The following is a 115343-nucleotide window of genomic DNA, read 5'->3' as shown; positions in this document are numbered from 1 at the left end:
GCGTGTCGCCGTCGCAAACTGTTCAACCCGTGGCGATGATCTGTCCGGAACTGCCGGCACCGCCAGGGTGGGCGATGGAGCCACCGCCTACGCAGACCTCGACGCAGCGGTTGCAGAGCGCGTTTTCGCCGTCGCCGCCGACGACCAGCGCGAAATAGACAAGCTTCGTGCGCTACAGCGCTACGTATGTACGGTGCGGCCCGGGACTATCGGTTGTCAGTGAACAGCACTATCGAGACAACGGATGCTCCGAGATGAACTGTCGCAGAGCTGCATCAATGCGCGTCTGCCAACCTTCGCCGGTTGCGCGGAATTGTGTCACTACATCACGCGACAAACGAATAGTAATGCGCTCTTTCGTGACTTCCGCCTTCGGGCGGCCGATGCGAGCAGATGGCCGTGCAGCTTTCCACTCGTCGTCGGTCAGTGGCACCGCATCGGGGTCAGATATAGCCGCAGCGGTGATGGCTGCATCTTCCTCTGGGGTGGGGAAAATTGTTCCGGGTTTAAGCTTGGGCATAACGTTTCACCTCTCTGAGGTTGGCTTTCCGCAGACTGATGATGCGGCGAATTCCATCGCGGTCAACAAACACTACATTGAACAGGCGCTTACCAATGTAGCCTAAACCAATCATCCGGTTTTCACCGTAGGCTTTCCGTTGGTCAGGCCATATCACAGCGCTATCCCACTCGAATGCCTTTGCGTCGGCGAGAGACACACCGCCGTGCTTCTCAATGTTCTTTGCGTCTTTAGCGAGGTCGAATGAGATTTCCATGACATTTATTGTGCATACAATAATTCAGTATGTCAAGGATTTTTTGTGCCGACAATATTGGATGATCTGACCTTCGGTCTAGCATCTAACTCGAACTCTAAACCGAGGAGAGGATCAATTCAGTAACCCCATTTTGAGGCAATGCACACCGGATCCGCTGGCTAGCTGGCGAGTTGCGCAATGCGTTTTCGCTGGTGCGGCCGACGACCAGCGAGAGATAGACAAGCTTCGCCCGCTATTTGCTTTAGTAAACAAACTCGCATAATAAATAAAATCTATCGTCGTTCTTCCACCAATAGGTGTAACATCATGACACAAGAATGGCCTTTACCCAGGGCTTGCAGGAGTCCCAAAATGGGACTATGATGACTTCATGCGTATCGTTGCGAAGAAAAATTTGGCTGCTTTCTGTGAAAAACACCCGGCTGCCAAGCAAGCATTGTTGGCATGGCATGAAGAGGCCCGTAGCGCCATATGGACATCGCCGCAAGATATTAAGGAACGTTACGCGTCAGTCAGCTTCGTTGGGCGTAACCGGGTTGTGTTCAACATCAAAGGAAACGCTTATCGTCTGATTGTGGCCGTCGCCTACCGCCTAGGCGTGGTTTACATCAAATTTGTCGGTACTCACGCCGAATACGACAAAATCGATGCCTTAACGGTGGAACTGGAGTAACAAAATGGAAATTCGTCCGATTCACACTGAGCAGGATTACAGTGAAGCACTGAAAGCTATTGCCGCGCTGGTGGATGCTGATCCTGCGCCCAACACCCCGGAAGGCGACCAGTTGGAAATTTTATCGGCCTTGGTCGAGAACTACGAGGCCAAGCACTTTCCACTGGAATTACCGGATCCGATTGAGGCGATCAAATTTCGCATGGAACAAGGCAATTTGTCGGTGGCTGACATGCAACCCTACTTTGGTAGTACAAGTCGAGTGTATGAAGTGCTAAACCGTACTCGCAACCTTAGCCTGAACATGATTAGGCGCTTGCATCACGGGCTGCACATTCCTGCTGAAGCACTGATTGGAAAGCCCTGCTGATATCCGAATTTTGTTCCGCAACGCTAAAGCCGCCCTAAGTAGGACAAGGGTTTGCGGGCCATGATCCAATTCCGGTGCAGTGTGTTTTCGCCGTCGCGGCCGACGACCAGCGAGAGATAGACAGGCTCGTGCGCTTCAAGGTTACGTGTGCGCGGTGAGACCGGAGACAGCGGATTGCGGCAAGCACCAGCCGTGATGTATAAATTGCACACGACCATATCAAGTCGGCGCGATCCGTGAAAGCCATTCCTGAGGAACCGATATAACCCCAAGTCGATTGGCTTGCGATGCCCCTGTTCCCACTCCTGAAGGGTGCGCACGGAAACGCCGAGTACCGTAGCAAACTAAGTTTGCGACAGACCGACGACGCGGACACCGCCGCTCTTCCCGCTACCTTGACGCTTCCAGCGCACTTTCCGGCCGTAAGCTTGGAGGCTTCCTGCTCTACCATTGAGCTACACTCGCTACTGCCTCGGATTATGCTGAAACCCTGTGCCATAGGCAAAAATCTGCTGTATACAAATCAATGACTTACACGCTCATCGTAAACGCGCCAAAGGTACAGGTATAACGGCTGGATTCGCCTACTGTGGCGGGAGACCGCCAAATTTAGCAACTGTATTATATTGAGTCTTGCTCAACCCTGTTTCGCATGTCCCTGTTCAAGAAAGTGCTGTTCGCCACGGCGGCGGTCGCGACAGTCGCCGTCGTCGCGGCGTGTGGCGCCGTTTGGTATTGGGCTCGCACGCCCCTTCAGATCACGCCTTCGCCACTTGATGTCACGATCAAGCCGCGCAGCAGCCTGCGCAGCGTCGCCGTCCAATTGCGCCGCGGCGGCGTGCCGGTCGAGCCGCGCTTGTTCGTGCTAATGGCCCGCGTGCTGGGCCTGTCCTCGCAATTGAAATCCGGCAATTACGCGTTCTCGACCGGGGTCACGCCATACGGCGTGTTGCAGAAGGTGGCGCGCGGCGACGTCAACCAATACGTCGTTACGATCATCGAGGGTTGGACGTTTCGCCGCATGCGCGACGAGATCAACGCGCACCCGGCGTTGCGCCATGATTCCGCCGCGCTCAGCGACGCGCAATTGATGCGCGCGATTCTGGCCGACATTGCACCCACCGACCCACGCGCGGCGGGCACGTCGCCGGCATCGCCGCCCGCACGCCGCATGCCGGCGCTGCGAGGCGCGCCTGCGCAGGAACCCGAGGGCCTGTTCTTCCCAGATACGTACCTGTTCGACAAGAACACCAGCGACCTAGACATTTACCGCCGTGCATACCAGTTGATGCATCTGCGGGTGCAGCAGGCATGGGAGGGCCGCGCGCTGGGGCTGCCCTATGCGACGCCCTACGATGCGCTGAAAATGGCCTCGATTGTCGAGAAGGAGACCGGCCGCGCGCAAGACCGGCCGCTGGTGGCTGCGGTACTTGTCAACCGATTACGTCTGTCGATGCCATTGCAAACCGATCCGACTGTAATCTACGGGCTTGGCACATCGTACGCTGGCCGGTTGCGCAAGCAGGACTTGCAGACTGACACCCCGTACAATACCTATATGCGCGGCGGGCTTCCGCCCACGCCGATCGCGCTACCCGGCAACGCGTCGCTGGAAGCCGCGCTGCACCCGGCTGCCAGCAGCGCGTTGTATTTCGTCGCGCGCGGCGACGGCAGCAGTCATTTTTCCGACAATCTCGGCGATCACAACAAGGCCGTCGACAAGTATATCAGGGGCCAGTGACATGATGGATATCACGACCAGCCGCCACGACGGGCCCCGGCCGCGCGGCAAATTCATTACGTTTGAAGGGATCGATGGCGCTGGCAAGACGACTCATCTGACGTGGTTTTGCGACCGGCTGTCCGAGCGCGCCGCGCGGCAGGGTGCCAGTGTCATCGTCACACGCGAGCCGGGTGGCACGCCGCTGGGCGAGACGCTGCGGGAAATCCTGTTGCGCCAACCGATGCATTTGGAAACGGAGACATTACTGATGTTTGCGGCGCGTCGCGAGCATATCGCCGCGGTGATCGAGCCGACGCTCGCCCGTGGCGACTGGGTGCTGTCCGATCGCTTCACGGATGCGACATTTGCCTACCAGGGCGGCGGGCGCGGCTTGTCGATCGACAAGCTGCAGGTGCTCGAGCACTGGGTGCAGGCCGGGCTGCAACCGGATCGCACCGTGCTGTTCGACGTGCCGACCGATACCGCCAGTGCAAGGCGTGGCGGGGCTCGCGCACCCGATAAGTTCGAGAGCGAGTCGAACGAATTCTTCGCGCACACCCGTGCCGAATACCTGCGCCGCGCCGCGCAGGCACCAGCGCGGTTTGCGATCGTCGATGCGACATGTTCGATCGCCGAAGTGCGCGAACAGCTCGAAGCTATTCTCCTCACTCTTTGATCGATAGAAAATGCCGTATCCATGGCAATACGACGACTGGACGCGTATCCAGGCACTGCGCGAACATTGGCCTCACGCGTTGTTGTTGTACGGGCAGGCCGGCATCGGCAAGGTGGATTTCGCTTGCGAGCTTGCGCAGAGCTTGTTGTGCGAACAGCCTCGTGATGACGCACGCGCGTGCGGGCAGTGCGCCGCATGCACCTGGTTCCTGCAACGCAATCATCCGGATTTCAGGCTCGTCTGCCCCGAGGCCGTCGCCGCCGAGGCCACGCCGCTGCAAGCGAGCAGCGATATCGGCAAGAATGCCAACGGTGAGCGCACGGGCGACGACGATGGCGCAAGTGCTGGCGCAGGCGGCAAGAAATCCAAGGCGCCGAGCAAGGAGATCAGAATCGAGCAGGTCAGGGCGCTACTCGATTTCTGCAGCATTGGCTCGCACCGCGGCGGTCGGCGCGTGGTGGTACTGTTCCCGGCCGAGGCGCTGAACGTGGCGGCAGCCAACGCACTGCTCAAGACGCTGGAGGAGCCGCCGTCCGGCGTGGTGTTCCTGCTCGTGAGCGCGAACGTGGAGCGTTTGCTGCCGACCATCGTGAGCCGCTGCAGACAATGGCCGCTGGCGATGCCCGACGCGGCGAGTGCCTCGGATTGGCTCCGTAGCCAGTCCATTGACGATCCGGCGGGGGTACTCGCAGAAGCCGGCGGCGCGCCATTGGCCGCGCTGGCCGTTGCCCGCGACGAGCACGCGCCGCTCAAGCGCTTTACGCTTGAGCAACTTGCGGCCGGCCCGGCGTGCGACCCATTCGCCTGCGGCGAAGCCCTGCAAAAGGCGCCGGGGCCGTCGGTACTCGGCTGGCTGCAACGATGGCTCTATGACGTGCTAGCCATGCAGATGAGCGGCGAGCCACGCTACTTCCCAGCGCACCGCAACGCGCTCGAGTATGTTGCACAAAGTGCCACGTCTTTGCAGGTCGCCCAGTGCCTGAAGCGGATCACGCAACAACGGGCCGTCGAGCAGCATCCGCTGAATGGCCGACTGGTTTTCGAAGAGCTGTTTATCCATTATCGGAGCATGTTCGGGAGCAACCCATGACGCACATGCCCTATCGCGTCGCTACACGCGCCGATCTGCCGACGGTCATCGCGATTTATAATTCGACGGTTTCCCCCAGGCAAGTGACTGCGGACCTGAAGCCTGTCAGTGTCGATAGCCGGCACGACTGGTTCGATGCATATGCTCCAGATAGGCGCTCGCTGTGGGTCGTGGAGCGCGACGGCAGGGTAGTCGTATGGGTGAGCTTTTCTGACTTCTATGGCCGTCCAGCCTACCGCCACACGGCCGAAGTGAGCCTCTACCTGCACGCGTCGGTACGCGGGCAAGGGCTTGGATCACATTGCTGTCTGCGGCGCTCGAGCATGTGCCCTCGTTGGGCGTGCACACGGTGCTCGGTTTCCTCTTTGGCCACAACGAGCCCAGCCTGCGTTTGTTCCGCCGTTACGGCTTCGATGATTGGGGCCGGTTGCCGCGGATCGCGACACTGGATGGCATCGAGCGCGACGTGGTCATTGTCGGGCGCCGGCTCACCGCTGGCGCGTAAAGTCAGTTTCAATAGCGCGGCGGCGCCGCGGGGTACCGATGTTTATCGATTCACACTGCCACATCAACTTCGACGGAATGGCCGAGCGCCTGCCGGACGTGCTCGAGCAGATGCGCGTCAGTGCGGTGACTCATGCGCTGTGCGTCAGCGTCGATCTCGAGACGTTCCCGTCCGTGCTGGCGATTGCCCATGCGCATTCACATATCTTCGCGTCAGTGGGCGTGCATCCGGATCACGAGCACGCGCGCGAGCCGGACGTTGCCGAATTGGTCTCGCTCGCGCAGGACTCGAAGGTTGTTGCGATTGGTGAAACCGGATTGGATTACTATCGGCTCGAAGGCCGCACACTGGACGACATGGCATGGCAGCGGCAACGGTTCCGCACACATATCCAAGCTGCGCGCGCTGCCGACAAGCCATTGATCGTCCACACGCGTGCCGCCGCACAGGATACGCTGCGGATCATGCAGGAAGAGGGCGCAGCCGCAGTCGGCGGCGTGATGCATTGTTTCACCGAAACGTGGGATGTTGCGCAGGCGGCGCTCGAGCAAAATTTTTTTATTTCGCTGTCGGGCATTGTGACATTCAAGAACGCGACGCAAATCCAGGAGGTCGCTCGCAAAGTGCCGCTCGAACGCTTGTTGATCGAAACAGACTCGCCTTACCTGGCGCCTGTGCCGTACCGGGGCAAGCCCAATGAACCTGCGTATGTCAGCCATGTCGGACGTTTCGTCGCGCAGCTGCGTGGCATCGACGTGGAGCAACTTGGCGCGGCGACGTCGGCCAACTTTTTTCGGCTGTTCCGCAGCGCAAAATGTTGAGATCTAATTTTCTATAATTGATAAATTAGACAAATAACTCATGTCATGTATGAATAATTTCGCTGGGTTTTCCGATGTCATTCGCTCATCGTTTACCGCCGCCCGGGTATTGCACCGTTGCTCAGCGCGCTGGCTGGCCGGGGCATGGCTCACGTGCGCATTGACGATGGGGATAGGGGCCGCGATCCCGTCAACAGCGCAAGCGAGCCCGGCCGACGCGATGATCAAGGCGGTGAAGTTCGACGATGTCGACGCGGTGCGCAAGCTGCTCGCCGCCGGTATCGATCCGAACCTGGTCGATGCTGGCGGCATGCCGATGCTGGTACTCGCCGCGCGAGAAAAGTCCGAAAAGGTCGCCGCGCTGTTGGCGGACCAACCGAAGACTGACCTGGGGAAGCTGGATCGTGCTGGCGAGAACGCGATGATGTTGGCCGCGCTCAACGGCGAGACTGAGCTGGTCAAGCAGCTGATCGAGAAGGGGGCCGAAGTCAACAAGTCGGGCTGGACACCGCTGCATTACGCAGCGACGACCGGCCAGGATGAGGTCGTCAAGCTGCTGATCGATCATTCCGCATACATTGATGCCGCATCGCCGAACGGCACCACGCCGCTGATGATGGCCGCGCGCGGCGGCCATATCACGACCGTGAAGCTGCTGCTTGACGAGGGCGCCGACCTGACGTTGAAGAACCAGTTGGAATTGACCGCGATCGATTTTGCGAAACAATACAACCAGAAAGACATCGCGGACAGCCTAGCCGCGCGACTGGAGAAAATACAGGTGCAACAAAGACAAAAGGATTCACGCCCGCCTGCCACGGCCGGTGGCAGTGCAGGTAACGCAGGCAGTACAAAATAACCCGGCCCGGCACGGCGGTACGCCGTGCCGGATCTTGACTACAATATAAGGAACACCATGCTACGGACATTGCTCCGCGCCATCGCAATGTTTGCGATCAGTGTGCCGATGAACGCTTACGCGTTCACCGGCGCAGACCTGGACCGTCTGTGCCAGCGCACTGATGTGAAATCGCGCGTGTCGTGCGAAGCCTACATCGAAGGTGCAGCGGATGGTGTGTTCAATACGATCGAAGCCATTGGCGGTACGACAGGGCCGCGTGTAGGGCAGTACTTTTGCTTGCCCGATAACGTGAAAGCGGCGGAGTTGACTGACGCGGTGCGCAAGTATTTGGCAAATACGCCAAACGCAAAGGACTACAACGCCAGTACGGTCGTCGCACTGGGGTTGGGCAAGAGCTATCCATGCTCAACAGGCAAGTGATGGAGCGCTGGTGAGCTGGCTTGAACCGATCAGCAACATTGCTGCTTCGCCGCTGCATTCGTGGACCGGCCTGATCGTCGTTGCCGTGATCGCGGTGGTGTGCGTGCGCGCCGGGCACTGGGTCGGCGCCCGGATCATGCGTCGCGTGACGCGGCCCTATCCGATCTTGGCTGTCGTGACGGGGGCGATCGAGTGGCCATCGCTTTACGCGCTGGCGATGCTGGCTATCGAACTGGTGCTGCACGAGGCGCCGGACGAGTTGGCGTTGATCCGCGTCGCGCGCGATGTTGGTGGCCTGACGTTGATCGGCATGCTGACGCTGTTGGCCGTACGTTCGGTTGCCGGCGTAGGCAATGCAATCGTCGCCGCGAACCCGTTGGACACGGCCGACAACCTGCATGCGCGACGCATCCACACGCAGACGCGCGTGCTTGCTCGGTCGGTGATGACGCTGATCGTGATGCTCGGCATCGCGTCGATGTTGATGATGTTTCCCAACGTGCGGCAGGTCGGCACGAGCCTGCTCGCGTCGGCGGGCGTCGCCGGTCTGGTCGCCGGTATCGCGGCGCGACCAGTGCTGGGCAATATGATCGCTGGGTTGCAGATTGCGCTGTCCCAGCCGATCCGACTTGACGACGTGGTGGTGATCCAAGGCGAGTGGGGACGGATTGAGGAAATCACGGGTACCTATGTCGCCGTTCGAATTTGGGATCAGCGGCGGCTGATCGTGCCACTGCAATGGTTGATAGAAAATCCGTTCACGAACTGGACCCGCAGCAGTTCGCAGATCATCGGCACGGTATTCCTGTTTGTCGACTACAAGATGCCGTTGCCGCCGTTGCGCGAGGAACTGTCACGTATCGTCAGCAATGCCCCGGAATGGGATGGGCGTGTCCAAGTATTGCAAGTTACCGACGCGACCGATCGCGCGATGCAATTGCGGGTACTGGTCAGCTCGAGCGATTCGGGCCTGAATTGGGATTTGCGTTGCCGCGTACGAGAAGGATTGATTGCCTTCATCCAGCGCTATTATCCAGAGTGCCTGCCGAAGATGCGGGCGGATCTGTCCACTGAACGTGAACGTGCACTGCAGGCCGAACCGCAGCCGATGCACGAGGCCACGCCACCGGAAGCGTCCAAGACCGCCGCCCATACGGAGGCCGACCCGGTGGCGATGCGCCGGGACGATTGACGCGCATTGAGTGAACCGCAGCGGCGCGCTATCGGTCATAACCGACATGTCCCATTCAGCAACTGACGGAGAATAAGCGAATGAGCCGACTGGTCGTAGTGTCGAATCGCGTCGCAACCCCCACTGAGAGCAAGGGATCCGCCGGTGGACTCGCCGTCGGCGTGTTCGGCGCGCTGAAGGATACGGGAGGGGTCTGGTTCGGCTGGAGTGGCGACGTAGTCGGCGAAACGGTCGCAAACGCTACGCCGACGCTCGTAGAGGACGGCAAGGTCACGTTCGCAACCGTCGGGCTGACGCGCAAAGACTACGATCAATACTATCGCGGTTTTTCGAATGCGACGCTGTGGCCTGTTTTCCACTATCGCAATGACCTGGCCGTCTACGACCGCGCAGATTATGCAGGGTACCTGCGCGTGAACCGGTGGCTTGCGCAGAAGCTACTGCCTTTGCTGCGGCCTGACGATGTGATCTGGGTCCACGATTATCACTTGATCCCATTCGGCGATGCGCTGCGCCAGCTTGGGGTGCAGAACCGGATCGGCTTTTTTCTGCATATCCCGTTTCCATCGCCGCAGATTCTGCTGAACATCCCGCCGCACGACGAACTGGTGCGCGTGCTGTGCAGCTATGACGTGGTGGGTTTCCAAACCGCGGTCGATCTGCGCGCCTTCGCCGATTATGTCGAGCGACACGCGCAGGGCAAAGTGTGGGACAACGGCCGGATCGAGGCATACGGGCGCGTATTGCACGGCGCTGCCTACCCGATCGGTGTTTTCCCCGATGACATCGCTGAGCAAGCGCGTCGCCACGAGAGCCGGCAACACGTGCTGGAACTAAAGCAAAGCTTGGAAGGGCGCAAGCTGATTATGAGCGTGGACCGGCTCGATTACTCGAAGGGGCTTGTCGAGCGCTTCCGGGCATTCGAGCAATTGCTAGAGCGTGCGCCGCACTGGCGCGGCAATGTCACGCTCGTTCAGGTGGCCCCGCCCACGCGCTCGGACGTTCAGTCGTATCAGGAAATTAGGCAGAGCCTCGAATATGAGGCCGGCCGGATCAACGGCCGGTTTTCCGGCCTGGACTACACGCCGATCCGATATTTAAACCAGCGCTATGACCGTTGGAAGCTGATGTCGCTATTTCGCGAGTCACAAATCGGCCTGGTCACGCCACTGCGTGACGGAATGAACCTGGTGGCCAAGGAGTATGTTGCCGCCCAAAATCCGGACGATCCTGGCGTGCTGGTCCTATCGCGCTTTGCCGGCGCGGCGCTGGAGCTGCCCGGGGCACTGATCACCAACCCGTACGATATTATCGGTATGTCCGAGGCCCTTGAGCATGCGTTGGCGATGCCACTGGTGGAGCGACAAGAGCGCTACCAGACCAACATGCAACATCTGCGCGATAATGACCTGGGCGTCTGGCGCGACACCTTCATCGCCGATTTGCGCGGGCACGCACGCGCGGTGCCGGGGCAGCATTGACCGGCCACCGCGCTGATGTTTCCACGGCAGGCGCCCGTGCTGCGGCAGCTGCGTGGTGAAACAGGGTGCAAACGTGCACGTGCAGTGTGTCATACTGGCACGCCCGGTTGCAGGCCCGATGACCGCATCACCGCGGAAATTTCTAAATCGGAGACAAGCATGAGGATTGCCCAGATCGCGCCACTTACCGAGTCGGTGCCGCCTAAGCTGTATGGTGGCACGGAGCGCGTCGTCTCGTATATCACCGAAGCGCTGGTCGATCTCGGCCACGATGTGACGCTGTTCGCCAGCGCAGACTCGGACACTCGGGCCAAGCTTGTGCCGGTCTGGCCGCGGGCGCTGCGACTCGATCCCGCTATTCGCGATCGGATCGCTCCGCATATGCTGTTGATGGAACGGGTGCGGCAGCAAGCGAGAGAATTCGACGTGCTGCATTTTCACCTGGACTACTACTCGTTTTCGCTGTTCGGCCGCCAGGACACGCCCTTTATCACTACGCTGCATGGGCGGCTGGACCTGCCGGAACAACAGCCGATCTTCGACACTTTCTCGAACGCAGCGGTCGTATCGATCTCGGACGCACAGCGCGAGCCGCTGCCGCAGGCGAAGTGGCTGACGACCGTCTACCACGGCCTGCCCGAGATGCTGTACACGCCACAGCCCGTGCAGCCACAGTACCTAGCGTTCCTTGGCCGGATATCGCCGGAAAAACGTGTCGATATCGCGATCCGGATCGCCGGATTCTGCGGCATGAAGATCCGCATCGCCGCCAAAGTCGACGCCGCCGACCAGCAGTATTTCGAGCGCGACATACGGCCATTGTTGGCGTTGCCGCACGTCGAGTTCATTGGGGAAATCGCTGACGAGCAAAAAGCGCACTTCCTGTCTGGCGCACACGCACTACTGTTTCCGATCGACTGGCCCGAGCCGTTCGGTCTGGTGATGATCGAGGCGATGGCCTGCGGCACACCGGTCATCGCGTTCAACCGGGGTTCGGTGTCAGAGGTGATCGACGAAGCGCAGTCTGGCTTCATCGTAGAGGACGAAATCAGTGCGGTTGCGGCGGTCAACCGCGTTGGCACGTTGTCGCGTGAACGCGTGAGAGCGTGCTTCGAGCGACGCTTCACGTCGCGCCGCATGGCGCAGCAGTATCTAGAAGCCTACCATACGGTCGTACGCGCGCAGCGGCGCGCGCGCTTCAAAGTTATCGATCGCGCAGCGCCGACCAAACTACACAGCCCGGTGGACGCGGCAAGCTGACGCCGCCACGTCGCTTTGCGTGACGAGCCGCCGGCCCCGCGCGGGCAACCTGGCCCCACCAGGGGCCATGCGTTGAGCTACCGTCCGTGTCAATGCAGCTTGTCACCGAACAAGCCAAACAGGCCGATAATGATCAGATACAACGCGATAATGATATTCAATAGTCGCGGTATCAACAGGATCAGAATGTCGGCGACCAGCGCCACCACCGGGCCCGCTGTCACGGTCAGGCTCATGAGCGCGCGCGGCTTAGAGCTTCAGTTTCGTCACCTTCGTGCCTTCCAACGACACGCCGGCCATCAGGCCCGCATTCGTCAGCACGAACGCCTGCACCGGCGCGGTGGCCGTGGTGGTATCGATTTTGCCGTTCACGCCGACTTTCAGCACCGCGACGGTCGCATCGGCGCCCACGGCCCAGCCTTCGCTGTTGCGGAACTTGTCCAGTGAGTCCTGCGTCATGAACAGGAAAACCAGCGCCTTGGATTGCGCACCGGCCTGCAAGCCGAACGAGCCCGTTGCGGTACTGTAATAGCCAGCCGTCTCTTCACCGACACGCAGCGCACCTTCGCCATACTGGCCCCCGACAATGAAGGCTGCGGACACGACGGACGGGAACACCAGCACGCCACGGGACTTCGCGACCAGCTCCCGCGAACCGTTGGCGGTGGTATAGAGGCGTGCCAACGTTTCATTGACCGAAGTATTGATGCTCTGGCGCTTGGCTGCGTTGCCGGATGCCCTCGACGCAGAAGTCTGGGTGGTCGTCGTGCAACCGGTGAGCGCGAGGCCGCCTGATGCGAGTAGGGCGGAGGTCGTCACTATGAACTTTCTTCTTTCCATCTCATTCTCCTAGGTTGCTTTCGGGGAACTGCCACGACACTGAAGCATGGAGCGGGCCAACTGCGTAATGGTTCCCCAAATAACCCGGACGGTTGCCCAATTGCTCGATACAGGGCCCTCAATGCGAGTGTGTCTCAACTGTCGATTCCATCGAGCCTGGTGTTGGCGTCAGGTCCGGCACGGCAGGGCGGGGCAGGCGCCGGTGTGCCAGACAACTCGGATGAGGCCGTCGGTGTGCGCCCCGGCCGCTTAGGCGAGGGGCGTCGCAACGCCAAGCGCACGAATACGACAACTAGGCCGACAGCGAAGACAAACGACGAGGGCACGACCCAATAGCCGAAGATGGCCTGGCTCAGGTACGACAGCAGCGTGCGCCGGCGTCTCGCATAGTCGTCCTGCGCTGCCTGCAATGCCGACGCATGCGCCGACACAATCGCGGCCGGGCATCCGGCCGCCCGGGCCTGCTCCGCGGTCCCGGCGCAACGGCCAGCCGCGTCCATGGCACGCTCGGGCGCGCTGAGTTTCCAATTGCCGAGCGCGCGTTGCAGATCGGTGCGGTTGTAGGCCATCTCGACCTGGATCTCGTGAATTGTAATCAGCGCGACGGGCACCGCCCATACGAACGTGGCGATCAGCCAACGCCTGATCCAGCGGTTCGGTCTCCATGCCATCACGCGCCTCCGTCCGCCATTGGTGTGTGGTCACGAAACAACGGCGTCTGCAGCGATCAGCTGGCCATTCGGCTTAAACAGGCCGCCGTATCCCGATCATAGAGAATTCGACGGCGCTGCACACGGTGCACCGCACCACGAGCGGCCGCATCGACCGCGATGCGATCCTGAGGCGGCGTGCGTCAGCTGTCGGCTTGGCATCTAGGCAACCTTTCGTGGGGACCTTGCGCGGCGAGCCGGCGGTGCGTGGCATGCTTTATGTGCAACAATGGCGCGTTGTACCAGTCTGTGTCGGTCAATATTGCAAAAGTTCGACCGGTAAGTTCTGCAAAGCCGGTGTAAAGGTGCCCTATCGCGCGCCTCGGCCGACGACCACAGGGGCATCCCGGCGCGGCGCGTAAGTCGTCATTGGTACACGCAGCGCGATGGCAGGCGAATGCCCCAACACAGATTGCGGTAATTGCCTTCACGTTGGAACAGCGTTTGCTTCCTTAACGACCGCCGTGCTGCATGGCACTCTGTAGTGCAGCATTCCTACTGTTCATTTGTCTAACGTCCGATTTCACAATGGCATCGCAGCCTGTCCAGCCCTCTAGTTCCGTGTCATCCGCCACGGCCGCGGCCGGTGGGGCCCTTGCCCGACATGGTTTGCGCGTGCTCGTGGTCGACGACGCCGAAGACGCGTGCGAGGGGCTGGCATTGCTGCTGCAAATCGAGGGTTTCCAGGTCGAGGCGACGCTCGACGGTCCCACCGCAGTGGAATGCGCCACGCATTTCGCCCCACATATCGTGCTGCTCGACTTGGCGATGCCGCGCATGAGTGGTTACGACGTCGCGCGCCGGCTGCGCGAGCATCCGTCGACACGTGACGCGCTGATCATCGCGTTGACGGGGCTGAGCGAGTTCGACGACATCGCTCGCAGCCGCGCGGCCGGTTTCAACCACCATCAGGTCAAGCCGGTGGACGTCGATACGCTGCTGTCGCTGATCGATCACCACTTCGCTACCCACGCGTCGCAGCGCTCCGGTCGTCAATGAGCGGTGGCGGAACCGAGCTAGGATGAATATGCCCGGGCGACGCGCCGGCTCCCCTCCATACCATCACAGCTCGAAATAACGTCGCTTTGCGCAACACTGTTTCCTCGGCAACGACATGTCGACGTTGACACATCGACCCGCGGCTTTGACGACGCGCTGGCGGACGAGGGCACCGTATGTTAGGTATCGGCGCTTTCAAACCTCAAGAGTAACTGGCAATGACGACGATCAAGGACGTGGCGGCACTTGCAGGCGTGTCGTTTACCACCGTTTCGCATGTGGTGAATAATTCCCGTCCGGTCAGTGCCGATGTGCGGGCAAAGGTCGAGCATGCGATCAGGCAACTGAATTATGTGCCGTCGGCGGTTGCCCGTTCACTGAAGGCGCGTTCCACGGCGACGATCGGGCTGGTCATTCCAAACGGCACGAATCCGTACTTTGCCGAGTTGGCGCGCGGCATCGAAGACCACTGCGAAAGAACCGGATATTGTGTCTTTTTATGCAATTCGGATGACGATCCGACCAAGCAACGCAATTATCTGCGAGTGTTACAGGAAAAGCGCATCGATGGGCTGATTGTCGCGTCGGCCGGCGCGGACAGCGTGCTGGCGTCCGCTGGCGTACCGATCGTAGTGGTGGACCGGGAAATCGAGGGCCCGAGCGCCGATCTGGTGCAGATCGACCATGAGCGCGGCGCGTATCTAGCCACCTGCCACCTGCTGGAACTCGGCCACGTACGCATCGGTTGCATCACCGGGCCGGTGCAGATGGCGGTCAGCGCGATGCGCGTCCAGGGCTTTCTACGCGCGATGGCCGAGCGTGGCATTGAGATTGTCAAGGACGGCATCGTCGAGGGCGGTTTCACGATCCCAGGCGGCTATGTGGCCGCAAGCCGGCTGCTCGACCGCGTGAAGCCCAGCGCCATCTTTGCCAGCAACGACATAATGGGCATGGGCGCATTGCGAGCGGCGGCCAAGCGCAAGATCCAGGTGCCGGAGGAGTTGTCGATTATCGGATTCGACGATATCGAGTTATCCCGCTATGTTTACCCGGCGCTGTCCACCGTAGGCCAGTCGATTTTGCAGCTTGGCGAGGCGGCGGCGCAGACCTTGTTCGAGCGTATCAGTGGCAATGTGCAAGGGGGTCCACAACGGCGCGTCGTCACGCCACAGTTGGCGGTGCGCGCCGCGTCTTCCGTTTCTGGCGAAACGCTGAGTGGACACAACTTCGCGTTGATTTCGGGCGGCAAGGGCGCTAACCAGACCGTCGTCGCCACTCGGCTTGGGGCACAGGCGTCGATGATCGGCCGCGTCGGCGATGATCCCAACAGTGGGTCGTTGGTCAACGCGCTTTGGGCCGAAGGCATCGATTGTTCGGCGGGTCAGCTCAGCCCACCGCTGCGACTGGCCAGGGTTGAAAGCAAGCCAATACCGATGTCATGATAACGTTGCACAGCGAACGGTGCGGGATCAATATTGTAGGGCTTCGGTGTATGGCGCGCCAGCGGTTAAATTATCTTAGCAAACACTACGTGCGGTTGGTGAAATTCTCCCGAAATAGGATTAGGATGAGTCTAAGGGCATGCCGGTCGACCGGCCCGAGCGCGTGATACGACGCGTGCACCGCGGCGCTTGACCGGCAGCTCTCGTTGAATATCGGCGAGGAGGTGGTATGGATATTTACAACAGTTTCGCGACCCGCTTCGAAAAGACGAGAGAGGAAGAGTTCTCGTTAGAAGAGTATCTCGAACTGTGCAAGAACAATCCTGCCGCGTACGCCACGGCTGGCGAACGCATGTTGATGGCGATCGGGGAGCCGGAACACGTCGATACCCGCAATGATCCGAGGTTGTCGCGTGTTTTTGCCAACAAAGTCATCAAGATTTACCCGGCATTCCGTGAGTTCTATGGCATGGAAGAGGTAATCGAGCAGGTCGTCGCCTATTTCCGCCATTCTGCACAGGGGCTCGAGGAAAAGAAACAGATCCTGTATCTACTTGGGCCGGTCGGCGGCGGTAAATCGTCGATCGCGGAGCGTTTGAAGCAATTAATGGAGCGAGTGCCGTTCTACTCGATTAAAGGCTCGCCGGTCAACGAATCACCGCTCGGCTTGTTCGACTACGACGAGGATGGCCCGATCCTTGAAGAGCAGTATGGAATACCTCGCCGCTACCTGAAAAGTATCCTGTCTCCGTGGGCCGTCAAGCGCCTACACGAGTACAACGGCGATATCCGCCGGTTCCGCGTGGTCAAGCGCTATCCATCGGTGCTGCGTCAGATTGGAATTGCGAAGACCGAGCCGGGTGACGAGAACAACCAGGACATCTCATCGCTGGTCGGCAAGGTCGATATCCGCAAGCTGGAGCAGTATGCGCAGGACGATGCCGACGCGTACAGCTACTCGGGGGGACTGTGCCTGGCCAACCAGGGCCTGCTCGAGTTCGTCGAAATGTTCAAGGCTCCGATTAAGGTGCTGCACCCGTTACTGACCGCCACGCAGGAAGGCAACTTCAAGGGTACGGAGGGCTTCGGCGCGATTCCGTTCGACGGTATTATCCTTGCGCACTCGAACGAATCGGAATGGAAAGCATTCCGGAACAACAAGAATAACGAGGCGCTGCTCGATCGGATTTTCGTGATCAAGGTGCCGTACTGCCTACGCTACTCGGAAGAGATCAAGATTTATGACAAGTTGATCCGGAACTCGTCGCTCGGTTCCGCTGTTTGTGCACCGGGCACGCTGAAGATGATGGCGCAGTTCGCCGTGCTAACTCGCTTGCAGGAGCCGGAAAACTCCAGTCTGTTTTCTAAGATGCTGGTCTATGACGGCGAAAACCTGAAGGACACCGATCCGAAGGCGAAGTCGTACCAAGAGTATCGCGACTACGCTGGCGTTGACGAAGGCATGACAGGCATCTCGACACGCTTCGCGTTCAAGATCCTGTCGCGGGTGTTCAATTTCGACACGGCTGAGGTTGCCGCCAACCCGGTACACCTGATGTACGTGCTCGAGCAGCAGATCGAGCGCGAGCAGTTCCCACCGGAAATTGAACAAAAGTACTTATCGTTCGTCAAGGAGCTTCTGGCGTCGCGCTACGCGGAGTTCATCGGCAAAGAGATCCAGACTGCCTATCTGGAATCGTATTCCGAATACGGCCAAAACATTTTCGACCGCTATGTGACTTATGCGGACTTCTGGATCCAGGATCAAGAGTTCCGGGATCACGACACCGGCGAGAGCTTCGATCGCGCGGCGTTGAACGCGGAATTGGAGAAAATCGAAAAGCCGGCGGGAATCAGTAATCCAAAAGATTTCCGCAACGAGATTGTCAACTTTGTCCTGCGTGCGCGTGCAGCTAATGGTGGCAAGAATCCGGCGTGGATCAGCTACGAAAAGCTGCGTGTTGTGATCGAGAAGAAAATGTTCTCCAACACGGAGGAACTTCTGCCGGTTATTTCATTCAACGCGAAGGGCTCCGCCGAGGAGCAACGCAAGCATGAGGACTTCGTCAACCGGATGGTCGCCAAGGGTTACACGCCTAAGCAGGTCCGCCTGCTGTGCGACTGGTATCTACGCGTGCGCAAGTCTTCCTAACAGCAAGCGTGCATAGCGTATTGGCGCCATAAGCAACGCGGCGTCTTGTGTACCGGGGCGGTGCCGGCGCGGCGGCGAACATCACCGCGCGCGTCGCCGCGCCGCGTGCGCGGGTTGCGCCTTTCACGACAGCGGGGGACGGCAACGTGCTTCATCAGATCATCGACCGCAGACTTGCCGGCAAGAATAAGAGTATTGCGAATCGCGAACGCTTCTTGCGACGGGTCAAGCACTATATCCGCGAAGCGGTGTCCGAGGCCGTGCGCGACCGCAGCATCAAGGACATCCAGAGTACGAAGAGCATCACGATTCCGAAGAAGGATATCGGCGAGCCGATGTTCCATCATGCACCGGGCGGGCGGCGCGAAATCGTCCATCCAGGCAACGCGGACTACGTGAAAGGCGACAAAATTCCGCGCCCGCCCGGCGGTGGGGGGAGTGGGAGCGGAGGACAGGCGAGCAACGAAGGCGAGGGGCAGGACGACTTCGTGTTCGAGTTGTCTCGCGAGGAATTCATGCAGTATTTCTTCGACGACCTGGAACTGCCACGATTGGTTAAGACACACCTGATGGCGGTGCCAAGTTGGAAGAACCAGCGTGCCGGCTGGGCGACCGAAGGCACGCCGAACAACATCGACGTCGTGCGCTCATTGCGCAGTGCGCTGAGTCGGCGCATCGCGCTTGGTGCGCCGTTGGTCAACCAGCTGCGCGAACTCGAGGCGCAACTGGACGAGTTGAAGGACGACCCGGGCGATCGCCGGGCCGAGATCAAACGGCTCGAGGATGAAATCCATCACCTGAAGGGACGCATCTGGCGGATACCGTTCATTGACCCATTCGACCTGCGCTACGTGAATCGCGTCAAGCAACCCACTCCGTCCAGCCAGGCAGTCATGTTTTGCTTGATGGACGTTTCCGGTTCGATGGACGAACAGCGCAAGGACTTGGCCAAGCGCTTCTTCATCCTGCTATACCTGTTTCTGACGCGTAACTATGAAAAGATCGAGGTGGTGTTCATCCGGCACCACACGCGTGCGGAAGAGGTCAACGAGGATACTTTTTTTCACTCGACCGAAAGCGGTGGCACCGTGGTCTCCAGTGCGTTGGAGCTAATGAAGAAGATCATTGACGAGCGCTATTCGCCGACAGAATGGAATATTTATGGCGCACAGGCATCCGATGGCGACAATTGGACGGACGATTCGCCAAAATGCCGTAAGCTGCTGGAAAACGACATCCTGCCAAAAACGCGGTACTTTGCGTATATCCAGGTAGCCCAGGAAGTGCAGAACCTATGGTTCGAATACAGCCAGCTGGCTGACGCAGTACCTCATTTCACGATGAAAAAGGTCGATGACGCGGCGGACATCTATCCAGTGTTTCGCGAATTGTTCGAAAAACAGGTGGCCGCATGAACTCCAAACCAAAATCTCGCCAGCCGGGCGAGGAACGTGTCGCGATGCTCGGTGACGATGCTAGCGGGGATACCCGCATGCGACCGAGCGACCATGGCAATGGTCGCCGGCCATTGCCGAGTCCGTCGGACTGGACCTTCGAGCTAATTGAACGCTATGACGCTGAAATTGCGCGCGTGGCAGAGCACTATAAACTTGACACCTATCCGATCCAGCTGGAATTGATCAGCGCCGAGCAGATGATGGACGCGTATGCGTCGGTCGGCATGCCGGTCAATTACCGGCACTGGTCTTTCGGCAAGCACTTTCTTGCGACCGAGAAAAGCTACCGGCGCGGCCAGATGGGACTAGCATACGAAATCGTCATCAATTCGAATCCCTGCATCGCCTATCTGATGGAAGAAAACACGATGACGATGCAAGCACTGGTGATCGCGCATGCGGCCTACGGCCACAACTCGTTTTTTAAAGGCAATTATCTATTTCGGCTGTGGACCGACGCTCACGCGATCATCGACTACCTGGTCTATGCCAAGCACTACATTGCCGAATGCGAGGAGCGCTACGGCCTGGACCGCGTCGAGGAGTTGCTCGATTCATGCCATGCGCTGATGAACTACGGCGTGGACCGCTATAAGCGTCCTCAAAAGTTGTCGCTACAGCGGGAACTGGAGCGGCAACGCGAGCGCGAGGCGTATTTGCAGACGCAAGTCAACGAATTATGGCGCACACTGCCAGCGCGCTCCAAGCCCGAAACCGTGGACGACGCGGATGAAACCCGCTATCCGCCCGAGCCGCAGGAAAACCTGTTGTATTTCGCCGAAAAGAATGCCCCGCTATTGGAGCCATGGGAACGCGAAGTCATACGAATCGTGCGCAAGATCGGGCAGTACTTCTATCCGCAACGGCAAACCCAGGTGATGAATGAAGGGTGGGCCTGCTTCTGGCACTACACACTGCTCAATACGCTGTACAACGAAGGCAAGCTGGCTGACGGCTTCATGCTCGAATTTCTGCATTCGCACAGCAATGTCGTCTACCAGCCACCGGTGACCAAACCGTATTACAGCGGGATCAACCCGTATGCGCTGGGGTTTTCGATGATGACGGACATTCGCCGCATCTGTGAGCAGCCAACCGACGAGGACCGGCGCTGGTTTCCCGACTTGGCGGGCAGCTCGTGGCTCGAGGCACTCGACTATGCGATGCGCAACTTCAAAGATGAAAGCTTCGTTGCCCAATATTTGTCGCCGTCATTGATCCGGGACATGCGGCTGTTCTCGATCCTGGACGACGATTCGAAAGAGGCTCTGGAAGTCTCCGCGATCCATGATGAAAGCGGCTACCAATACGTCCGGCAGGCGCTGTCGCGCCAGTATGATATCCATCACCGTGAGCCAAATATCCAAGTATGGTCAGTGAATACACGAGGTGATCGCAGTCTCACGCTGCGTCACTTCATGACCGACCATCGACATCTGGGCAGCGACACCGAAGAGGTGCTCAAACACATGGCGCGGCTGTGGCAGTTTAACGTGCACCTGGAAAGTGTCGACGAGAACGGCACGGTGCGCCGGCGCTACGAATGTCCTTACGTCGCGCCAGCGGTGCGGATCTAGGGTCGGGCGGCATCGCTGCGCGAATCGGCGTGCGGCTGCAGCAGTTTCAACGGCTAGCAACAAATCCCCGGCAGGGAAGTCGCTTTCTAAGCGTCATTAAGGTTCATCAACGTATCATAGCGTGGTAACGGCTTATTGTGTGGGTCGACCGTTTTACCGTACGTTGCCCGTAAGGCATTAAATGCGGCGTAACCTTCGCGGGCGTAAGGGTTGTGTGGATCCTTCCGCCAAGCGTTGATAGTAGGCTGATTCTTCGGCGTCAACTCGGAATTTATTACATCATCCAGCGTTCCTCGGCCTGGCTCTTCTGCAGCCCATTTCACAAAATGGCGCAAGTGGCTTGCGTACTTCGCTGCCTTGGGGTCGGAACAAAGCTGAAGAAATGTACCGATCAATTCTTTAGACCTTGTGAGAGGCTGCTTCGGCCTGAAGTCCAGCATCGAAAAAGTGGGCCCTCCCGTACTGACTTCTGCAGTCGCAATATGGTCGGGTCTTCAGTGTGATTCTTATCGGACGCGCGCTTAGTGGTTCGTTCTAGCACCAACGCGCCGTTCTGACTCGACGATTTCAGCGCAAATCGACCCGACTGCTTAATGGCGGACCGAGTGGAGTCAGCGCTTTTCTTTCTTTTGGTAACGCGGCCGTCTTGACCTCCAAGCGTGTCTAGCCGCGCATGGGACTGTAAGTTGCTAGGCTGTACGTCGGCGCCTTTCTGTTTTTCTTCGTGAGCTAACGTATAACGTATAACGTTGACGATACGCACTTTTTGATAACCAAGCGCAGAAAAACGAAGTGTTGGAGGGATTTACGAACAGCTGTTTGCTTTGCTGGTCCAGTTAGTCCATGACAACCGTCAGAGCCCAGGCTAAACAACATAATGCCATATTTTACATAACGTGAATTATCGCATCTTTGCGTTCTTCCGTTAAGGAGAGATTCAATGGAGCCCACGACGATCGCCATCGACCTGGCTAAGCGCGTTTTTCAGATCCATTACGTCGAGTTCTTCGCCATCAGCTCTCGCGGCTACGGGCGCTTGATGACGTGAATTTGCAGCCTATCTAGGCCTTGTGCCGAGGCAGAACAGCTCAGGCGGCAAAGTCCGGTTGGGTGGCATCAGCAAACGCGGTGACGTCTATTTACACACCCTACTCATTCACGGTGCACGATCAGTCATCTCAAGCACGAAACATATTGCCCGTAGTTTTTATTTATCCACGGTTGCACAGGTGTATTGAACGATGGCAAGACAGGTTGGACCGTGCAAAGGCAAGCCTGAGACATTTCTCGGACCTCGAGTCCGCTAATTAGATTAGGACCTTTGCGGCGAAATCCATCGGGGCCGGCGGGCACGCCCGCGATCGAGTCCGGATATAAGTCCGCAACCACCCTTTTGCCGCGCACAATCGCCTTGCAAGAGATGTCGTGTTTGGACCTCGATATGCTTGCTGGTTCCTGGTAGGATGACGGAGCCGGCCATGCATCGACATCGAGCAGCACTGGTGACATTGAATATGCGAGAACTGGACCGTCTGAAGGTGGTACAGGCTGTTGTAGATAGGGAGCTCAAGCACAGGCATGCCGCTGAGCGGCTAGGTCTGACGGTACGGCAGATCGAACGGCTAGTGATCCGGTACCGGGAATGCGGCGTGGCTGGACTAGCCTCGTGCAAGCCTGCGGCTGGAAATCCAGTGCCGGAGGCTTCGATGGTAACGACAGAGCGGATAACCATGACGATGTGCCAGCTAGACCGAATGTGGTGGACGGCAAACTCAAGCCGTGGCGCTAAACGTCATTACGAGGAATCGGAATCCGGTTGTGCCGCTGCCAATCTCGCGTATTGGCGCCCTAACCTAACCCCGTTAAGCAGCCAAAATATTGACAATGGTACCATTACAAAAGAAATTGCGCTTATGGATAAGCCTAGCATCCCCATGCCGGCATAGGCCCAAGCGCCCAATTGGTCACCTGAGCGATAAGCTACTGTATCAATAAAACTCTTGATCTTATATCTTATTTTTTCGTCTATAGCTGCAAATAGTGTTTCCTGAACGGGTTTGGTAATTGAAAAATTTATGATACGAGAAATTACTCTAAATGCAATGAGGGTTGCGACTGTCTGCTTCCAGGCAAGCATGCCAAAGCCTATGGTGCTTGTTACTGGCGCCATTGCAAGAGCAATAGAAATCCCCAAATAACGAATTACGCGACCAGTTAAAAACAATTGAATTATTATTGTGACAGCGTTGACGGCAAGGTCAATCGATGAAAATAATTTAATACGTTCTTTATTATCAATATCTAGACCTTGTATTATTATAGCTTGATGGAAATACAATGCTGTTGACGTTAGCGACAAGAGAGCAACGTAGACGCATAGGCCCGCGACGTGGAAAGATCGTAGGGCTGGAACAATGCGAAGTATTTTTGTAAGGCTGTTTACATTTGTATTATCATCCTGTTGGACTCCGCTCGTTATGCTGCCGGCACGCTTCCTCTTACCCAGATAAGCTATCCTCCTACGTTTCTTATCTAGTTCCGTTGACGTTGATGTAAGATGCAGTGTACTGCGAGCCGCTAATTCGAGTAAAATTGCTGCAATTGCCAATGTCCACCCTGGACCAAGCAGGCCTGACAGCGCAGTACTCACACCTGAACCTGCCAGCGCACCCAAATTCGCGCCGGCTGACACCATTCCAAAAAGTCGCCCGCCTTGCTCTTTGTTGAACTTGTCGATAGTCATCATCCAATACAGGGTCATCGCAAAAACGCTATAGGCAGAAACCCAAATGAAAAACACATCCTCCATCCAAAATGCCTGTTCTGGTACAGAAGATCGCATTAGAATTGCAAAGATTACAAGGATCGCGACGCAAACTCGATAACTGATCGAAACTGCACGCTGCAAAGGAACTTTGTTTAATAATTTTGAAAATAAAAATGAAATAAGCAACATGCACAACAATGTGGCGCTGAATAACCACGTCAGTTTTTGCACGCCGCTCACGGCGCCCATCGTGTCACGGATAGGCCGGATTAGGTAATAGGCTAACGATAACCAGAAAAGACCTAGCGCACTCCAAAGCAACGGTCGAACTTCATCGGGACGCAGCTTGAACCGCATGTACCATTGTTCACGACTGGTGCTTATCATACTAAGTAGTTTAAAATAGTCATGTCTCACTGTTGTCCTTACCAGTTCTACGCATGTACTGCCCTACGCTAACCTAGTGCCTTGTAAGCTGCATCACAGCATTCATCCTGGTGGCTGGATCACCATTTGTATAGCGTAGCGGCCGTTCCTGTAAAGGATTTGGCGTGCTGCGATATGACGCAGACTGAGCAGCATAGCTGACACTATTCATGCTTAACCAGAATCCTTATCATCGTGCTGTTGCCCCACCTCTGCATGCTCGAGCGCAGCTTCAGCTTAACCGGTTTAGGCGACTGGAGCTCGACAGCGAGCGACTGCCCAGCCCCCTGCCAGTGCCCATTTCGGGCCCCCTGCCAGTGTCCATTTCGTCGCGATGTGCGGAAATAAGCTGCAAGAAACATCTCAGCAGTCCCGTTCATCATCGTATTTTTCCGGTGGCACAGCCGATGCTTCTGAAAGCAGGCGCGGAATATGCGAGGAAACGGTTAGGCGGTCCACAACCTGGAACCAATGGCATGAGCTACGCATGGAAGAGGAGTTCAACATTATGAGTGACTATCTGAATTATGTTGGAATTGGCTTGATAACGCTTTTACCAATCATCAACCCAATTACCAGCGCTAGCGTATTTCTCGGATTGAGTGCTCACATGAGCCCTACGCAGCGCAATCAACAGATCAATTTGACCGCGTTTTATGTACTGATATCTCTACTAGCTTGTTTTTACGCAGGTAGTGCCATTATGAATGCGTTTGGCATTTCAGTTCCAGGAATGCGTGTCGCGGGAGGGATGATTGTCACCTATATTGGTTTTGGAATGCTCTTCCCAAAGTATCACGAGATTGAAACACAAAAGAAAATAGCATCAACGCCTCCAGCAAATGTGGCTTTTATTCCACTTACCTTGCCCGTGACCGTTGGCCCAGGCGCGATCGCGATGATTGTTAGCGATGCTTCAGCAATCCACCGAACGGGTGGGTATAGTCTGATCGATCACCTCGTCGTACTAACCGTCGATATTGCGCTTACGTTGATTCTGTGGATGACTTTGCGCAGCGCATCACGGGTGCTTCATTTGTTGGGAAGGTCTGGCACCGATGCTATTTCCCGAGTAATGGGTTTCATGCTGGTCTGTATGGGGGTTCAGTTTGGCTTAAATGGGCTGCACGGGGCCTTCATGGCGCCAAAATGACCGTTCACCCTCTGTGACCGTGTGGCAGCATGAGCGGTGGCCCATTGTCGCCGATAACGCCTGCTAAGCGAACGCCGCCGGCACAAAGCTCGCAAGTCGTTTATATGCTGCCCCACCAGCGGAGCAAGGGGCGCGGCCAAACAGACCGAGGACGCAGGAAGGCTCGCCGATCCTCAAGAATGGTATCAGGCGGAGGGCAGTCTACGAGGCGCCTGCCCTCCTTGACTCCGAGCGCTTCTTACCGGCGGACAGGATCTTCCACTTAAAGACAGTGATGAGACATGGCACATTGCGGCACCAACCTGTGCAATGCCGTAGCAGGCGTCACCACCCAAACGCGGACTGTCTGCGAGAAAATCCGCACGCACCTTGCCACTGAGACTAAACTATAGGAACGGTCGCACAAGATCGGCGTGATGATGTCGAATACGACATTTCTTATATGGTCGCGCCTCCTGTCACAGCCGCCGTTCCAGTTATTATGACTTCCATCAGGTGCCCATTATATTGATCCGTGACATCTCTCAAGAAGCTTACTGCCAATTTTGGTCAATCCAGTTACACACATTGTTCCATTCTTGGGTGTGCAAATACTGGTTTGTCTTTTCTTCGAGTAAGGCAACATGCTCCCAGTCGTCCATGGCGTAGGGCTGACTAAGCATAAAGTTTGCGCGTTGATAGTGGTTTCCAAGCATTTGCTCCGCTTGCAGTACTGCTAGTTCAGCTGTGGCATCCATAGTAAGGCTCAACAGAGCTGCCGGCGGAATAATTTCTTCCCATAACTCAGGCCATAGCCAGTATGTAACACCCCACTCGTTCGGATCGTATTTGTCAAAAACGGCAGGCTTTATTCCAACCGGCGTTCGCCCAGTTCCCAGCGACAGCATGCGAATGCTGCCTAAATCAGTAGCGGCTCCGCTATATAGCGCCTCAGAAATAGCAACTATAGACGGATTGTTGGCAAAAACACCACCGTCTACAAAGTAACCTAGGTTATCATCCGTTACATGATAAGGTGGAAAATAAGTTGGTGCGGCCGATGTCGCCAATGCTGCATCGGCCATTGTGATGCTGCGGTAAATATTTCCTTGACAATTGGAAATCATGCATGGAATCCAGCTATCGTTTGCCTTCTCCCACAATTGAGCCGAGTTAACCGCTACGAAAGTTTTCGCAGATGACATCAAAGCACTTCCCAGCAGTCCTTGAACAACATCTTTTAGACCGTCGTTCACATATCGACAATGCCATAATCCTGAGTTCTCCAATTTTGTCGTCAAATCTTTTTCTCGTTTCCACCAGTTACTATTATTCTTGAATATTTCACCTCCCTTATTTTTATAAATATTAATAATATCTATAATATGTATTTCCTGAGCCAAACCAAGTGCCAATAGACCTCCTGTAGAAGTCCCCACAAAACCATCAGATTTATTAATAATATTGAATTTAGCATCAAGATCTTTAACGAGCAGCGCGCTAATTAAGCCGCGGATGCCACCCCCATCGAAACTTATAATTTTGAAACTCATGACATAACTCCCACAAAAATTAAGATTGATCCCATAAAAAGCGAACAAGTATATGTTGCCAACTTTATTACAAAGCGGCAGAAAAACTTGCTCCGCCTTTGAAAGCCGCCCCTGACTCACTGAACACCTCACTTTTACGTACGGCCTCTTGCGCTTTTTAAGGTAACTTTACATGTCACTCTCTCCTAGTCATTAATAGGTGGAGCCAAACGATTCCCGATGAACGGATTTTCCGCTCTAGAAGAGTGAAGCATTTGGGTTGGCGCGTCTCAGCATGCGAGTACTGGGCAACGGATGACGTTTATTTCTATCAATCACCCTATACCAAAAACTCATAATTTTCCCCTTCAACAATAAACTTATAAAACAAATCGAGGAAATCTAGAATACCCATCAACAACTGAAATGAGGCTATTATTGTAATTTATTTTCCAATTGCATCGAGGCGCCACCCCAATTTTCCTCATTAATTGCAAATTTCACACAAGCAAAAAATAATGCAATATAAACAAATTAATAAACATGCAGCCATTCTCCTCACACTTTCCGGCCTATGTTGACATAGCCAGCTCGCGACAAGTGCAATAATTTTGTCACGGTAATTTCATATTAGGTCAACTAACTAGCATGTCAAGCCAACTTCAATTCAATCACTCTCTATTTTCTCCTACCCCTGTACCGCTCGCATTTAGCTTTTGAATTATAGTAAAATTCAGTTACTCTCGGTATTAAAAATCCTTATATCGGCACTATTTTCACAAGATATTGTGGTGTGTAAATTTTTCATTTTTTATATCCTAATTTTCTAGGCTGGCCTCACTTCGGAGAATTGAACTAATATTTGACATCATCCAACGTGTCGCGCTCGCGTGGGGCTATACCGGCCTCATGCAGGATTTGCCGCGGGAGACAGCCAAGCACATTGCCAAGACTCTTTACTGGGGTCCGCTGCGCTACGACAGCTATGACGCGCGTGTTGCATAACGGTGGCCCTGTTGTTGTTTGGATGCAGCAAGCCAGCGGCACGCTCGCCGATGGCAAACGTCCAGGTTGCGTTAGCGACTCTAATACTACAGCCGTAACTATGATCGATTAAAATCACGAAAGGATTCTATGTGGCGCATGATTGATGAAGACCCTGGTGAAAGGATGGGAGCGCGAGCTAGTGGCGTTGCACGAAAGGATTGCAGGCCAGTTCAGTCCGAATGATGGACCAGTGTTCCGTCGTTGCTCGGCTGGCGGGTGTACAACGCCTGTTCAAGTGCATCCAGAACGAATTTCGTGGTCATCGACGAACTGACGCACCAGCCAACGATGCGACGGGCGAACACGTTGATCACGAACGCCACGTACAGCCAGTTCTGCCATGTCGAAACATAGGTGAATCCGACACCCGGAGCTAATTCGCTCGGCCAGCCTTGTACTGACGGTTGGCTGGCTCCAGCGGGCGCGGCACGGTCATATCGGGAATCGTTGTGCGCACACGCTTGCCGCGGATCGTGCCACGCAAGGCCTGCAGCCTCATCAGTCGTTCGACCGTGCAGCGTGCCACCACAATGCCTCCCCGCTTCATCTGTCTGCAGACCTTTGGCACGCCATAGACCTGCATGTTGACTTGCCAAACACGCCTGATCTCGGGTTGCAGCATCTCATCGCGTTTTGCACGAGCGCAGCGTCTCGACGGGTCGCGAAGCAGCGCCGTATGGCGTCGGTAGCCCGACGGGGCAGCTTGCAGATCGGCTCGAGCCCGAAGGTGTCGCGATGCGGATCGACGAAGGCCTTTAGGACTTGAATCGGCGCTTGAGCTGCGCCTGCGCGAAAAACGCACTGGCAGGTTCAACTAATGGATGCAACACCGATGCTGGCGTTTAGTTTACCTGCTGGCGTCGCGAATCCCAACATTTTTCTCGGACGTTGATTCAACTGCATGGCGATTTTGTTCAATTCTGCCTGCGAGTAGCCCGCAAGGTTAGTACCTCGCGGGAAGTACTGGAGCAGAAGGCCGTTGGTGTTCTCATTCGTGCCGCGCTGCCATGGACTTTGAGGATCGCAGAAGTAGACCTGAACATTATCACCGTGAATTTCTTGTGTTGAGCGAGCTCCATGCCCCGATCCCAGGTGATTGGAGCCTGTCAGAATTTTAGTGTGTCGAGGTCATGAGACGATAACGGAAATAAACGTGCTATGACCGAAGCCAAAGTGAAGAAGAGTAAGAACCCGAAGGCGCCGAAGCTGTTCCCCGATGAGCTCATTGGTCAACTGCTAGCGCAGGTGCAAAGCAAGGATGCCGAGTCGATTCTGGGCGAATCGGGCTTAACCGGGCAACTGAAGAAGCAACTGGCTGAGCGCATGCTCGCGGCGGAACTGACGCACCACCTGGAAAGCGAAGTCGAGCAAGGCAAGGATGGCAATCATCGCAACGGAACCCGCCCCAAGACAGTGATCACGCCCAGCGGCGAACTGAAGTTGGCTATCCCCCGTGATCGGCAGGCCAGGTTCGAGCCACAATTGGTGGGTAAATATCAACGCCGGCTGCCCGGTTTTGACGATCACGTTATCAGCATGTATGCGCGTGGCATGAGTGTACGCGAGATCCAAGGCCATTTGCTGGAACTGTATGGCCTTCAGGTGTCGCCTGATCTGATTTCAAGCTCAAGCCACCATGGCGAACAACTTCCCTGCTGATCGTAGACGGCGATCTACCAAGGCTGGCTGCGATCTTGCGAAGCGAATAGCCGGCGCCGAGGCCGCGCGAAATCTCCTCTCTATCCGCAAGCGTACGATGGCATGGATCAACGCTGCGTGTTTGTCCAGCGAGCGCCCGATATCACTTAACGACTCGCCCTCCTTCCACCGCTGCCACAACAACGCCTTCTGCGCGGCCGATAGGCCCCATCTTTTCTGGGTCACTTACCTTACCTCCTGGATTTGCATTAGACCAGAAGATGTTGCAACGACCTGTTGAACCTACCGCAACAATTTTTTGAATCTAGGACAATTTTCTACCCTGCTCAGCCGAGTTTGACGAGAAGCAATTCGCTTCCTAAAAAAGTTTGCTAATCGATGAAGTTAACCTACACTGAATGCCATGGTCCTGCTGAAAATGTGCTTAGCGTCAGTCAGTCACACACCCATATCGAATGACGGACTGACGCCATCATTGGAGCGTCCCTCTTACGTAATGCCCATGGATTTCGCGGCAGCTAGCGTTATACCCATAGTGGCGTGTGTCTAGATAGCTGGACACGGTTCGACATACATCCATTCTCTGCGGAGAGTTGACTATGTATCGCTAATTTTTGATTGGCCGTGTGCTTACCACCGAACCACTCTCGCAGTCGCTGTGTTCGCTTGCTGCAATGTACTGCAGCATTCATACGGTGTCTAGGATACATGCTTGACGCAAGCGAATAACCCATAGTGAAACCAAACTTAAAGTTAACTTATGCACAGCAACTGTCACTGGAGAGCGACCTATGGCCGTGTATGCTGATGAGACGAGCAAGTACGTTTTCAATGCGCAGGAAGGGCATCTTTGGATGCAACCTGTCAATGCAGCCCTTCCAGCAATCCAGATCAGCCTCGTGCCTGAAAATCCTAACGTTGTCGCTTGTACTCAGGCGCCAGGACCAACGTCAGAGGCAATCAGTCTGTGTCTCGTCGTTGCAGATGGCGGGCGCCAAAAAGTACTGCATGCACTGGTGCGCAACGTTCAGCAGCTTGTCGTCACCAAGAGCTTGCGTCTGAAAGCCTTCCAAAATCTCATCTCCTCCACTATTCCTATCAGCAAAGTCACGCACACGGGCGATGGCGTGTTGGTCAGCACGGCTGACAATTCACTGCATTATGCTCAACTTAACACGCCGCGTGTGCAGCCAGTCCAGCTCGCTGCCGCAACTTCGATGACTGCGCCAGGTAATTCGAACCCTTTATCAGAAGTGATTGCGGCCAAAGATGCCATCGTGACGTTCCTGAACAATCTGTGCGATCAGCTGCCAAACATGGCAGCTGCGCTCGAAAAGGCGGCAAGCCAGGAGGTTTTAAACGCGTTGGGCACCGAGATAAAAGCCCAGCAGCAAAACTTGAGTAAGATTTTCGATAAGCCGCTAACCTCGTTCATATCGCAGCATAATCAAGGCGTACAAAGGGCGACCGCAGACAAGACGATCAACACGGGAAGCGCAAATGGCGCAACTACAGGTTCCACGAACGCGAGAGCCCGGCGGCTGCTTTTGCAAAAGCTTGATGTCCAGCGCTATCTGAACCCCTTTTCAGCGCCGTCGGCAGGCGCCGCGTTAGCGCCCTCGGTTGTTGCGCAGGTGTCCGGCGACAACCCTGACCCGCTAGAAGCCTTGGGCAAGCTTTTCGAGCCGTTCAATACCCTGTTAAACGCCAGCAATCTCGCGTCGCTATTGAACATGGGCGTGACCGATCTGCTGAATGCGGTGTCTGGATCGCAGCCGTTTTCAAGCGTGATCGAAGACTTCTTCAATCTATTCAAGATCGATGAGGCGATGAACTCCTTGCACGGGGTCTTTAGCTCAGGACAGCTTTCGTCGCTCATAGGCCAACTAACGTTGAAGTCCTATCTTCAACAGCCAGTCCAAAACGCTTTCTTCAATGCGCTCTACGCGCACTATTTCCCTGGCAAAACCTTCACGATTGCGGATTTGATTGCTTTCCTGGGGGCGCTGCTTGGCTTTGTAGCGTTCGAAGTGCAGGGCAAAGAAAGCGAGTTTCAAGCCGTCTTCACCGACAAGCAAAGTCTCAACGAATTCACCAATGCCCCGGCAACGCTGGTTGCGTTAATCAATGGCACACCACCGACTTCCCCTATTGTGCCCCAACCCGTTGCCGCCATAACGATGATGGCTTCCGAGGCACCGGTTCCAGCTGCCCTGTCGCCGTCGACACCGCCTGCATGGCGCGCTGGGGTGGCGTCGGCGCTCTCGAGCGTGGTGACGTTACTTATCGGCGTCGTCGGTGTCCTAAGTTTCGGCACTGGATTGATCGCCTCGCCCACTGTCGGCGGCGTCGCGGCGAGTATCTCTCAAGGCCTGTTCGGCATGGTGCAGAATCTGAATACCAGCGACGTCAAGTGGGACCTGCTGTCAGGTTTTGCCGGCGGATTTTCTGGCGCGTTCATTTCCACGTTGATTGGCAACAAGCTGTTCGCTGGATGGGCGCAGCATGGGGCCACGCCATCGGCGCGAGTCCAAAAACTTAGGCTAATCATGATGGGCTTTGTGTTGACTTTGGGCGGCGGCGGTGGCGGCGTGGTCTCGGCCCTCGTCAAGAATTACGCCAAGACTGGCAAGCTAAATTTCGACGATCCACTAGCATTGACCACCGGCGTAATCGGTGGGATCGGCGGTGGCGCGATGGGCTGCGGCTTGCAATTCATGGGTGGCCTGAGCGGATCGATGTGCCTGCCCGTTCCTTTGTCGCTGGCAGAGGCACAGCGGACCGCGCTGAATGCCTTGGCCGGTGCTCAGCCTGCTCAAATGGACAACGCATCGTTACTACCCCATCCAAACGGAGCATTCCCGGTTAATCTTCCGAACTGGTCGACGGGTATTTACGCAACGCAATTCAACGATCCCATGGCGGTACCAAGCAGCGGCCTGTCCGTTGCTGCGGTCACTTGGGGCGAGTTCAATGGCATGGACAACAGTTATTTAGGCCACCGAGAAAGGCTTTTTTGGCTGGAAGACCTCAGCGGCGGCCCCCCCGCGTCTGCACGGAGAGCAGATCTTGTTATCGGCATACACGGCATTGGACGCTTTGTATTTCCTAACTTGACCCATATGAACCTACTGGGAAATGTAGTCAATTTCTCACGCCCTATGTATAAGACTGATTTTGCGCAGTTTCTTGCCGGTCAAGCATACTTAACTAACTATCTTAACACGATCAGAACAGCTCGTACCCCCATTGTGAAGTTGATGATTTGCTTCAGTGCCCTTCCCCTTGGCTGCTGCAGTCTCGGTCAAGAACTGGCGACGAGCCTGAATGCAACTGTCTACGCCGGACGCCCTCCCGTTTATCCCTGGCTCGACGGAAACAACATGCCGAGAGTGCCCGGCTTGGGTGGCTGGATTAAATACACTGCATAAATTTTTAAAAACCAAGAAATTTAAAATTAGGATAACTTAAAAATGGTAACCCTTAGCGACTCGATCTCTGCAGACGAGACGGCGATCGCCTCGGTCGAAGTATCACCGGTTATTCTGCCGGGCACATTGTTCTTCGGACTGTACAACGAACAGGGCTTGAAGGTGAAAGGCGGTTTTAAGGTCGAGGACCTGGTGCTCTCCAGACACATGCCGCTAGTGAGCCAAGATTTTGCAGACACGGCGGTCGCACTGAAAGACTTCCAGCTGGCGTTTGAACACGCTGTCAGCGGCACTTCCGATCCGGCTGGTAACGACCAGTTTATGCTGGAACTCACACTGGTGCTGGGCAGGAATACCGTCAGCCAGCTGAAACTGCCGCTGTCCGGCTCCACCAACCCCATTCCAGCCTACCCGCCGTTGAATACACCTGGCAATACCGGATTGGTCGCTAATCCAAACAATGGGGCTTCGCCACAAAACGTGCCACCGGGGTCCATCTTTTGGATAAACATTCAAAAATCTATCGGTCCAATACACATCGGCCGGATCGGTTTCAACTGCATAGACGACGATGTGCAGGTGCTGCTCGATGCGGAGCTGGCCACCTCATCTTTCAGCATTAAGCTCAGCGGGCTGTCGGTCACAGTGCCAATCTTTGGCCTGGACAGCCTCGACGACATCAAGATGGGCTTAAAGGGGCTGGACGTGGCATTTTCGACGTCGGCTTTGACGATCGAAGGCGGCCTGCTGTTCAGCGAGCAGGACGGTCAGGCGGAATACGACGGCGCGCTGCTGATCAAGACACCTGATCTCGCGGTCATGGCGCTGGGTTCGTTTACCTCGATCGCCAGCAATGGGCACACCGAAAATTCGCTGTTCGGCTTTGCATTCCTCGACCACGCGATTGGCGGTCCGCCCGCGTTCTTCGTCACCGGCCTGGCGGCGGGCTTTGGCTTCAATCGTTCAGTCAAAGTGCCGACAGTGGCTGAAGTCGCCACCTTCCCGTTGCTCTCTGGCTTGAACGATCCGTCCCAGCTGGGCCTGCCGGGCAGTGGCCTGCCCGCGGCGTCGCAGCTGGAGAGCGTACTGGCTAAGGTGAACAGTTACATCCTGCCTGACCTAGGCGAATATTGGTTTGCCGCCGGCGTGCAGTTCACATCGTTCGAACTCATACACTCCAATGTGGTTGCAGTGCTGGAGGTCGGGAAGGAATTCGAGATCCTGGTCTTGGGCAAATCCTACGGCGCCTTCCCGCCGACAGGCGTCACCTATGGCTACGTCGAACTGGATCTCGAAGTAGTGTTTCAGCCTGATGCGGGTTTGTTCAAGGCCGAAGCCGTCCTCTCGCAAAACTCTTATGTGCTCGATCAGAACTGTCACCTGATAGGCGGGTTTGCTTTCTATTGCTGGTTCGGCCCCAATGCGCATGCCGGTGATTTTGTATTTACCATCGGTGGTTACCACCCCGCCTTTAAGCAGCCCGATTATTATCCGCTCGTCTCGCGCCTGGGCTTCAACTGGCCGGTATCGGGCGAAGTCCTGATCAAAGGTGGCGCGTATTTTGCGCTCACGCCGTCGTGCATCATGGCTGGCGGCGCGCTGGAAGCCGTTTATCAATCCGGCAATCTGCGCGCCTGGTACACGGCCTACGCGGATTTCCTGATCTACTGGAAACCCTTCTATTTCACCGCGGGCATCGGCGTGGACGTGGGCGTGTCCTACCACGTGCACTTCCTTTTCGTGAGCACGACTCTGAATTTCGAATTAGGTGCGACGGTGGCTCTACATGGCCCGCCAACCGGCGGTATTGTGCACATCCATCTGTGGATCATCTCGTTTAGCGTGCCGTTTGGCGCCAGCGAAAGCACGGAGCACCAGAAACTGGAGTGGAGCGACTTCAAGAGAATGTTGGCTCAACCCAGGCAAGGTGCGACGCCATCTGGCGCGGCGCTGGCAGTGGCCGCCCAGAACACCGAGACACAATCTGAATTGTGTCACCTGACTGTGAGCAATGGACTGTTGAACCAGGTACAGGACAGCGATGGCAGCGTGCGCTGGCTGGTACGCGCGGACGAGTTCTTCTTTGATGTGACGTCGGCCGTGCCCATGACACAGCTCAGCTTGGCCGGCACGACGCTGCGATCGCAGTCGGGCGCCCTGGCGATTCGTCCGATGCGGGTCAGCTCCATCACCTCTTCCGAGGCGACCGTGACGGTCACGTCCGCGGATGGCAATCCGATTAGCTGGAACCCGCCACAGCCATTTACGCGTTCGTTGCCGCAAGCATTGTGGGGCGCCCCGGTGGACCAACCATCGAATGTCGATCCCAACGGCAAGCTTATCGACGGATGCCTGGTCGGTTTAAAAGCCTTGTCAGCACGGGCGACCTATCAACCGACGCATACTGGGCAGATCGACATTGTTAAGGCGTTCACCTATTTCACCCTCTACCCCAAAGGCAGCACTGCCCTGCCGTACCTGCCGATCTCGGCGGCAGCCCCGGCAGTACCGAATACGGCCACGGCCATGCCGGATGCCCGCAACGCGGTCATCAACCCTGCCATCGCCAAAACCGCGAATAACCGCGCGCAAATTGCCGCAGCGCTGACCGCCCTGACCGGTTTTGCCGCATTGGACGAGACACTGAGTGGCTTTGGCGCGGTCGAGAACTTTGCCACTGATCCTTTGATAGGCCCGCTGGCCCTTGCATGATTGGAATGAAACCAGATGAACAGCGAAATCCAGATTCGCCGCAGCCCTAACCTTCCGGTTGGCAATATCGAGTTCTTCGACAAGATTGTGCCGCCGCTGATGGCAGGCGACTATAGCGTCACGCTCTTACAAAATCTAGTCTATGGCGGCGAAAAGCAAACATTACAGCGCATGCAAAACTTCTCGGTGCAGGCGCCGCGTTTCAGCTTGGCCTCAGGCGACGTCCAATCCGTGTTTCCTGCAGATGGGTGTACTGGCAAGTTCGACAACTGTCTGCCCCAAATTGTCCTCAACAAACGCGCCCTGCCCTGGGAGCATTGGCTAGAACAGGGCGACACCAGCGGCGCTCCCTGGATGGCGCTGCTGGTACTGGACGGGTCCGAAATTAGCGTGCCGCAAAATGGCGTGGCCGCGCCGTCCCTGACGCTCTCGGCCGCGTTCCAGCTCGGTGACGTCCGCAACTTGAACGCCGGCGCTATACTCGGCCCATCCATCGCGCACCTGGACTACGGACAGAGCGACGGCGACATCGTGCGCACCATCGATCTGTCTACTTCAATCTTTCTTGCGCTCGTGCCCCATCTCGACAACGCTGCCCCGGCGACCAGCGAATTGTGCAGCCTGGCGCATGTGCGTCAGGTGAACATGGAGCACAAGGAAATCCTGAATATGACCCATTCGGGCTGGTTCTCGCTGATTGTCGCCAACCGCTTTCCCATCAATCCGGACCGGCCCACGAGGCAATTCGTCCATCTAGTCTCGCTTGAGGGCTTTAAACCCTATCTGGCGGATGGCGCGACGTTCGCACCGGGCGTCAGCACCGTCAGGTTGATCTCGCTGTATAGCTGGTCGTTCACGTGCCTGCCTGACCATGGGGAAAGCTTCAGCAGTTTCATGCTGAATTTGATGTCCGACGCCAGTGAACAAAACACCGGCCTGACCCTGCGCATGCCAGTCGCGCCTGATGTTATGACGAACGATGCCTCACCTAACAAGATTGTTAGCAAAGCTTTGCAGAATGGCTATGTGCCGTTGGCGTACAACTCGCTATACGGGGACAAAACCCTGTCCTGGTATCGCAGCCCCCTGTCGCCGCTGAAGCCCGACAATTTTACACGTGGCTCCGCCCTGCCGCAGTTTAACGCCGCGTCCGACGCGGTGATTTTTGATCCCCAGACCGGGCTGTTTAATTTGTCTTATTCGGTGGCCTGGCAGACAGGCAGACTCATGGCGCTCGGCAACCGCGCCTTTGCCACCAGCCTGATGGACTGGCGACGCAAGCTGAACCGCATTATCGATCTATTGGCGAATCTGGCGCAGGAAGACCAATTGCAAAATTTCCTGGACACCTACGACGGCGACATCAATCAGTTTTTTCACGATCAGTTGATTACCGAGAGCTTTCTCAATTTTATGCTCAACGATTTTTCCAAGCTGATCGCGCCCAACGTCAATGCGAATGCCGTCAGCTTTTCGTCGGCAGCGGACGCGGCAGCGACAGATGCGGAACTACCGCCGCAATTAGTCGAAGAGTTGCAAAAGCTTTTACAAAATGACCAAGTCGCGGCGCTGCTGAATGACGTCGAAGGGCAAGAACTACAGACCATCGTTGAATGGTTGGCGCACACGTCGCTGTTGTATGACGTACCCTTTGATCATCTGGTCGCGGACACGCGACTGCTGCCAATAGAGTCGATTCGCTTCTTTTATCTCGATCGGAACTGGACGGATAGCCTGATCGACGGGGCGATGAGTATCGGCGTTCAATCGTCCAAAGATAGCCACTACTACAAGATTACCAAGAACCTAATTCGCGACGCTTTGGACAAGCTAATCCTGGACATTCGCGAAAAGCTACTGGGATTACCGACCACCGACAAGGATCCAACGGATGGCGTCATCGCCGGCTTTTTGTTGCGCTCCGCCGTACTCACGCAGTATCCGGGGATAGAGATCAAAGGCTACAGATCCGTCGGCAAGAATGACGATGGCGCGCCGCAAGGTGTCGATCGCATGCAGCTCCTGCGACTGGACCGCTTATCGTCCAACGTACTGATCTGCCTTTTCCCCGATGCTCCCGCATGGATCGAGTTTGATGAGCCAAGCGAAGGACTGTGCTTCGGTGTAGAGCCCTCACAACAGGCGCTGGAAATCGCCATTCGCGATTTAGGCAACGGCGAGGTGCTGCCCGACGCGATCTATACCCTAGATACTGTGGCGGACTTTCGCGGCGCCCAGTCCAACCGCGTACTGAACGTCAAGCACTTGAACGCCGCATTGGCTGCAAAGCTGGGCAAGGCTTCGCTGAATGCGGCGGAGTTTGCGCTGCAATTGGTCAAAGTACCCGAGCAGTTGGTATTCACAAATCAAGCACAAACGTCCAAGTGAAAACCGTGACAAAGACAACCCAACTTCTGATCCCCATGGCGCTGCGAGCAATGCTGGTGAACCAGCCGGTGCTCAACGGCACCAAGTTCCGACGCTGGCAGAACAATTACAGCCATCTGGTGAACAACATGGATAGCCCGACGCCCGCGCCGTTCCAGGATGGCGGCGACGCGCCGAAACAAGGTATCCATTTACATTGGAAATTGCCGCAGGCCTTGAAGCATGGTCGGCCTGGAACGATCCTATTCACTGTCACCGGAACAGTAGCCAACATCGTCAATGCCTTGAACAAGAATGTAGTCAGCAGCGATCTGGCCGCCGCCTTCAGCCGCAACAGCCTAGCGCTTGCGGCAACCGGCGTCTCAGTGGCGCCGAAGGAAGACGCGAATACGAGGGGCTGGCAGGTGATCGACTGGCCAAATGCGCATCACTACCTTATCGAACTCAAGCAAGATACCACGAACATCCAATACCTTGCAGTAAGCGACGCGAGGATCAGCTTCCCAGAGGTGCCTAACCGTTGGCTGGTCATCAGGTTCCAAAACGGCATGTCCAAGGTCGATCCGACCTCCTGGATTGTCGAGAGCGACTATCTGAATGCGGCCGACGGCACAGTTTCCTTCCTCGACCCGCAGTCGCAAAACCTAGCCAGTTTGAATGCGGTCTCGAAAATCGGCAAATCGCAGCTGCTCACCGCGAGCTGGACCGAAAACGCTGCGACCGGCACCATGTATCTGCGCGCCGTCGGTCCCGGCGACGTGACGTTTTCTGCTTATGCGCCAGCGGCGCAAAACGTATTCAGCTTTGTCGATAGCGACGCGGCCAACCTGCCCGAGAACACCGCGTTGACGTACCTAGTCGCGGGCTGGTACGCCAACCCAAATTTCGATCCGCTGCAAAGCGCTTCAGGGCAAACGGCAGATTTTGTGGCACAACTGAACAGCCTGAATTGGGCCATCGAGGGAGTGTCCGACCTCGGTCAATACACGGGGCCGGTTGCCACACAATCCATCGTACACGGCATGCTGCATTCCCTGGTCTGGCAAACGGCCCGCATGCCGTTGGGCGACGCCACGCAGGTGCCTGACGATATTGGCAACTCCGTCAAGGTGGCAATCGGCAATACGTCGGTAGAGGCCCTGTCCGCACTGATCGGCGTTACGAGTGGCGATCAGGACATCGATTTGACACTGCTGGAGGCGTTGCAATACGGCTCGCTGGAAGAGCTGGACGATGTTGGCGGCCGCACCTTGGTGGCCGACAAGGCGCGTCAGGCGCGCTATGGTGCCACATCCGGTGGCCAGTCTTGGGAAATCCGCGCACGCGAGGTGAACGGCGCCGCCCTGCCGGCTGCCGAACCGCCGGATCTTTCCGACTACGCCGCGGGCCTGGCTGCGCTGAACACGGCTCAGGCCACCCTCAACGCTAACCAACGCAAGCTGGCGTCGCTGCAATGGACGCTGTATGCTCGCTGGTGGAAGAATCAAAACTATAACGTGTTGGGCCTAGGGCCCGCCAATCCACCCGATAATATGACTCAGATCGCCGCCGCGCTGGCTGCGACCTCGCCCGAGTACCAGGCCCTAGTAAGGGAGATACAGAGGATGCAGCAAAAAATCGCAGCGGCTTTTACCAGCCGCAGCATCCCTGTCTCCACCGATGCCGTTTCAATAGCAGCGTACGCCAAGGACGTGCTCAAGCTCCCCTCGTCGCTGCTATTAAAGCCCAAAAGCGCCCCGCGTTATTGGCATCCTAATGACCCTGTGCTGCTGATTTCCGGCATTGCCAATCCCGACAACGCGATGTCCACTGAGGCTTTGCCATGCCGCACACTAAGGCAGATTGTCACAGGGCTAACGATTAATGGCAAAACGGTCACGGCGGACAACTCGGCTGCGCTGATACCCATGCCTATAGCGAACGCGAGCATCCCTGCGCCAGTGTATGCACTCTGCAAAGAAACGTTTTTTCTTGATCCTGCGAATTGGCAGAATATCGCCAGCAACCTGTTCATGGGGAACGTGCAGCCCACTGATATCGGCATGGCCATCGGCAACGGCGCCTGGGCCGACGCGTCCTCCTATGCGCCGTTGCCGATGGCCGTGTCAGCGTGGGTGCAGCCGTGGGATCCGCTCTTTCTAGAGTGGAGCATCAAATGGTTCCCCACATACAGCCAGAAGGACGCCAGCTCGCCGTGGCAGTTCCAACGCAACGAATGGCAGTTTGACGGCGACGACTACCATTGGACCGGCGTTCACCTTGATGAAAGTCTGGTGGTCGGCTACACCGGACGCACAGTGCTGTCATCGCATTCGGTGTTTAACTTTGAGAACCGCCTACGCGACTACATCGCCAAGTCCAGGACGCCACAGCCGAAGTTGAAAAAACTTGATACCCTGCTGACAGCGATCCGGTCATGGGGGGTGATGTCGCAACGTCTGAGCGGCCTACACGATGGATTCGTCACGCGCTCGTCGGGTCAGGCCTGGCCGCCTATCGGTGATGTCGCGGCCCTGGTGCAGAACCAGTACCAGAGCTCGCCCGACCCCAGCAAAGGCGACCAGGACTATGACCAAGGCCCGGTCTCCCCGACGTTTTTCCCGCAAATGGGCGGTTTTTTTGTGATTGATGATATCGAAGTCGTCGACAGCTTCGGTCAATCCGTTAGCCTACTCTCGGCCAACAACAATCCTACGGGCGGCAAAGCCTCCGCCTTCACACCCATCCGTTCGAAGCAAATCACACCGGCCAACCCGAATATTGCGGTCGGCGACTACACGCCAGCGCAATTTGTGCAACAGTCCTTCAGTCTGGTACAACCCGCGCAATTGGCGATGCGCTGGGTGGACGCCACGAACGATGCTAATGAAGTGGGGCTGGCAGCAGACGCCAACCCAGTTTGTGGCTGGCTTCTGCCCAATCACCTGGACGTCGCCCTCGCCGTCTATGACCAGCAGGGCCAGCTTCTGGGCGAGGTGCGCAAGGACCTCAACCAGACGACAGTCTCCTGGTACCCAGCGCCCGACAGCCTGACACCGATTACCACGCCAGACCAGATACCTAACACGCATCTGCGCGGCGTCGTTACCGGTTTGATGGCTGCGCAAAAGCAGGCCACCACCACCTTTGATAACTTCGTCAAGGTGATTGACGAATCGCTGTGGCTGGTTGATCCGCTCTGTCCGCGGTCGGATCCGGACATGGCCGTGCTAATCGGAAGGCCGCTGGCCGTGCTGCGCTTGAAGCTTGCGCTGGAACTGGAGGGCGATGCCTACACCAACCAAAGCTGGGCCGACACCTTCACCGCCAATGATAACGCCATAAGCCAGACTGGCTTCGTCGTGCGGCTCGGCAGCCTGGCCCTACGTAAAGACGGGTTGATCGGGTATTACGCTGACGACAGCTTCCAAACCTTTAACTCGGTCCATTACCCCAGTGGACTGGACACTAGTTCCCCCTACGTCAAGCTGATCGGTGGCAAAGCGGGCAATTACCTTTCTCTGATGCCCAATGGCAGCCCTGCCTTCGTCACGCTGCTAATGGACCCCCGAGGCAGCTTGCACGGCGCTACCGGTATCCTGCCGGTCAAGGAAATATCGCTACCGCACGGCTTCTTCGAAAGCGCGCTCAGCAACATGGAGGTTACGTTCAGCGTGGGCTCCTTGTTAACTTCGGCAGCGTCGATTCAGATCCCGCGCCTTGCAGAGCAGAACGGGGCCTGGTCGTGGATTAGCCACTCAAGCACCACGCAATTCGAATCCAACGCAGTCGCCTTCAGCTCGCCCAACGCCCAGTTGTCCGCTCCGTCCATGGTGATCCAAGACGGATGGCTTAGGTTCCTGGCCAACCTTGATAAAGACGCTGCCGATGAGTGACCTTCTGCTTTCCTATTCGTTCCTGACTAAACCCGGCGTCCTGCAAGCGGGTAATCTAGGGCGGCTGACCATCATTGTGTCAAATGCCAAAGCGCCTTTCACGTTGACGGGCATCGACTTTGTGCTGACCGAAGGTACAGGTGCGCGCGATATCACCAATAGCGTAACACCAACGACGCCGAGCTTGCCGGATGGATGGAGCCATCCGGCCCCAACCGGTGGAAAGTTTTCGATGTCGCCGGCCGTCCCCTACCAGATCGGACGAGACGGACTGATCTTCGTTTTCGATCTCACGGTCAGCACCATGGTCGGCACGGCGATGATAGCCATCACCGAACACATTGAAGTGAACGGCGCACCGCAGGCTAATCGCGGCTCGCTGGCCATCCCCAAGTTCCCTCAAAGCTTCCAGCTCGACAATTTTTACAGTGCGACGCCCATCATCAATCAAGGTGACAGTGTGACGCTGGTGTGGACGGGCCAGAACCTCCATCTGGCGAACTACCGCATCAGCTACAGCGTCAACGGCCAGACCACGGTCGTCAATATCCCGGCACACACTTTTATCTACACCGTGGACGCCGTTGACGCATCCAGTGTTTTTTATCTGCACGTTAGTGCAGAGGAAGATCCAGATACCTCGTTCATTTTCCAGTCCAGCGTCTATCCCATCACGGTTAACCCGGCCATAGCAGAGTTCTGGGCAGAAGAAAGCGTTGCCGCCCCCGGCTCCAGTGTCTTGCTGAACTGGCGGGTCTCCGACACCGTGTCCAGCGCCACCATTACCTGCCCGCAAAGCGGCACGACCTGGAGCCTGGACGCCGCCGCGCTGGGCAAAAGACAGTTAGCCATTACCTTGCCGGCCATCTCGATGTTGGCGCAATATGTTTTCCAGACTTTCAATAGCGGCCAGAGTGGCACACCCCCTGTCATGGTGGCGTCGAAAACCTTGAGCATTGCAGTCAGCGCAAATATTCCATTCTTGCAAAGCGGTTACGCGCAATTCGTCACCGATGCCCAGGCCCAAGACCTTGCCCAAATGCCGTCCCGCCCGTTCGATGACACGGTGGTTCCGCAACTAATCGACGAGATCTTCTCCGCATTCAAGGTCGCTTTTCCAGATATAGACTTTTATCTCGACTGGTCCAACCAGACGCCAAACACGCGCAGCTTTGTCTACATCGACGGGCGAAAAAAGGTCGTGATCCATGGTGGGCTGATACGCATCTCCTGTCTGTACTACGAAGCCTTCTGTTTCATTATCGCGCAATGCGTCGCGCGCCTTCTTGGTCAGGCCCCGGTTGACCATAACGGCTTAACCTATATTGGCGTGGCCGATCATTACGCGACCTCCACGCTGCTCACGCGAGTGTTCTTTTCCATCTCCGATGACAGTGATCTCCTCAATGGCATCGAAGCTCAGATCAAGACGCTGTTCCAAACGGGGATATCGACACAGAATCGTACGGCCGATCCCGACAATCTGGCTGCCAATCCGGGCATTCCCTGCAGGTATAGCGCAATCAATGCCGGGATTTTCGGGCACGATGTTCCCACTTGCGTGACGGGAAGCACATAACGTGTTGTTCATAACAAGTCATTCACATGCTTGCTTAACAACCTGTCTAGCCTAAACCAGAGGAAACTAAAATGGGATCGATTTATCCAGGATGCGAGGATTCTGTACATAACCTGAATCCACAAGCCAAAGTGTGCAGCGAACAGCACTGCGACAACTTTACGGAATCACAAACCTTTCACGATAACTGCAACCAATATGGGCAGGGTCACCCGCTCTACCCTATCTCAACCGCGCAATGCGTTAACCGGCAGACCGGCCAGATCACGGAACCGACTTACGATCCGACTTGGGGTTACACCTGTCCCGACGGCTATGGAACCCAGATATGCTACTGCTGCTGTTCCTGCCTGGCCAACGGCACGCCGATCGCCATCCCAGACGGAGTGAAGGCGATCGAACAGTTTGTTATCGGCGATGATATCACGGTCGGCGACTGGACTGCTGCAAAGCTTTCTTGGAAAAAAGGCTCTGTGGCGTTCAGCAGCGGCAGCGACGCGGGTTGGCCGAGCACGATGATGTTCATCGAATATGGGGAGAACAAAAAGTTGATTACATCCGTTGATCACCTGTTTCTTCTGGCAAACGGAAAATTGAAACGCGCAGACAGGGTAGTGCCCCACAAAGATCAGCTCATGAGCGCAGAAGGCACGTCGCTCGACATCCTCAGTTCAATGTCTGGCAAATGGACAAAAGGCTTACATCACGTCGCAACTGATCTCCACTTTACGGGGTCGCTCGACGGGCATTTAATCAACTCGGCAGGCGTGGTGTCCGGTGACTATTGCTTGCAGATCAACCAGCACGAGCTCATCAAGAGGGGGCTGATGGATGGACCGGACACCAGCCCGGCGCTTGGTAGCAGTGAATTTTCCACATCGAACCCCCATCTCGACGTCACCCGCGCCTCGGCCGTAAAGCGCGGCACAGATCTGGTCACCGTTGCGGCGCCCGCAGGGTTCACCGCCTTCAATCCGAATGGCGGAACCTATATCCCACCCGGCGCGGCGCAGTTCCTCACGAACGCCCAGGCCACGGACATTGTCAATAATGCCAAAGCAAGGTTCCGGGATCTGCACAGTGACTCCGGCTTCGATGCAGTCAATTACCTGCTGAAAGTGTTCAAAGCGTTCTATCCCGACATTCACATCTTGGTAGATCAGGCCAATCCTAACTTCAACACGTACGCGTTTGAAATGTACGGACAAAAGTACCTGGTCATCTCTGGGGAGATCATGCGGCTGGACGGGCTGTATGCGGATGGCTACAAGTTCATCATTGCGCAAGGCATCGCCCGGCTCCTGGGTAACACGCCGAAAGACAAATATGGTTTCACCTACGCGGCAGCGGCCGACTTTTACGCGACCTCATCGATCTTCCGCGAAGTCTTCTATCTCGACTCGGACGACTTGCCCAACAACGCGCTTGATCAAATCAAGACCGTGTTTGGATTGATCTCGGAAACCAACGCGGCAGGCGATCAAAACGATTTAGCAAACAATCCCTCGATCAAATGCCGCGTCGGCTCAATTAGTACCGGCATCATCGGCGGCAACGTACCGCTTTGCGCCTGTGCCGATCTCGCACTGCTGGCGGTGATAACTGACAGTTCAGATCCTGGTCAGTTGCGCCTCGAGCTGATCTTCAACAAGGAAATTGACTCCGCAAGTGTTAAGGACCTCTACAATTTCGAGTTCTCGTGCGGCGCCACCAAGGCGAAACTGCCCCAAGTCCTGTCCGCTCAAGTCAGTTCCTTAGCCGCGGCCACCGTCGTGCTTATGGTCGAGTCACCCATGAACGTCAAGTTCACGGTCACCGTGACAGACGTCTTGTCGACAGGTGGGTCCGTTCTCGGAGCCCAGAACAGCGGAAGCTTCAACTTCGTGTCGCCGAACTAAGCAGGGAGGCTGTCACCATGACCGATATACAAGCCATTGCGGACATCCAGCTCAACTCCATCGAAGACGGCTGCCGCCAGCTGGCCAGGATCCTTGAGTTGGATGTTCCTGTCTCTCATGAAGTCCTGATCTCGGCCGTGCAGTCCGATGAATACGCTCGCAACCTGTTGATCTGCCGCCGCACCCCTGCGTTCCTGAACACCTTGCTGTCCAATCCCATACGGCCACAGCTGCAAGCGCAAGACCGCGATCGAGGTGCGTTCGAGTTGATGAAGCAAGCCTCGCACGCGCTTGCCCGCTGGGGAGCGGTCGGTTTCTCAGTTGTGGACGACGAAGTGCTTAAGCGGCGTTTGCGAGCCTGCCTTGCCTGCCCCAACCTCAGGACTTCGAGCACCGCTACTGTCTACAAGTTGATGAAAACGCAGGCAAGTTGCGCGCTGTGCGGCTGCGACGTTGAAAAAAAAGCACGCATGAGCTCGGAGCACTGCCCGGGTGAAGATCCTGAAATTCAGGGCCGGAACCGATGGGGGCAGCTCCTTCGAACGACGTAGCGGTACTAGCGTTTCGTCCTGGACCAGTTTATGGGACTATCGGCACGTCTAGAGGCTGGGCCTTTCGGGGCCAGCAGGGTCAGCGCTGGCCGTTGCTGACATCGCTGTCGCGCTCTGCACACCCATTTACCCAACCGCACCAGCTGGCGTCAGCGTGAAGGGCACGCGATTCTCATTTTTCGCCGCCGCAAGCGCACAATCTCCTCGATGCGCCGGACACGCTGGACGATGACCCGCACTGTCTAGGCTGAGGCAGCACCACAGCGGGCCAACGCGGTTATTAGATTTAGTACTACAGCCGTAACTATTCACGGTGGCGCGCAACCACGAGCGCGATAATGAGCCTGCTGCGCTCGCCATTGATGGGTGCGACGCCAGATTGACCATCGCAGAACAGTGTTAATCGAGCTCAATCCCCTCCATAAAAGACGGCATAGCAATCGGCGAATCTCCTGCACGCTCAGCGGCACCCTGCCTTCAGGCGTTTTTTTTACTGCGCGCGCTAAGCGTCACCAGAACAGCATGGGCTAGCAGCGCGAGGGTGATATGGCGATACCAGCCCTGCCATCGGCGCACCTCGTACTGATCCAATCCGCATTCGCCCTTGGCTGCCTCAAAGCTGGTCTCAATTTGCCATCTGCGCCCCGCCACCTTAACCAGTGCCTGCTTCGAGGCCTGGCTGCGGGGCGCATAGACGAGGTAATAGGCATGCTCCCGTTTCTCATCGAGGCTGCGCCGTACCAGCAAATAGTGTCCGAAGCGGCGCTCCTCAGCGCTAGTTTGCAAGCGACACAGCTCAATGAGTGCCCAGTCGTAGAGGCGCTCGCCTTTCGCTCCAGCGCCTGCCGACAAACGTTGCCATGCCCGGGCAGGCACGCTCTGTGCAATGCGCTGCGCACGAACATACGTCGGCCCCTGCCACCATAGCGGTTCATTCTTTGCCACCGCCATTACAAACGGCTGCTTGCGCGATTCCAACCATAGCCTCAACCTTCGATCGCCCCCGTACACTTCATCGCCCGTCACCCACCCACAGGGCACGCCCGCCTCCAGGGCGCGCTCAAGCATCTGTCGAGCCAATTGGGGCTTGGTGGCAAACTTGACCGTCTCAGGAACGCCCGCCGCCGCGCAACGCGCCGGCTCTTCTGTCCAGGCTTTGGGCAGATAAAGCTCTCGATCAATGAAGGCACTGCCCTTCTCGCCGGCATAACAGAGAAACACCCCAACCTGGCTGTTCTCGATGCGCCCCGCGGTGCCACTATACTGACGCTGCACGCCAACCGAGTGCTCGCCCTTCTTGACGAATCCTGTTTCATCCACAATCAGCACGGCATCCGTGGCTCCCAGCTGTTCGACCACATACTGGCGCAGCACGTCACGCACGGCGTGGACATCCCACCTGGCCCGATCAAGCAAATACTGTACGTTGTCTGGTGTCGATTCACCCATCCACTCTGCTAGCTGCCAGCCATTCTTGCGCTCCACCCCACCCAACAGAGCCTTCAAATAGGCCAGTGAGCGCTGTCGCGATTCCGAACGACTGAACTGGCATGCAATCCTTTCGTGCAACGCCACTAGCTCACGCTCCCATCCTTGCACCAGTGTCTTCATCAATCGTGCGCCACATACAATCCCTTCGTAATTTTAATCCATTATAGTTACGGCTGTAGTATTAGAGTCGCTAACGCAACCTGGACGTCAGGCTGTAAGGCTCGTATCCTGGAGTCATGGCAAGACGCAAAATCAGCAATGAATTATGGGCGGTGCTGGAGCCGTTGATTCCAGCGTTCACGCCCTAAAGGCGGGCGTCGGCGCACTGTTGACGACCGGGCGGCATTGAACGGTATTCTGTATGTCCTGCATACAGGCGTTCCATGGGAAGACTTGCCGCAGGAGCTCGGCTTTGGCAGCGGCATGACATGCTGGCGCCGATTGCGCGACTGGCAGGCCGCAGGCGTGTGGAGCAGGCTGCATCTGGCGATGCTTTGCCGGTTGCGTGAACATGACCAGATTGATTGGGAGCGAGCGAGCCTGGATGCGGCCAGCATTGCCAGCCTCCGGGGGGCCAGGAAACCGGCCCCAACCCGACGGACCGGGGCAAACTCGGGAGCAAAAGGCATCTGGTCGTAGATGCCCGAGGCGTTCCCTTGGCGATCACAGTCACGGGTGCCAACCGGCATGATTCGATGGCGTTCGAGCGCACCCTCGATACCCTCCCAGCCGTGCCGGGCTTGAGCGGTTCGCCGCGCAAACGCCCGGGCAAACTGCATGCGGACAAGGGCTACGACTTTGTCCGCTGCCGACGCTATTTGAAACAACGCGCAATCACTGCACGTATCGCCCGGCGCGGCGTAGAAAAGCACGAGCGGCTTGGATGGCATCGCTGGGTAGTTGAGCGCACGCACGCCTGGTTTGCCGGTTTTGGTAAGCTGCGCATCCGCTTCGAGCGGCGTCTGGACATTCATATCGCCTTGCTCCGCTTGGCCGCCGCCATTATCTGTTCGCGCTTCGTGGACGACTTGCGTTAGCGACTCTTAGTCAAATCGCCCTTCTTGACGGCTGGATTTGCCCCCCGTACTTCCCGGGCACGTCCCTACTCACCAGAGTCAGGTCATCCTGTGTTCAGGCACTTAAACTGAACACGGATAGCACACAACAGTTTAAACTACCACGTCATGTTCTGCCCTTGCTATAGGTTCGCGTATCTGGTATCCAGCTGTTCGGGCTATGCTTACGTATTGCATGGACATTGTTTGGCGGGCCATCTTGGCAACCAACGCATCTCGCTTAAATGATTGCTTGATCACCATACGCTTGAATTTATACTACAGACTTGCGTGGATACCTCCTGTGGTGACCAGTCGTTTAAGACACTTTGTCATGGTACCGCCGACTGAAGCCCGGTCACGGGACACTCTGCGGTTTCAGGCCGCACCGCGCACACGTAAGCTTGTAAAGCCTTGAGCTTATCTATTTCTCGCTGGTCGTCGTCAGCGACCCGGAAAACGCGTTCTGCAACCGCTGGGTCGAGGTCTGCGTAGGTGGGGGAACCATTGCCCATTCCGGTGGCGGAGGCAAAGTCGGACACGTCACGGCTACGGGTTGAACAGTTGGCGACCGACACACGCAACCGCTCAGTACCAGCAGCAATAGCATCGCGCAGACGTTGATTTTCATTCTCATGGGCTTGACGCTCCTGACTCAGTTGTGCATCCAGTGTTTCGATCCGGTGGGTCTGAACTTCACGCATAGCGGTCGCTTTCTGTTGCGCGGCCAAGGCTGCGTCTGAAATCGCTTTTATTTGTTCGGCATGCTGCTCATGATCCCGGGCTCGCACAGCTTTTTCCTCAGCCAGCCGCCTACCAGCGATGACCGAGCTCATGCCCCAACCCAACGCAATCCCCACAATAAATAGAGCACTATAGGGTGCGATCCATCTCAGCAAATGCTGCATTGCACTCTCCTTGACCGTAGCAGCTGTGTTCCCCGCCTAAGGCACGTCGACTGCTATCCCACAAAGATTTCTGCTCCTGCCTGTGTACTAAACCTATCCCATGCACTCATGCAGCCGGAACGCTAGACGGGCTGAAAAAGGCAAAAACACTATATACCGAATTTATCTCATCGTCCAAACGAATCATGATTTAAACCGCCATCATTGAAAGAGTTAGCAATGCAGGCATAGCGGCCCTACTTCAGAAACAAGCCATCGAGAAACAATGCACTTGACATCGCTTAATTAAGTGCAATCATGACGTCATCATGGACACGTTGGTGATGCGCACAATGATGCAAAAATCATTGGGCATTGCACTATCTTGTGAACCGCGCCGGGAATCGTGGAGGCCGGTTGGTTTAAGTTAATACGGGCACGTCAGCGGTATTTCTGAGTTGCCTGTAGTAGTTTGCTTCAGCGGGTGATCCGTACGCTACGGCAGACCATCAATTGGCGTGGCAGGCCGAAAGTGATTCGGTGTGGCAACAGGCCCGAATACCTGATCATGGCGATCAACGAATGGGCCCAGCAGTATGGCATCAGGCTTGACTCCATCCAGCCGGGTAAACCTAAGCACAATGCGTATGTCGAGCGATTCAACCGGACCGTGCGGTACGTACGAATGGCGTCGTTGTACCACTGGGAAAACTTGGACTACGTGCAGCGTTTCGCGACCGACTGGATATGGACTTACAATCACGACCACCTGAACATGGCCCTGGGCCGATTGACGCCAAAGCAGCGGTTGGCCATGGCCGCATAGTTTGCACTTTTGAACCCCATGGAAACAGAGAGATTACCACACGATCAACATAGGAGCACGAAAATCATGACGCCGGAAATCTATCGAGAAAACGGGCAGCCCTTCCTACTGGAAGGAAATGAAGTGGGTGTACTGCTGTCACACGGCTACACCGGCACGACGTCGGGAATGCGGTATCTGGGCGAGTATCTGCACAACAAGGAAGGCTGGACGGTCCACGCGCCGCGGCTCAAAGGGCATGGCGACTCGCCTGCCGCGATGGCTGAAACAACGGCGACCGACTGGATCCGCTCGCTGGAAGACGGGCTGCAGCTGCTCTCCAAGCGGTGTACGACGATTTTCATAGCGGGACTGTCAATGGGCGGTTGCCTCACCTTGTACATGGCCGCACAGTATGCTCAGCAAATCAAGGCCGCCGTGCCGATCAACGCGTGCCTTTATTTCGGAACCCACACGCTGGCTGAGCTGGCATACCAAAAAGATGCGCCGGACTACCTTGTCGGTGTAGGCAATGACGTCAAGGATCCGAATGTTACTGAGGTGGCATACCACGAAATCCCGGTATCCACGATCAAGGAAATCTACGGCTTGATGAACGTGACACGAGATCTGCTGCCAAAAATCATCTGTCCGACTCTGGTTATGGTTTCCCCGGAAGATCATGTCGTACCGCCAGCGAATGGGCAGGTCATCCTGAATAGCATTAGTTCGACGGACCGACGGCTGTTAGTGCTTCAAAATTCTTTCCACGTCGCGACCATCGACTTTGACAAAGAAGTCATCGCCGAACGTACCCGCTCGTTTTTCTCGGAGCAACTGCGTCGGTTGTAAAAACAGGATCGTCGGCATGTTGTCCTAGCGCGAAAGCAAACGCCGCATCAAGCGGCGCCTCGTATCCAAAAGAGTACATCTGTCGAATACGACAGATCTAGCCAGGCGAGCTATCGCTACAGTTGGTAGATGCGGTATACGGTTGCGTCATGTCACGTCCTGCCGGCGCGGCATGACGCATCACCGGCGGCAACCGCCCCGCTCTACTGCAGCAACGCTAGCGCAGCGCGGAACAGTTCGCTGGACGGATCGGCAAGCTCGTTGATGAGGTTGAAATGATTGCGATTCGGCTGCTGTACCAGTCGTACTGGCAATCCTCTTGCAACCAGCAGTTCGTGAAAATGATAGGTCTGGTGCTTGAAGCCGGCTGTCTCCAGGCCTCCGACCGCCAATACCACCGGCGGTCCGTCGTGCGGCAACCGCAACGCCGGGCTGAGCAACGCCGCTTGCTCCGGATGGAGCCGTAGCCATTCGTTGACGTTGATGTCGCATAACGGCCGGATATCGTAGAGTCCGCTCAGGCCGACGATCCCCTTGATGACATCGGACGAAACTTCGAACGCACGTTGCCAGTCGTCGCCATACAGCATGCCGGCCAGATGCGCTCCCGCCGAGCTACCGCAGACGATGATCCGCTGAACATCGATGCCATATGTTCTACCATGGCGATACAACCATGCGACCGCGCTGCGCACTTCGCGAACGACTTCGGCAAGCGTCGCTTCAGGCAACAGTGTGTATTCAACCATCGCCACTGCCACGCCGTGGCTCGTCAGCGCTTGCGCCATCGAACATGCGTCTTCCTTGCGCTGCGAACGCCAGTATCCACCGTGGACGTAGACGAAGAGCGGCGCGGGCTGGCCGGCCGCGACGGCCGGAAAGATATCGATGCGCTCGGCCTGCCCCATGCCATAGCGTTGGTCGAGTATCGCCGGGCAGGCTTGCCGGGACCGTTCGGCTAGCTGCGCGTATAGACGCATTTGCGCATCGAAGTCGGCCACGGATGCGCGAGCATTGTACTGAACAGCGCGCTCAGCGAGGTCAGAAAACGTCAAGTCAAACGGCATGATATTCCCGCTGTCAGTTCGAAATGATACGCTGCACCGGCTGCCGCGTCGCTAGATGCTTAGGTGCGCACTCAACTTGTCCGCCTGCGCCCGCAGTTGTGCCGAGTCGCCGTGCCAGACCACGCGCCCCTTGGACATCAAGTAGTGATGGTCTGCAATCGCCAGTTGCGACGCGAGGTTCTTGTCGATGCAAAGGATCGCTAATCCGGTCCGCTTCAGTTCAGCAAGGCATCGCCAGATTTCCTCGCGGACCAACGGCGCCAGCCCTTCTGTCGCTTCGTCCAGGATCAGCAGGCGCGGATTGGTGAGCAACGCACGGCCGATGGCAAGCATCTGTTGCTCCCCGCCGGACAGGTTTGAAGCGAGATGACGCTCGCGTTCCTTGAGCCTTGGAAACAGCTGGTAAACACGCTCCAGCGTCCACAGCCCCCCTTGCCGCGGATAGCCGGCGCGTGCTGTCGCGACAAGATTCTCGCGCACCGTCAAGGTCGGGAAGACGTGTCGGCCCTCAGGCACAAGACCGATGCCGGCCCGCGCGATCCGATAGGATGCACTTGAATGCACCGACTTGCCACCAAGCCGGACGACACCCGTGCAATTGTGCAGCAAGCCGGTGATCGACTTGACTGTGGTGGACTTGCCCATCCCGTTACGACCCAGTAGTGTCACGAATTGGCCGTCGTCGACCATCAGATCAACGCCGAACAACGCTTGACTGCGGCCATAAAACGCTACCAGCGATTCGACTTCGAGTAATCGGCCCGTCATACGTGTTCCCTTTTGCCTTGCGGTGCCGTGTCATTACCAAGGTAAGCTTCGCGTACGCGGGGATCAATGCGGATCTCGTCAGCACGCCCCGTAGCGATTGGCTTGCCGTAGACCAATACAGTGATCCTGTCGGCCAGTGCAAAGACCGAGTCCATATCGTGTTCCACCAGCAACATCGCATGACGACCCTTGAGTTCGTGCAGCTGTGCCGTCATGTTCTCTGACTCGGCCTGGCTCATGCCTGCCATGGGCTCATCGAGCAACAGCAGCTTGGGCCGGCCGGCGAGCGCCATCGCCAGCTCCAACTGGCGGTGCTCACCATGCGCCATCTGCGCCGCGCTCACGTGCGCGCGCTGCGCCAACCCAACACGCTCGAGCAGCTCCAGTGCGGGCTCGCGCACGCGGCTCTGGCGCGCGAGCGCGCCCCAGCAGCTGAAGCGCCGCGGCCCGAGCGCATTGACTGCGAGCATGACATTCTGCAGTGCGGTATAGTCCGGGAGCACAGACGTGATCTGGTATGAGCGTGTTAAGCCGAGCCGCGCCCGTTGACTGATGCTTGCCGATGTCACATCGCGGCCGTCAAACTTGATAGTGCCCGCGTCCGGGCGCAACTCGCCGGCCAGTTGCGCGATCAGCGTGCTCTTGCCTGCCCCGTTCGGCCCAATGACCGCATGAATCTCGCCCGGTTCGATCGTCATGCTGAAATGATCGGTCGCGACAAAGCCGCCATAACGCTTGGTCAATCCCGTCACCTGCAACAAACTCATACCTGCTCTCCCGCCGCACGGGGGCTGCGGCTCATGCGTGCACCGAACGACTCGAGCAGTCCTGCCAGCCCGTGGCGATTGACAAGCACCGCCACCACGATCAACGGCCCCATGACGAGCATCCAGTGTTCCGTCACAGCCTTGAGCCCTTCTTCTGCCAACACGATCGCAAACGTGCCGAGCACTGCGCCGATGAACGTGCCAGCGCCGCCGATCACTACCATCACGATCAGGTCACCGGACATTGTCCAGGACAGATACGACGGAGCCACGAATTGGGTCAGGTTCGCGAATAGCATGCCAGCGATGCTCGACAATGCCGCGGCCACGACATAGACAGCCCGTTTGCATTGCGTAATGGGTATGCCAAGCGCCTGCATCCGGCATCATTGATCCGGATACCGCCCAGTGTCAGGCCCATGGCAGTGTGTAGGAAATGTCTGCCGAACGCGAGCAGCGCCAGCAGCAGGCATGCAGATACGACGTATAGCGTGAGCGGATCAGTCAGCTGCACGGCGCCGAACTGACTGCCGGCAGCCAGCGCGAAGCCGTCATCGCCCCCATACTCGCGAAGACCGACTGCAAGAAAGTAAAACATCTGCGCAAATGCCAGCGTAATCATGATGAATGCGATGCCGCGGGTACGCAACGCGATGGCACCAGTCACCGCAGCTACCAGTGCACTGACCGCGACCGCGCAAAGCAAGTGCAGCCAGCCGCTGCTCACGCCGTGTTGCGCGAGCATCCCGGTGGCATAAGCGCCCAGCCCAAAGAACAGCGCGTGTCCAAAACTCACAAGACCGCCGACGCCCAATATCAGATCCAGCGACATGGCGGCGATGGCGAGAATCGCGATGCGCGTGACCAACGTCAATAAGAACGGCTGCTGGGTTGCCTGTGCGTAGAGCGGCACCGCGATCAACACGGCCATGACCAACCATGACATCTTGCCGGCGAGCGTCGCGCGCGCGGCTGGCTCGTGGCTGCTCAATGTTGAACGCGCCGTACGGCGCGCGGCTAATGGGATCGACATGATCATCCGCCTGTTCAATATTTGACCGGAAAAAGCCCTTGTGGACGCCACGCGAGCACGGCCGCCATCAGGATATAGATCAGCATCGATGCGAGCGCAGGCCCGGCGCTGTCGGCGGCGCTGCGCTCCAGCAGCTCGCGCAGCGCTACCGGCAGCAGCGTACGGCCGAGCGTGTCCACCACACCGACGATCAGTGCCGCATAGAAAGCACCGCGGATCGATCCGATCCCGCCGATGACGATGACCACCATCGTCAGGATCAGAACGGGCTCGCCCATGCCAGACTGCACGGACAAGATCGGGCCGGCAAGCAACCCTGCAACGCCCGCTAACGCAGCGGCAACGCCGAACAACAACGCATTGAGTAATCCCATGTTGACGCCTAGTGCGGTAACGATGTCACGATGTGTCGCGCCCGCACGAATCAGCATGCCTATGCGGGTGCGATGAATGACGACGTAGCAGCCTAGGGCAATGCCAATACCGGCGACCACGATGAGCAGCCGATAGGCAGGGTAGTTGATGCCGAATACGTCGATGGCGCCGGACAGCGAGGGCGGCACTTCCATATAGTAGGGAGAAGGACCCCACAAAGTGCGGGCCAGCTCATTGAAGAACAAGATCAGCCCGAACGTGGCAAGCACCTGATCGAGGTGGTTGCGTGCATAGAGGCGGCGGAATATTCCCGCTTCCAGCGCGATGCCCACGACCATCATGGCGGGAACGACAGCCAGCGTCGCCAACATGAACGAACTTGTCAGGTTGTACACCAGCGCGCCGACAAAAGCGCCTATCATGTAAAGCGAGCCGTGCGCCAAGTTGACGAAGTTTGCAATACCGAACACAAGCGTGAGGCCGGCCGCCATCAGGAACAATAGGATGCCGAGCTGCAGGCCATTGAGGCACTGCATGATCGCCAACGTCAGGTTCATCGTAGCATCCGTTCAGTTCATTTTGCACTGCTGCAAGATCGGCGTGCGGGACTTCGGCACGATCGGGTTCTTGCTCTCAAACGCGGCACCGGTGGCAGTGCGCACGACGTCGACGCGATAAAAGCCGGCACGAGGGAATTGATTGGATTCCAGGCTGAAGGCGCCCCGCACCGATTGAAACCGCGCGGTACGCAGTGCGGCACGTAGCGCATCGCGATCCGCCACGTTACCCTTGACGGCCGACAGCGCTGCATCGAGTAGGTTTGCCGCATCATATGACTGCGCCGCGTACATGGATGGCTTGCGCCCGTACTTGGACTCGAATGACGAGGCAAATTGCGCGTTCTGGGCGTTCTTCAGATCAGGCGCATACGGTGCAGCGGTAATCGCGCCGACTGCGACCTCTTTGAGCGCCGGCAATGTCGTGCCATCGATCGTCGAGACCGAAACCAACGGGATCTTGCCCAGCAAACCGGCCTGCCGATACTGCTTGACGAAGTTCACGCCCATGCCCCCCGGATAGAACACATAGACGGCGTCCGGACGCGCAGCCTGCAACTGAGCCAATTCGGCCGAGTAATCAGGCTGGTTAACCTGCGTGTACACCTCATTGACGATTGTGCCGCGGTAATCGCGTTTGAAGCCCGTGATCGCGTCACGTCCCGCCTGGTAGTTTGGGGCCATCACATAGACGCGCTTATAGCCCAAGTCCTGCACCAATTGCCCCCCTGCCTCATGCAGTTCGTCGTTGTTCCACGAGGTGGAGAAAAACAGCGGCGAGCACCCCGGCCCAGCAAGCTGCGTGGGGCCGGCATTGGAACCGATCAGGAACACGCCGGCGCTGGTCACCGGTTTGTGGATTGCCATCATCACGTTGGAGAACGTCACGCCGGTGATGATTTTCACCCCATCACGATTGATCAGTTGTCGTGCTTCCTGGAGCGCGACATCCGGTTTGAGCTGGTCGTCCTTGCGCAGCACTTGGACTGGTACGCCGCCCAGCTTGCCGCCTTTTTGCTCGACAGCCAGCATGAATGCATCGTATTGGTCCTGGCCGAGCGCGCCGGCTGGGCCCGACAATGTCGCGAGGAAACCGATTTTCAGCGGCCCCGGCTCGACCGCTTGCACGGGCATTGAATACAGTACGGCAGCGGCCAGCGCAATCAGCATGTGGGCGCCGCGGCACCACGGCGAGGAGTGATCGACTCGGTCGGTCATGCGTGGGTCTCCTGACGAGGCTGTTATATCGATTCAGCAGACGGAACGGCGGCCCGCTCCCGGTAGGTCGCCGCATCGTCGCAGCGACCTGCTCGAGCCGCGCGTCAGGTCTAAGAATCAGATCAGTGCAGCCAGTCTAAGCGGCGTTGAGCATAAACAATAATAACCTTTTCAGGATGCGCTATTCCCTACCGTTATACCAACCTATCCGCCGTCGAGCACGCCGTGAACCAGGGCCGCACTTTCACGAAGGCAAGCGATGAAGCGCATGCATGCAGGGCTAATTTTCTTGTTTGCCCGGACCGAAAACCCCACGGCGCCAAAATCCGCCGCCTCGGTGATCTCAACAACCGCCAACAAACCCGCATCGACGAACTGGCGCGCGGCGGCGCGCGGCATCAGCGCCGCGCAGGGCCGCTCGAGTAACAAGCCGAGATTAGTTAGCATTGACAGCGACTCGACACGATCAGCCGGCATCGGCAAACCGGCGTCATAGAACAGCCGTTCAGCTCGCAAGCGGACTGGAGAATCGCCAAGTGGCACGATCCACGGCAAGTGCATTAAGTCAGCAAGGCCCGGTTGCGCGGGCAGGCCTGCCGCATGCCTGGCACCGACCACCACGCACATCGATTCTTCGAACAGAACTTCGTGCTGCAGCGGGAACGCACTGGCAAGCGGCAGCTCGCGCTCGGGCAGGCGGCCGACCACGATATCCAGGTCGCCGGTCGCCAGCGCCGGGAACAACTGCGCAGTTGCCCCCTCGCGCACCGTGACCAGCATGTCCGGTGCCTGCTCCTTCAATTTGCAGATCGCCACCGGCAGCAGCCGGGCCGACGCTGATATCAGCGTGCCGACGATCACGTGCCCGGCCGTACCGCTTTGCAGCGTATTGACCTCATCGGTTAGGTAGCGCAGTTCGGTGATCATCGATTTAGCGCGACGGCCCAGCAGCCGACCCAGTTCCGTCGGCACGACGCCGCGGTTCGTGCGCTCGAACAGAGACTCGCCGAAGAATGCCTCCAACTCCTGAATGGACTTGGTCAACGCTGGCTGCGTCATGCTCAACTCATTGGCAGCGCGCAGCAGCGACCCACTGTCGATGACCTTGGCGATTAGGACCAACTGCTGCAACTTGAGTTTACGCGACAGCGAAACGTGCGTGAGCTTATGGGTGTGCGGTAAGGGTTGGCGTACGTTTTCATTCATCGTGAAGTCCCGTCGATCCTCCATATATTGGCCCAAGTGAGGGCACGGCCCTTGTCCGGATCCCGTAGCGTAACGCAGAAATGCACGATCCCAATCATCGACGTACAGCGTGAGCCTTCCCGCAGTGTGTGCCGTCGATCCGACCCATCGGCTGATATTACCGTTTGGACTATAACGGCCTTGAATTTTCATTATTTTTTTGTGCACCGGCGCCTAGATTGGGCGGGCCTTTCCGACACATCCATCGGTCTGCGTGGGCGCCGGTGGGCATCTACCTGTCAGCCCCGCTGATGCAAGTGGGCATTGATCGAAGGGATCGTGCAGCAGGGAGTACGAGGCCTGTCTCACTGGCGCGTTCGCTACGACTGAGGCTAAGCTAAGCTCAAGTCTTAGCACGGACGCACCTGCTATCCGGGGCCATCGCCGCTACCGCTACGGGGGGTTTAACTTGTTTCGACAGTGCAGTATTATACGAATCATATACAAAACATATATTCAAACAGGTCACCGATGGGCATCGTCAAAATCTCCGAACAGATGCACAAGTCGCTGCGCTACGCAAGCGGCGCGCTGAGCCGCTCAATCAACGCGCAGGCTGAACATTGGCTGCGCATCGGGATGCTCGCGGAATTGAACCCAACGCTCGACTACACCGGACTATGCCGGCTGTTAATGCAGGCCGAGGCGGCGGGCACGCCTTGGCATACTGCCGGCTTGGACAACGACGTCAGCAAGGCAGCATGATGCGGCGCGCTGCCCGAGTCCCACTCCGTTCGCGCGCCGAAATTGCGATGGCCCGTCGTGCCGGCATGCTGGCCGCGGACGTCTTGCAGATGATTGGCCCTTACGTCAAGCCCGGCGTGAGCACCGACGAACTCGACCGGCTGTGCCATGACTATATCGTCAACGTGCAACGAGCGACGCCGGCCAACGTTGGCTATCACAGTTATCCGAAGACGATCTGCGCGTCGGTGAACCACGTGGTGTGCCACGGCATTCCATCATCGCGCCCGTTGCAGGACGGCGACATTCTGAACATCGACGTCGCCGTGATCAAGGACGGCTGGTATGGCGATACGAGCCGCATGTACTTTGTCGGCGAGCCAGACGATGCGGCACGGCGACTAGTGTGCACTGCGTACGAAGCGATGATGGCGGGCATTGCCGCTGTGCGTCCGGGCGCCACGCTCGGCGATGTCGGCCATGCGATCCAGCGCGTCGGGCAACGCGAAGGCTTCGGTATCGTACGTGAGTATTGCGGCCACGGGATCGGACGCGTCTATCACGACGAGCCGCAGGTGCTCCACTATGGACGCCCGAGAACCGGCCTCGAACTGAAGCCCGGCATGATTTTTACGATCGAGCCAATGTTCAACGCCGGGTCGGCTGGCACGCGGCAACTGGCGGACGGCTGGACAGTCGTGACGCAGGATGGCTCGTGGTCCGCGCAGTGGGAACATATGGTCGTGGTGACGGAGACCGGCGCGGAGGTACTCACACCGTGGCCCGAGGCGCATGGTGCCATGCCGCAGCCGTTCGGCCTGTGCGATGCCGTGCCCCACCCCACCTAACACTGACCTTGCCAACGTTACGTCAGCACTTTGACGAGCTTGGTCGGCACCGCCGCCGGACTGTTGCATCGGTGGCGCGACTCGCTTCCCCTGCGTCGCCGCTGGGTCCAGTGCCACCGACGTCGGTATCGATCAGGATGTTACCGCCACACCAGCCAGCACCGTCTCCAGCCGGTCCAGGTCTTCGTCCGTGTGCGCAGCCGACAACGAGATCCGCAACCGGGACGTGCCAGGCGGAACCGTCGGCGGCCGGATGGCCGGCACCCACAGACCCGCGTCGTCCAACGTCGCCGCGTCACTCGCGCCTACCATCGCATCCAGGGTCTCGGTATCACAATGCGGATAGATCTGCACGCACGCGCGGGATAGCCGCGTGCCGTCGATCAGCGAAGCATGGTTCAGCGCATCGGAGACCCAGCAGGTGAGCCCCCCGCTGCCGGCACCATAGCGTCGTGCGCCGTCGCCCAACACCTAGATCAACGCTGGATGCGCAGCAAGTCCCAGGTAGTCGTTACTCGCAAAACCCACGATGCGTCGCCCGTCCACGCTCATCCGCGCGCTGCACGCACTGTCGGCAATGCGCCGATGCCAGCGCAAGTGGTTTGCATCGAGCGCCGACAAGCCGCGCCCAAGCGATTCGAGCAGCTTCATGCGAGTGTTTCTGGAGATCATTGCCGTGATTTGGCGATCCATTGGATCGGGGCCGATTCCTGGCTCGTCGCGCCAAGCCGGTCGATCAGCTCGCGGTCCTGATGGGGAGCCGGATTGGGCGTGGTCAACAGTTTCTCGCCGATGAACACTGAGCCGGCGCCAGCAAACAGACACAGCGCCTGAAGCTCGTCGCTCATGTGCTCACGCCCGGCCGAGAGCCGTATCACGGACGCCGGCATCACGATGCGGGCCACCGCGATCGTGCGCACGAACTCCAACCCGTCGACGTCGCGCTCGTGCGCGAGCCGCGTGCCTTCGATCCGCATTAGGGAATTGACCGGCACCGACTCCGGGTGTGCTGGCAAATTGGCCAATGTCTGCAACATGCCGACTCGATCCTCGCGCGACTCCCCCATGCCGACAATGCCGCCGCAGCAAACCCTCAGGCCCGCGTTGCGCACGTGCTCAAGTGTGTCAAACCGTTCCTGCAACGTACGCGTGGTGATCACGGATGGATAGTATTCGGGACTCGTGTCAATGTTGTGGTTGTAGTAGTCCAGGCCGGAGTCGGCTAGGCGCTGCGCTTGTGCGTCGGTCAGCATGCCGAGCGTCACGCAGGTTTCCAGCCCCAGCGCCTTCACGCCCTCCACCATTGCGCAGACCCGCTCCAGGTCGCGCTCGCGCGGGCTGCGCCATGCGGCCCCCATGCAAAAGCGCTGCACGCCGGCGGCCTTGGCCTGCGCAGCGGCCTGCAACACCGCGTCCACGCTCATCAATGCGGTCGCTTTCAGGTCGGTCTCGGCGTGGACCGATTGACTACAGTAGCCGCAGTCCTCCGGGCATCCACCCGTCTTGATGGACAACAATTGCGAAATTTGCAGGCCGCGGCCGGCATGATAACGTCGCTGCACGGTATGCGCGCGATATAGCAGGTCATCGAATGGCAAATCGAACAACGCCGTAATTTGCTCGCGCGTCCAGTCGTGCCGGATTGGCGCTGCGTCGTCGCCGGACAAACTGGAGGAATGAGCCGACGATTCTGTTGGCCTAATCGACATATGCAGATACTCCTATGCGGATGGGATCCAAACGACCCGGCGGCTACGGGTAGATGTGACACGCGCCGCTGGCGCGCCACGGCCGCAGTGGTCTCGACCACTCAGCTTATTTAATAGATAATCTACCGACTTCCCAAGCTCACGCCGATTGCGTCCTGGATGTTATAACGAAATTGGCGTCAGTTTACCTACTCATGAAAATAGATAATCTATGAAATGGACATTGGGCGCCTAAACGATACCCGCACGCCGAGCTTGGTCGAGCATATTGTCGACCGGTTGCGCGAGCGTATTGTCAGCGGGGAGTTAGCCGGCGGTACCGCGCTTCGACAGGACCACATCGCCAAGGAATTTGGGGCGAGCCATGTACCTGTGCGCGAAGCGTTTCAACGGCTGCAGGCAATCGGACTGGTAACGATTCTGCACAGACGCGGCGTGCGCGTCACCGCATTGGATCGTGCCGCCATCAAGGAAGCCGTTGACATGCGGGCGGTGCTCGAGCCGCTTGCGCTGCGCCACGCCATGCCACACTTGCGCGCCGAACATTTCGAGGCGCTTGAAAGTGCCCACGCCGCGTGCGACGCTGCCAATTCGCTTGCGTCGTGGGATGCAGCCAACCGTGCGTTCCACCATGCGCTGGTGCGCCATTGCGCGATGCCCCGCCTGCTGGCGACACTGGACGTGCTGCAATTGACCAGTTCGCGCTTCGTACTCGCCGTCGGCCGGGCGCGCGGCTGGCAATCGCGCTCGAACCACGATCATCAACTGATCATCGACGCGTTGAAAGGCCATGATCTCGAGCGCGCCGCTCAATTACTGTCACGCCACATCAGCACCATGGAGCGCGTCGGATTTCCGGTCAGTTAGCGCGGTGATATCCGTCGCGCCACCGACCATGACTGTTGATCACCGACGGCTTTCGTCGCGCAATGGGAGCTCAGCGAGATCAACTTGGCACTGAAACTAGCACTGTCGCGGCTCATCTACGAGTTGAACGCGCTGACCGACCGTATAGCAGGCATGCACTGACCAGGATACGCGCGAGCCTCGTGCGCCGCATAATAGCGCGCCGGTTCGCGCTTTGCAGCGCGGTGCGGCCTGCCTGTCCGCCACAAACGGAGCACGAGGGTAGTTCACTTCTGGGTCCCCGCTTCGGCAAATGGCAGTTCGTGTTGCACCGGCGCGCGCGCCAAGCGCTGCGCGTGCGCCGGTCGCAGCGCACTGACCCGCACACCGAGCAGCCTAAGCCGCTTGTCCAGTGGCACGCGCTTCAGACATTCGGTGGCGGCGCGCCGAATCAAGGCCGCATCCGCGGTGGGCTCCGGTAAGCTGACATCGCGCGTAACGGTGCAGAAATCCGCATAGCGCAGCTTCAGCCCGACCGTGCGTCCGACATAGCCCTTGCGCGTCAAGTCTTGCGCCACGCGCACGCACAGGTCCGTGAAGATCGCCGAGAGCGCGGCGCGGTCGTGGCGCACGTGCATATCACGCTCGAACGTGGTTTCGCGGCTCATCGATTTCGGCTCCGACGTGACTTGCACCGGCCGCTCATCGATGCCGTGGGCGACGTCGGCCAGCCAGGCGGCATAACTGTGGCCGAAATGCGCTTGCAGCAGTCCGGGATCGGCCTTCGCTAAATCGCCGACCGTGGCGATGCCCAGCGAAACAAGTTTCTCGCCCGCCTTCGGGCCGATACCGTTGATCTTGCGCACCGGCAGTGGCCAGATCCGCGTCGGCAGGTCCGCGATGGACAGAATTGTCATGCCGTCCGGCTTGTCCAACTCCGAGCCGATCTTTGCGAGCAGCTTGTTCGGCGCAACGCAGATCGAGCACGTGAGACCGGTCGCGTCGCACACCGCCTGCTTGATGCGCATCGCCAGCGCTCGCGTGTCGCCGGGCAACGCGGTCAAATCAATGTAGATCTCATCGATCCCGCGATCCTGGATTTGGTCAGTGAAAGTCGCCACTGCGGCCTTGAACAGCCGTGAATAATGGCGATACAAGTCGAAGTCAGTGGGCAGCAAGATGGCGTCGGGCGCGAGCTGCGCGGCCTTCATCATGCCCATTGCGGAAAACACGCCGAGCGCGCGCGCCTCATACGTGGACGTGGTGACCACACCACGTCCAGCGTAATCGCGCAAGCGGGCAAACCGGCGCGTGCCGTCCGGCAGCGTCTGCGGCGCCGCCTTCCGGCCACCACCGATCACCACCGCCTTACCGCGCAGCTCGGGATAGCGCAACAACTCGACGGATGCGTAAAAGGCATCCATGTCGAGATGGGCGATCCGGCGCGTCGGAACCATGGTAATTGGAATGGCAGCTGTGCGATGCTAAACGGCGATAGTATACCTGTATATTTATACAGATATACAACGGGAGCGTATACGCTTCCTAGGCAGCGCACTGGCCGTCGGTGCCGGCAAGCCGGGACCCGCTTCGGTCAGCGTGAATGCATCGTCGTCGCTCACACTGATCTTCAGCCTCGGGTTGAACTACGCGCACTGGTCATTGACCGTGTCGGTGTCGTACATGCCGCTGACAACCTATGCGAGCACGACGATTAAAGCGGCGGACGGCACCACGCTGGCAATGGCGTGAGGCGCGCATTGATTGCATCCCAATCCTCCGTGGTTACGTTGCGCGCCGGCCCGTCGCCGTCTCCTGCTGTGCGCACCGAGATCGAGCGTATACGATGGCTCGGTTGCGCGGGCCGCAACAGCGGCATGCTCAGACCTTCGCCCACACCTCCGACTGACCCGGCACGTCGCCTTGCGTCCACCACTTTGCGCGATACGTCACGCCGTGGTACTTGACGGTCATGCCGGTTGTATAGATTTGCGAGCTGGACCATTGCGCACTTGGCGCCGGTTTACCACCATTTGAGCCACCACCATATGACGGATCCTGCGTCACGCCAGTGCCCCAGTGCCCCTTCAATTGCCGGAACACCTGCGTGAATGCATACGGTGGCTGCGAGACGCCGGAACAACTGGGTGATGCGCCACCGCCATTACTCGCGCAAGCCTTATCCCGGCCGATCGACCAGTTGCTGAGCAGTCCGATACCCTCCGAGCGAGCCTTGTCGAGCAGCGCCTTTGCGTCTGCCAGCGAGAACGTCTCGCCTTGCACGTCGTTCTTGCCGATCATCGGCGTCACGCCGATCATTTGCCACAATTGGGCGTCGGTCTTCGGGCTGCCCGCCGCCTTGTACGCCGCATCTAACTGCGCGTAGACCGACGTGGCAGCCCGCTTCGCCGCCGCGCCCATGTCAATTGTGCCATTGCCATAATCCATTGCCATGATGTTGACCGTGTCCAGCGTCACACCATTGTCCAGCGCTGCGTTGAGTACGCGCAAGCCATCGGCGGTAAGCCCCGATGGCATCACCGGGAGTGTCAACGTCACATGCAGTGTCTTGCCGTTGGTGTGCATCGTGTGCTGCAGTTGCCGTACCGCCCGGAAATTGCGCGTCAGCGCCGCGCTGTCCGTTTGCGCCGCGCCTTCGATATCGAAATCGATATGCGTCAACGAATACGTATCGATCACCGTCTGATATGCCGCGACCAATGCTGATGCGCTGCTACATGCCTGCATCAACGGCATGCCAGCTTGGCCGCCGAACGAAATCGACACCTCACCGCCCTTGGCTCGATAATTGTTGATTGACTTAGCGATGGAAGTCAGCAAATCTGACGTCTGGCCGCGTCCAATCGGCTGCACGCCGCCCCACGACGGCACGCATTGGTTGCCGCCGGACAACACGAACGCCATCGTGAACTGCTGGATCCCTTGCTGCACGCCGATCTCGTCCAGCGAGGGCGTGGGCCATGCCGTCATGTCGACATAAGGCGCATACACGCCTTCGCCGAACGCCTGCCCGCAGAGACCAACGCTCATGGCTGACAGGGCTATCGCTTTCAACAGGTGCTTTTTCATTGTTTCTCCTGATCGATGAAGAGAACGGTGATCACCACAGGCACGCTGGCTGCATCGCTATTAACACTCGACAATACAGATCTGTCTGTTCGTGATAGTCGCTATGAACAACGTACGAATTGATTCTCGTGGCGTTTAGAACAAAGCTGAAGATCAGGTTCGGGAGTCGACACGTTATTGCGCCACTGCGGCGGGCCGAAGCAGACTGTTGCGTCGCGCCGTCCACGAACGTTGCCGGATCATGAGCGAAAGTGGGCATTGATGCATCGCAGGCGCGAGCCGGCATCGCACCTGGCGAAGGCATGAGAACGAACAGTCATGCGGCAGACCTCTGACGCCCGCGCTGTCGCGCCGTCACCTGCAACTGAAGCGATCTACCGGGACTTCCCGCTCCCCAGCAGTCAATTGGAACACGTGCTCGACACCACGTCGTCGTCCGAGTTGGACGTCGTGGGCGAGGTAGGTTCGGACGTTGGGGTGGCATGTCTGCTATGAGTATTGGATTCTGGACAGCAGCTAGCCCAGTAACCGGTTATGGATTAGGCGCTGGTGCGGACGCCATACTTAATGGCATATCTTCAGGAGCGGAAGGTGTGCCTGGCGCTCCCGGAGAAATGCGCGGCCGTTCTGATAGAAGACGGCCGCTCCCACGACCGCAACAAGCGCCGCTTGAACCGGCTGCGCGCTCAAGAAGCGCAGGCTCGATGCAACAGGCGTCAAGCGCAATCTGAACAGCAGGTTCGGACCGTGCAGCGCCTTACCAAACGAGCGCGCTTTTTATATTTTTATAAATAGCGCTGTGCGCCAGCCCACACGCCGCGCACCACGTCGGCCGCGGGGACCGCTCGCGCCATTGCAGCAGCCTGCCCCGCCCACACCTGCATTCGGTGATAGTCGCGCGCCACTGCGCCGGCCTTTTTCATCGATGCGGTAAGCGCGCGCTGTACCGGATACGGTGCCGGATGCGGAGCATCCGGCGCCGCCGCTGCAAGCACGTAATCGGTCGCCACCGAACGGCCGAGGCGGCCGGTAAACACGCGCGTCGGTACGGTGTCCTCCGGCTCCAATCCGTCCAGCGCGTCCGCCCATGCGGAGTTCAGCGCCGCCTCCGGGCAACGCAGGAAGGCAGTACCGATTTGCACCGCGCTCGCGCCGAGAATCAGCGCGGCCGCCAACGTGCGGCCATCGCCGATACCGCCGGCGGCGATCAACGGTACGCGAATATGGTCAGCCAGGCGAGGCAACAGCGCAAACAGGCCAACGGCCTGCCGTTCCGCCCGGGCCGCATCGAACGCGCCACGGTGACCACCCGCCTCGAAGCCTTGCGCAATGATCGCATCGGCTCCCGCTGCCTGTGCCTCGCGGGCTTCGTCCAGCGTCGTGACCGTCGCGAACCAGGCAATGCCGTGGTCCTTCAAGCGCTTCACGTACGCGGGCGGAAATACCCCCATAATCGAGGTGACGACATCCGGCCGCGCCTCGATCAGCGCGTCGCATTGCGCGGCGAAATCCAATGGCACCGCCTCGCCTGCTGACTCGGGCACGCCAGGCCCCCACTGCGCCAGGAATGCGCGCACGCGCTGCTCGTTGTGCCGGTCGCGTTCAGGCGGCGGATCGGGAATCCATAGATTCAATTGGAAGCGCCCGGTGCTGCCGCGGCGAAACGCGTCGGCCCATTGCACAATACCTTCCGGTGGCGTCAGCAGTGCCCCCATGGCACCCATGCCGCCTGCATTGGCCACGGCAATCGACAATGCCGGCGGGCACGCGCCGGCCATTGGCGCCAGCAGGATCGGCGCCGACAGTCCAAATTGGCTACAGAACGCGGCCGCACGGCTTCGAGCATCGCCGGTGTTTGGTGAAGAAGGCAAAGGGTTCATGGTGGTCTCCTGGTGGCGGATCGTGCCAATGCCTAGCCAGATCGGTGCGTCCGGCAGCACGGACGCCGGAAGGGCATGTTCGTAGCATACGGCCTCAGCCGCCGGCGACCCAATGAAAATGCAAGATGCAACCCTCGCCAAAACAGATCCGTCGTATCGACTAAGGTGAAATCGGGCGGCGACCACGCCGCGCCCGAGAAGATCGTAAATGGCACCTCATTGCATTTCCATCAAGTTACCGATCGCATACCGCGTTGGCACGCAGCGACGTAGTCAACGCCATCGGCATACTTACAGACATCCTCCTGTATCGAGAATCCGTGCTTCGATATGATCGAGCCGAGACATCGATGACCCGCTACACGAGTGGCTTCGCAATGATCGCTGTCTACACCGTGATTGACGCCATCGGCGTGCGGCTCGCCGGCGACGCCGCGGACTATAGCGTCTGGATGTTTATGTTCTTCTGGTTGATGCCTGCGCTTTTTATCGCAATGCGCCGGCGCTCGCCGTTCGATGCTCCCTGCCCGACATCGGCACGTCGATGCTCGGCGGCGCAGGCGCTTTACTCGCCGGCGCGTGGGCCGACGGCATCCGAATCCATTGCATCAGGGCTTGGCGTCGGCGCCCACGGTACCTCATTGCCGAACGGGGGTACGCCGCGCGAAGCAGCCGGTTCCGGCGACGACGGGCCGGGCGACGTGGCCGGCCTGCCGGCTGCGCCGCCAGAGCCGACCGACGCCGCTGCACCCGGCGCCCCAGAGGCCGCCGCCGGCGACGCAGCAGTCGCGACGGGTACCTCGGATGTCGAACCCGGCGTCGATGTCGGCGGCACGCTGGCCGACACGGCCGACGAGGCCGACGCGACGGATGCCGCCGATGATACCGGCGCGCCCGCCGGCAGCCCCATGTTCGCACCGTCCACGGCGACGCCACTCGCCGGCGTCGGCACGACAACCTCACCCGCTGACGGCTCTATCCGTCGTGGCACCCGGCGCGGCGGCGCTGGGGGCTCGGCCTGGTGCGTCGCAGGAAACACTTGCGCGAGCCAGGCACGAATCTGCGCGAGCGTGCGCTGCAAGATACCGGGCGGCGGCTCGCTCGCGAACCGCAGGCGCGGATCGATCAGCCGCGCGCGCAGCGCACGTCGATAAAAATCGCCAACGATCGGCAACGCACTGTGCGCGCCCTGTCCCCAGTCATCGCTGCGCAGCGTCACACGGCTGTCATTGAAGCCAACCCATGCGCCGGCGACCAACTGCGGGTGCATCAAGATGAACCAGCCATCCGCGTTGTCTTGCGTCGTGCCCGTCTTGCCGGCTACGTCCGCGCGAATGCCGAAGCGGGTGCGGATCGCGATACCAGTACCCCGATCGATCACGCCCCGCATCACATCGAGCAACGTCCATGCAACGTCGGCAGGCAGCACCTGCTTGCCTGCATCCGGCGCGAATTGCGCCAGCACGTTGCCATCCCGGTCCTCGATACGAGTGACCATCATCGGCCGCACATAGCGACCGCCATCGGCGATGGTACTGTATGCGGACACCATTTCCTTGAGCGTGACGGGACTCGTGCCGAGTGCCAGCGACGGCACAGGGTTCAGCATGCTGTCTCGCACGCCCATCGCCTGGGCAAGCTTGGCCACCTTCGCGGGCCCGACCGATTGCATCAATTGAGCAGTGATACGATTGCGCGAGTACGCCAGCGCGTCGCGCAGCGTCATGGGCTGTCCACTGGGCGGGACGTCGTCGGCGGGACGCCAGATTTCGCCTCCCTCCAGCGCGATCGACACTGGCTGGTCGACGATCGTATCGTCGGCACGGGCGCCCTGCTCGAACGCGGCGGCATAGACGAACGGCTTAAACGTTGAGCCGGGTTGCCGCCGCGCCTGTTGCACGTGGTCGAATGGATCCTTGTTGAAATCGCGGCTGCCCACCCATGCTTTGATTGCGCCATCGCGCGGATCGAGTGCGACAAAGTCCGCCTGTACACGTGTTTTCTCGTCACACAGCGCCTGCATGAAACCGCGATCGGCCCGCAGCCGCTTCAGCGCCTGCGGGCTCGTCAACCCCGCGTCGAGCGCCGCCCGGTAATCCGGTGTGTCGCGCACGAAAGTCTGTACGAAATCGTGACTGCCCACGCACGCCGAAGCGGTCGACCAAGCAGCGTTGGCAATGGCTTGTAATTGATTGCCGTGCAGCACGACGGATTGCATGGCTATCGCCTGCAGCCGCGAATCGATGGTTGTGCGCACGACCAAGCCGTCGGAGTAGATATTGTAGTCGTGGCGATCCGCCCACGCGATCAGCCATTTGCGTAATTGCTGCGCAAAATGGGGGGCGGGGCCAGGCGGCTCGACCTGCCGCTCAAAATCCAGCCGCAACGGCCGGCGCGCAAGCGATTCGTACGCCTGCGGCGCCAACTTGCCGTACTTGGCCATCTGCGCGAGCACCGTGTTACGCCGCTGCAACGCGCGCTCCGGGTTGATGACCGGGTTGTAGTAGCTGTTGCCCTTGAGCATGCCGACCAGCGTCGCACTTTGCAACACATCCAATTCACTGGCTGGCTTGTCGAAATAGGTGCGGGCCGCCATCTCGATCCCATACGCGTTGTATAGGAACGGGACGGTGTTCAGATAGGTTTCCAAGATCTCGGCTTTTGTGTACACGGCCTCGATCTTCAAGGCGGTAATCGCCTCCTTGATTTTGCGCGTGAGCGTGGGCGCCCGCCCGATTTCATCTGGGTACAGGTTGCGGGCCAGCTGCTGCGTGAGGGTCGAGCCGCCTTGCCGGTCGCCGGAAAACGTCTGTGCGGCCGCCGCTGCCGTGCGTCGCCAATCCAAGCCATGATGCTGATAGAACCGATGGTCCTCCGTCGCAACCAACGCATCGAGTACGTGCGGCGAGATGTCGGACAAAGCGACCCATTCACGATTGGACGGCTTGAACTGAGCCAGTAACTTGCTGTCCGCGGACAACACCTGCGCCGGTTGCTCGACCTTTGCCTTGCGGATATCGCCGATGCCGGGCGTGAACGGCACCAGGATCAGCATGTATAGTGCCATCGCGGCCGGCACCACCGCGGCCACCCAGGCCAGGTCGCGCCGGCCCGGATGCCGCGCACGCCGCCAGAATCTCGTGGCGAGCGGCCCCATGCGGACCAGCAGGGCGGCGCACCCCGCGCGCAGCGGGGCAATGTCCGGGCGTCTCACAGTCGGCTACCGTTCGATGAAAGACTGAATCGTACCAAAATAGGCGGCAATCGCACGTCGGCTCGGATGCTGCATGTACCAGGGGCACGCCTTGTCACCGGCCCCGCCGACTGACCACTGACTTACCGCCAATTTGCTTACCGCCAACTTGCCGCTGATCCACCGCCGACCTGCACCTGCGTCGAGCGCCTCCTCTTGAAATTTCGTGTGACAGAACTATGTTATGAATCACTTGGGCAGTCGCGTATTACGCACTGCGTGTTTCGATTTGTTTGTCGACGGATCCAGTGTTGACGGGCGGACTGGAGCGCGTAGCCCGGTTCGGCCCTTCGACGAAGGATCGAAGGAGCAAACTATGAGTGATTTGTTTTTTAGCACAGACGTCTTCAACGACATCGATCGTCTACAACGGCAGGTCGCGAACCTGTTCGCCAACATGCCGACTAGCCTGCGCGCGTCGCGCGTCGGGGCATTCCCGGCGGTCAACATCGGCAGCACGGACGAGTCGATCGAGATTGTCGCATTTGCCCCCGGACTCGATCCGGCGCAGATCGATGTGTCGATCGACAACGGCTTGTTGATCCTCAGCGGCGAGCGCAAACGCGTGCAAACGGAGCGTCCCGACGACACGCGGACCTATCTGCAAGAGCGTTTCAGCGGCACATTCCGCCGCATCATCGAATTGCCGCACCAGGCCGATCCAGACAAGGTCCAAGCGCGCTATGTGAACGGCTGCTTGAGCGTGACCATCGGCAAGCTCGAGGCATCTAAGCCGCGATCGATCACAGTGCAATGACCTATTGACCCGCATTGACGCAAACCAGGAGCACACCATGAGCAACACCACCGAACTGGTCGAACGTCCCGCCCAACAGAACGCCAGCGTCGCCGCACAAAGCGCAACGGCGTCGCAACCACGCCGCACGACAGTGGCGCCGGCCGTGGATATTTTCGAGGATCGCAACGGCGTCACGCTACTGGTCGACCTGCCCGGCGTGCCACGCGACAAGCTGAGCGTGAGCGTGCAGGACAGCACACTGTCACTTGAAGCCGAGGCCGTCGTGCCGACGCCCACCGGCTTGCGGGTCCAGCACGCCGAATTGCGCGATCCGCATTTCGCCCGCACGTTCGCGCTGGGTGCGGATCTGGATGCGTCACGTATCGACGCGCAGTTGCGCGACGGCGTGCTGAAGCTGGCCATCCCACGCCGCGACGAGGCCAAGCCCCGCCGGATCGACGTCAGCATCGGCTGAACGCCGTCAGTCATCGCGCGGACCGGCGTCCGCTCGACAGCCCGCGCCCCGATGCGTAATCGCGCCGGGGCGCTGGGCGGCCGCTGCTATCGGCCTGTCATCTCGCCGCTTTATCTTGTGATCCTAGGCGATAGGATCGCAGCCTCATGAACGATTTGGAGACGAAGATGCTGAGCCCACACGAATTCGCCACGTTGATGCTGATCCGCAACGCACCGGAGCAGATCGACATGAACCGCGCTGAACTGGACACGCTGCTCGAGCGGCAACTCATCGAGTTGGAAGAGCTCACCGAAGGCCATCGCCGCCCGATGCTGACGCCAACCGGCCAGTCGCTGCTAGCCGCAGCGAGCCGGCTGAAGGCCACCCACACACCGCCGCAACAGCACGCCGGCGCGGAACACACGCTCTAGCGCAGCAGACGCGGGTGCACAATAATGGTTCACCGCTGTTGCGCGATCCGTGCGAGCGTCTCGCTATCAAGCACTTGCCGTATCTCGGCGAAGAGTGGATGGGTGCTCGTGTACCGGCGTCCATACGCCAGATTGAACTGATAGTCGAAATCAGGCGGATTGCGTCCCTGGTTATGCTGCAGGATCGTCTCAAGCTTGTCCAGCGCCTTCACCGCCAACGCCTCCGCCGACTGCGCGCGCTCGTATTCGTCGCACAGCCAGTGACGGTGGCGCCACCGCATCGCGCCAGCCCAGTGTGTCTAGTTGCGCCTCCTGGTGTGCGATCTGCGACGTCGAGTAACGCCACAAGGCACGCCCGAGCAGTTCGCTGACAGGCACGGAGAACTGGGCAGCACGTGCCGCGGAGCACGCCAACAACTGGTGCGTCAAATCGCAAATCAAGTGTACCGGCAACGGGTTGCCGCGGACCAGTCGCGCAAGCGCATGATCAGCCGCCGAATCGAGCCGCGCCGACAATGTATGCGCCACGCGCCGCCGCTCGGCCAACTCCATGGGTTGTAAGCCCGCCTCCCAGCGAGAAATCGTCGACTGGCTGACACCGAACAGCTCGGCAGCATGCGCCTGCTTAATGCGATGCAGCGCCCGCCAACGCCTGAGCTGGCTGCCCAATTGGGCGCCTGATGGCATATCCGACAAAGTCTCGTTCACGAGCGATCCGAATGGCGACTCGCCGGGGGACGCCTTCAACTCAGCGCGTCAACCACGATACGCGTGGCTTGCTCGATCGCCTCGTCGCGCGCCGGCGCATCCTGCTGCGGCTGGGTGAAATAGATGGACAGCACAATCGGCGCCCGCTCGGGCGGCCAAAGGACCCCGATGTCGTTGGTAGTGCCGTACTCCCCGGTACCCGTCTTGTCGGCAACGCGCCACTGCGCGGCCACGCCGGCACGGATTCGCTTGTCGCCTGTGCGATTGCCCAGCATCCATTGCTGCAATCGCTGCTGCTGCCACGGACGCAACACATTGCCCAGCATCACCGCGCGCAGCGTGTCTGCCATCGCCGCCGGCGTCGACGTGTCGCGCACGTCCCCTGGTATCGCTGTGTTCAACTCCGGCTCCCAGCGATCCAGCCGGAAGGTAGCATCGCCCACTGAACGGGCAAATGCTGTTACCGCATCAATTCCGTCAAGCACCTTCATCAACTGATTCGCTGCCGTATTATCACTGTACTGCAGCGTTGCCGCGCACATTTCGTCAATGCGCATTCCGGCGCCGACATGTTGCCCGCTGATCGGCGAATAACTGACCACATCAGCCGAGCCATACCGAACGCGCTGCGACAACCAGTCGGACGTATCACCGCTGCGGGCCAGTACGGCTGCCGCAAGCACCGCCTTGAACGTACTGCAGAACGGAAAACGCTCCTCTGCACGGTGCACGAGCCGCGCACCGCTACCCGTGTCGATCGCGCAAACCCCGAGGCGCCCGCCCATGCGCGCCTCCAGTACCGCAAGCGCTTCGAGTTGCAACGCGGCTGGTCTTTGCAATGTGGCCGGCCCTCGCAACCTAGATGGCCCCGGCGCTGAGGCGCTCGGTCCTTGCGCCGCGCACGCTGCCAGCGTCGGCATCCATGGGAGCATTGCACAGGCACGCAGCAGCGCGCGACGGGAGCGACAGTAACGCATTAGCTTTCCTTTTGTTAGTTGATGCAGAAAATGCTGTTGTCTAATTGTATTGACCGAGAAAGAGAACTATCGGTTTTTTTCCTTGTGTAGGCAAGCAATGGTAATTACTTTACGCGCGCGGCGGCCGAGTCCTGCGCGTATTCGTACGCGACCGTTCCCCTAGGGTGCCGGTACCAGCCCGGATCCCGGTAGTCGTCGCGGCCCAGGCCCTCGCGGACCTTCACGATGGTGAACATCCCGCCCATTTCGAGCGCACCGAACGGTCCCTGCCCGGTCATCATCGGCAGCGTGTTATTTGGCAATGGCATCTGCATCTCACCCATTGATCCGCCGGTGCTGCCCATTGCCATATAGTCGGGCACCAGCTTGTTGATACGCTTGACCAAGTCCTGTTGCGGCACGCCGATCATGTTCGGCACCTGGTGGCCCATCGCATTCATCGTATGGTGCGACTTGTGACAATGGAACGCCCAATCTCCCGGGCGCGATGCCTCAAACTCGATCACCCGCATCTGGCCAACGCCGACATCCACGGTCACTTCCGGCCATCGCGCTGCCGGCGCGATCCAGCCCCCATCGGTTCCCGTCACCTCGAAGGCGTACCCGTGCAGATGGATAGGATGATTGGTCATCGTCAGGTTGCCAAAGCGAATCCGCACACGATCGCCGCGGCGCACCGGCAGCGGGTCGATACCAGGAAACACCCGTGCATTCCAACTCCAGACGTTGAAATCCGTCATCTCGTTCACCCGCGGCGTGAAGCTGCCAGGATCGATGTCATACGCGGACATCAAGAATACAAAATCCCGATCGACTGGCATCACGCCACGCGCTTTCGGGTGGACAATAAACAGGCCCATCATGCCCATCGCCATTTGCACCATTTCGTCGGCATGCGGGTGATACATGAAGGTGCCGTGCCGCTCGAGCTGGAACTCGTAGACAAACGTTTTGCCGGGCGGGATATGCGGCTGTGTCAGACCGCCCACGCCATCCATCCCGCACGGCAGCGGCATCCCATGCCAATGCACGGTGGTGCGCTCGGGCAAGCGGTTCGTCACGAAGATGCGCACCTTGTCGCCTTCAACCGCTTCGATCGTCGGGCCCGGCGCCTGTCCGTTATAGCCCCACAGGTGCGCTTGCATCCCCGGTGCGATCTCGCGCACCACCGGCTCAGCTACCAGATGGAATTCCTTCCAGCCACTGCGCATGCGCCAAGGCAGCGACCAGCCGTTGAGCGTGACGACCGGTTTGTACGGCCGGCCATCGCGCGGAGCCAACGGCGGCTGGGTCGCGACACTGGCGCTGGATGGTGCCTCCGGCAAAGCCGCCGCGCCGGCTTTACTAACCAGCGCCGCGCCCAGCAATGCGGCGCCGGAGCCATTCAAGAATTGTCGGCGTGTGACCATCTCAGTGCCCCTCCCGCGGGTGAGCAGCAGCCGGCTCGTGTGTCGTTGGTTGACTTGCTACAGGAACGCTTGCCGCCGCCACCGCCCCGGCGTGCTGCGCTACTGCCGTCGGCAGACGGCCGCCGAGCGCACGCTCCAGCTCCGTTTCGGCGAGCCAAAAGTCTTTCAGTGCGTCGATAGATGCGCTCACCGCGTCAGCCTGGTCGCGGGCGTCAGCCAGCAGATCGAACACGCTGGCGAGCATGCCGTTGTAGCGCAGCAACATCTCGTTGGAAATCGCCTTGCGCACAGGAAGTACCTCGTCGCGATAGTGCCGTGCGACGTCATAGCTCGTGACGTACGCGGCATAAGATTGCCGAACCTGCGAGCGTGCCTGCAGCGCCACCTGTGCGAGCCGCTCAACCGCCTGCCTGTACGTCGCCTCGGCACGTGCTACCTTTGCGCCGCCCCAATCGAATAGCGGCACCTCGACACTGATCTCGTAGCCATGCTCGTGACCTTTGTCCGTCTCGTTGTTGTCCATGTAGCCGAGATCCAAGGCATTGACCATCTTCGTGGCGCGCGTCAGGCCAAGCGACGCGGCGACGCGGCGCGCCTGCAGTCGTGCAGCCTGCACGTCCAGACGCTGATCGATCGCCCACGGTTCCAAGTCGACAAGCGCCACGCGCTCAGCGGGCAGCGCCGGCAGGCGGTCGGGTAACGCGTAGTCGATCGCCTCGCCCCACAGTCCCATTACGCGGGTCAGCTTCTCGCGCTCGGTTGACACTTGTAGCTGCGCCTTGGCTAGCATCGCGGCCGCTTGCGCATAGAATGCCTGCTGCCGCGCATAATCCAGCTTGCTCCAATTGCCTGCCTTGTGCAGTCTGCGCGCCAACTCTGCCCCTGCTTGCGCCGAGTCCACCACCTGTTGCGCATATTGCAGTGCTTGCCGTGCCGCCACTGCCTCGATGTAGGCCCGGCGCGTGTCGGCTGCGACGGCCAGCATCGCGTCGGCGAGAGCTAAATTGGTTTGCTCCACGCGCGCCCCCTCGATACGTATCACCGCCGGCATCGTCAGCGCGCTGAACAGGCCGAGCGAGAATGTACGCTCGATGCTCAAGTCGTTGTTCGAATGCGTCCGGCTAAAGCGAAATCCGGGGTTTGGCAGGCGACTGGCCTGCGCCAAGTCCGCCTGTGCAATGCCCAGATCGGCATAGGTGGCCTGCAAGCCGGGATGATTGAGCAACGCCACCTGGACGGCATCATCGATCGACAGCGGCCGTAAAAGTAGCTCGCGGGTACGTTGCGCCGCCGCTTGCCGATCTTCGTCGGTACGCACCCAGACAGCTTGCTTGCCAAGCCGCTTGGACGCGGCGTCAGCGATCGCGCCAAAGCCTCCATCGGCTGGCGGTACCGCGCAGCCCGCCAGCATCGTCGTGGCCAGCGCCACAGTCAATACGGCTCTGCATCGAGCGCGCCGGGACCTCATTGCGTATGCTCCTGATGACCGGTGTGATTTGTGTGATCCGTGCGATCTGTGTGATTAGCACGACCCACAGAATCTGTGTAGCCAGCGTGGCTGATACGGCCGGTGTGGGTAGTCTGGCCGTCGTGGCCGGCACGGTCAACGTGGTCGGCGTGGTCATGCGCCGCGGCCCGCCCCTGCGGGGTGGAACGGCTCGGCCCGGCCAACTCGCCGCGGCCCGGCGCGAGCGCACGATTCAACCGAATCCACTCGACGGCGTCGCTATCGTTGTACTGATGATATCCGGCAAAGGCCGGTGGCACAGTGACAGCCGGAACCGACGCACTGGCGTCGGCCGGCCCGGGAAAGGCAGGCTCGGCGTGGACGAGCTGCGGCACATGAGCCACGGCGCACGCGAGCGCTGCGAACAGCTTGCGCATGATGATCTCGAACAGGTCCAAGGGCCAGCGTGACGGCCGGCCGACAAGTCACCGCTTCGCCAGCACTGGCGAGCGGACAATGAACTTAGACGGGATACGCGCTCGGAGGTCGCTCAATACCGCCAGTCAGGAAGCGGATTGCGCCAACGGATGGCTGAGGCAACAAACGGAGGTTGACAAATACACGAATGTCGGCAATCGTGCCGACACACGGCAGCGGCGCGCCGACGCAGCAGTTTGCGCCACCACTGCACTGGCCCGCGCCATGATGTGATACGTGGTCGCCATGGCCTCGCTGGCCGGCACGCGCGCCCGCGGACGCGGCCACGTATGAAGCGTCCGAGGATACCGCCCGGGTGTCCAACACCGCATGCGGATTGATGTCGCATACGGCGGTCTTGACATGTGCGGAATGTGCATGCGTGACCGGCGGCGTGAACTGCGACAGATCGCAATTCACGGATGCCACCGCAAGCCGGATCGGCAAACCCAGCATCAGCAGTAAGACGATAGAAACTCTGCGCCAGACGGACATACGCGGCAGTTTAGCATGAACCAACACCTGCTAAGCGGCGACCATGGGGTTGCGGCCTTGTGCCTTCGCCACAGACAGCACCGCGTCGGTGCATGCTGTATCGCACCGCCACCTCACCGCCGTCATGATCCGTTGCGCCTGCCCGCTGGTCGGCACCGGGGTCGGGCATGGCCTCGCCAGGAGTCGAGATGAGCAGGAACGACTTGCTGAAATGGATTCGCCACAATGGATCAGTCATCGTCGAGTAGTATCTGCCAAACGGCGCAGCGTTGTGTTGGACAAGTTGCTCGTCGGCCGCCGTCACGAAGTCGATATAAACCGTTTTCTAATGTTTTATGCCGTCCGGGCGCTGCTGCGGCAACATGGCATAGGGGCCTTTCGAATCGGACCGGGAAACCGATCGCATCATGGCCCTGCTGGACGCCTGAAACCCGCCGCTCCTCGATCAGCCGATACGCAGTATTCGGGGCAACCGTGGGCAACGGTGCTCAACCGCGCATATCGATCCAATGCTGGGCCCAGCGATTCGAATAGCGAACCGCCTCTTGTTCAGAACTAAAATAATCGAGCGAATAGAAACAATATAACGTTGCTGCGGTCTTCGCCGCCGTCAATGGCGAGGACATGGGCGAATTTGCCCGTTCCAGCGTGACGTTAGAAGAAAAACAGCCATCGGGTAATCGATGCGCGGAAGGCTGCACCGCATAACCGCGGTACATCCGAATAGTTTGATTGTGCATTGTCTTTATGATGTGACACAGCCGGCCAGTGGCCACGAATGGGCAACACCCAGGGTGGACGAGCGCATTCAGAGGGAAGCGCATTCAGAGGGGAGCGCGAAGCGCTGGACCGACGGCCGCGCGGTCGAAAAGACGGCACGGCGCGGAAGACTGGCGGGCAATACTACTGCCCCGCGGACGCGAGGCAGCCTGTCGTCCGGACATATCCGGACGTATTGAGCTTACACGTATGAAGCTTACAGCGGCTTGATGTTCGCGGCCTGCAGACCCTTCGGGCCACGCTTGACCTGATAGCTGACGCGCTGGTTCTCCACCAGCGTCTTAAATCCCTCTCCGGTGATTTCGGAGAAATGCGCGAACAGGTCTTCACCACCCGCGTCCGGCGTGATGAAACCAAAACCCTTGCTGTCGTTGAACCACTTAACGATACCGGTATCCATGGACGAATCCCTCAAAAGAAAAAATAAATGTTTCCCGCTTAGTGCGGCAGTACGGAAGCGATCAAGAGGGAGAGGACAACGAGCGTACCGCGTGGGTCGCGGACAGATGATGAACAGCAATCGGACATCTTGAAAACTTCAGTCAGCAAAGATACGCGAGATGATGCATACAGTCAAACGTTTTCGCGCGCGGTCATGCTTAAAGCAATAAAAATTCTGATAGTGTTCGCCTGGCGCGTCGACGGACGCCAGCAAACGGACGCCTCTATTGCTGAACAGGATGGTTCCTTTTTGCGTAATCTATATAACTCAACCGATAGGCTACAAAAAAACTAAGCACTGATCGTGCCCACCCTGCTCGTGCACGGTGCAGCGCCGTGTCTCGCGTCTGACGCAATATGCGCCCAGCGGTCAACGAACTGACGCGTTCCGCCTTGCCAGTGCTTATGCCGTTGCGCCTACACTGCGCTACCGTGCGAGCCCCGCGCTGTCCGCCACCGCAACCTGACGGCCTCAGTCGCAAATCTTTCGTCACGAGAGCGGCTCGAACGCGGTGGCCCTTCCGATGCCGCGCCACTACGAAACCTCGTATGTACCGGTTCACGACACTTCTGGAATACTCATAAGTTGTGTTTCCGGCGCCACGCACGCCGACTCCGAAGGCGCCAGCCGGGCAGACGCGGTTGACGACACCAAGCCTGGTACGGCGCTACAAGGATAGATGCGCCGCCGGGCGCACCGCCATGACGGACCGCAGACCGGTACCTGCAAACTTCGCCATGTTGGTTCACTATACGGTCGCAGCGCGTTGCTCGCTACCCGAAGTTTGACGACGCTCAGGCCCGCCCGCCGAACGCTGCTCCCCGCGTCGGCGCGTGCCGCCAAGCGTGTGTGATTTGCTTGCTGCACCCGTATAAATCGAAAAAAGATCGTTAGATGTTGCAGTCCCATCATCACGACCGACGCTGGAGCCACCGTTCCATGGAGCAAGAATGCGAAACGCTGCCGTACTGGCTTACCCGGCCAGCATCCGGTGAACAGCCAAACCCGTCTGACGGCGCAGTGGCTGCGACGGCTCATGTAGCGCTGCCACCCGGCGGCTTCCTTACGCTGTTTACAGAGCAAGACATCGGCGCCCCGAAGGCTGATCCCCGCCAGCCTCTTACGACCAGCCCCCTGCTGCGCTATACCAGTGTGCAAGATCGTGTGGAATTCATGCGGGGCAAGCTTGCGCAATTGGGGTTCGACTCATTCAGCTATATCGTGCCGCGCAAAAGCAGCGATCACAAGTCAATGTTCGTGCTGACGGACTACGAGTCGCGCAGTTGGTTGTCACGCTACTTCCGCGAGCGCTATTTCGATTTTGACCCAAGGATCCATTGTGCATCGTCCACTGGCCTGCCGTCGCCGTGGAGCGCCGCGCAACTGCGCGTGAATTTGCCTCGCGCACCATCGCGCAGCCAACGCATCAGACAACTGATCGAGCTACTGGAGGAAGACAAGCGGCGTAGCGGACTGGTGATCCGCTTCCCGCTGCCGCGCGTCGATACGACGGCCTGCCTGTGTTTCAATTCATCGATGGATGACATCCGCTGGCTCAGCGATACGCTCGTTGCCCAGACATTGATGTTTGCGCATGCCATTCATGAGTTCATTTGGACGCACGCGCAAGGCGCGATTGGCCTGGCGCCGGCACCACAACGTGAAGGGATCGCGCTGTCCGAGTTGCAGCAATCGATCCTGCAAGCCGTCGTGCAAGGTCGTCGCGACAAGGAAATTGCCTATTTCCTTGGCCTGTCGCCACACAACGTCGACTATCACATGCGACGATTGCGTACATTGTTCAACGTGCGCAACCGGGTGCAGTTGATCAACGTCGCGCGCGCATACCTGTGACCGGCACGGATCATCGTGACTCGCATGACGAACGCCAAGTCATCGTTGCCGTAACGGCTCACGGACGAGCACTGAAGCAGCAATCCCACTCTGTGCCAGGCAACATTGCTTGTGCGCTCGCTTGTCCGCTTGGCGGTGCTAGCGATCAAGCAACAATTGGAATGGCTGGCGCGTGCGCTGAACCGCAACGCGTAGGCACCAGTCAGACATGACGCGCACGACACGCTACTAACGGCTTCGTGGCCGGGCCAGTGCATAGCGCAAAGCGTCTCCGAGCAGGTTGCGCCATACGGCCCATGTATGGCCGCCGTCGACGATGCGCAGCGCTGCCGGATTGCCGCACGCACGTAAGTTCGCGTACAATTTGCACACCTCGGCCTGGATCGCAAGATCGTCGTCGCCGGACGCGACGAACATGGACACACGCAACGGTTGCCGCAGGTAAGCACGCCACTGCGCTGGATAGTTCAACGCGCGCCAGACCTGCGGGTCGAATTGCGCCGCGCCGAATACCCCGACCCAGCGCGCCGCCGAACTCGGCGGCGGTTCGTTCGCGTAGATGGCGGGACTGAGCAGGATCGCCGAGCCGAACAAGTCCGGCCGGGTCATTGCATAGCGCAGCGCGCCGAATCCCCCCATCGATACACCGCCGATTACCCGCTCGTCACGCTGCTGGGAAACCCTGAAACGCGCGTCAATTTCCGGCATCAGCTCGGAGAAGAACGCGGTTTCGATCGCCTCCTTCCGGTCCACGTACCATTGCGTACCACCCTGCGGCATCACAATGACGATCGGTGCGATATCTTTGCGCTCGATCAGCGCGTCGACGGTAGCCTGCACGCGCCCTTGTGAGATCCAGTCGTTCGCATTGTCATTGTTTCCGTGCAGCAGATAGACAACCGGTAATCGTGGGCCGTCGTGATCATAGCCGGTCGGCAGGTAGATTGTGTACGACCAGTCCCGGTTCAGGGTTTCCGAATGAAACGAGCGGATCAGCACGGTACTGGCGATCGCAGGCGCCCCAGCCATCAAACCGAGCACCGCTGTCAGCCACTCCAGCAAGATGCGCATCGAGCCTGCCCTCCTCCCTATGATACGCGCGCGCTCAAGCAGCGCCGGCCGTGCGGCGTGCAGCGGCTGCACCGAACCACCGCGTGAGCGGATCCGCACAGCCAGCCACGAGCAGCAACGAGGCGATCGCCACCGCGTCGGCGACGAGCCCGAGCGGCACATCGAGCAACCCGTCGGTCCACCAATAGAGTACCGAATCGACACCGAGCGAAATCACCGTACCCGCCACGAAGCATAACAAGCCCTTGCGGCCAACGGCGCCGATCCACGGCACCGATCCGGCCAGCCGACGCATCCAGCCATATTGCACCATGTTCGCCACCAGCCAGGCGAGCGCGATAAAATTGACCACGCGAGGCCACTGCAAGTCGCGCTTCATGACACTGTCCGACGCCCCATTGATGGACAATTTACAGTACGCGCAGATGAGCACCGTGAGCAGCGCGACGACGCTAATGATCCAGCTTGCGCGCGAACGACGCAGGCCAGCGTAGATCGGCTGGCAGCGCGCCAGCGCGCCGAGCGTGAACATCGCTTGCCAGGCGAACGGATTGAAATTCCACCGGTTCCCCGGTGCAGCCGGCAGCAGCCAGTATGCGTCACCGGCCAGGCACCACAGCGCGAACGAGCACACCGCCAGCAACCAGGGCCAGCCGCGTGCAAGCGGGATAATCACCGGTACCGCCAGCGCAAAGAACGCATACATCGGCAACACAGACGCCAGATAGGGCTGCCGCCGGAACAATAAGATGTCGCGCAGCACCACTGCAGGCGAGTCAATCAGCCCGTCCAGGTCAGCCGACGCCATATTGGGCGCGTCGATGCTGAACGCGCGCAGAATCGCGCTGACGAGCAACATCAAACCAGCGGTAACGAGAAAAGCACGGTAGATTTCCCACGCACGGCGGATGAAACGTCGACGCGCGGCGGCCTCATCACGACGCGCGGCGAGCGTGGTCCACGCGATGGCGGTGGCGTAGCCGCCCAGGAACACGAATACCTCGGCAGCATCGCACAGCGCATAGGTGTGCAACGTCACACGTGACAACATGCTGCCGCCGATGTGATCGACGACGATGATCAGTAATACGAGGCCACGAAAAAAGTCGAGCTCGGCCAAGCGAGCAGTCGATGGCTGCATCAGTACAAAGAGGGGATGGGTAAACAGGCAAGGCGGGCCGGGAACCCACCGCGCACCGCCCGTCACCCAAGACGAAGCGCTGCGCAATGGGTACAAACCGTATTATGCCATTGAGTTTCGCGTCTTCACACGCCATGCCTTCACACGTCACGCGCGAGCAGCGGGCGTCGTGTCAGCGTCCGTGACGTCGGCCTCGCGCGTTTCGGGCATCGCCAGCCACACTATCAGCACGGCCAGCGCGCCGGCCACCGCCAAGCCGATGAAGCTTACGCCGTTGCCAAAATGGTCCGCGACCAGTCCGGCGAGCGCGGTGCTCAGCGTCGCGCCGATGCCGGCGGCCAGGCCGAATACGCCAATGCACAGGTTGTAGCGCCCCTTGTCGCCGGCCACATCGGCTGCGATCAACGGCAGCATCACGCCGAATACCGCGGCGCTCAGCCCGTCGAAGATTTGCACCGGCACCAGCAGGCTCGGTGTGGTAACGCCAGCAAACAGCAGCGCCCGCACCGGTAACGCGGCAAAGCCCAGTAACAGAATCGGCCGGCGTCCCCATCGCTGCGCCGAGCGCCCGACCCACGGCGAGAGCCATGCCACGATGAACTGCGGCACGATGATGCAAGCGGCAATCACCAGTTGCACGTTGTCACCCATATGCGCGGTGACTTCGCCGGCCGCCAGATTCAACATGGCCGCATTGGATAAGTGAAACAACACGATGCATGCGGCAAACGTCAACATGCGCCGATCCCGCAACAGCTCGCCAATGCTCTCGCGCGGCGGCGCCGGCACAGGCCGCTGTGGCAGTTCACGCGCGGCGCGCGCCGGACCCAGATGAAGGGGATCGATCATGTATAACGCAATAATGGCTGGCAGCGTCAATGCAGCCGTCAACCAGAACACCGAGCGCACTGATACATATTCGCCGCACAATCCCATTAACCCGGCGGCCACCGCGCTGCCGATCGAGGCAAACCGCGCATTTCGGCCCAGCCGGTCGCCCAACGCGTGGCGGCCGACCAGCGCAAGCGACAACGCCGCGAGGGCCGGCGTCAACATGCAACTGGCAAAGCCGTGGAACACCTCCGCAGCGAGCACGGGGATCGTGGTCGGGCTGCCAGCCAACAGCAGTGCGCAGATCGCAATCGCAACGATCGCAGCCATCGCCGCGGCACGCTTGTTCTGCGTCGCGTCGATCAACGCACCGGCCGGCACTTGGCTGACCATTGCCGTGATCGTACCGACCGACAGCGCGATGCCGATTTCTCCTTGGGTCCATTTGTGCGTGGCCAGGTACGAGGCGATGAACGGCCCGAACCCCGTCTGGACGTTTGCAAGGAAGAAGTTCAGGCCATCCAGCGCACGCAGGCTCCGTGCATTCGGCATGACAGTCTTGTTCATCGGGATGCCCGCCCTGCCGGGGCCGTCGGCTGTCGTGCTACGGCCGGCGTGCCGCGCGCGGCGATAGGCGCAGGCGATACCGCACGGATCGGCTGGTCGGCCATATAGGACGGCGAAGCATCAAGCTGCTGATCCGATAGGTCCAACAGCAGTTGAATGGCCTTGTCCCGAGCCACGAAGCGCAGCGCTGACCAATCGGCGGCGATCCGCCGCCGGTCTGCGCTAATCAGGTTACCCAGCTCGAGCACCGCAGCCTGCGGCCGCAGCCCCGCATCGATCAGCACGTCAACGACGCGCCCCACCTTCGAACCGTTGGTGCGCTGCACGGTGGTATCCATCAGCGGCACAGCGCCCGATGTCGGGCTGCCGGCTTGCGACGGCTTGGCCGGATCGATCGGCGGCGTGCGCGATGGCACCCATTCCAACGCCCCGGCCACACGCGGCCCCACTGGCTTGACCCGCAGCGCGCCAACCGGGAAATCGACCTTGCGATCCCCGACTCCCATGAACCCTGTCAGGTTGACGACGATCTCGCGCAGCATCCCGTTGGCATCGACCACCAAGTCCACGGCATGGCCGATGGCCTTGCCATCCGGCCGTTGCACCTCGGTATCGAGCAGGCCCTTGACCTGGCCCGGATACAGCAGCCGCGATGCAATCAGCGGCGCCGGCATTGGCTGCACCGGCGGCGGCGAAGACACGGTCGCCGTAGCGCGTTGCGGTGATCGGTGCGGCTTTTTCGGTGCCGCACGGTCACTATCCGTCTTTGCCTCACGCAGCTCGAGCTCAGGTTGCACCGGCGGCGCAGCCGGTTCCGGCGGCGCCGCTTCAGGCAGGGGCACTGCCTGCGCCATGCCTTCGACGATCGGTGCCGGGCTCTGCTGATCGAACGTGCTACAAGCGACGAGCGCCAGCAGCATGCTAAACAGGCATAGACAACGTAAAACCAGAACGGGATGATTCGGACGGCAAGCGCGTCGGGAAAAAACGCTCATCAGGGACAGGGCTGATTGGCTCAACTCTTGCATCGCGCGTTCATCCCAGATGAGTCTGCCTCGATACATGAGTAGGACCGTCCATGGCTGCCAAACCGCGCATGATGCCACAATCCTGAACGGACCGCGCGCCGTGACACCGCTCGCGGAGCGCGCTCAATTGTGCGCGCAGCTGCTGCAGTTCGTCGATTCGCATGCTGACGTGCCGCAAATGCTCATCGACGAGCGCATCGATCGCGCCACAATCGCGCGCCGGAGCGTCCGCGGCCTGCAGCAACACACGAATCTCGTCATGCGTCATGTCCAGTGCTCGGCAATTGCGCACGAAGCGCAAACGGTCCAAATGCGCTTCGCCGTATGCGCGGTAATTGGCGCCTGTGCGCGCCGCCACCGGCAGCAACCCTTCTTTCTCGTAGAAGCGGACTGTTTCGGGCGTGCACCCGGCCCGCTTTGCCAATTCACCAATTTTCATCATTGTCCCGCATAGATCCGCTTGACCTTAAAGCGGCTTCAAGGTGTGTACTACAGCATAAATCACCTGAGGAATCCAGCATGGTCGATCGCCACTTCGCCAGAAGCCCACAAGCGACATCAGTCGATATCGAGCATGAGCGCCGCTCGCAAGCGCCGTGCCATGCCCATGCCACCACCCGGGAGCACGACACATGCTGTGCCAGCCCGCACACCGGCAACCGGTCGCACGCCGATATTTGCCATGCCGATGCCGTTACGCAGGCAGCCTACAGCCCGGGTGCAGATTCGTCTTCGGCGGCACGCGCGCGCGACGGCGACGAGATGGCCGCTACCGACACGGTACGCACGCGCATCCTTATTCGGCAAATGGACTGCCCGACTGAGGAAACGTTGATCCGTTCGAAGCTGCACATGATCGTTCCCGCCGAACGTCTCGAGTTCAACCTGTTGCAACGTGTATTGACCGTTGAGCACCCGCGCGACGCGTTGGACGACATCGTCGCCGCGCTCACTTCACTCGGCTTCACCCCCGAGATACAACCGCATGACGATACGCGCACCGTGCCGCCGCCGGCGCATACGCATACAGCACGGCGCTGGCCGCTCGTGGCGGCCGGCATCGCCGCGCTGTTGGCTGAGGCGTTGACCTGGCTGGGTGCACCCGGCTGGACTACGGCGGCGCTCGCGGCGCTCGCCGTGCTCGGTGCTGGCCTGCGCACCTACCACAAAGGCTGGATCGCGATTCGTCACGGTAACCTGAACATCAACGCGTTGATGAGCGTCGCGGTGACCGGCGCCTTCGCGCTGGGCCAATGGCCGGAAGCCGCTATGGTGATGGTGTTGTTTACGATCGCCGAACGCATCGAGGCTGCTTCGCTGGAGCGCGCACGACGTGCGATCGAGCGTCTGGTTGCGCTCGCGCCCGATAAGGCGAGCGTGCAACAAGCCGACGGCAGTTGGCGCGTCGTAGACGCGCGCACCGTGCCAACCGGTGCACGGGTGCGCGTGAAGCCAGGCGAGCGGATTGCGCTTGATGGCTGTATCGTGTCGGGCCGCTCAGCGGTCAATCAAGCCTCGATCACCGGCGAGAGCCTGCCGGTGGACAAACAGGTCGGCGACGCGGTGTATGCTGGGACGCTCAATACATCGGGTTCTTTCGACTATTGCGTCACCTTCCCCGCCACGCAAAGCACGCTGGCCCGCATTGTGCAAGCGGTCGAGCAAGCACAGGCGTCCAAGGCGCCGATCCAACGTTTTGTCGACCGCTTTGCGAGCGTGTACACGCCGGTCGTGTTGGCATTGGCACTGCTGGTCGCGGCCGTGCCGCCGCTGCTTGGCCATGCCGTGTGGACGGCGTCGGTCTACAAAGCACTGGTGCTACTGGTCATCGCCTGCCCATGCGCGCTAGTCATCTCCACCCCTGTCACGATTGTCAGCGCGCTGGCGGTCGCCGCCCGCCACGGCATCCTAGTCAAAGGCGGCCGCTACCTGGAACAAGGGCACCGCCTGGCATGGCTCGCACTGGACAAGACCGGCACCTTAACCGTGGGGCGTCCGCAGCAAACCGATTTTGAGCCATGTGCGACAGTGGATGCCGCGCGCTGTCGCCAGTTGGCGACGAGCCTTGCCGCCCGCTCAGACCATCCTGTCTCCGCCGCGATCGCCGCCGCCGGTGCCGCCGGCCCGCAACACTTGGTCGTCGACGACTTTGGCGCGCTGCCCGGACGCGGCGTGCACGGCACTATCGACGGCGTGCGCTACTGGCTCGGCAACCGCCGCCTGGCTGAAACGCTCGGATGCCGCTATGCGAAGCTTGATGCAAAGCTGGACAGCTTGGAACGGCAAGGTAAGACGGTCGTGATGCTCATGGACGAACGCCGCGTTCTCGCCTTATTCGCACTTGCCGACACCCTGAAGCCCACCAGTCGCGAGGCTGTTGCACAGTTGCATCGGCTCGGCGTGCGCACGCTCATCCTGAGTGGCGATAATCCGCATACCGCGCAGACCATCGCGGCCCAGGCTGGCATCGACGAGGTTCGCGGCAACCAATTGCCAGACGACAAGCGCCGCGCGATTGAGTCACTGACCGGAACGCGCCATGCGGTGGGTATGGTGGGTGATGGCATCAACGACGCGCCTGCGCTCGCGCGCGCCGATATCGGCTTTGCCATGGGCGCATTAGGCGCTGGCGCCGCGATCGAGACCGCCGACGTCGCACTGATGGACGATGATCTGCGCAAGGTTGCCGTATTCATCCGGCTATCGAAGGCCACGCGTCGCATCCTAACGCAGAACATCGTTGTCGCGCTGGGGCTCAAGGGCGCATTTCTGGCGCTCACGCTGGCCGGCTACGGTACGATGTGGATGGCCGTATTCGCCGATGTCGGTGCAAGCCTGTTGGTCGTGGGCAACGGGCTCCGGCTGTTGCGTCGCTAGGCGGACTGCATCGCAGCTCCATTGACACGGAGCTGCGATGCAATCTCATGGACGAATCCCGCTGCCGCCCTCGCATTACTCGATCGGGCGCATGATGCGGCCAGCCGCTGACGGCAATCCGCCGCGCGTGCGCCCGCTTTAGCGGCGGTATGGGGCGGATTCGGCATACAGTCGATCAAACTCTGCGGCGTAGGCGCTGGCCAGCGCCGGCGCACCACGAAACACGTTGAAATTCTCCGCGTTCTTGCGGTCACCCGCCCGGGTAAAGTTCATCGAACCAAACGCTACCACATCGTCCACCACGATGAACTTGTGGTGCATGATGGGATAGCGCGAGTCGATCCGCACGTCGATGCCGGCATTAGCCAGATAGGTTGCCCCACTATATTTGCCGGTCTCGTTAGATTTGTCCAATACCACGCGCACCTGGACACCGCGCACACGGGCGTTGCGCAAGGCCTTTGCGATGTCGGGTGACGTGAATGCATAGCCAGCCAGCCAGACCCGGCGCTTGGCACCGTCGATCAGCGCCGCCGCGGCGGCGCCCGCTCCGCCATCCGGTGAGAAATACGTATCGACCGTCGCGTTCTGAATGCGCAGGGGCGCCGCTTCGGTAAGGGTTGTGGCGCACGCGAGGGCCACGAGACAATGGATCAGTACTTTCATGGGCGGCGATTTTAGCCGGATATGTTGTCCCACGAGAACGTCCTTTCGCATCCCAGTTCGGCTAAACCCTACGACAAACGACTGCCGGTCCATGTACCTAGCGACCACGCGCCCGGTTAGAGGCCCGGCTGCGCCGCACATGCATGCTTACTTTGCACGGACCGGACATTCTCACGTTGCGCTGACAAATCTAACACCGCCTCCTTGTTTAGCATTTTCGATGCTGGTAAAATCGCCTGTTCTCGGAGAGATGGATGAGTGGTTTAAGTCGCACGCCTGGAAAGCGTGTATAGGTTAATAGCCTATCGGGGGTTCGAATCCCCCTCTCTCCGCCACCGACACCTAATCGATTGAGTCCAAGGACGTTTTTCAATCGGCTCTCGCCATAGTCTCCCTCATTTGGGATATCCGCACTATGAGAGTTTTTCCCGCGTTGCAAGACGCCGGCACGGTGTCTACGATTTCCCCATGCACTAACCGAGCACGGTCACCGCAAGGAGCGGCACGTATCTTTGAACACCGAGGAGCCGGTGTTTGCGCATACCGCAGCCATTAAGCTCTCGAAGAGAATGCAAAAGGCGGCATCTCGGTCGAGAAGCTCATCCAGCTATGTTACCCACAGAGGGATAAGCTCAAGTCCAAAACGCTCTACGAGTACGGCAATTATCACTGACCTCTTCCTGTTCTCCCGGACACATCGACGTGCACCGCTCAGTTCGCGGCCATCACCGCGCTTAACCCCACCGCACCGGCGCCATAGGCGGCAAAGCTGCTACCCAGGCGCACCTTCATCGAATTGATCACCGCGCCTGCGCCGGTCTGGATGCCGCATCCCAGGGGGCCGAGCAACTCCAGCGGGGCATCAGTGGGCACCTTGATGGCGTTGTGCTCGCGCGCGAGCGCGTAGGTGGCAAAAGAGAGGACTGGGCAAAGAAATGATCGTGTAGCGGTTCGCCCTCAGGTGTCTGCAGCGCGCGGTATGGCCGTGGGCATCGCTGCCGCCGAAATTGAGCGGATAGAAGTCCTTGCAGTAGGCTTTGTGGCCGCTGGCGCAAGGGTTGCAATGACCGCAGGCGCCGTAGGTCAGCACCACATGGTCACCGGCCTTCAAGTCCTTGACGGTCGGGCCGACCTGCTCGACGATCCCCGCGCCTTCATGGCCGAGTACCGCCGGCAGCGGTACAGGGTAGTGCTGGTCACGCATGATTAGGTCAGTGTGGCACAGGCCAGTGCAACCACGCGCACCAGAACTTCGTCCCCCTGTGGCCCCCGGATGCGCGCTGGTTCGATGGTGAAAGGCTGTTGCGGAGCACGTGCCACCGCCACCGTGATATTGTGCAAACCTGTCGACGCATTCATGGTCCAGTCCTCTTCAGAGTAGGCAGGCAGATGCCTGCCCCTTAATGGTCAGCCACTGCCCTTGAGTGAACTCCTCCTAGTTTGCCGGGCCGCCGATACTGCGGCCGTTGCCCGATGCGCCGACGCCGTCAAACGGAGTGACCACCTCGTCGTTGACGGTCTGATCGTTGATGTGCAGCAAGCCCGCGCGCAGGCGCTCGCCAGCTTGAAGGCGCGCCCGACATCTCTGGACACAATCGCCATCGACAGACCATACTCGCCATCCCCGGCGTCGAACGGCAGTCGCCGCTCGCGTACTGCAATGCGTGCAGGCCTTCGGGGGATTGCAGGCACGACGAATTGCATGGCAAACCTATCGCATACAAAATGTGACACACGCTTCTCATCAATGTCTGAATAGGAAGCGATGTGGATGTTTGCTAAGGTTCCCGTACAGCCATGGCGCCGGCAACGGTGCCGCACGGCGAGCCTTACTTCACGATTGCGTATCGCCTCCCACGAGATGGAGCACGATATCGACGCCACGCACCGTTCGCTCGAAATCATCCGCGGCATAGTCGATAACCGTCGATGCACCCAGATTTGACGTATTCAAGGTTGCGTGCCAATGCCATAGCAACGACTCCCGCCCCGGCAATCTTCGCGACTTGCACAGCGGCACCGCCCACGCTGCCCACCGCGCCGTGAATCAGGACTTTCTGTCCGGCGCGCAGATTGCCGTGGTCATGCAGTGCCTGCCACGCGGTCAGGACCGTAGTGAGAATACCGCCTGCTTCAAGCACGTTGCGTCCATGCGCAATGACCGTTCCTGCCGCGTCTACGCCCGGGGTAAAAGGCAACGGCAGGGGAATGAACGCCTTCATCATGCCCGTGGCTATCCTTTAGTCGACCGAGTTGACTGCGGTGCTAGCCATGTCGATCAGCACCTCCATCGTCGGCACGCGGCTCTTCAACGCTCTGCAGCACGAGCAATTCGGGACCGCCGTAGGCTGCAACACGGATAGCTTTCACGAGCTTTTCCATAGGTGGTCAATACCGCTGTTCAGTCAAGGCCGACAATGGCAGCGTCGAGCGCCTTCGCGGCCTGTATCGGATCAAAATATTCGCGCAGATGCACGATCTTGCCTGCCCGCGCATCCAAAAACACCACGTACTCCTGCCGATACACTCGGCCGGTCGGTTTGATCAAACCCTCGGCGCATACCTGCGCAACTGCGTGCTGGGGGTTCGCCCCAGCGACAATACGCAGATCAAAGAAACGGAAATCAGCGACCGCGCCAACGAACCAGGAGGCGTGGCTAAAAACCTCTTCCCGGCCGTTAAGCCGGGTTGGATGTCCGATACCAGCTGCGTAGGGCAATTCCCACACTATGTCGTCGGCAATCAGCTTCTGCCACCCAGCATGGTCGTCAACAAGCAAATGGAGGTGCTGCTGTAGCAATTCAGCGGCGGTGCTCATGGTATTTCCTGGGTCAAAAGTTGATTAAATCTCGAAGCTGCCGATGGTCATGCCCCCACCCACTACGAGCATGTGGCGGGCTATCGCTTCGATGTGGCCATACGAAGAATAATAGAGGATCGGAACCTTAGCCATTGCAACTCTTTGAGTAGTAGCGCGTTCCTGAAAAAGGTCTCCGGACATTGCGAGATTCTTGAGGAAATGGAACATCGGCTTCCGATCGCCCATCGACTAATCGGCAACCGCGCACTCGAGTTTTGAGATGCATTGCTTGGTCGATGGGATATCCACACATCAAGACTTTAGGTTTGATTCCTCCTACCGGGGCAGCGCCCGTCGCCGGGCACTGCCAGGCCGCGCTGCTTGCGCAGATGCGCAAGCGCGTGCCGTAGAACGGTTAGCGATGCAAACAGTTGACATCGAAGTGCTGTCGCGCCTCGCAAAATCTTTCCTGCCTTGTTCATCACCATTCTCCAGACATAAGTTATACGAAATAACATTCAAGCAACCATGAAATGGAGCTTTAGGCCTATCGTTACTTGAGCGCCACGCTCATTCCACCATCTGCCATCACGACTGCGCCGACGATATAGCTGGCTTTGTCGGACGCCAGAAAGGCGATCACTTCGGCAATTTCGCGCGGCTGTGCCGCGCGTCTGATCGGCGCATTCTTGCCATGCTCGGCGAGGAATGCTGGACCATCCTTGTGGATGTGGTTCGTGATATTCGTTACCGCGTCGCCGGACCCTACCGCATTGACGCGAATGCCATGATCGATCGCCTCAAGCGACATGGCGCGCGTCAACTGAGCTAGCGCGCCTTTGGACGCTGCGTACGCAGCGATAAGCGGAAACGCCTGGTAGCAAGCGTATGAACCCACGTTGACGATGGCGCCTGTGCGCGCCGGCATCATCGCGCGCATGGCCTCACGCGAGAACAGGAATGCGCCCGTGGCATTCACGGCCTGCACGCGATTCCAGTCCTCGAGCGTCATGTCGACGACTAATTTGTTGATGATGATCGCGGCGTTGTTGACTAGAATGTCAAGCTTGCCAAACTGCTGCATTGCGGTAGCCACCGCGCGTACCGCACTTTCCTCGTGCGCGACGTCGGCAATGAGCGGGACGATTCCCGGCTTGGTCAACGCTTGGACATCGGCGCACCGGTCAACGGCGATCACGCTGGCGCCTTGAGCATGCAGCAGTTCCGTGGTGGCGAGCCCAATGCCGCTGGCGGCGCCGGTGACGATAGCGATCTTGCCGTCGAAAGACTGCATGGCGGAAGTTTGTGAAGTCATGAGAATGCTCCTGAGGGGATAAAAATTTCAATAGGGGCTTGCGGTCGGGCGCACCACGATCTCGCTGACGTCAACGTCAGCCGGCTGCTCAATCGCATAGGCCACGGCACGCGCTATCGCGTCGGGTGTCAACGCGATGCGTCATGCTGTGTGCCCCATTTCATAAGCTGTGGAGGTTCGCTTGATGAAGAAGCCGTGTGCCCTTTCCATGAACGGACGAGGTAGCGGTTGCAGCGTCTTCCGGCACCTAAGCTGAACCGTGCAGCCGATGACCCATCTTAAAAACCGCGGGCGCGAGCGCGAATACACGTGACGATGACGGCATTGCCTATTCCTATCAAAATAGAGGTGTGCCCATCGATTAGAGCGGTTACAATCTTCTTCGCCTCAGCCGCCAGGAAAGACCCTCGTGACAGTTACCGACGATCCGATTTCCGTAAAGATGGTGAACCTGCTCGAGCGGCTGGCGCCGAACGAGGGATACACGCAGTCCGCCCTGGAAAGCGTGCGGTTCATGCGCTCTAACCGGCCGTTAGGGCGCACGCCCGTGTTATATGAGCCGAGTATTGTGATCGTCTGCCAGGGCCGCAAGCTGGGGTTCCTTGGCGATCAAATCTATGTTTACGATGCACAGCACTACCTTGTCTTGTCGGTGCCATTGCCGTTCTCCACGGAAACTGAGGCGAGCGAGTCGGAACCAATGCTGGCCGTATCGCTGCGGCTCGACTTGACCGAGTTGGCCGACCTCATTCTGATGATCGATCAGTCAGGTTGCCATCAGCAAGGAGCGCCGCTTGGAATCTTATCGACGCCGTTGGACGGCGATTTGGCCGATGCCACCTTCCGCCTGCTTCGGGCATTGACGTCACCCCTTGATGCACAGGTATTAGGGCCCACGATCGTTCGTGAAATTGGCTATCGGGTGCTGGTTGGGCAGCAAGGCGGAGCGCTGAGGGCAGCACTCGCCCATCAGGGGCGATTTGGAAGAGTGGCGAAGGCGCTGCGCCGGATCCACGCCGACTATGCCCAGCCATTGGATGTCAGCTCTCTCGCAAACGAAGCCGGGATGAGCGTGCCAGCTTTTCATGCCAACTTTCGCGCCGTCACGCTCACCTCGCCGATCCAGTACATCAAATCGACACGTTTGCATCAGGCTCGGCTGATGATGATCCGCGACGGCTTGACGGCTGCGTCCGCGTCGGCGCGCGTGGGCTACGAGAGCCCATCTCAGTTCAGTCGGGAGTTCAAGCGGTTTTTTGGGCGATCGCCCGTCGAGGAAGCGCGGGATATGCGCGCTTCGTTCGCCCTGTCACCTGCAACTCAACTCGACGTTTTCGCAGCGCCTAATTGACGGGAACGCCTATTGACGGACCAGGGCGCGAACAAAGGTCGATGGCATCTTGATAAATCGGTCTGGAGGTACCTCAAGCGCTCCCACGCTGGAACCGGACAATCTTGCCAATTCGGCCTGTTGACGGGTGTTTATTTTGAGCTAGCATTGTGACATTTGCGAATCCTTTGCTAGCGGCAGCAGTGGGTCGCTAGCGCGCATCGATCCACTCTGATATCTGGACCGACTATGCTCATTTCCTCCCTTCGCACTAGAGCGTGGTCAGAGGCAAAGAAGGGCTTTATCCTGCTGCCGCGCCGATGGGTCGTCGAGCGCAGTCTCGGATGGCTCAATCGCTTTCGAAGACTCGCTCGCGACGACGAGCGTTTGCCTGAAACGCTCGTCGGCTTGCATTTCGCCGTCTTTGCTTTGCTATGTTCATGCGCGTTCATGCCGCGCCCATCTTGCAAAGTGCATAACACACTTTAGGAAATCACGGTGTCAGGTATTCACTGGATTGCTGGTAATCCCAAGGGTTGATAACAGTAAGCCCGGCCGCCTCGAAGGGACTGGTATCGCGTGTTGCTACGATAAATCCTTTGGAGACCGCAATAGCACCAATATATCCGTCTGGCGTCGGAAAACCCTTTCCGGCCGTACGGGCCTTCACCTCCAGCTCGGCATAGTGGCGAGCCGCTTCGGTATCGAATGTCAACACGCGCTCGCCAAACAGCTCGAGCAAGCCGTCCAAGGCTTCACCCAGGCTCTTCCTGCGCCTTCCGTCCGGAAGCGCGCCGATGCCAAACAGCAGCTCGGCCAGCGTCACACTGGAAAGGTAAAGGGTTTCCGCCACCTGCTCATTCAACCAGGCCCGCACAGCCGGATCGGGTTCGGGTTTCATCGCCTCGGAGACGACATTCGTGTCCAAGACGATCATTCAAACCCCATCGGCTCCGCCGGCATCTTGTCGTGCACCTGGTCCAACAGTGCGAAATCATCGTTCGTTAACCCCACGCGGCGGCCAAGCTCCGCCAGCGCGTCGCCCATGCGGACACGCTTTTCCGACTTCACCGCATTTTCAAGAATCTCGCGGACTTCCGCCTCTGTGCTGCGGCCATGTACGGCGGCCCGCAGGCGCAGAGCGCGGTGCACCTCGTCGGGCACATTCCGCACCGTCAGGATGGCCATAGTCAAAACCTTTAATTTGCTTTCATTGACTGCAATTATGTTCTAATGACTGCAACTTGCAAGCATCAACACAACCGGCCTTTTTGACCTTGGGGTTTTACCTTCTTGGCCTCAGCTCAGCTTGCAACTTGGCCCGCCGGCGCTCCTCATAGCAGTCAGCCGGCGCCTGCTGGTGTCTAGGCGGGCCGCGCGGCCTCTCCTCCGCCGATGCTTAGAATGTCGAGCTAGCTGAGCGTGCAAAGGCCGTTCCAGCGCTGTGGCGACGGTGTCTGACTAACTGTCGCGCCCCCTGGCCGCTTCACATTGGGCATGCCTGTCACCTCGGTGGCGATCCGCGCCAGCCGCTCCCACTCCATCGCCGGATCGGCAAAAGTGACAGAAAACTCGGAATCGACAGCCGAGCGAATGATCTGCGCGCTAAAATCGGCCGTGCCATTGACCGTGAAGCGGTCACCGTAGCGCGACACGGCAGGCGCAAGGCGGCTTGCAAGCCATCAAACGAGGCCCAGCGCGACAGCTGCGGGCAATCGCCGTCATTGCGCACGGCGCTGTCGCCGGCCCGGTAGATGAAGGTGACCTTCTTCGTGGTGTTGTCCACCACCGGCGCATGACCGGACAGGGTTTGCCCTTCAGCCTAAAGGGTTGTTGCCCGTCCCCTTGTGGCTACCTGGTATTAGGCGCCAAGCATGGCATCAGAAACAACCCGCGCCATCGACTACGCCATAAAAAAATGGTGTTTAGCCATGTTCAAAATTACCAAGCCATGCCAGTCCGAAAACAAAAGCCCGCCGTTACGCGGGCTCAGGTGTGTTTCGGCGCTATAGCTACCAGTCGGTGCCAGACGTCACATCACTCCCACTCAATCGTCGCCGGCGGCTTACCCGAAATATCGTACACCACACGATTGATGCCCTGCACCTCATTAATGATGCGATTCGACACACGCCCAAGCAATTCATGCGGCAAATGTGCCCAATGCGCGGTCATGAAATCGTGCGTCTGCACCGCACGCAACGCGACGACATAGTCATACGTGCGGCCATCGCCCATCACGCCGACGCTGCGCACCGGCAGAAAGACTGCAAACGCTTGGCTGGTCAACTCATACCACGACTTGCCGCTATCCGGATCCATCGTCGTGCGCAACGTTTCGATGAAGATCGCATCGGCTTTGCGCAGCAAATCGGCGAACTCGCGCTTGACCTCGCCCAGGATCCGCACGCCCAGCCCCGGCCCGGGGAAGGGATGCCGATACACCATCGACGACGGCAAGCCGAGCTTGACGCCAAGCTCGCGCACCTCATCTTTGAACAACTCGCGCAGCGGCTCGAGCAGTTTCAGATTCAGCGTTTCCGGTAATCCGCCCACGTTGTGGTGGCTCTTGATCGTATGTGCGCCCTTCTTGCCTTTGCCCGCCGATTCGATCACATCCGGATAGATCGTGCCTTGCGCAAGCCATTTCGCGTCGGTCAGCTTGCGGGCCTCGTTCTGGAACACCTCGACGAATTCCGCACCGATGATCTTGCGCTTGTGCTCCGGATCCGTCACGCCGGCCAGCTTGTTCATGAATGCGTCGCTGGCGTCGACGTGAATCACCTTTACCCCGAGGTGCCGTCCGAACGTCTCCATGACTTGCTCTGCTTCGTTGAGCCGCAGCAAGCCGTGGTCGACGAATACGCACGTCAACTGATCGCCGATCGCGCGGTGTAGCAATGCCGCCGCAACCGATGAATCCACGCCGCCAGACAATCCGAGAATCACCCGCTCATTACCGACCTGCGCACGGATCTGCTCTACCGCCTCGGCGATGTAGTGCCCCATTTCCCAATCCGGCTTCGCGCCGCACAACTCGAGCACGAACCGGTTCAACATGTCGCGGCCCTTGAGCGTATGCGTGACTTCCGGATGCCACTGCAATCCGTAGAACCGGCGATCCTCATCGGCCATCGCCGCAATCGGACATGATTCGGTCGACGCCATGAGCTTGAAGCCGGGCGGCATCTCGATCACCTTGTCACCGTGGCTCATCCAGACCTTCAGCATGCCATGGCCTTCCGGTGTCGTAAAATCCTCGATCGCCTCCAGCAGCTTCGTATGGTTGCGCGCACGTACCTCAGCGTAGCCGAACTCGCGCACGTGACCGAGTTCGACCTTGCCGCCGAGTTGCAACGCCATCGCCTGCATGCCGTAACAAATGCCCAATACCGGCACGCCTAGATCAAACACAGCCTGCGGCACGCGGGGCGCATCCGTGTCGGTGACCGAATTTGGACCACCGGACAAAATCACCCCTTTTGGCTTGAATTCGTGCACGAATGCGTCATCAACATCGTAGGGATGAACCTCGGAGTAGACATGCGCCTCGCGCACACGGCGCGCGATCAACTGTGTGACCTGGGAGCCAAAGTCGAGGATCAGGATCTTGTCATGCATGGCAATGGGTGAGTTTTAATAGAGTGAAAATGAGACGAGCCGCGCTGTGCGCGGAGCCGACGACAGCACGGCGCGCAATACAGCGGGAGACACATTCCAGGCGGGTATCGGGGCGCCGTTCAGCCGCGATCTGTGTCATTGTCGCCGGGTACGAGCGGCTCGCGACGTTCGTCAGCCCTGGGACTATCCGCGGGTATCGACGCGGTGGGTGGCGATGTACTGGACCGCGGCGCCGCCGGCGTCCGGTCAGCTGATTTCGCCGGACTGGTCGGCACATCTGCGGCCTGCGCCGGGGTCATCGTCGCCGTCGCGGCGGCACGTTTGCGCGCACGCTCCGCGGAGGCTGCGCCCTGCGCGGCCGCCCGGTCGCGCCGCCGTACCGAGGCGGCCAGCCGGACGTTGATCAGCCCATACAGCAGCAATGCAACACCTACCAGTGGTCCGATCCAAAGACCGAGGCCGGCCAGCGACGGTGAACGCACCGCGACCAGCCAGACGAGCATCAGCACGCCACAGACCCACAGCGCGTGGCCACTAGCGCCGGCAACCGGCGCGGTCAGCGCGCCATGAATCGCTGCGCGCAATTGCAATCCGGCCAGCGCTAACAGCACGATGCCGAATAACTGTCCCACCATCGCTGGCGACACTTGCACCAACTGCAGTGTGTCGTACAGCAACCGCCACGGGGTCGCGAACATCAACAGGCCGAATGCCGCCGTCACCAGCGCATCAACAATCAGTACCGCGCGCAACAGGGCTTTCATGCGTTCGCTCACTCGACGTGGTAGTTCGGCGCTTCCTTCGTGATCTGCACGTCATGCACGTGCGATTCGCGCACACCGGCCGCCGTGATCTCGACGAACGCGGCTTTCTCGTGCAATTCCTCGATCGTGCGGCAACCACAGTAGCCCATGCTCGCACGCACCCCACCAACCAATTGGAACAGGATCGCGTTGACACCACCCTTGTACGCGACGCGGCCTTCAATCCCTTCCGGCACCAGCTTGTCGACGTTGGCCGAATTGTCTTCCTGAAAGTAGCGGTCTGCCGCGCCATCTTTCATGGCGCCCACCGAACCCATGCCACGATACGATTTGTATTGGCGTCCCTGGAATAGGAACACGTCGCCGGGCGATTCCTCGGTGCCGGCCAGCATGCTGCCCATCATCACCGCGTCGGCGCCCGCGGCCAACGCCTTCGATACATCCCCGGAGTAGCGCACGCCACCGTCGGCGATCACTGGCACGCCACTGCCCCGCAGCGCGTCAGCCACGTTCGCAATCGCGGTGATCTGTGGCACGCCGACGCCCGCGACGATCCGCGTGGTGCAGATCGAACCCGGGCCGATGCCAACCTTTACGCCGTCGGCGCCGTGCTCGACCAGCGCCCTGGCCGCTTCGGCAGTCGCAATGTTGCCGCCGATCACATCGATATGCGGAAAATGCTGCTTGACCCAGCGCACCCGTTCTAGCACGCCCTGGCTATGCCCGTGCGCAGTGTCAACGACGATCACATCGACACCCGCCGCCGCCAGCGCCTCGATGCGCGCCACGTTCTCCGGACCGACGCCGACAGCAGCACCAACCCGCAGCTTGCCGTGCTCGTCCTTGCAGGCGTCCGGGTGCTCGGTCGCCTTCGTGATGTCCTTGACCGTCATCAATCCGCGCAACTCAAACGCCTCGTTGACGACCAGCACACGCTCCAGGCGGTGGCGGTGCATGAGCGCCTTGGCTTGCGCAAGCGACGTTCCTTCGCTGACAGTGACCAGCCGCTCGCGCGGCGTCATGATCGCGCGCACCGGCTCGTCCAGTCGCTCCTCGAAGCGCAGGTCGCGGTTCGTCACGATGCCGATAAGTTTCGCACCGTCGACGACCGGGAAGCCGGAAATGCCATGCTGGCGCGACAGCGCAATCACGTCGTGCACCTTCATATCGGGCGGCACGGTGATCGGATCCCGCAACACGCCGGACTCGAACCGCTTGACTTTCGCAACTTCACGCGCCTGTTCGGCCGGTGTCAGGTTCTTGTGCACGATGCCGATTCCGCCCTGCTGCGCCATTGCAATTGCAAGCCGTCCTTCGGTCACCGTGTCCATCGCCGCGGAAATCAGCGGCATGTTCAGGGAGATATTGCGAGTCACGCGGGTTTTGAGACTGGTGTCACGCGGCAGTACGTTCGAGTACGCCGGCACGAGGAGCACGTCATCGAATGTGAGTGCTTTTTGGATCAGACGCATGGCAAATCCTATAGGCGCAAAATCGGATTATACCGATAGTTTCCTGGATTTTCACTGTCCGAACAGCCAGTTACGCACGCGTCCCTTTTTTAGACCCGAGCCGCCGTGCGCATCGCGCCGACTGGAGGATTTGGCAAGTGGGCCAAACGGCGCCGCATGTTATGCTGCGCGCCTTCAGTGTTTGCCCACGCCCGCCGCTTCGCTCGCACGCCACCGGAATGCGACACGAAAAACGGCGCAGCCGCATATGCAGCATAGAAGACGGGCGCACGCAACCGGGGCGCGGCGCAGCCAACGATGACAGGGGGCCAGCAATGCAACGTGGGGTGATATACGGCCTGCTAGCGGGCGCGATGTGGGGCTTCGTATTTCTCGGCCCGAGCCTGTTGCCGGACTTCTCGCCGTTGCTGCTGGCCGCCGGACGCTATCTATTGTACGGCCTGGTGTCGGTCGCGGTCGCGCTGCCCAACGCGCGCCGGCTGCTGTCCAAGCTCACGCGCGCGGATCTCATGGCGCTCATCTGGCTCGCACTCACAGGCAACGTTGTCTATTACATCCTGGTCGCCGCAGCGGTACAACTGGTCGGCGTCGCGCCATCGTCGCTGATCGTCGGCGTGCTGCCGTTGACCGTCACACTGGCCGGACGCACCGATCACGATGCGGTTCCACTGCGGCGGCTTGCGCTTGCACTGCTGATAATCGCCGCCGGCATCGCCTGCATCAACATCGACGTCTTCACCGCATCGGCCGCCACGCACGGCACGATCACGAGCCGGATCGCCGGTGTGTTGTGCGCCGCGGGCGCCCTGGCGGCGTGGACCTGGTTTGCCGTCGCCAATGCGCGCTATCTGCGCAAGTCAGGACATTTCGACAGCAACGAATGGTCGATTGCCTCGGGCCTTATCACCGGCGTGCTCGGCGCACTGCTATGGGCCGGGCTGCTGCTGGGGCCGAGTAGCGCAGTCGGGAAGCCAGCGCTCGATGCCGGGCGCTGGCAACTATTCTGGGCGCTTAACCTAGCCATCGCCATTGGCTGTTCATGGTGGGGCAATGCATTGTGGAACGCTGCGGCAAAACGCCTGCCCTTGACACTGTCGGGTCAGTTGATTGTGTTCGAGACGCTGTTCGCGCTCGTGTACGGATTCATCTACGCGCAGCGTTGGCCGCGCGCGCTCGAATGGGGCGCGATCGTGCTGCTGGTTGCGGGCGCGAGCTGGTCAGTCCGCCAGCACGCGCGTCAGCCGTCGCGCCCGGGCCAGTCGCGGCATGCGATCGAGGCGGACGCGCCAGTCTCGGCGCACTAACGTGCCGACCGCCGCTGACGGGGACGCATCAAACGCGGCGCGCTTCAGCGCGCGTCTTTTGCGCGCCATTTGCGTCCTTCGAGCGAGCCGCTGTGGCGAGCCTTATCGACGCGGCGCTGCCGTGCAAGCTTCGGATCGACGGTCAACGGCCGATAGATCTCGACGCGATCACCATTCTCAAGTGCCGAGTCCAGCGCGCGGATGCGTCCGAACACACCAACGCGCTGCTGAGCCAGGTCGATCTGCGGATGCATCGTGACGATCCCGCTAGCGTCGATGGCTTCACGCAGCGTCGCGCCGGGCGGCAACCGCACATCGACGAGCGTCTGGGTGTCAGGGAGCGCATAACACACTTGCACCTCGAGCATGGCGCCGCCATCGCCGCCCGGCAGCCGCGGATCAACGCTTGCCATAGCGTTCTCCGGCCCGCTTGACGAACGATTCGACGAACGTGTTTGCGATGTGATTGAACACCGGTCCAATCAATTTCTCCAAAATGATACTGGAAAACTCATAGTGCAACGCGAACTCGACCTTGCACGCATCGTCTCGCAGCGGGATGAAATTCCAATAGCCAGTGAACCGCTTGAAAGGCCCTTCGGTGAACTCCATATCGATCCGTTCCGGGCGCCGTTGCGTGTTATGCGTAGCGAAATGCTGATGAATCCCCTTGAAGCGGATGTCGATCCGTGCTTCCATGCTGGTTTCGTCCTGGTGACGGATCTCGACGCCGCCGCACCAAGGCAGAAAGTTCGGGTAGTCGGCGACGTCAGTCACGAGGTCGAACATGCGTTCGGCGGAATAACGAATCAACACAGTTTTCTGGACGTCTGCCATAAAAGGGCACCGAGGAGGCGCGTGATGCCACGTGCGTCGCGGCGAGCCCGGAGCACGCGCGGACGCAACGCGGCCTTCGGCGCCGGGTCGCTTTGCTAAAATCGTAATTTTATCCGAGTTGGTCAAACCCATTCATGAGCATCATCGACAACAAGAAAGCATTCTTCGACTACTTCATCGAGGAACGCTACGAGGCGGGGCTCGTGCTGGAGGGCTGGGAGGTTAAAGCGCTGCGCGCCGGGCGCGGCCAGATTAAGGAAGGCTACGTCGTGATCCGCAACGGCGAACTATTCCTGATTGGCACGCACATCAGCCCGTTGCAGACCGCCTCGACGCACGTGCACGCGGATCCGGTCCGCACACGCAAGCTGCTGCTCAACGCCGATGAGATCCGTAAGCTAATCGGCAAGGTCGAGCAGCGCGGCTATACGCTGGTGCCACTGAACTTCCACTACAAGAATGGACGGGTGAAATGTGAAATCGGCCTGGCCCGTGGCAAGAAATTGCATGACAAACGCGAGACCGAAAAAAAGCGCGACTGGCAACGCGAGAAGGCACAGCTGCTGAAAAACACGACGCGCTAGCGGCGTGCGCCGCGACGCCGCCCACCCCCGCGTGTGACAACCTGACGACACGTGCGCCTGACGGCTTGTCCGACACCTCGCTTCGGTTACACGTCACGCTTGGCTTTCACGATGCTCAGCGCGGACGCGATCATTGTGCTCATATCAGCCAGATTGGCCGGGACAATCAGTGTATTGCCTTGCTTGGCCAGGTTGCCAAATGCACTGACATACTGTTCGGCAACTTTCAGGTTCACCGCGTCCATGCCGCCACGTGACTGAATGGCGTCGGCGATTTTCTGGATCGCCTGCGCATTGGCCTCGGCCACCGCGAGAATGGCGGCAGCCTGTCCCTGGGCTTGGTTGATCGCGGCCTGTTTCTCTCCTTCGGATTGCTGGATCGCCGCCTCGCGCGCGCCAGACGCCAAGTTGATCTGCTCCTGCTTGCGGCCTTCGGACGCTGCGATCAGCGCTCGCTTCTCGCGCTCGGCCGTAATCTGCGCCTGCATCGCACGCAGGATTTCATTGGGGGGCGTCAGATCCTTGATTTCGTAGCGCAGCACCTTCACGCCCCAGTTCGCTGCCGCATCGTCGAGCGCGGACACGATGCTGTGGTTGATCAAATCGCGTTCCTCGAACGTCTTGTCCAGTTCCATCTTGCCAATGACCGAGCGCAACGTCGTCTGCGCAAGCTGCGTGATCGCCATCACGTAGTTCGCCGAACCGTACGAGGCCTTCATCGGATCGGTAACCTGAAAGTACAGTACGCCATCGACCTGCAGTTGCGTGTTGTCGCGCGTGATGCAGACCTGCGACGGCACGTCGAGCGGGATCTCCTTCAGCGAATGCTTGTACGCGACGCGATCGACGAATGGCAGCACGATGTTCAGGCCCGGCGTCAGCGTCGCATGATAGCGGCCGAGCCTCTCGAGCACCCACGCATGCTGCTGAGGCGTGATCTTCACGCATTGCGTCGCGATCACCACCACGACAACGAACAAAACCAGTGCGACAATCGAAAGTTCCATGACGTAGTATCCCTTCAGACTGTGGAAGAAGAGCGAGCGGCCGGGCGAGCGGCGACGATGAGCCGGTTGTCGCGCACCTGGCGAATCAAATACCAGTGCGCATGCTCGCTCTCGCCGGGCTGAAGCTCGACATCCCACTGTGCACCGCGATAGTTGATGCGTGCCCGGCCGTTATCCCAATGTTCGACGCGCACCGTCTGACCAATGTCTAGCAGCACATCGGCGTCCCGCGTGGCGTCCCGCACGTCGCGGCGCTGCCGACGACCATAGCGGGAACGCCGCAGCGCCGTCACGGCGGCCAGCGCGACCAGGGCGGCCAGCGCAAGCTGCGCAGCCACCGGCATGCCGAGTCCATGCGCGACACCGCCCGCCGCGCAACCCAGCGCAATCATCAATAGATAGAACGTGCCGGTCGTCAGCTCGACCACCAACAACGCACCGGTCGCGATCCACCAGATAAGTCCCGAACCCGCCATCGCGATCCCCTGAATAAAAAAACACCCCGGTGCCGTCACCGAGGTGTCTTATAGCACGAAGCTGGCTCGCGCTGCGAGCCGATCGCGCGTCAGCGCGCGGTTTCTGGCGGCCGGCGTATCGTCCGGCCCGCCGGCAGACGCGGCGTCATGCCGCCTTCGCGTCGTCCGTCTGCGCGAGCGCCTGCCACGTCTCAATCACCGTATCCGGATTCAACGAGATCGAAGCAATACCTTCCTTCGTCAGCCACGCAGCAAAATCCGGATGGTCCGACGGGCCCTGGCCGCAAATGCCGACATACTTGCCCAACCGCAGGCAGGTTTCGATCGCGCGCGACAGCATGAAGCGCACGGCCGGATCGCGCTCGTCGAAATCATGGGCGAGCAATTCCATGCCCGAGTCCCGGTCCAAGCCGAGCGTCAGCTGCGTCAAGTCGTTCGAGCCAATCGAGAAGCCGTCGAAATACGCGAGGAACTGCTCGGCCAGGATCGCATTGGACGGCACCTCGCACATCATGATCAGCCGCAGGCCGTTGTCGCCGCGCTTGAGCCCGAATTGGGCGAGCAGCTCGACTACCCGCTGGGCCTGTCCCAGCGTGCGCACGAACGGCACCATGATTTCGACGTTGGTCAGGCCCATTTCGTCGCGCACGCGCTTGAGCGCACGGCACTCCATTTCGAACGCGGCCGCGAAATCGTCGGCGATGTAGCGCGACGCGCCCCGAAAGCCGAGCATCGGGTTTTCCTCGTCCGGCTCATAGCGCGAACCGCCGATCAGCTTCTTGTACTCGTTCGACTTGAAGTCCGACAGCCGCACGATCACCGGCTTCGGATAGAACGCCGCGGCAATCGTCGCCACGCCCTCGGTCAGCTTGTCAACATAGAACGCACGCGGCGACGCATGACCGCGCGCTACGCTCTCAACGGCTTTCTTCAAATCCTGGGCGACATTCGGATATTCGAGGATCGCCTTCGGATGCACGCCGATATTGTTGTTGATGATGAATTCGAGCCGCGCCAGCCCGACGCCGGCGTTCGGCAACTGCGCGAAGTCAAACGCGAGTTGCGGGTTGCCCACGTTCATCATGATCTTGACCGGGATCTTCGGCAACTCGCCGCGCTGCACCTCGGTCACCTCTGTCTCAAGCAGGCCGTCGTAGATCTTGCCCTCGTCGCCTTCCGCGCACGATACCGTCACCAGTGCACCGTCCTTCAGCACATCAGTCGCGTCACCGCAGCCGACCACGGCCGGCACGCCGAGTTCGCGTGCGATGATTGCCGCGTGGCAGGTACGCCCCCCCCGGTTCGTGACGATCGCCGACGCGCGTTTCATCACCGGCTCCCAGTTCGGATCGGTCATGTCCGCCACCAGCACGTCACCCGGCTGCACGCGCTCCATCTCGGAAGGATCATGGATCACGCGCACCGGACCGGCGCCAATCTTCTGACCGATCGCCCGGCCGGTCGCGAGCACCTGCGACTGGCCCTTCAGCTTGAAGCGCTGCTCGATCTTGCCGGCCGCCTGGCTCTTCACCGTCTCAGGGCGCGCCTGCAGGATGAACAACGTGCCATCGCGACCGTCCTTGCCCCACTCGATGTCCATCGGACGCTGGTAATGGTTCTCGATAATCACCGCGTACTTGGCGAGCTGGATCACATCCTCGTCGGTGATCGAATAGCGGTTGCGCTGCTCCGCCGACACGTCAACCGTCTTCACGCGGCCCGGCTCGCCCGGCTGCGTGAACTCCATCTTGATCAGCTTGGAGCCGATCGAGCGACGGATGATCGGATACCGTCCCTGCGCGAGCGTCGTCTTGAATACGTAGAACTCGTCCGGGTTCACCGCGCCCTGCACCACGGTCTCGCCCAGTCCGTAGCTAGCGGTGATGAACACAGCGTCGCGAAAGCCCGATTCGGTGTCCAGCGTGAACATCACGCCGGCCGCGCCGACGTCCGAGCGCACCATTCGCTGCACGCCGGCGGACAACGCCACCTCGGCGTGTGTGAAACCCTTGTGTACGCGATACGAAATCGCGCGGTCGTTATACAGCGACGCAAACACGTGCTTGATGCGATCCAGCACGTCGTCGATGCCCACGACGTTCAGATACGACTCCTGCTGGCCGGCAAACGACGCATCAGGCAAGTCCTCGGCCGTGGCCGACGAGCGCACCGCGAACGATAGTTCCTGGGGCGAGGACGCCTGCAGCTTGTCGAACTGCTCGCGGATCTCCGCATCCAGGCGCGGTTGCAGCGGCGCGTCGACGATCCACTGGCGGATTTCCTTGCCGGCCTCGGCCAGCGCCTTCACGTCGTCGACATCGAGCGTCTCAAGGCGCTTGGCGATCCGTTCGGTCAAGTCATTGTAAGCAAGGAATTCGCGGAACGCGTGCGCAGTCGTCGCGAAACCGGTCGGTACGCGAACGCCTGCCGCAGCCAGTTGGCTGATCATCTCGCCCAGCGATGCATTTTTTCCGCCGACCGAGTCGACATCTGTCATTCGTAGCGCTTCGAACGGTAAGACGTATGCTCCGTTATGTGCGGTGTTAGACATGAAAGCCCCTAAGTGGTAAAAAATTTCCGGCATGCGCGAATGGGCCCCGTGCGCGCAGCTCCACTGGAAGTCGCCACGCACCTCGCGCAACCTGTTTGACAAGCCATCGCGAGTGCCGCGAGGATCGCTTCGTCCTGTGCCGGGGGGACCCTGCGCCCACCGCGCGACACCTCGTCCATCCGCCGGCGGTCTGCAAGGCCTTATGGAACAAAGCTTGCCGCCGGTTTCGCGGACACCGCCTGCAATTGCTTGTCAAACAGGTTGCCGCTATTCTACCGTGCTACTCTGCAAAAAACCCCAGAATCCCCGCTCAGGCCCTTTGACCAACGGAAATCCGGGCCTGCCGCGCGGCGCTCTACTTGACAAGCATCATGCCTGCACCGACTGTATTCATCGTCTCCGATGGCACCGGCATCACCGCGGAAACCTTCGCGCACTCGATCCTGTCCCAGTTCGACCAAAAATTCCGCCTTGTGCGCGTGCCATTCATTGACTCGTCGGAGAAGGCTTACGCAACGGTCCAGAAAATCAATGAGGCGGCCACGCTGGACGGCCGCCGCCCGGTCGTCTTTACGACGCTCGTCGATAGCCATTCAAACGAGATCGTCAAACGCTCGAACGCGCTGGTCATGGATATGTTCCAGACTTTCATCGAGCCGCTAGAACAGGAATTGCAAACGCAATCAACCCACGCGATCGGCCGTGGCCACCAAGCCGCCGATACCGAGGAGTACAAGAACCGGATCGAGGCGATCAATTTCTCGCTTGCGCATGACGATGGCCAGAGCAACCGCAACCTGCAGGATGCGGATGTGATTCTGGTCGGCGTGTCGCGCAGCGGCAAAACGCCCACCAGCCTCTATCTAGCGATGCAGTACGGTGTGAAGGCGGCCAATTACCCGTTGATCCCGGAAGACTTCGAGCGCGGCAAGCTGCCGACACCGTTGTATGCCCATCGCAACAAGATCTTCGGGTTGTCGATCGATCCGCAGCGACTCGCCGAGATCCGCAACGAACGCCGCCCAGGCAGCAAGTATGCTGCGCCGGAGAACTGCCGCTACGAGGTCAATGAAGCCGAGGCGCTGATGCGTCGCGAAGGCATTAAATGGCTGTCGTCGACGCACAAATCAATCGAGGAAATCGCGACGACGATCCTGCAGGAAATCAAGCTCGAGCGGCAATCGTACTGAGCGCGCGCTGCTACGCGACGCGCCGTTGCCGGCATTGCTCGAAAAAGCACACGGCAGCAGCGGCGGCGACATTCAACGACTCCATGCCGCCGGGCTGAGGAATGGTCACACGCCGGTTCACCGCGGCGCGCCACTCGGCCGACACACCGGCGCCCTCGTTGCCGAACACCCACGCAAGCGGCCCGCTCAGGTCGACATCGTACAGTGGCTGTGCGCCATGCGAATCGGTGACAAACACCGGCACCGCGAGCCGTGCCAGCAAGTCAGCGGCCCCCACCTGCTCGTGCACGCACAGCAGGAATTGCGCGCCCATGCCAGCGCGTAATACCTTGGGCGACCACGCGTGCGCTGTGCCAGGCGAGCAAAACACATCGCCGATCCCGGCCGCAGCGGCGCTGCGCAGGATCGAGCCGACATTGCCGGCGTCCTGCACGCCGTCAAGCACCACGCAAGTCGCCTCGACGCGTTCAGGCAGCGGCCGTGGCCGCACGTCTACCACGAATGCAATGCCAATCCCGTTCACGAGCGTCGACAACTGCGAGAATAGCGCGTCGCTAAACAGCACGACCCGCGATGGATCGAGCCGCGCGACGATCTGCGCGGTCTGCACCTGCGCCAACGCCGCCTCGGTCAGCACGCAATGCGCCGGCTGGCCGAGCGCATCGAGATAAGCTTCGGCCAAGTGCAGGCCCTCGAGCAGTGCCTGACCGCGCTTTTTTTGTTGTGCAGGGACGGTCAGCGCCTTTAGGTGCTTGAACAGCGGATTGTCCCGCGATGTGATGGTTTTCATCGGTTCAGCCGGCGGGCAGCGTCGCACAGCTCAGCATGGCGGCGCGTCGTCAGCCAAACGACTGTCGTCGCGCCGCCCATTGTCCCACGCGGCTGGCTGCGCGCTCGTATCCGCTGCAGCGTCGCTGGCGCTGGCGCGCACCGGTGGCACGTCCACCACGCTCGCAGGCATCGCACCCAACCCGAGGCTCAGATAGGCGTTGCGCACCGGCGCAAACGAGCGCCGGTGGTGCACACACGGCCCATGGGTACGCAGCGCAGCTAGGTGCCGCGGCGTGCCATAGCCCACATGCGCGTCAAATCCATAATGTGGAAACTCGTCATGCAACGCATGCATCATCCGGTCCCGCGTGACCTTCGCCAGAATCGACGCGGCAGAGATCGACGGCACCAGTGCATCGCCACCAATCACCGCCTCAGATCGCACTGACAGCACCGGGCAGCGGTTGCCATCGACCTTGACCAGCGCAGGCGTGAGCGCAAGGCCCTGCACCGCACGCTGCATCGCCAGCATCGTCGCGTGCAGGATATTGAGCGTATCGATTTCGTCGACGCTTGCCGACGCGACGCAATAGGCCAGTGAGCGTTCAATAATTCGGTCGAACAGCTTTTCGCGCGTCGCCGGACTCAGCGCCTTGGAGTCATCGAGCCCGCGAATGCGAGGTGCGGCGGGATTGAGAATCACCGCAGCGGCCACCACCGGACCCGCCAACGGCCCGCGCCCCGCTTCATCGACGCCGCAAACGAGGTCGGCCGGATCGTCGAAGTCCAGCCCGCGCTGCGCAACAGCAGGCGCGCCACCGCAGCCAGGCGCACGCATACGGCGTCCGGTCATCGAGGCCTCCTGCCCGACAGGCCCGAGTCGATGACGTCAACGACCACTTCCGCGGCACGCTCGGCGGTGTTGCAGCGCAATCGTTCGTGCATCTCGGTGAACAGTTCAACCAGCGTGCGACGGTTCGCCTCATCGTTCAGTTGCAGCAGCGTCGCATCGGCAAGCGCCTCCGGCGTCGCGAAATGCTGCAGGATCTCGGGCACAACGAACCGGCCGGCCAGGATGTTCGGCAAACCGACGTACGGCAGATAGCCTTGCCGCTGCATAATCTGCCCGGTCAACCATGGCACCTTGTAAGAGATCACCATCGGCTTTTTCAGCAATGCGGCTTCCAGCGTCACGGTGCCGCTCTTGACCAGCACCGCGTCGGCCGCCGTCATCGCCAACTGGGCGTTGCCTTCAGTCAGCGTCAGCGGCAATGTCGGGTAGTGGTCCGCGAGCGGCTGCAGCAGCGCGCGGATGGACGCGTTCGGCGCGGGCACGATAAAGCGCAACGATGGCTCGCGCTTGTGCATCAGGTCCATCGTCGCAAAAAACGTCGGGCCGATCAACTCGATCTCGGAACGGCGGCTGCCCGGCAGCACCGCGACGACAGGTCCCTCGTGGGGCAAGCCACTCGCGCGCCGCGCGCTCAGGCGGTCCGGCTGCAGCGGAATCGCGTCAGCCAGCGGATGACCGACATACGTGGACGCCACGCCGGCCTTGTCCAAAATCGCCGTTTCAAACGGAAACACGCACAGCATGTGGTCGACCGCCTTGACGATTTTCTTGATGCGCCCGCCCCGCCACGCCCAGATTGACGGGCAAACAAAGTGGATCGTCGGAATACCCGCATGCCGTAGCGCCTCCTCAAGCGAGAAGTTGAAATCCGGCGCATCGACGCCGATGAACGCGCTTGGCGGCTCGGCCAACAGCTGCCGCTTCAATTCACCGCGGATGCGCAGGATTTCCGGGATATGGCGCAGTGCCTCGACATACCCGCGCACCGACAACTTGTCCATCGGCCAGTGCGCGTCGAATCCGTGCGCGGCCATCCGCGGGCCACCAATCCCATAGTATTGGGTGCCTGCCGGAAGACGCGCGGCGAGCCCGTCGAGCAACGACGCCGCCAACAGGTCGCCGGACGGCTCACCCGCCACCATCGCGAGCTTGACAGGACTCGAATGTAACGTCATCGTCGATGCATCAGCGAATGATGCCGCGCTTGGCGGTCTCGATAAAGCGCAGGAACGTCGTGACCGGCTCATCGCCGTCGCCGCCCTGCCCCGCCAACTCACGCAACTGCACTTTCGCCTCGTCTAACGATAAGCCGTTTTTATAAAGGGTGCGGTACGCGGCCCGCAACGCAGAAATCGCATCGGCGGTGAAGCCGCGACGGCGCAGCCCCTCGATGTTGATGCCGTGCGGCTGGGCCTTTTCACCCGCCGCAATTACATAGGGCGGCAAGTCTTGCACTAACGCCGATGCACCACCGAGAAACGCGTGTTCGCCGATGCGCACGAACTGATGCACACCGGACATGCCGCCAAGGATCGCCCAATCACCGACGTCGACGTGCCCGGCAATTTGCGCATTGCTCGAAAATACCGTATGGTTGCCCACCCGACAGTCGTGAGCAATATGCACGTACGCCATGATCCAGTTATCGTCGCCGATACGGGTGACGCCGTTGTCCTGCGCGGTACCGGTGTGAATCGTCGTGAATTCGCGAATCGTGTTGCGATCGCCTATCTCGAGCCGCGTCGGCTCGCCGGCGTACTTCATGTCCTGCGGCGCACCGCCGAGCGCCGCAAAATGGCCGATCCGGTTGTCTTCGCCAATTGTCGTATGGCCTTCGATGACCGTGTGTGAGCCGACCATCGTGCGCGCACCGATGCGCACGTGCGCGCCGATAACCGCGTACGGGCCGATCTGGACGGCGTCGTCCAGGCTCGCACCCGCTTCGATGATCGCGGTGGGATGGATACAAGTCATACCTTCGCCCTTGCTTCGTTTTGCGTTACGAGAACGCCAGCACTCAGGCGGCGGATTCCGTCTGCTTGACCGTGCACATCAGATCAGCCTCGGCCGCCAACGTCCCTTCGACCTCGGCGCGCGCCTTGAATTTCCAGATACCCCGCATGTACCGTTCGAACGACACGTTCAGTATCAGCTGGTCGCCTGGCTCCACGACACGCTTGAAGCGCGCGCCATCGATGCCGACAAAGTAATACAGCGTATTGTCCGAATCGTGCGGCTCCTCGGCAAACGTGAGCAGCGCCGCTGCCTGCGCCAGCGCCTCGAGGATCAGCACGCCGGGCATCACCGGCCGCGTCGGAAAATGACCGGTGAAATACGGTTCGTTGACCGTCACGTTCTTCAGTGCCTTAATGCGCTTGTGCGGTTCGAGTTCCAGCACACGGTCAACGAGCAGGATCGGATAGCGATGCGGCAGCAGCGTGAGAATCTTGTGGATGTCCAGGTTTATTGCTTCAGTGCTCATGGTGTTTCGGCGCGACTAAGTCGCGCATTGCGTGCAGTGTATTACAGCTACTCGCCGGCGTCGCCGCGCGGCGCATGGCCCGCGTCAAGCGCGGCTTCGAGCGTCTTGATCCGCTCGCGCAGCTTGTCGATGTTGCGCAGCAGCGCCGCGCTCCTGTTCCAATCGCCGTGGGGCACGGCGGGAAACGCGCTCGTATAGATGCCCGGCTTGAGTAGCGATTTGGACACCCCGGATTTCGCGGTCACGATCACACGATCGGCGAGCGTGACGTGGCCGGCAATGCCGACCGCGCCGCCGATCATGCAGTGCTGACCGATCGTCGTGCTGCCAGCGATACCCGCGCAACCGGCGATTACCGTGTAGGCGCCGATCCGGCAGTTGTGCCCGATCTGCACCAAGTTGTCAATTTTCACGCCCTGTTCGATGACCGTATCGGCCATCGCGCCACGATCAATGGTCGTGTTCGCGCCGATCTCCACGTCCGGGCCGACCGTCACCGCGCCGACCTGCGGTATCTTCACCCATTCGCCGGTCTGCTCGTCACCTTCGCTGTCGCTGACGAAGTCCGGCGCAAAGCCGAAGCCGTCCGCGCCGATCACTGCACCTGAATGCACGATCACGCGCTCGCCGAGCTGACAGTCATGGTACACGGTCACGTTTGGGTACAGCCGCGAATCGTCACCGATCACTGCACCATGGCCAACAAAAGCATGCGCGTCGATGCGCACGCGCTCGCCGATTACCGCGCCTGCCTCGATCGTCACATGGGGGCCGATTGTCGCGCTGGCCGCCACCTTCGCAGCGGGGTCCACCACCGCGCCGGGATGGATGCCGGCCGGCGCGGCCGGCAGCGCCGCCGCTGCAAACTGTTGTGCAACGCGCGCAAAATAAGCGTATGGGTTCGGTGTCACGACGAAGGCCGGCCCAGGCGCGGCGCCGGTCACGTCATGCTCGGCTTGCAGCTTGTCCAGATCCGGCTGGCTGATCAATACCGCCGCCGCACGCGTCGAGCCGGCCTGCGACAAATACTTCGGATTGGCAACGAAAGCAAGCTGACCGGGGCCCGCGCTGTCCAGCGGCGCGAGACCCGCGATCGTGCGGCCCGCGTCGCCCACGACTGTGCCGCCGTAGCGTTGCGTCAACTGGGTTAGCGTCATCGACATGCGCGACGATACCCCGGTCAATTCGACGTGCCGTTGGCGAGCGCCTTCAGCACCTGGTCTGTGATGTTGATGCGCGGACTCACGTAGACCGCCTCCTGCACTACCAGATCATAGCGCTGCTGCTCGGCGATCTGCCGGATCGCCTTGTTGGCCCGGTCCAGCACGCCAGCCAGCTCCTCGTTGCGACGCTGGTTCAGGTCCTCGCGAAACTCGCGCTGCTTGCGTTGGAAGTCCGTATCGAGCTGGGCGAGGTCGCGTTGCCGCTGCTGCCGCTCGGACGGGGACATCGACGCACCATTCTTATCCAGGTTGTCGGACATCGCCTTGAGCTTTTGCGCCATCTCCTGCAGGCCGCGGTCTCGCTTGGAGAACTCCTGCTCAAGCTTAGACTGCGCGGACTTGGCCGGCGCCGACTCGCGCAGGATGCGGTCCGAATCGACCGCCGCGATGCGTGCCTCTTGCGCGTAGGCGGCCACTGCGGCGCCACCGGCGGACATCGCAAGCACGCCCATTGCGATATAGCGGGAAAATCGTCTGGTCAGCAAAGTCACCTCTTAAGCCGATGGATGTTTGTCAGAATGCAGTACCGATCTGGAACTGGAATTTCTGGTATTGATCGCCGTCATGCTTAGCCAGCGGGAAGCCCAAGCTCAGCTTCAATGGACCAATCGGCGAGATCCACGCCAAGCCCAAGCCGTAGCCATAGCGCAAGCCGTTCGCGCCGATACTGTTGCCTTCGGTCCCCCATACGTTACCGCCGTCGAGGAACGTGAACACGCGCAAGGTTCGATCATAGCCCGTCCCGGGCAGCGGGAACGTCAACTCGACGTTGCCCACGATCATTTTCGAGCCGCCAATCGGATCGTTTGTCGCCTTGTCGCGCGGACCCAGCGAACTCGGCTCGTAGCCACGTACTGACCCGATACCGCCGGCGAAGTAGTTCTTGAAGATCGGGTACGGCTTGCCGCCGAGCCCGTTGCCATAGCCGCCTTGCAGGTTCAGGCCCAGCACGAAGCCGCGGGCAAACGAATAATAGTATTGCGCCTGCAGATCGGCCTTATAGTACTGCGCCTTGCCAATCGGCGTGCCGTATTCGGCGTTCGCCTGTGTGTAGTAGCCGCGGCTGGGCACCAGCGCGCTGTCGCGCGCGTCGCGCGACCAACCGATGGTGACGGGCACGTTGTTCGACACGCGACCGAACTGGTTCACGTAATCGATGTAGCTCCGCGGCGTCGCCGAGTCGATGTCTAGACGGTTCTGCTCGACACCGGCACCGAAATACACGGTGTCGGCTTCCGAGAACGGAATGCCGAACTTCAGGTCGCCGCCCGCGGTGATGATCCGGAAGCTCGAATTGGTCGAGTAATACAGCGGCTGGTACGTGCGATAGTAGACGTCGGTGATCCGCTTGATGCCGTCGATCGTGAAGTACGGATCGACCTGCGTGACGGCCAGCGTGCGGTACGTACGAGCGGTGTTGACGTTCACCGACAGGCTCGTGCCGGAGCCGAACACGTTGTCCTGCGACACGCCGGCCGATAGCACGACCTTGTCGGTTGACGAGAAGCCTGCGCCAAGCGTGATCGCGCCGGTTGGCTTCTCGGTCACCTTCACGTCGACATCGACCTGGTCGTTCGTGCCCTCCACCGGCGCCGTCGTCACGTCCACATCAGTGAAGTAGCCCAGCCGGTTGACCCGATCCTTCGACAGCGCAAGTCGGTGGCTATCGAACCACGAACTCTCGAATTGCCGCATCTCGCGGCGGATCACTTCGTCGCGCGTCTTATTGTTGCCCGTGATGTTCACGCGGCGCACGTAAACGCGCCGGCTCGGATCGACCTGCAGAATCAGGTTGACGGTATGGTGCTCCTGATCGATGTCGGGCTGCGCGTTCACACTGGCGAACGCGTAGCCATACTCACCGAGCTTGTCGACGATTGCCTTGGTGGACGCCTGCAGCTTTTCTGCGG

98 protein-coding genes, 1 tRNA gene, 15 pseudogenes and 1 other annotated feature (2 of these 115 running past the window's edge) are annotated in these 115343 nt (G+C 59.5%); of the genes and pseudogenes, 48 read left to right on the top strand and 66 right to left on the bottom strand.

All coding sequences use genetic code 11. The features are described 5' to 3' along the window. On the top strand, window positions 1-223 hold the 3' portion of the coding sequence (locus B0B13_RS06705; RefSeq protein ID WP_235090429.1) for a lysis system spanin subunit. The gene continues 305 nt to the left of window position 1, outside the view; the window shows 223 of its 528 coding nt (coding positions 306-528); the start codon falls outside the window, past its left edge; it ends in the stop codon at window positions 221-223. A gap of 6 nt (window positions 224-229) precedes the next feature. On the opposite strand, the gene B0B13_RS06700 is transcribed toward B0B13_RS06705, so the two are convergent. Further along, complete coding sequence (locus B0B13_RS06700; protein WP_076795177.1) at window positions 230-520, bottom strand: BrnA antitoxin family protein; 291 nt, start codon at window positions 518-520, stop codon at window positions 230-232. Continuing rightward, window positions 507-776, bottom strand: coding sequence for a BrnT family toxin (locus tag B0B13_RS06695; RefSeq protein WP_076795174.1), 270 nt, complete (start codon window positions 774-776; stop codon window positions 507-509). Before B0B13_RS06695 ends, B0B13_RS06700 begins: the two co-directional genes overlap by 14 nt. A 373-nt stretch (window positions 777-1149) precedes the next feature. Here B0B13_RS06695 and B0B13_RS06690 point away from each other — a divergent pair, with 373 nt between their 5' ends. The 12 genes and pseudogenes from B0B13_RS06690 (at window position 1150) to B0B13_RS06630 (ending at window position 11852) form a co-directional block, all read left to right on the top strand. Then, on the top strand, window positions 1150-1452 hold the full coding sequence (locus B0B13_RS06690) for a type II toxin-antitoxin system HigB family toxin (protein ID WP_076795172.1): 303 nt from the start codon (window positions 1150-1152) through the stop codon (window positions 1450-1452). Window positions 1453-1456: 4 nt separating this feature from the next. Further along, entirely contained in the window at window positions 1457-1822 is a 366-nt protein-coding gene (locus B0B13_RS06685; protein WP_076795169.1) for a helix-turn-helix domain-containing protein, read from the top strand. A gap of 652 nt (window positions 1823-2474) precedes the next feature. After that, on the top strand, window positions 2475-3563 hold the full coding sequence (gene mltG, locus B0B13_RS06675; RefSeq protein WP_076784851.1) for an endolytic transglycosylase MltG: 1089 nt from the start codon (window positions 2475-2477) through the stop codon (window positions 3561-3563). A 1-nt stretch (window position 3564) separates the two neighbouring features. Then, the gene (gene tmk / locus B0B13_RS06670; protein ID WP_083703665.1) at window positions 3565-4221 is read left to right on the top strand and encodes a dTMP kinase; all 657 of its coding nucleotides are present in this window, start codon (window positions 3565-3567) and stop codon (window positions 4219-4221) included. A gap of 10 nt (window positions 4222-4231) precedes the next feature. Beyond that, on the top strand, window positions 4232-5311 hold the full coding sequence (locus B0B13_RS06665; RefSeq protein WP_076784852.1) for a DNA polymerase III subunit delta': 1080 nt from the start codon (window positions 4232-4234) through the stop codon (window positions 5309-5311). Next, window positions 5308-5816, top strand: a pseudogene (locus tag B0B13_RS06660) (GNAT family N-acetyltransferase). The gene B0B13_RS06665 and the pseudogene B0B13_RS06660 overlap by 4 nt, the downstream one beginning before the upstream one ends. Before the next feature lie 38 nt (window positions 5817-5854). Further along, complete coding sequence (locus B0B13_RS06655; RefSeq protein ID WP_076784853.1) at window positions 5855-6637, top strand: TatD family hydrolase; 783 nt, start codon at window positions 5855-5857, stop codon at window positions 6635-6637. 49 nt (window positions 6638-6686) lie between these two features. After that, complete coding sequence (locus B0B13_RS06650) at window positions 6687-7496, top strand: ankyrin repeat domain-containing protein (protein WP_370642952.1); 810 nt, start codon at window positions 6687-6689, stop codon at window positions 7494-7496. A 69-nt stretch (window positions 7497-7565) separates the two neighbouring features. After that, complete coding sequence (locus tag B0B13_RS06645; protein ID WP_370642954.1) at window positions 7566-7919, top strand: Rap1a/Tai family immunity protein; 354 nt, start codon at window positions 7566-7568, stop codon at window positions 7917-7919. A gap of 10 nt (window positions 7920-7929) precedes the next feature. Then, a complete protein-coding gene (locus B0B13_RS06640) occupies window positions 7930-9111 on the top strand; it encodes a mechanosensitive ion channel family protein (RefSeq protein WP_139336936.1) in 1182 nt (393 codons plus the stop codon). An 80-nt stretch (window positions 9112-9191) separates the two neighbouring features. Next, window positions 9192-10592 carry an alpha,alpha-trehalose-phosphate synthase (UDP-forming) gene (gene otsA / locus B0B13_RS06635; RefSeq protein ID WP_076784857.1) on the top strand — a complete coding sequence of 467 codons (1401 nt, stop codon included), beginning with the start codon at window positions 9192-9194 and terminating at the stop codon, window positions 10590-10592. Between the two features lie 159 nt (window positions 10593-10751). Then, window positions 10752-11852, top strand: coding sequence for a glycosyltransferase family 4 protein (locus B0B13_RS06630; protein ID WP_076797191.1), 1101 nt, complete (start codon window positions 10752-10754; stop codon window positions 11850-11852). Between the two features lie 89 nt (window positions 11853-11941). Here B0B13_RS06630 and B0B13_RS06625 read toward each other — a convergent pair whose 3' ends face one another. From B0B13_RS06625 to B0B13_RS06615, 3 genes are all read right to left on the bottom strand, one after another. Then, entirely contained in the window at window positions 11942-12088 is a 147-nt protein-coding gene (locus B0B13_RS06625; RefSeq protein WP_076784859.1) for a DUF3096 domain-containing protein, read from the bottom strand. A gap of 13 nt (window positions 12089-12101) precedes the next feature. Beyond that, a complete protein-coding gene (locus B0B13_RS06620; protein WP_076784860.1) occupies window positions 12102-12692 on the bottom strand; it encodes a BPSL1445 family SYLF domain-containing lipoprotein in 591 nt (196 codons plus the stop codon). A 134-nt stretch (window positions 12693-12826) separates the two neighbouring features. After that, window positions 12827-13363 (bottom strand): hypothetical protein, encoded by a 537-nt coding sequence (locus tag B0B13_RS06615; protein ID WP_076795164.1) that lies wholly within the window; start codon window positions 13361-13363, stop codon window positions 12827-12829. Between the two features lie 567 nt (window positions 13364-13930). Between B0B13_RS06615 and B0B13_RS06610 the strand changes: the two genes are divergently transcribed. From B0B13_RS06610 to B0B13_RS06580, 6 genes and pseudogenes are all read left to right on the top strand, one after another. Then, the gene (locus B0B13_RS06610; protein WP_170872392.1) at window positions 13931-14401 is read left to right on the top strand and encodes a response regulator; all 471 of its coding nucleotides are present in this window, start codon (window positions 13931-13933) and stop codon (window positions 14399-14401) included. Window positions 14402-14619: 218 nt separating this feature from the next. Continuing rightward, window positions 14620-15843, top strand: a complete 1224-nt coding sequence (locus tag B0B13_RS06605) for a PfkB family carbohydrate kinase (protein ID WP_083703663.1) — start codon at window positions 14620-14622, stop codon at window positions 15841-15843. A 229-nt stretch (window positions 15844-16072) separates the two neighbouring features. Continuing rightward, on the top strand, window positions 16073-17995 hold the full coding sequence (locus B0B13_RS06595; RefSeq protein WP_076795161.1) for a PrkA family serine protein kinase: 1923 nt from the start codon (window positions 16073-16075) through the stop codon (window positions 17993-17995). A gap of 146 nt (window positions 17996-18141) precedes the next feature. Further along, the gene (locus B0B13_RS06590) at window positions 18142-19410 is read left to right on the top strand and encodes a YeaH/YhbH family protein (protein ID WP_076797189.1); all 1269 of its coding nucleotides are present in this window, start codon (window positions 18142-18144) and stop codon (window positions 19408-19410) included. 104 nt (window positions 19411-19514) lie between these two features. Continuing rightward, window positions 19515-21029, top strand: a pseudogene (locus B0B13_RS06585) (SpoVR family protein); the annotation flags it as partial. 1043 nt (window positions 21030-22072) lie between these two features. Further along, window positions 22073-22219, top strand: a pseudogene (locus B0B13_RS06580) (transposase); the annotation flags it as partial. A 605-nt stretch (window positions 22220-22824) separates the two neighbouring features. Here B0B13_RS06580 and B0B13_RS06565 read toward each other — a convergent pair. Beyond that, a complete protein-coding gene (locus B0B13_RS06565) occupies window positions 22825-24183 on the bottom strand; it encodes an NTP/NDP exchange transporter (RefSeq protein WP_255785433.1) in 1359 nt (452 codons plus the stop codon). A gap of 526 nt (window positions 24184-24709) precedes the next feature. Here B0B13_RS06565 and B0B13_RS06555 point away from each other — a divergent pair. After that, entirely contained in the window at window positions 24710-25375 is a 666-nt protein-coding gene (locus B0B13_RS06555; protein ID WP_235090395.1) for a MarC family NAAT transporter, read from the top strand. 533 nt (window positions 25376-25908) lie between these two features. On the opposite strand, the gene B0B13_RS06550 is transcribed toward B0B13_RS06555, so the two are convergent. The 3 genes and pseudogenes from B0B13_RS06550 to B0B13_RS06540 form a co-directional block, all read right to left on the bottom strand. After that, window positions 25909-26907, bottom strand: a complete 999-nt coding sequence (locus B0B13_RS06550) for a patatin-like phospholipase family protein (RefSeq protein WP_076795153.1) — start codon at window positions 26905-26907, stop codon at window positions 25909-25911. Between the two features lie 1199 nt (window positions 26908-28106). Next, a pseudogene (locus B0B13_RS06545) lies at window positions 28107-28728 on the bottom strand (IS3 family transposase); the annotation flags it as partial. Continuing rightward, window positions 28628-28734, bottom strand: a sequence feature (AL1L pseudoknot). It overlaps the preceding pseudogene by 101 nt. Before the next feature lie 9 nt (window positions 28735-28743). After that, window positions 28744-29030, bottom strand: a pseudogene (locus tag B0B13_RS06540) (IS30 family transposase); the annotation flags it as partial. A 61-nt stretch (window positions 29031-29091) separates the two neighbouring features. Here B0B13_RS06540 and B0B13_RS06535 point away from each other — a divergent pair. Continuing rightward, window positions 29092-29559, top strand: a pseudogene (locus B0B13_RS06535) (transposase); the annotation flags it as partial. A gap of 4 nt (window positions 29560-29563) precedes the next feature. Here the strand turns inward: B0B13_RS06535 and B0B13_RS19180 are convergent. After that, window positions 29564-29817, bottom strand: a pseudogene (locus B0B13_RS19180) (helix-turn-helix domain-containing protein); the annotation flags it as partial. A 566-nt stretch (window positions 29818-30383) separates the two neighbouring features. Here B0B13_RS19180 and B0B13_RS06525 point away from each other — a divergent pair. The 7 genes from B0B13_RS06525 to B0B13_RS06495 all read left to right on the top strand — a co-directional run bounded on the left by B0B13_RS06525 (window position 30384) and on the right by B0B13_RS06495 (window position 46026). After that, a complete protein-coding gene (locus B0B13_RS06525) occupies window positions 30384-33023 on the top strand; it encodes a hypothetical protein (RefSeq protein ID WP_076795151.1) in 2640 nt (879 codons plus the stop codon). 42 nt (window positions 33024-33065) lie between these two features. Further along, on the top strand, window positions 33066-35735 hold the full coding sequence (locus B0B13_RS06520; RefSeq protein WP_076795148.1) for a DUF6603 domain-containing protein: 2670 nt from the start codon (window positions 33066-33068) through the stop codon (window positions 35733-35735). Between the two features lie 15 nt (window positions 35736-35750). Next, entirely contained in the window at window positions 35751-38123 is a 2373-nt protein-coding gene (locus tag B0B13_RS06515) for a hypothetical protein (protein ID WP_076795145.1), read from the top strand. Between the two features lie 5 nt (window positions 38124-38128). Then, entirely contained in the window at window positions 38129-41998 is a 3870-nt protein-coding gene (locus B0B13_RS06510) for a hypothetical protein (protein ID WP_139337350.1), read from the top strand. Beyond that, a complete protein-coding gene (locus B0B13_RS06505; protein WP_076795141.1) occupies window positions 41991-43577 on the top strand; it encodes a hypothetical protein in 1587 nt (528 codons plus the stop codon). Before B0B13_RS06510 ends, B0B13_RS06505 begins: the two co-directional genes overlap by 8 nt. A 71-nt stretch (window positions 43578-43648) precedes the next feature. Next, window positions 43649-45475 (top strand): hypothetical protein, encoded by a 1827-nt coding sequence (locus B0B13_RS06500; protein WP_139337349.1) that lies wholly within the window; start codon window positions 43649-43651, stop codon window positions 45473-45475. 17 nt (window positions 45476-45492) lie between these two features. Further along, window positions 45493-46026, top strand: coding sequence for a hypothetical protein (locus B0B13_RS06495; RefSeq protein WP_076795137.1), 534 nt, complete (start codon window positions 45493-45495; stop codon window positions 46024-46026). 477 nt (window positions 46027-46503) lie between these two features. Here B0B13_RS06495 and B0B13_RS06490 read toward each other — a convergent pair whose 3' ends face one another. Next, window positions 46504-47637: an IS701 family transposase gene (locus B0B13_RS06490; RefSeq protein WP_076795135.1), complete on the bottom strand. Its 1134-nt coding sequence runs from the start codon at window positions 47635-47637 to the stop codon at window positions 46504-46506. 116 nt (window positions 47638-47753) lie between these two features. Here B0B13_RS06490 and B0B13_RS06480 point away from each other — a divergent pair. Beyond that, window positions 47754-48554, top strand: a pseudogene (locus tag B0B13_RS06480) (IS5 family transposase). 350 nt (window positions 48555-48904) lie between these two features. Here B0B13_RS06480 and B0B13_RS06475 read toward each other — a convergent pair. After that, window positions 48905-49480, bottom strand: coding sequence for a lysis system i-spanin subunit Rz (locus B0B13_RS06475; RefSeq protein ID WP_076795133.1), 576 nt, complete (start codon window positions 49478-49480; stop codon window positions 48905-48907). Window positions 49481-50027: 547 nt separating this feature from the next. Between B0B13_RS06475 and B0B13_RS06470 the strand changes: the two genes are divergently transcribed. After that, on the top strand, window positions 50028-50285 hold the full coding sequence (locus B0B13_RS06470) for an integrase core domain-containing protein (protein WP_170872391.1): 258 nt from the start codon (window positions 50028-50030) through the stop codon (window positions 50283-50285). 66 nt (window positions 50286-50351) lie between these two features. Continuing rightward, complete coding sequence (locus B0B13_RS06465) at window positions 50352-51116, top strand: alpha/beta hydrolase (protein WP_076795130.1); 765 nt, start codon at window positions 50352-50354, stop codon at window positions 51114-51116. Window positions 51117-51319: 203 nt separating this feature from the next. Here the strand turns inward: B0B13_RS06465 and B0B13_RS06460 are convergent, their stop codons facing one another. The 7 genes and pseudogenes from B0B13_RS06460 to B0B13_RS06430 form a co-directional block, all read right to left on the bottom strand. Then, on the bottom strand, window positions 51320-52183 hold the full coding sequence (locus B0B13_RS06460; protein ID WP_076795128.1) for an alpha/beta hydrolase: 864 nt from the start codon (window positions 52181-52183) through the stop codon (window positions 51320-51322). A 51-nt stretch (window positions 52184-52234) separates the two neighbouring features. Beyond that, window positions 52235-52951: an ABC transporter ATP-binding protein gene (locus B0B13_RS06455; RefSeq protein ID WP_076795125.1), complete on the bottom strand. Its 717-nt coding sequence runs from the start codon at window positions 52949-52951 to the stop codon at window positions 52235-52237. Next, window positions 52948-53718: an ABC transporter ATP-binding protein gene (locus tag B0B13_RS06450; RefSeq protein ID WP_076795122.1), complete on the bottom strand. Its 771-nt coding sequence runs from the start codon at window positions 53716-53718 to the stop codon at window positions 52948-52950. Before B0B13_RS06450 ends, B0B13_RS06455 begins: the two co-directional genes overlap by 4 nt. Continuing rightward, a pseudogene (locus B0B13_RS06445) lies at window positions 53715-54550 on the bottom strand (branched-chain amino acid ABC transporter permease). The gene B0B13_RS06450 and the pseudogene B0B13_RS06445 overlap by 4 nt, the downstream one beginning before the upstream one ends. A 215-nt stretch (window positions 54551-54765) precedes the next feature. Further along, the gene (locus B0B13_RS06440; protein WP_076795120.1) at window positions 54766-55683 is read right to left on the bottom strand and encodes a branched-chain amino acid ABC transporter permease; all 918 of its coding nucleotides are present in this window, start codon (window positions 55681-55683) and stop codon (window positions 54766-54768) included. 12 nt (window positions 55684-55695) lie between these two features. Continuing rightward, window positions 55696-56901 (bottom strand): ABC transporter substrate-binding protein, encoded by a 1206-nt coding sequence (locus B0B13_RS06435; protein ID WP_083703659.1) that lies wholly within the window; start codon window positions 56899-56901, stop codon window positions 55696-55698. Between the two features lie 204 nt (window positions 56902-57105). After that, the gene (locus B0B13_RS06430) at window positions 57106-58107 is read right to left on the bottom strand and encodes a LysR substrate-binding domain-containing protein (protein ID WP_076795115.1); all 1002 of its coding nucleotides are present in this window, start codon (window positions 58105-58107) and stop codon (window positions 57106-57108) included. A gap of 510 nt (window positions 58108-58617) precedes the next feature. Between B0B13_RS06430 and B0B13_RS06425 the strand changes: the two genes are divergently transcribed. Further along, the gene (locus B0B13_RS06425; protein ID WP_076784879.1) at window positions 58618-58851 is read left to right on the top strand and encodes a ParD-like family protein; all 234 of its coding nucleotides are present in this window, start codon (window positions 58618-58620) and stop codon (window positions 58849-58851) included. Beyond that, window positions 58851-59678 carry a type I methionyl aminopeptidase gene (gene map, locus B0B13_RS06420; RefSeq protein ID WP_076797188.1) on the top strand — a complete coding sequence of 276 codons (828 nt, stop codon included), beginning with the start codon at window positions 58851-58853 and terminating at the stop codon, window positions 59676-59678. Before B0B13_RS06425 ends, map begins: the two co-directional genes overlap by 1 nt. Window positions 59679-59963: 285 nt before the next feature. Here map and B0B13_RS06415 read toward each other — a convergent pair. Next, window positions 59964-60329: pseudogene (locus B0B13_RS06415) on the bottom strand (8-amino-7-oxononanoate synthase); the annotation flags it as partial. A 17-nt stretch (window positions 60330-60346) separates the two neighbouring features. After that, the gene (gene bioB / locus B0B13_RS06405) at window positions 60347-61387 is read right to left on the bottom strand and encodes a biotin synthase BioB (protein WP_083703658.1); all 1041 of its coding nucleotides are present in this window, start codon (window positions 61385-61387) and stop codon (window positions 60347-60349) included. A gap of 216 nt (window positions 61388-61603) precedes the next feature. Between bioB and B0B13_RS06400 the strand changes: the two genes are divergently transcribed. Next, entirely contained in the window at window positions 61604-62254 is a 651-nt protein-coding gene (locus B0B13_RS06400) for a GntR family transcriptional regulator (protein ID WP_076795107.1), read from the top strand. A gap of 266 nt (window positions 62255-62520) precedes the next feature. On the opposite strand, the gene dinB is transcribed toward B0B13_RS06400, so the two are convergent. Further along, window positions 62521-63690 (bottom strand): DNA polymerase IV, encoded by a 1170-nt coding sequence (gene dinB, locus B0B13_RS06395; protein ID WP_076795104.1) that lies wholly within the window; start codon window positions 63688-63690, stop codon window positions 62521-62523. Between the two features lie 88 nt (window positions 63691-63778). Between dinB and B0B13_RS18335 the strand changes: the two are divergent. After that, window positions 63779-63976: pseudogene (locus B0B13_RS18335) on the top strand (OmpW family protein); the annotation flags it as partial. 138 nt (window positions 63977-64114) lie between these two features. Here the strand turns inward: B0B13_RS18335 and B0B13_RS06390 are convergent. Next, a complete protein-coding gene (locus B0B13_RS06390; RefSeq protein WP_286137342.1) occupies window positions 64115-65284 on the bottom strand; it encodes a chitinase in 1170 nt (389 codons plus the stop codon). A 357-nt stretch (window positions 65285-65641) separates the two neighbouring features. On the opposite strand from B0B13_RS06390, the gene B0B13_RS18330 reads away from it, so the two are divergent. After that, entirely contained in the window at window positions 65642-65818 is a 177-nt protein-coding gene (locus B0B13_RS18330) for a hypothetical protein (RefSeq protein WP_170872389.1), read from the top strand. Between the two features lie 290 nt (window positions 65819-66108). Here the strand turns inward: B0B13_RS18330 and B0B13_RS06385 are convergent, their stop codons facing one another. Together B0B13_RS06385 and B0B13_RS06380 are read right to left on the bottom strand one after the other, a co-directional pair. Continuing rightward, entirely contained in the window at window positions 66109-67203 is a 1095-nt protein-coding gene (locus B0B13_RS06385; protein ID WP_076787127.1) for an NAD(P)H-dependent flavin oxidoreductase, read from the bottom strand. A gap of 565 nt (window positions 67204-67768) precedes the next feature. Beyond that, window positions 67769-70417: a penicillin-binding protein 1A gene (locus B0B13_RS06380; RefSeq protein WP_076795099.1), complete on the bottom strand. Its 2649-nt coding sequence runs from the start codon at window positions 70415-70417 to the stop codon at window positions 67769-67771. 355 nt (window positions 70418-70772) lie between these two features. On the opposite strand from B0B13_RS06380, the gene B0B13_RS06375 reads away from it, so the two are divergent. The 3 genes from B0B13_RS06375 to B0B13_RS06365 all read left to right on the top strand — a co-directional run bounded on the left by B0B13_RS06375 (window position 70773) and on the right by B0B13_RS06365 (window position 72083). After that, window positions 70773-71213: an Hsp20/alpha crystallin family protein gene (locus B0B13_RS06375; protein ID WP_076787129.1), complete on the top strand. Its 441-nt coding sequence runs from the start codon at window positions 70773-70775 to the stop codon at window positions 71211-71213. 37 nt (window positions 71214-71250) lie between these two features. Then, a complete protein-coding gene (locus tag B0B13_RS06370; RefSeq protein WP_076795097.1) occupies window positions 71251-71670 on the top strand; it encodes an Hsp20/alpha crystallin family protein in 420 nt (139 codons plus the stop codon). Window positions 71671-71837: 167 nt separating this feature from the next. Continuing rightward, a complete protein-coding gene (locus B0B13_RS06365; protein WP_076787131.1) occupies window positions 71838-72083 on the top strand; it encodes a hypothetical protein in 246 nt (81 codons plus the stop codon). 29 nt (window positions 72084-72112) lie between these two features. Here B0B13_RS06365 and B0B13_RS06360 read toward each other — a convergent pair. The 5 genes and pseudogenes from B0B13_RS06360 to B0B13_RS06340 form a co-directional block, all read right to left on the bottom strand. After that, window positions 72113-72340 (bottom strand): annotated as a pseudogene (locus B0B13_RS06360) (HD domain-containing protein); the annotation flags it as partial. Further along, window positions 72273-72770 (bottom strand): helix-turn-helix transcriptional regulator, encoded by a 498-nt coding sequence (locus B0B13_RS06355; RefSeq protein ID WP_083703778.1) that lies wholly within the window; start codon window positions 72768-72770, stop codon window positions 72273-72275. The gene B0B13_RS06355 and the pseudogene B0B13_RS06360, both read right to left, overlap by 68 nt. Before the next feature lie 56 nt (window positions 72771-72826). Then, window positions 72827-73768 carry a class A beta-lactamase gene (bla, locus tag B0B13_RS06350; protein WP_076795095.1) on the bottom strand — a complete coding sequence of 314 codons (942 nt, stop codon included), beginning with the start codon at window positions 73766-73768 and terminating at the stop codon, window positions 72827-72829. Window positions 73769-73872: 104 nt separating this feature from the next. Continuing rightward, complete coding sequence (locus tag B0B13_RS06345) at window positions 73873-75177, bottom strand: multicopper oxidase family protein (protein ID WP_076795093.1); 1305 nt, start codon at window positions 75175-75177, stop codon at window positions 73873-73875. Between the two features lies 1 nt (window position 75178). Beyond that, window positions 75179-76645, bottom strand: coding sequence for a TolC family protein (locus B0B13_RS06340; RefSeq protein ID WP_083703657.1), 1467 nt, complete (start codon window positions 76643-76645; stop codon window positions 75179-75181). Between the two features lie 14 nt (window positions 76646-76659). Between B0B13_RS06340 and B0B13_RS17810 the strand changes: the two genes are divergently transcribed. Beyond that, window positions 76660-77094, top strand: a complete 435-nt coding sequence (locus B0B13_RS17810; protein WP_139337347.1) for a hypothetical protein — start codon at window positions 76660-76662, stop codon at window positions 77092-77094. A gap of 52 nt (window positions 77095-77146) precedes the next feature. On the opposite strand, the gene B0B13_RS06330 is transcribed toward B0B13_RS17810, so the two are convergent. From B0B13_RS06330 to B0B13_RS06315, 3 genes are all read right to left on the bottom strand, one after another. Then, complete coding sequence (locus B0B13_RS06330; protein WP_076795089.1) at window positions 77147-77557, bottom strand: hypothetical protein; 411 nt, start codon at window positions 77555-77557, stop codon at window positions 77147-77149. A gap of 527 nt (window positions 77558-78084) precedes the next feature. Next, on the bottom strand, window positions 78085-78336 hold the full coding sequence (locus tag B0B13_RS06320) for a hypothetical protein (protein WP_076795085.1): 252 nt from the start codon (window positions 78334-78336) through the stop codon (window positions 78085-78087). A gap of 236 nt (window positions 78337-78572) precedes the next feature. Next, a complete protein-coding gene (locus B0B13_RS06315) occupies window positions 78573-78776 on the bottom strand; it encodes a cold-shock protein (protein WP_076784893.1) in 204 nt (67 codons plus the stop codon). Between the two features lie 981 nt (window positions 78777-79757). Between B0B13_RS06315 and B0B13_RS06310 the strand changes: the two genes are divergently transcribed. Further along, window positions 79758-80672 carry a helix-turn-helix transcriptional regulator gene (locus B0B13_RS06310; protein WP_076784894.1) on the top strand — a complete coding sequence of 305 codons (915 nt, stop codon included), beginning with the start codon at window positions 79758-79760 and terminating at the stop codon, window positions 80670-80672. A 228-nt stretch (window positions 80673-80900) separates the two neighbouring features. Here the strand turns inward: B0B13_RS06310 and B0B13_RS06305 are convergent, their stop codons facing one another. The 5 genes from B0B13_RS06305 to cadR form a co-directional block, all read right to left on the bottom strand. Further along, a complete protein-coding gene (locus B0B13_RS06305; RefSeq protein ID WP_076787133.1) occupies window positions 80901-81743 on the bottom strand; it encodes an alpha/beta hydrolase in 843 nt (280 codons plus the stop codon). A gap of 34 nt (window positions 81744-81777) precedes the next feature. Then, complete coding sequence (locus B0B13_RS06300; RefSeq protein WP_076795082.1) at window positions 81778-82884, bottom strand: OpgC domain-containing protein; 1107 nt, start codon at window positions 82882-82884, stop codon at window positions 81778-81780. A gap of 147 nt (window positions 82885-83031) precedes the next feature. Further along, on the bottom strand, window positions 83032-84282 hold the full coding sequence (locus B0B13_RS06295) for an MFS transporter (RefSeq protein ID WP_235090375.1): 1251 nt from the start codon (window positions 84280-84282) through the stop codon (window positions 83032-83034). Beyond that, a complete protein-coding gene (locus B0B13_RS06290; protein WP_235090374.1) occupies window positions 84279-85202 on the bottom strand; it encodes a PRC-barrel domain-containing protein in 924 nt (307 codons plus the stop codon). The genes B0B13_RS06295 and B0B13_RS06290 overlap by 4 nt, the downstream gene beginning before the upstream one ends. 115 nt (window positions 85203-85317) lie before the next feature. Beyond that, entirely contained in the window at window positions 85318-85749 is a 432-nt protein-coding gene (gene cadR, locus B0B13_RS06285; protein ID WP_076787137.1) for a Cd(II)/Pb(II)-responsive transcriptional regulator, read from the bottom strand. Between the two features lie 80 nt (window positions 85750-85829). Between cadR and B0B13_RS06280 the strand changes: the two genes are divergently transcribed. Further along, the gene (locus B0B13_RS06280; RefSeq protein WP_370643206.1) at window positions 85830-88187 is read left to right on the top strand and encodes a heavy metal translocating P-type ATPase; all 2358 of its coding nucleotides are present in this window, start codon (window positions 85830-85832) and stop codon (window positions 88185-88187) included. A 138-nt stretch (window positions 88188-88325) separates the two neighbouring features. Here the strand turns inward: B0B13_RS06280 and B0B13_RS06275 are convergent, their stop codons facing one another. Beyond that, window positions 88326-88853: a phospholipase D-like domain-containing protein gene (locus B0B13_RS06275; RefSeq protein WP_076784898.1), complete on the bottom strand. Its 528-nt coding sequence runs from the start codon at window positions 88851-88853 to the stop codon at window positions 88326-88328. Window positions 88854-89097: 244 nt separating this feature from the next. On the opposite strand from B0B13_RS06275, the gene B0B13_RS06270 reads away from it, so the two are divergent. Beyond that, window positions 89098-89188 (top strand) — tRNA-Ser (locus B0B13_RS06270). Window positions 89189-89564: 376 nt separating this feature from the next. On the opposite strand, the gene B0B13_RS19990 is transcribed toward B0B13_RS06270, so the two are convergent. The 8 genes and pseudogenes from B0B13_RS19990 to B0B13_RS19155 form a co-directional block, all read right to left on the bottom strand. Continuing rightward, entirely contained in the window at window positions 89565-89726 is a 162-nt protein-coding gene (locus B0B13_RS19990) for a hypothetical protein (RefSeq protein ID WP_286137248.1), read from the bottom strand. Beyond that, window positions 89716-90057 (bottom strand): alcohol dehydrogenase catalytic domain-containing protein, encoded by a 342-nt coding sequence (locus tag B0B13_RS19985; protein ID WP_286137247.1) that lies wholly within the window; start codon window positions 90055-90057, stop codon window positions 89716-89718. Before B0B13_RS19985 ends, B0B13_RS19990 begins: the two co-directional genes overlap by 11 nt. A gap of 2 nt (window positions 90058-90059) precedes the next feature. Next, window positions 90060-90212: a hypothetical protein gene (locus B0B13_RS19980; RefSeq protein ID WP_286137246.1), complete on the bottom strand. Its 153-nt coding sequence runs from the start codon at window positions 90210-90212 to the stop codon at window positions 90060-90062. Window positions 90213-90291: 79 nt separating this feature from the next. Beyond that, a pseudogene (locus tag B0B13_RS18710) lies at window positions 90292-90476 on the bottom strand (aldehyde dehydrogenase family protein); the annotation flags it as partial. A gap of 278 nt (window positions 90477-90754) precedes the next feature. Continuing rightward, window positions 90755-91078: an MDR/zinc-dependent alcohol dehydrogenase-like family protein gene (locus B0B13_RS06255; protein ID WP_076784900.1), complete on the bottom strand. Its 324-nt coding sequence runs from the start codon at window positions 91076-91078 to the stop codon at window positions 90755-90757. 176 nt (window positions 91079-91254) lie between these two features. Further along, window positions 91255-91671 (bottom strand): nuclear transport factor 2 family protein, encoded by a 417-nt coding sequence (locus B0B13_RS06250; protein WP_076795078.1) that lies wholly within the window; start codon window positions 91669-91671, stop codon window positions 91255-91257. A 535-nt stretch (window positions 91672-92206) separates the two neighbouring features. Further along, window positions 92207-92968 carry an SDR family NAD(P)-dependent oxidoreductase gene (locus tag B0B13_RS06240; RefSeq protein ID WP_076795073.1) on the bottom strand — a complete coding sequence of 254 codons (762 nt, stop codon included), beginning with the start codon at window positions 92966-92968 and terminating at the stop codon, window positions 92207-92209. Window positions 92969-92995: 27 nt separating this feature from the next. Then, window positions 92996-93109 (bottom strand): annotated as a pseudogene (locus B0B13_RS19155) (oxidoreductase); the annotation flags it as partial. 301 nt (window positions 93110-93410) lie between these two features. Between B0B13_RS19155 and B0B13_RS06235 the strand changes: the two are divergent. Then, on the top strand, window positions 93411-94319 hold the full coding sequence (locus B0B13_RS06235) for an AraC family transcriptional regulator (RefSeq protein ID WP_076795071.1): 909 nt from the start codon (window positions 93411-93413) through the stop codon (window positions 94317-94319). 264 nt (window positions 94320-94583) lie between these two features. Continuing rightward, a pseudogene (locus B0B13_RS06230) lies at window positions 94584-94777 on the top strand (transposase); the annotation flags it as partial. Window positions 94778-94791: 14 nt separating this feature from the next. Here B0B13_RS06230 and B0B13_RS06225 read toward each other — a convergent pair. From B0B13_RS06225 to guaB, 6 genes are all read right to left on the bottom strand, one after another. Beyond that, window positions 94792-95235: a type II toxin-antitoxin system VapC family toxin gene (locus tag B0B13_RS06225; protein ID WP_076795068.1), complete on the bottom strand. Its 444-nt coding sequence runs from the start codon at window positions 95233-95235 to the stop codon at window positions 94792-94794. After that, window positions 95232-95486, bottom strand: a complete 255-nt coding sequence (locus B0B13_RS06220) for a FitA-like ribbon-helix-helix domain-containing protein (protein WP_076795065.1) — start codon at window positions 95484-95486, stop codon at window positions 95232-95234. Before B0B13_RS06220 ends, B0B13_RS06225 begins: the two co-directional genes overlap by 4 nt. Before the next feature lie 224 nt (window positions 95487-95710). Further along, a complete protein-coding gene (locus tag B0B13_RS06215; RefSeq protein WP_076795062.1) occupies window positions 95711-95953 on the bottom strand; it encodes an LPD7 domain-containing protein in 243 nt (80 codons plus the stop codon). A gap of 382 nt (window positions 95954-96335) precedes the next feature. After that, entirely contained in the window at window positions 96336-97919 is a 1584-nt protein-coding gene (gene guaA / locus B0B13_RS06210) for a glutamine-hydrolyzing GMP synthase (RefSeq protein WP_076795060.1), read from the bottom strand. 119 nt (window positions 97920-98038) lie between these two features. Next, complete coding sequence (locus tag B0B13_RS06205) at window positions 98039-98683, bottom strand: hypothetical protein (RefSeq protein WP_076795057.1); 645 nt, start codon at window positions 98681-98683, stop codon at window positions 98039-98041. 8 nt (window positions 98684-98691) lie between these two features. Next, window positions 98692-100155: an IMP dehydrogenase gene (gene guaB, locus B0B13_RS06200; RefSeq protein ID WP_076795055.1), complete on the bottom strand. Its 1464-nt coding sequence runs from the start codon at window positions 100153-100155 to the stop codon at window positions 98692-98694. Window positions 100156-100469: 314 nt separating this feature from the next. Between guaB and B0B13_RS06190 the strand changes: the two genes are divergently transcribed. After that, on the top strand, window positions 100470-101459 hold the full coding sequence (locus B0B13_RS06190; protein WP_076795050.1) for a DMT family transporter: 990 nt from the start codon (window positions 100470-100472) through the stop codon (window positions 101457-101459). A gap of 44 nt (window positions 101460-101503) precedes the next feature. Here B0B13_RS06190 and B0B13_RS06185 read toward each other — a convergent pair whose 3' ends face one another. Further along, the gene (locus B0B13_RS06185) at window positions 101504-101827 is read right to left on the bottom strand and encodes an RnfH family protein (RefSeq protein WP_076787140.1); all 324 of its coding nucleotides are present in this window, start codon (window positions 101825-101827) and stop codon (window positions 101504-101506) included. Between the two features lie 31 nt (window positions 101828-101858). After that, a complete protein-coding gene (locus tag B0B13_RS06180) occupies window positions 101859-102296 on the bottom strand; it encodes a type II toxin-antitoxin system RatA family toxin (RefSeq protein ID WP_041753499.1) in 438 nt (145 codons plus the stop codon). A gap of 134 nt (window positions 102297-102430) precedes the next feature. Between B0B13_RS06180 and smpB the strand changes: the two genes are divergently transcribed. Continuing rightward, complete coding sequence (gene smpB / locus B0B13_RS06175) at window positions 102431-102880, top strand: SsrA-binding protein SmpB (RefSeq protein WP_013435278.1); 450 nt, start codon at window positions 102431-102433, stop codon at window positions 102878-102880. Between the two features lie 86 nt (window positions 102881-102966). Here the strand turns inward: smpB and B0B13_RS06170 are convergent, their stop codons facing one another. The 3 genes from B0B13_RS06170 to ppsA form a co-directional block, all read right to left on the bottom strand. Beyond that, on the bottom strand, window positions 102967-103887 hold the full coding sequence (locus tag B0B13_RS06170) for an SPFH domain-containing protein (protein ID WP_076784915.1): 921 nt from the start codon (window positions 103885-103887) through the stop codon (window positions 102967-102969). A gap of 14 nt (window positions 103888-103901) precedes the next feature. Then, window positions 103902-104363 carry an NfeD family protein gene (locus tag B0B13_RS06165; protein ID WP_076784916.1) on the bottom strand — a complete coding sequence of 154 codons (462 nt, stop codon included), beginning with the start codon at window positions 104361-104363 and terminating at the stop codon, window positions 103902-103904. Window positions 104364-104508: 145 nt separating this feature from the next. Next, window positions 104509-106914 (bottom strand): phosphoenolpyruvate synthase, encoded by a 2406-nt coding sequence (ppsA, locus tag B0B13_RS06160; RefSeq protein ID WP_076795047.1) that lies wholly within the window; start codon window positions 106912-106914, stop codon window positions 104509-104511. A gap of 371 nt (window positions 106915-107285) precedes the next feature. Here ppsA and ppsR point away from each other — a divergent pair, with 371 nt between their 5' ends. Further along, a complete protein-coding gene (gene ppsR / locus B0B13_RS06155) occupies window positions 107286-108104 on the top strand; it encodes a posphoenolpyruvate synthetase regulatory kinase/phosphorylase PpsR (RefSeq protein WP_076784918.1) in 819 nt (272 codons plus the stop codon). A gap of 10 nt (window positions 108105-108114) precedes the next feature. On the opposite strand, the gene B0B13_RS06150 is transcribed toward ppsR, so the two are convergent. The 8 genes in view from B0B13_RS06150 to bamA are tightly spaced (at most 47 nt apart) and all read right to left on the bottom strand, a layout consistent with a single transcriptional unit that may run on beyond the window. Next, window positions 108115-108894, bottom strand: a complete 780-nt coding sequence (locus B0B13_RS06150; protein ID WP_076795044.1) for a TrmH family RNA methyltransferase — start codon at window positions 108892-108894, stop codon at window positions 108115-108117. A gap of 30 nt (window positions 108895-108924) precedes the next feature. Continuing rightward, window positions 108925-109728, bottom strand: coding sequence for a ribonuclease HII (rnhB, locus tag B0B13_RS06145; RefSeq protein WP_235090363.1), 804 nt, complete (start codon window positions 109726-109728; stop codon window positions 108925-108927). Beyond that, a complete protein-coding gene (lpxB, locus tag B0B13_RS06140) occupies window positions 109725-110903 on the bottom strand; it encodes a lipid-A-disaccharide synthase (protein WP_076784920.1) in 1179 nt (392 codons plus the stop codon). Before lpxB ends, rnhB begins: the two co-directional genes overlap by 4 nt. 10 nt (window positions 110904-110913) lie before the next feature. Beyond that, window positions 110914-111702: an acyl-ACP--UDP-N-acetylglucosamine O-acyltransferase gene (lpxA, locus tag B0B13_RS06135; protein ID WP_076784921.1), complete on the bottom strand. Its 789-nt coding sequence runs from the start codon at window positions 111700-111702 to the stop codon at window positions 110914-110916. Between the two features lie 43 nt (window positions 111703-111745). Beyond that, window positions 111746-112210, bottom strand: a complete 465-nt coding sequence (fabZ, locus tag B0B13_RS06130) for a 3-hydroxyacyl-ACP dehydratase FabZ (protein WP_076784922.1) — start codon at window positions 112208-112210, stop codon at window positions 111746-111748. 47 nt (window positions 112211-112257) lie between these two features. Next, window positions 112258-113373: a UDP-3-O-(3-hydroxymyristoyl)glucosamine N-acyltransferase gene (gene lpxD / locus B0B13_RS06125; protein ID WP_076795042.1), complete on the bottom strand. Its 1116-nt coding sequence runs from the start codon at window positions 113371-113373 to the stop codon at window positions 112258-112260. A gap of 17 nt (window positions 113374-113390) precedes the next feature. Further along, window positions 113391-113918, bottom strand: coding sequence for an OmpH/Skp family outer membrane protein (locus B0B13_RS06120; protein ID WP_170872388.1), 528 nt, complete (start codon window positions 113916-113918; stop codon window positions 113391-113393). A gap of 28 nt (window positions 113919-113946) precedes the next feature. Continuing rightward, window positions 113947-115343 carry the 3' portion of an outer membrane protein assembly factor BamA gene (gene bamA / locus B0B13_RS06115; protein WP_076797184.1) on the bottom strand. It continues 907 nt past the right edge of the window, so 1397 of the gene's 2304 nt are visible here — the last part of the coding sequence; the start codon falls outside the window, past its right edge; the stop codon is at window positions 113947-113949.

This window comes from Burkholderia sp. b14 (assembly GCF_900156195.1).
GTDB lineage: Bacteria > Pseudomonadota > Gammaproteobacteria > Burkholderiales > Burkholderiaceae > Mycetohabitans.
This window is presented reverse-complemented; position numbering and strand designations above follow the sequence as displayed.

Bases quoted from the DNA above. Each gene is read 5' to 3' on its own strand.
- B0B13_RS06700 (WP_076795177.1), bottom strand. From the start codon at position 520: ATGCCCAAGCTTAAACCCGGAACAATTTTCCCCACCCCAGAGGAAGAT.
- B0B13_RS06695 (WP_076795174.1), bottom strand. From the start codon at position 776: ATGGAAATCTCATTCGACCTCGCTAAAGACGCAAAGAACATTGAGAAG.
- B0B13_RS06690 (WP_076795172.1), top strand. From the start codon at position 1,150: ATGCGTATCGTTGCGAAGAAAAATTTGGCTGCTTTCTGTGAAAAACAC.
- B0B13_RS06685 (WP_076795169.1), top strand. From the start codon at position 1,457: ATGGAAATTCGTCCGATTCACACTGAGCAGGATTACAGTGAAGCACTG.
- mltG (WP_076784851.1), top strand. From the start codon at position 2,475: ATGTCCCTGTTCAAGAAAGTGCTGTTCGCCACGGCGGCGGTCGCGACA.
- tmk (WP_083703665.1), top strand. From the start codon at position 3,565: ATGATGGATATCACGACCAGCCGCCACGACGGGCCCCGGCCGCGCGGC.
- B0B13_RS06665 (WP_076784852.1), top strand. From the start codon at position 4,232: ATGCCGTATCCATGGCAATACGACGACTGGACGCGTATCCAGGCACTG.
- B0B13_RS06655 (WP_076784853.1), top strand. From the start codon at position 5,855: ATGTTTATCGATTCACACTGCCACATCAACTTCGACGGAATGGCCGAG.
- B0B13_RS06650 (WP_370642952.1), top strand. From the start codon at position 6,687: ATGAATAATTTCGCTGGGTTTTCCGATGTCATTCGCTCATCGTTTACC.
- otsA (WP_076784857.1), top strand. From the start codon at position 9,192: ATGAGCCGACTGGTCGTAGTGTCGAATCGCGTCGCAACCCCCACTGAG.
- B0B13_RS06630 (WP_076797191.1), top strand. From the start codon at position 10,752: ATGAGGATTGCCCAGATCGCGCCACTTACCGAGTCGGTGCCGCCTAAG.
- B0B13_RS06625 (WP_076784859.1), bottom strand. From the start codon at position 12,088: ATGAGCCTGACCGTGACAGCGGGCCCGGTGGTGGCGCTGGTCGCCGAC.
- B0B13_RS06620 (WP_076784860.1), bottom strand. From the start codon at position 12,692: ATGGAAAGAAGAAAGTTCATAGTGACGACCTCCGCCCTACTCGCATCA.
- B0B13_RS06615 (WP_076795164.1), bottom strand. From the start codon at position 13,363: ATGGCATGGAGACCGAACCGCTGGATCAGGCGTTGGCTGATCGCCACG.
- B0B13_RS06610 (WP_170872392.1), top strand. From the start codon at position 13,931: ATGGCATCGCAGCCTGTCCAGCCCTCTAGTTCCGTGTCATCCGCCACG.
- B0B13_RS06605 (WP_083703663.1), top strand. From the start codon at position 14,620: ATGACGACGATCAAGGACGTGGCGGCACTTGCAGGCGTGTCGTTTACC.
- B0B13_RS06595 (WP_076795161.1), top strand. From the start codon at position 16,073: ATGGATATTTACAACAGTTTCGCGACCCGCTTCGAAAAGACGAGAGAG.
- B0B13_RS06565 (WP_255785433.1), bottom strand. From the start codon at position 24,183: ATGATAAGCACCAGTCGTGAACAATGGTACATGCGGTTCAAGCTGCGT.
- B0B13_RS06555 (WP_235090395.1), top strand. From the start codon at position 24,710: ATGGAAGAGGAGTTCAACATTATGAGTGACTATCTGAATTATGTTGGA.
- B0B13_RS06550 (WP_076795153.1), bottom strand. From the start codon at position 26,907: ATGAGTTTCAAAATTATAAGTTTCGATGGGGGTGGCATCCGCGGCTTA.
- B0B13_RS06525 (WP_076795151.1), top strand. From the start codon at position 30,384: ATGGCCGTGTATGCTGATGAGACGAGCAAGTACGTTTTCAATGCGCAG.
- B0B13_RS06520 (WP_076795148.1), top strand. From the start codon at position 33,066: ATGGTAACCCTTAGCGACTCGATCTCTGCAGACGAGACGGCGATCGCC.
- B0B13_RS06515 (WP_076795145.1), top strand. From the start codon at position 35,751: ATGAACAGCGAAATCCAGATTCGCCGCAGCCCTAACCTTCCGGTTGGC.
- B0B13_RS06505 (WP_076795141.1), top strand. From the start codon at position 41,991: ATGAGTGACCTTCTGCTTTCCTATTCGTTCCTGACTAAACCCGGCGTC.
- B0B13_RS06500 (WP_139337349.1), top strand. From the start codon at position 43,649: ATGGGATCGATTTATCCAGGATGCGAGGATTCTGTACATAACCTGAAT.
- B0B13_RS06495 (WP_076795137.1), top strand. From the start codon at position 45,493: ATGACCGATATACAAGCCATTGCGGACATCCAGCTCAACTCCATCGAA.
- B0B13_RS06490 (WP_076795135.1), bottom strand. From the start codon at position 47,637: ATGAAGACACTGGTGCAAGGATGGGAGCGTGAGCTAGTGGCGTTGCAC.
- B0B13_RS06475 (WP_076795133.1), bottom strand. From the start codon at position 49,480: ATGCAGCATTTGCTGAGATGGATCGCACCCTATAGTGCTCTATTTATT.
- B0B13_RS06470 (WP_170872391.1), top strand. From the start codon at position 50,028: ATGGCGATCAACGAATGGGCCCAGCAGTATGGCATCAGGCTTGACTCC.
- B0B13_RS06465 (WP_076795130.1), top strand. From the start codon at position 50,352: ATGACGCCGGAAATCTATCGAGAAAACGGGCAGCCCTTCCTACTGGAA.
- B0B13_RS06460 (WP_076795128.1), bottom strand. From the start codon at position 52,183: ATGCCGTTTGACTTGACGTTTTCTGACCTCGCTGAGCGCGCTGTTCAG.
- B0B13_RS06455 (WP_076795125.1), bottom strand. From the start codon at position 52,951: ATGACGGGCCGATTACTCGAAGTCGAATCGCTGGTAGCGTTTTATGGC.
- B0B13_RS06450 (WP_076795122.1), bottom strand. From the start codon at position 53,718: ATGAGTTTGTTGCAGGTGACGGGATTGACCAAGCGTTATGGCGGCTTT.
- B0B13_RS06440 (WP_076795120.1), bottom strand. From the start codon at position 55,683: ATGAACCTGACGTTGGCGATCATGCAGTGCCTCAATGGCCTGCAGCTC.
- B0B13_RS06435 (WP_083703659.1), bottom strand. From the start codon at position 56,901: ATGACCGACCGAGTCGATCACTCCTCGCCGTGGTGCCGCGGCGCCCAC.
- B0B13_RS06430 (WP_076795115.1), bottom strand. From the start codon at position 58,107: ATGAATGAAAACGTACGCCAACCCTTACCGCACACCCATAAGCTCACG.
- B0B13_RS06425 (WP_076784879.1), top strand. From the start codon at position 58,618: ATGGGCATCGTCAAAATCTCCGAACAGATGCACAAGTCGCTGCGCTAC.
- map (WP_076797188.1), top strand. From the start codon at position 58,851: ATGCGGCGCGCTGCCCGAGTCCCACTCCGTTCGCGCGCCGAAATTGCG.
- bioB (WP_083703658.1), bottom strand. From the start codon at position 61,387: ATGTCGATTAGGCCAACAGAATCGTCGGCTCATTCCTCCAGTTTGTCC.
- B0B13_RS06400 (WP_076795107.1), top strand. From the start codon at position 61,604: ATGGACATTGGGCGCCTAAACGATACCCGCACGCCGAGCTTGGTCGAG.
- dinB (WP_076795104.1), bottom strand. From the start codon at position 63,690: ATGGTTCCGACGCGCCGGATCGCCCATCTCGACATGGATGCCTTTTAC.
- B0B13_RS06390 (WP_286137342.1), bottom strand. From the start codon at position 65,284: ATGAGCGTTGGTCTCTGCGGGCAGGCGTTCGGCGAAGGCGTGTATGCG.
- B0B13_RS18330 (WP_170872389.1), top strand. From the start codon at position 65,642: ATGCGGCAGACCTCTGACGCCCGCGCTGTCGCGCCGTCACCTGCAACT.
- B0B13_RS06385 (WP_076787127.1), bottom strand. From the start codon at position 67,203: ATGAACCCTTTGCCTTCTTCACCAAACACCGGCGATGCTCGAAGCCGT.
- B0B13_RS06375 (WP_076787129.1), top strand. From the start codon at position 70,773: ATGAGTGATTTGTTTTTTAGCACAGACGTCTTCAACGACATCGATCGT.
- B0B13_RS06370 (WP_076795097.1), top strand. From the start codon at position 71,251: ATGAGCAACACCACCGAACTGGTCGAACGTCCCGCCCAACAGAACGCC.
- B0B13_RS06365 (WP_076787131.1), top strand. From the start codon at position 71,838: ATGCTGAGCCCACACGAATTCGCCACGTTGATGCTGATCCGCAACGCA.
- B0B13_RS06355 (WP_083703778.1), bottom strand. From the start codon at position 72,770: ATGCCATCAGGCGCCCAATTGGGCAGCCAGCTCAGGCGTTGGCGGGCG.
- bla (WP_076795095.1), bottom strand. From the start codon at position 73,768: ATGCGTTACTGTCGCTCCCGTCGCGCGCTGCTGCGTGCCTGTGCAATG.
- B0B13_RS06345 (WP_076795093.1), bottom strand. From the start codon at position 75,177: ATGGTCACACGCCGACAATTCTTGAATGGCTCCGGCGCCGCATTGCTG.
- B0B13_RS06340 (WP_083703657.1), bottom strand. From the start codon at position 76,645: ATGAGGTCCCGGCGCGCTCGATGCAGAGCCGTATTGACTGTGGCGCTG.
- B0B13_RS17810 (WP_139337347.1), top strand. From the start codon at position 76,660: ATGACCGGTGTGATTTGTGTGATCCGTGCGATCTGTGTGATTAGCACG.
- B0B13_RS06330 (WP_076795089.1), bottom strand. From the start codon at position 77,557: ATGCTGGGTTTGCCGATCCGGCTTGCGGTGGCATCCGTGAATTGCGAT.
- B0B13_RS06320 (WP_076795085.1), bottom strand. From the start codon at position 78,336: ATGCACAATCAAACTATTCGGATGTACCGCGGTTATGCGGTGCAGCCT.
- B0B13_RS06315 (WP_076784893.1), bottom strand. From the start codon at position 78,776: ATGGATACCGGTATCGTTAAGTGGTTCAACGACAGCAAGGGTTTTGGT.
- B0B13_RS06310 (WP_076784894.1), top strand. From the start codon at position 79,758: ATGGAGCAAGAATGCGAAACGCTGCCGTACTGGCTTACCCGGCCAGCA.
- B0B13_RS06305 (WP_076787133.1), bottom strand. From the start codon at position 81,743: ATGCGCATCTTGCTGGAGTGGCTGACAGCGGTGCTCGGTTTGATGGCT.
- B0B13_RS06300 (WP_076795082.1), bottom strand. From the start codon at position 82,884: ATGCAGCCATCGACTGCTCGCTTGGCCGAGCTCGACTTTTTTCGTGGC.
- B0B13_RS06295 (WP_235090375.1), bottom strand. From the start codon at position 84,282: ATGAACAAGACTGTCATGCCGAATGCACGGAGCCTGCGTGCGCTGGAT.
- B0B13_RS06290 (WP_235090374.1), bottom strand. From the start codon at position 85,202: ATGCTGCTGGCGCTCGTCGCTTGTAGCACGTTCGATCAGCAGAGCCCG.
- cadR (WP_076787137.1), bottom strand. From the start codon at position 85,749: ATGAAAATTGGTGAATTGGCAAAGCGGGCCGGGTGCACGCCCGAAACA.
- B0B13_RS06280 (WP_370643206.1), top strand. From the start codon at position 85,830: ATGGTCGATCGCCACTTCGCCAGAAGCCCACAAGCGACATCAGTCGAT.
- B0B13_RS06275 (WP_076784898.1), bottom strand. From the start codon at position 88,853: ATGAAAGTACTGATCCATTGTCTCGTGGCCCTCGCGTGCGCCACAACC.
- B0B13_RS19985 (WP_286137247.1), bottom strand. From the start codon at position 90,057: ATGCGTGACCAGCACTACCCTGTACCGCTGCCGGCGGTACTCGGCCAT.
- B0B13_RS19980 (WP_286137246.1), bottom strand. From the start codon at position 90,212: ATGAATGCGTCGACAGGTTTGCACAATATCACGGTGGCGGTGGCACGT.
- B0B13_RS06255 (WP_076784900.1), bottom strand. From the start codon at position 91,078: ATGATGAAGGCGTTCATTCCCCTGCCGTTGCCTTTTACCCCGGGCGTA.
- B0B13_RS06250 (WP_076795078.1), bottom strand. From the start codon at position 91,671: ATGAGCACCGCCGCTGAATTGCTACAGCAGCACCTCCATTTGCTTGTT.
- B0B13_RS06240 (WP_076795073.1), bottom strand. From the start codon at position 92,968: ATGACTTCACAAACTTCCGCCATGCAGTCTTTCGACGGCAAGATCGCT.
- B0B13_RS06235 (WP_076795071.1), top strand. From the start codon at position 93,411: ATGGTGAACCTGCTCGAGCGGCTGGCGCCGAACGAGGGATACACGCAG.
- B0B13_RS06225 (WP_076795068.1), bottom strand. From the start codon at position 95,235: ATGATCGTCTTGGACACGAATGTCGTCTCCGAGGCGATGAAACCCGAA.
- B0B13_RS06220 (WP_076795065.1), bottom strand. From the start codon at position 95,486: ATGGCCATCCTGACGGTGCGGAATGTGCCCGACGAGGTGCACCGCGCT.
- guaA (WP_076795060.1), bottom strand. From the start codon at position 97,919: ATGCATGACAAGATCCTGATCCTCGACTTTGGCTCCCAGGTCACACAG.
- B0B13_RS06205 (WP_076795057.1), bottom strand. From the start codon at position 98,683: ATGAAAGCCCTGTTGCGCGCGGTACTGATTGTTGATGCGCTGGTGACG.
- guaB (WP_076795055.1), bottom strand. From the start codon at position 100,155: ATGCGTCTGATCCAAAAAGCACTCACATTCGATGACGTGCTCCTCGTG.
- B0B13_RS06190 (WP_076795050.1), top strand. From the start codon at position 100,470: ATGCAACGTGGGGTGATATACGGCCTGCTAGCGGGCGCGATGTGGGGC.
- B0B13_RS06185 (WP_076787140.1), bottom strand. From the start codon at position 101,827: ATGCTCGAGGTGCAAGTGTGTTATGCGCTCCCTGACACCCAGACGCTC.
- B0B13_RS06180 (WP_041753499.1), bottom strand. From the start codon at position 102,296: ATGGCAGACGTCCAGAAAACTGTGTTGATTCGTTATTCCGCCGAACGC.
- smpB (WP_013435278.1), top strand. From the start codon at position 102,431: ATGAGCATCATCGACAACAAGAAAGCATTCTTCGACTACTTCATCGAG.
- B0B13_RS06170 (WP_076784915.1), bottom strand. From the start codon at position 103,887: ATGGAACTTTCGATTGTCGCACTGGTTTTGTTCGTTGTCGTGGTGGTG.
- B0B13_RS06165 (WP_076784916.1), bottom strand. From the start codon at position 104,363: ATGGCGGGTTCGGGACTTATCTGGTGGATCGCGACCGGTGCGTTGTTG.
- ppsA (WP_076795047.1), bottom strand. From the start codon at position 106,914: ATGTCTAACACCGCACATAACGGAGCATACGTCTTACCGTTCGAAGCG.
- ppsR (WP_076784918.1), top strand. From the start codon at position 107,286: ATGCCTGCACCGACTGTATTCATCGTCTCCGATGGCACCGGCATCACC.
- B0B13_RS06150 (WP_076795044.1), bottom strand. From the start codon at position 108,894: ATGAAAACCATCACATCGCGGGACAATCCGCTGTTCAAGCACCTAAAG.
- rnhB (WP_235090363.1), bottom strand. From the start codon at position 109,728: ATGACCGGACGCCGTATGCGTGCGCCTGGCTGCGGTGGCGCGCCTGCT.
- lpxB (WP_076784920.1), bottom strand. From the start codon at position 110,903: ATGACGTTACATTCGAGTCCTGTCAAGCTCGCGATGGTGGCGGGTGAG.
- lpxA (WP_076784921.1), bottom strand. From the start codon at position 111,702: ATGACTTGTATCCATCCCACCGCGATCATCGAAGCGGGTGCGAGCCTG.
- fabZ (WP_076784922.1), bottom strand. From the start codon at position 112,210: ATGAGCACTGAAGCAATAAACCTGGACATCCACAAGATTCTCACGCTG.
- lpxD (WP_076795042.1), bottom strand. From the start codon at position 113,373: ATGTCGATGACGCTAACCCAGTTGACGCAACGCTACGGCGGCACAGTC.